This is a genomic window from Paraglaciecola marina, from assembly GCF_004360155.1.
GTDB classification, from domain to species: domain Bacteria; phylum Pseudomonadota; class Gammaproteobacteria; order Enterobacterales; family Alteromonadaceae; genus Paraglaciecola; species Paraglaciecola marina.
On sequence record NZ_SAIS01000007.1, the window covers coordinates 1 to 115,343 of the forward strand.

A 115,343-nucleotide genomic window follows, 5' to 3' on the forward strand; every position below is an offset into this window, starting at 1 on the left:
GTGTTTTGCTAATTTTTAGAGTGGGTGTCATGATTAGCTTGTTCTGCTTAGCTTAAGCGTTAGCTAACTAATCCAACACGGAGTCGTTATGAAGAAAATTATATTAGTAGTATCTATTTTATTGTTCACGCAAGTGTCTTTTGCGAACACAGCTTCAGGTAATGAAGCGTTGTATAAAATAGTGAAAGATTTCGAGAGTGCAATTACAACTAAAGATAGATCTAAATATTTTCATTTGTTTTATGAAGGAACAGTCTCTTGGGTCGGTGTGTTTTCGAGTGATGATTATAATAAAGAAAAGAGTAAAGCAGACACAGCAAGAGCAAATGGTGAGCCCGCTACGAAGCCTATGAAAACCTTTCCAGGTGATCATGTCCACTTTTTTGACGTTATGATTGCACCAGACAAAAATTTTAATAAAATAGCGTTTGAAAATGTTAAAATTCAACATGATGGCGAGATTGCAAATGTATATTTTGATTACGCGGTTTATCATGGAGATGGAGTTGTAAAAACATTCTGGGGAAAGAAAAGTATGCTTTTGGTTAACACTGAAAGTGGCTGGAAAATTAATTCGGCTATTCACTCTGTTTATACCCCAGAAGATAAACGTTAGCTAACAAAACAATAAACAACATTCGCTTTGCTCATTGGGAAAAAGCCTCGCTAATCGCTCAGCTTTTCCCGTTATTGTAGGCGTTATATGTACTTAAGGTTTCTATGCGTAAATTACTGATTTCAATTTTATTAATTACATTTATTTTAACGGGTTGTTCAACAATAATTGAGAAAGATAGCGAAGAAGTTATTGAAATTTCGGCTGAAGAATTCGATGCAGCTAGAGTAAGGTTCAAAAACAACTCTGTATCCAATGAAGACTTGTTAATGTCAGTTATGCAAAGTGTTCCAGTTTTACCTTTAGGTGTAAGTTTTGAAACAGTAAGATCAGAGTTAATCAAAAAAAATCTATATGTGATTGAAGAAAGCGATGATGCTATTTTAATAAAAGGCAATGCTGATATTTTCTCTGATATTGACGTCGAAGTGAATTCACCGATTAACGTATTTAAATATACTTTTAACAATTCATTATTAACCTCGGGCCCTAATGTAGTTGATAATTAGTTTATGTAGCTGCTTGTACATATAACCAAAGCTTAGCTAGACACCCAACGTAAAAATTAGCAAAGGAAGAAAATATTACTAAGCATGACTTTCCTAACAGTCTACGAGAAAGAATGTTTCGCCAGAATGAAAAAATAACAAAGACAGTCACTTTTAAAAAAGTAAAGACAGCGATTCTGATTAAGTCATTCTTCTGATTTTTTCGGTTTTTGGGTGGGTGTTTTGATGTTTTAAAGGTTGGTTTTTCGTTATTGAAGAGTTTACTTTGTTATTGGGTATGAAAACTTAAATTTCAGGCGAGTTTTAACTCTCCAGCTTATGCTGAGTGTTGTGTTTAGAGCTTAGAGACTTTAGGCGCTTTTGAGTAAGGCTCTGGCCTTTGCCATCCCTCGTATTCTTTGGTGGTGGGTGTGGTGTTTAAACTGTTGCATCATCTGCTCGCTGCCAACTGCGGTAGCAAAGTGTTGTTCAAACTCTGTGGTGAGGGTGAGCCATTGTTCGTTGTCTAACCCCAACCTTTTTAGAATGGGGCTTTGATGGTTATCTATGTGGCCTGCTTTATCTTCTCTTATACATCTGCCTGTTGTGTCTACTAGTTCACAGTAATCTATTAAGTTGTAAGCAATGCCTTTAGGCATGTCTTGTCTGTGGTTACCGACAAAGGGCATAAGTGCTTGAGGTTGTTCACCTTTTATAAGTGATTGAATACGCGTTTTTATGCTGGTGTGTTTGGATGTCTCAGGCGTTTTATCCATCTTGGCTCGAATGGGGTTTAAGTCTACATAAGCCATACAAGTGACTATGGTGTCAATCAATGAATTTTCGCCATATTCTCGTCCCACATAACTCCGTCTTTCACCATAGAATTTAAGATAACAATCATCTTTCTAATACAGGCAATAATAGCTACTTTTTTAGGTTTTCCTTCCTCCTTTGATTTTTCGTTGTCCTTGGTAGGCATGCTTCTTACAGAGACACTCATTTTTACAATTAGCTAAACCACAGTCCCAGCTTCAAGGTGTAAGTGCACCACCTTTGCTAAGTCATTATTTTTTGTGTCTGTGTAATTTTTCTATACTCGCTGAAAAACGCTCATAAATTCCTTAGCTTGAAGAATTGCTTTGCTAAAGGTTGTTTGAAGTTTATTGTTGATACTTAAATAAGTTTAATAGGAATAAGGTTATGGAAAGTTTAGGATTTATATTCGGAATCATGGGTATGTCTATGGGTATAACTAGCTTTGTTTTTAGTATTATCTCAATGTCCAAAATTGATAAACTTGAAAAAAGACTGAAGGAAATTGATGTTCTAAATCAGAATGTTAAGTCAAATTGATACCTATCCTTTACCTTACCGCTCAATTACAATATGACCACTTTACTATAGCGACGTCAACTTGTTGCATTCTTATTGGCAGGCTATGCCTGTACACATTACATCAGAGATAAACATGAAGTATTTGGGATTACTTGTTATATGGGTTTTATCAGCCAATATTTATGCGGCACAGAATAAGATAGAAAGTCTTTACAGGGCCAACAATATTAATGGGGCAATTCTCATTGAGTCTGAAGATGGCAAGATAAAGTATCAATATAACGTTGACGATAAAGAGAGCTTTGTTCCAGCATCAACATTTAAAATCCCTAATACTTTAATCATACTAGAGGAAGGATTGATTAAAAGTGATTCTGAAGTCATTAATTGGGATGGCGTAGAGCGTGAATACGCTGTATGGAACAAAGATCAAACACTGAAAACAGCCTTTCAGCATTCGTGCGTATGGTGTTATCAACGCTATGCAAAAAAGCTAGGTCATACTAAATATCACAAATACCTTAGGGATTTTAACTACGGAAACCAATTAACAGGTAGTGAAATTACACGATTTTGGCTCGATGGAGATCTTAGAGTCTCTGTACAAGATCAAGTTAACTTTTTGCGTAAATTGTATGCTGAGAACCTTCCAATTCAGAAGCCGCATATTAAAACACTGAAAAGTATTATGCTGTCAGAGAGCAACAGCCAAATAAAGGTTTGGTCTAAAACAGGTTGGTCTGGTAAGGACGGGTGGTATGTGGGTTATCTTGTTGTTAACGAACAAACATGGTTTTTTGCAAACCACATAGAGATCAATCAAAGTTCAGATTTGGCGCTGAGAAAGAAGCTTACAATGGAGGCATTCAAAGCTCTCAAGATTGTTCAATAATAATTAGGTCTGCACTGGTATGGCAGGTCTGGTCTTTGGAATATATTTTGGTTACTTATTTACTTTTAACTAGTCCGCGTAAAAAATTAAATTGCTTGCTATCGCTAACTCAAGAGCCGACTCTCTTGGTGTTTAAGCCTTGATGTTTGCGCTTCTTATTTAAATGTTAAACCTATTAACGGAGTGTTTATGGAAAATTATATAATATATGTAGGTGTTGCAATTGCGACCATTCTTTTGCCTGGCCCTGCCGTTATGTTAACTCTAAATAACTCTATTCAAAGAGGGGTATTAAAGTCATTCGCAGGAATACTTGGTATTGCTTTGGCGATATTGTTAGTAGCAACTATTTCGGCCACAAGTTTAGGGGTGGTATTAGCTAGCTCAGCTGTTGCGTTCACTATCATCAAAGTTGCTGGGGCCGCCTATTTAATTTATTTAGGTATAAAAATGCTACGTAGTGAGATGACTAATAATATTGTTATAAAAGGGCAAGAAGATTCCTTTCTAAAATGCTTTATGGAGGGCTTTTTAGTTTCAGTTTCGAACCCCAAAGCTGTTATTTTCTTCATGTCTATCTTTCCTCAATTCATAGATTTGACTCAAGAGTACACACCACAGTTTATTTTATTGGCCGCTACATTTGCTCTTTTAGTGATGGTTATTCATACAATTTATGCTGTTTTCGCATCTTTTGCTAAATCAAGACTCTCGTCTCATAGAGGTAGTTCTATTCTAAATAAAATCAGTGGCGGTGTTTTTGTTAGTTTTGGTATTGGTTTAGCTGCATCTAGTAAGTAGGTGTAAAGTGGTGTTGAGTTTATCCAACCGGAAGTATCAGACTGAATGAAAAAGTTACAAATTCTGGCTATATCGGGAAGCCTTCGCAAGGCGTCATATAATTCCGCAGCAATAAATGCGCTAAAATATTTAGCGCCCAGTGATGTCGAAATAGTTATTGGGGAAATTGGAGACTTACCTTTATTTAACCCTGATCGTGAAAATGAGCATATTCCATCTTTATTAAAACTTAAAAACGCTCTAGATAAATCTTCTGGGTTAATTTTAGCCACGCCTGAATACGCCCATGGCATTAGCGGCCCGCTAAAAAATGCACTGGATTGGCTTGTCAGTGGGAAAGAGTTTCCTTATAAGCCGATAATGCTAATAAATACGTCACCTCGTGCATCTCATGCGCAGGCATCCCTAAAGGAAGTCCTAATAACCATGTCGGGTAACTTAATTGACAATGCCCATGTTTCTGTTCCGTTGCTGAGCAGTGAACTAGATTCTGTCGGTATTATTAAAAACGAAAAAATCGCAAATATATTAAGCTTAGGCCTTAGTGAGTTTTGTAGCGCAATTAAAACTCAGAAACTTAACTTAACAAGCAATTCAAATCTGCCGGTGTCGGCACTTTAGATGTTAAGAAAAATCATATCCAATAATGAAAGTCAGAATATTTATAATGTAAGTTCAAACCAAGTTTCTAGAGGTTGTGCCTTAAATGAAAAAGCATGAAAAACCGGCACGCATTAACCCACTCAATAGGCACACACATTTTGTTTATCACTTGAATGCGTTCTGGTGAGCGCCTTGTGCAATTATAGCCCTATCTTTTAGCTCAAAACTGAGTGTTAGAGATGGTATTCATTATTAGGAATTGATTATGATGATTAGAGATGCAACGTTAGAAGACTCTCCACACCTTGCCAATATTTACAATTTCTATGTTGCAAATACCTCTGCCACTTTTGAAGAAACCCCTGTCTCTACTGAAGAAATGTCTATTCGATTAGCTAAGGTATGGGATGCAAACTTACCTTGGATAGTTGCCGTTAAAAATGACACTGTAATTGGGTATGCTTATGCAACAAAGTGGAAAGAAAGAAGTGCTTATCGGTTTTCGGTAGAGTCAACAATTTACCTCGCCCATGATGCCCAAGGAAATGGCTTGGGTACCGAGTTGTATGAGGTGCTTTTGAGTAGGCTTAAATCCCTTGATATTAATAATGTAATCGGTGGTATAACGTTACCGAATCCAGCTAGCGTTGCCTTGCACGAAAAGTTAGGTATGGAAAAAGTCGCCCACTTCGCAAACGTGGGTTTTAAATTCGATAAATGGTTAGATGTGGGATATTGGCAATTAAGCCTACGCACCTAAGCACTAACAGGGTAGTGATTTTTGGTTACCACTCGCCGTTTTAAACTACAGGAGCAGTTGATTGGCATATCATGATACATATCGCTTAAGCAGCCATGGTGTCATCTTGAATGAAATGGGGCAGGTGTTATTGCTTAAAGCGAGTTATGGCAATCACTCTTGGGGTTTACCCGGTGGTGCTTTAGATGCTGGTGAAACCATTCACGATGCACTTATACGTGAGTGCGCAGAAGAGCTAGGCTGCGAAATCGAAATTCAATATTTGAGCGGTGTGTACTACCACTCGCAGCATGAATCACAGGCCTTTATTTTTAAGTGCAAGATTAAGAAGGGTGCAACTATTACCTTAAGTGACGAGCATTTGGAGTTTAAGTTCTTTGACATTGATGAGTTGTCAGATGTCCAAAAACGCAGAGTTCAGGAGTGTTTAGGGTTTGATGGGTACGTCCAAAGCGCACGCTTTTAAATCTTTTAAATCATTAAAATTTTATAAGTTATTGTTTTTAATGAATTATAAAATGGCTCCTGCCCCGATAAATATATTCGGACAGGAGCCATTATTACTTAACTGAGATTATCGGGGTAGATTAAAATTTACCTGATAAGGTTAAGGTTGCATTTAACGGCGCACCCACAGTGACTTGGTGAGTCGCATGGGCGTTAGGGAAGTACTGTGTATCCCCTAAGTTTTCGATATTAAGCAAGACACGCATATCTTCAGATACTTGATAATACACGGCTGCATCTACACGGGTGTAGCTTGGTAATACCGCTGTATTGCCATTGTTTATATAGCTTTCATCTTGGTAAGTGGCCCCAATCGCAACACCTAACACTTCGTTAATTTGGATGTTATTCCATACAGAAACTGTGTGTGCTGGTAATTCTCGTGGCGTAAGATCAGTACTGCCGTTGGTTCCATCTAAGTAACTATAATTAGCGTTTATTGTCCAGCTTTCTGTTAACTGCCCAGAAAACTGTAGTTCAACACCTGATATTTCTGATTCTGTTACGTCAAAGCGTTCAGCGTCAGTATCTGAGACTGACAGCGATGTTTGTTCGTTTTCGAATATTGCTGCAGTCAGACTCATACCAGACTCTAAGTCCCACTTCACACCAATTTCGCTATTTTTGTAAGTATCAGGATCTAACTGGTTGTTGTCACCGTTGATATTTGCGAATTGCTCACCACTTCGAGGTAAGAAGGATTCGCTGTAGCTTGCATAAAATGAGATGTTTTCTTGTGGTTTATAGATAGCACCAAATCGAGGTGATACTTCGCTGTCTTTCTTAGTACGGCGCTCTAGTACATCTGGGTCTGCGTTAAATACGTCTATATCAAAACTATCAAAACGTGCGCCAATTACCAAGTCAAAGTTCTCCGACAGGGCAATTTCATCTTGAATATATGCTGACTGAACATCTAAGGTTACACGAGTATCGTCGTTTAAGTCTGTAAAGGCTGCTGTGGTTACTTCACCATTGGCATTAACACCTGTTAAACCTGAAAAGTCGATGGGACGTTGTACGTTAAATTGTTCAGTATCATCAATAGATGTAGAGAACACAGGGTTGAGACGGTTTTGGTCAGACGAAGTGTGGATCCACTCTGCACCAAACATTAGAGTGTGACCAATATTGCCAGTGACAAACTCGTTAACTAAGTTACCGGTTAAAATCACATTGTCTCGTACTGTGGTATCTATGTAGCCGTCTAAGGTGACTAGGGCATTGTCTTGATCATATGCTGAGGCATAAAAGTTAGAGTAAACCTTGTCATAGTTACCATAGAAAGCACTAAAGTTACCTTTTAGGGTATCACTGAATTGATGTTGTAAAGCCGTACGAAATATATGAGCTTGGGTTTCTTGATAGTTGTTATCTTTGTCACCAAACACTATGTTTTCTAGGGATTCATCAGGCTTACCATTGGTGCCTGTTGGAATACCACGGTCTATAAATCTTTGGTGATCAACGTATTCATAAGATAGGTCAATTGAGGTGTTTTCGCTCAGTACCGCATGTACTGTTGGGTTGATCCCAAAACGTTCACCTTCGTAGAAGTCTCTGTGATTATCTAGTTGTTCGTACATAGCATTAACACGAAAGGCGACATCTTCTGATAGTGAACTGTTGCTATCAATTGCGCCACGATAGCCCCCAAAAGAGTTCAATGATGCAGTATAAGCAGCAAAGTCACTGCTTGTTGTTGCTTTTTTAGTTACACGATTAAGCACACCGCCTGTACCACCACGGCCAAATAAAAGGGCATTGGGGCCACGCAAAATTTCAACTTGTTCAATATTGTAAAGTGCCCTGTAGTATTGCACGTCATCTCTTGCGCCATCTAAGTAGAAATCTGCAGTAGAACGTACACCTCGAAAGACCACAGCATCGCGGTGTCCTTCACCCTGAGAAGTGTTAACACCTGGGGTATAGTCGATAAGTTGGCCAACGCTAACAATGTTACGTTGCAGAATATCTTCTGCTGTGAAAATAGATAAACTCTGTGGTACGTCAAGAATAGGAGTAGGGGTTTTTATTGAGTTTGATTGATTGCTAGATAGGTAATTACCTGTCACTTCAATGATTTCGGTTTCGTCATTGGCACTAGCATGCTGGGTAAATGATAGGGTAACCATTGCTGCTATTGTGGTCATTCTCAGGTTCATGTGTGTGTTTCTCCAGAAATTAATTCTAATGGCATAAATGCCCTTAACTTCACTGTGCCTAATTCCCTGTATGAATATTTTTATATTGTATTGAAAAGTAAAGTCGGCAGGATGTTAATGTTAACGAAAATGATTATCAATAAAGAAAAGTGGATTACATAGATTTTACTTTTATATAAAAAATGTCAATTAACGTGATCCATGTGTTATTCGGCGCAAGAATCAGTCTGTTTTAAATTTAAGGTTTTCAGAATGTTAAATTAAAGGTTTGGCAGGCATTACTTTGAACAAGCTACAAAGCGAATGTTTGTCATGTAAAACTCAGGTTGCTCAAGCCGGTTTTACAAAAGCTTTTGTAGACAGGGGTAACCCTTGGGGTCAGTGGGGGGAACACGCCACTTTAAAAGTGGCGTATAAGGTGTTTATTTAGACTTTACTTGGTGGTAAGCCCATTCAATCCAAGGCAATAAGGCTGCTAAGTTGCTGTTTTCGATAGTTGCGCCGCACCAAATGCGCAAGCCTGCGGGGGCGTCTCGGTATGCACCAATATCATAGGCAACGGCGTTTTCATCAAGTAGTTTGATGACAGATTTTACTTGCTCGGCTGTTAAATCAAGGGTTAAGCAAACACTAGTGTTTGAACGAATAACTTTGTCTTTGACCAAAAATTCAATCCAATCATGCTTGGCAACAAAGTCCTCTAGCGTAGCTAGGTTTTTATCTGCACGAGCTATGGTTTCGGTTACCCCGCCGATAGATTCAACCCAGTTTAATGCGTCCAAGTAATCTACTACACATAGCATGGATGGCGTGTTGATGGTGGCACCTGTGAATAAATCTTCGGTTAGTTTCCCATTTTTGGTCATGCGGAATATTTTAGGCAGTGGCCAACTTGGGGTGTAGCTTTCTAGCCTAGCGACAGCTTTAGGGCTAAGAATTAACATGCCATGGCCGCCTTCGCCGCCTAAGACTTTTTGCCAGCTGTAGGTGATAACATCTAGCTTTTGCCATTCAATTTCTTGAGCAAATACGGCTGAGGTGGCATCGCAAAAGGTGAGCCCTTTGCGGTTTGCGTCTATCCAATTGGCATTGGGTACGCGGGCGCCAGATGTGGTGCCGTTCCATGTGAATACCACATCATTGTCAAAGTTTACTTGAGTAAAATCAGGAAGCTGTCCATAGTCTGCACTATGAATGTTCACATCTTTGAGTTGCAACTGTTTAGTGATGTCTGTGGCCCAGCCTTGGCCAAATGATTCCCAATAGAGCACGTCAACTGGGCGTTCGCCGAGCATTGACCACATAGCCATCTCCATGGCTCCCGTATCTGAAGCTGGTACTACAGCTACTCTATAACCTTCTGGTAATCCTAATATTCTGGCTGTATCTAAGCATGCGCTTTTCAGGGCTTTTTTACCAATAGGTGCACGATGGGAGCGGCCCAGTACAGACAAGTCTAAAGAATTAACATCATAACCGGGGCGTTTTGCACAAGGGCCTGAAGAAAAATTAGGATTTGCAGGTTTTTGGCTAGGGAGCATGAATTTTCCAAGGTTTATTGGGGGCTAAATTAAAGTGCTAGCATACAAGTGATTGTTAAGATCGGCTAGTGTTCAAACGCTATCAAATATAGCAATTAGATAGGATATTGCAGCCTTATCAAGGTGCTTGCTAAGGCTGCAAAATGGAGTTGCGCAACTCTTAAAAGGCCAACTGGTATCCTATGGTGAACATATTGTCCATTTCCATTTGTACGCCGTTGACGTCTTGGATGACAGGTATTTCGTATTCAAATGCCACCCTATGTTTGTTGGCTATCACAGTGTTTATGCCTATCGCTGCCATTAACAATGTACCACCGTAGTTGGCAGGGTTGGCGGTTGTAACGGGAGCGGTAAGGTTTTCGTCTTCACCTACAATTTCTTGGGTTTTGTTATAGGTTAGCCGTGCAGTTGCACTTACTGCGTCTGAAAACCCATAGTTTGCCCAAGTGCTTAGTTTTAGGGTTTTACCGGTTTCGTAATCTTCATCATTTTCTGAAAGTGCAAGATTATACAAGCCTTGTGCGCCCCAGCTTAGGTTGTCGTTATTGCCATTGTAAGTTAAACCAAATTCAGCTCTGTGGCTGCCTCCGCCTAATTGCATACTGTAGGGTAAGCGCAGGTTAGTGAGCATATTCATGGGCGTTAGCACTTGGTCAGTCTCTTCAATTGAACCTGTAGGTAATACCCAGCCAAGGTTTACATGAAACTTATGCTCTGGCGTATCTATTAAGCTGTAAAGCATAGTTAGCTTGGTGTCACCTAAGCCGGAACTTGCGGTATTGAAATTATCTAAAACTGTAGTTCCGGATGCACCTGAGTAGGTGGTTAGCGTCATGTCATTATCAATATAATTAACCATGGCCATAAGGGTGACATGGTCAGTTGGTGCATACATAAAGCCAAGCATGTGCATGTTTTGCGTCATGGTTTGCGGCACCACTCTGACATAATTCATCGAGCTATTGGGCGCAGTTACTGAGGTGACTATGTCATCGTCAGAAATACTGTCGCTGCCTTGTAAGTTGCCTGACATGGACATTTGCATAAACCGATAGGAAAACATGAACTCCCCTTTTTTGTGTAAATGGTCTCCCATTACACCAATAGGTGCGTGGTCCGTCGCTTTTAAATTTGATTGTTGTGCTTCATCACTAAAGGCTTGAAGGGGTAATGTCATGAGCCCAGAGGTAACTAGGCTAGTAAATATAGAGCTAGATTTAAGCATGATAACTTCTCTTAATTTAGTCAAAATGGTTAACGCTAATTAAAACGTCATGATTATTTTTTGGTAACAACAGGTTTAGCTAAGAGAAGGTGGCCCACGGGTTAAGGGAAGTTGATGTTTTGCATTTGGATATAAGGCTTGGAAATAGCGAATACTCAGATTGCTATCTGCTGGCCTTACTAAATCTCCAAGGTTGTTGAAGATAAAGCCATGATATTTTGAGTCGCTTAAGTAGCCATAAGTACAGTGTAAATCGCTAAGGTTTTCGGGGCTATTTTCAGGAGGAGCAATATATTCTACTTTGCCTGTTTGTTCATAGACTGAAAGCGACATCCACTTGTAGCTGGTACCAGTACAAATTAAAACGCTATCTTGATCCGCAAAATCATTGGCATGACTAACCATAGAGGCAGATACATAAAGGCTTGCAACGCCATTAAACAACAAACTCAATATCAGGGTAAATACGATATTTTTGCGAAGTTTTTTAACGAGCTTTCTCAAAAAAACACGGCCTTATTTCTGTCAGTGTAATATTCTAACCAGCTGAATGAGTTGGAGGCAAACCTTTTTATCATAGATGTCATTTTTTTGCTTAATTCGTTTTTTGTTAAAGAGTATTAAGCTCGGTCGTCTTTTGCTGATTCCATCACCACATGGGTACTGATTGTGCTAACTTGTGGCAAAGTGCCTAGTACATCGGTATGAAAGGTTTTGTAGCTTTTCAAACTTTGTGTTTCTACTCGTAATATGTACTCAAACGACCCAGTAACATTGTGGCATTCTTTGACTTCATTGGCTTTGATAATGGCTTGTTCGAAAGCGGACTGAGAGCTTTTTGTATGCTCTCCTAACCCAACTGTTACATAAGCGACAAATCCTTGCCCTAGTAACTCTTTGTCTAGAATGACGCGGTAGCCTTTAATGACTCCACTATTTTCTAACTCTTGAACACGTCTTAAGCAGGCTGACGGAGACAGACCAATTTTATCGGCAAGCTCGGAATTAGAGATTCGGCCGTTATTTGTTAGCTCTTGCAATATTCTATCGTTTATTCTGTCATTTTTAATCATGTGTTGTTTGTGTGTTGTATTTTTAGGCTTATTTTGCACGAAATTTAATAATAACATTGTTTATAATTGCGTTAATTAAAAAATAGCTAATATGAAATACATTTTAAATGAACTTTGAAATTTTGACCGCGTTGTTACTTTTTACTTTGGCTTCCTCAGTTACCCCAGGTCCAAACAACCTTATGTTAATGACCTCTGGTGCTAATTTTGGTTTTAAACAAACCCTGCCTCATATGTTTGGAGTGAATTTAGGATTTACCTTTATGGTGATATTGGTAGGCTTGGGTTTGACGAAAATATTTGATGCTTACCCAATCAGTTATAATATTTTAAAGGTAGTGAGTGTGGCTTACCTTTTGTATTTGGCATTTAAAATAGCCACATCAGATACCTCTATGGCGAGTAAGCAAAATAAATCTAAACCCATGACATTTATGCAAGCGGTTATTTTTCAGTGGGTAAATCCCAAAGCTTGGACAATGGCATTAACTTCTATCAGTGTTTATGCACCTTCTAAAGACTTACACGCTGTGTTGTTTGTGGCATTAGTTTTTGGGATGGTGAACTTGCCAAGTATCACAGTATGGACAGTATTGGGGAAAAACATCCGCCACTTTTTAACTAACGCCAAACGTTTAAAAACGTTTAATTACCTAATGGCGAGTTTGTTAGTGATGTCTTTGTATCCCATCTTTTGGGGGTAAGTATTTGATTATTCAGGTGAAGAATTTTTAAGAGGCAGGTACTTAGCAATGGCCTTTTCTAAAGAGACATGGCTTATTGGTTTGGTTAAATAGTCATTCATACCTGCGGAATTTGCTTTGTCGTAGTCTTGTTGCATTGCATTGGCTGACAAGCCACATATTATTAAGTCTTTATATCCTAAGTCTCTGATTTTTCTGGTAGCTTCGTAACCATCCATAATTGGCATTTGTATGTCCATAAATATCATGTCGTAGTGTGGCGACTTTAGTACTTCTGATACGGCTTGATTACCATCATGGGCAATATCGTAGCGCACGCCCATAAATTTTAGCATTTCGCAGGTTACGGCTAGGTTAATATCATTATCTTCTACTAACAGCACATGCCCTGAATATTGAGTGTTTGTTTCGTTTTGCCTATCCGGCATATCTGGAAAAGAAATTACTTTTCGATGGGTAAATAGTGTCAACAAAAAATTACTACACTGTTCAGGGATAAAAGGATGATATAGAAACTCTACATTCCAAAAGTGTTTTATTTGATCCGGTAAACTTTTGGAATGTGAGTGGGAAACGAATCCTATGTTGATAGAGTTTTTGTGAAGGTGGTCAATTGCATCGAAAAAAGTCCTTAAAGCACTTTTTTCATCTATGTCTAAAACAACCACGTCTCCTTTTTTAATGTCATCAACCGCAGATGAAAGTTGAGTCAGTGGCATATGGTGATAATCTAATGCCAGCTTATCTAAATAACTATGGTGTAAAAAACTTTGCCTACTGGAACTGAAATAGTACAGTTTAGACGTTAGACTAGGCGCCTTTGATAATACTTGCTCTGGTTTTGTTGTTGTTTTAAGTGGGAGGTCCACTGTGAATGTACTTCCTAGTCCTTTTTCGGAACTAACATCTATATGGCCTGACATTAAATCAACGAGTTGCTTTACGATTGATAGTCCTAAGCCTGTTCCTCCAAACTCCCTACTTGTTGTTCCATCCGCTTGGGTAAAAGAATTAAAAACCTCGTTTACCTGATTTTGGAGCATACCTATGCCTGTGTCTTTAACTTCTATTACCAAGTTTATGTTTGAGTCGTCTATTTTAGAAAAGTCAATATTGATAAGAACAGAACCATTTCGAGTAAATTTAATGGCGTTGCTACATAGGTTCAGTAAAATTTGATTGATACGCAAGGGGTCGCCAATCAGTGCGCTAGGTAAGTCTGGATTAACATAAATGCGAACGTCTAATTTCTTGTGTCGTGCACCACTTTCTATATTGGCGAGTAAATTACTGAACATATTGTTGACGCTAAACTCAATGCTCTCAATATCTAATCTACCAGCTTCAATCTTAGAAAAATCTAGAATGCTATCAATCAGATTAAGTAGTATTTGTCCAGAGTAGGAAGCTTTAGCTAGTTTATCCATTTGTTCTGCGGTAAGCGAAGAGCGTTTAAGTACTTCAATCATCCCTATAATGCCATTCATTGGGGTGCGAATTTCATGGCTCATATTTGCTAAAAACATACTTTTAGATGCAGTTGCTTGTTCGGCTTTTGTATTGATTTCGATGAGCTCTTTATTCAGTAATTCTTGCTGCTCATTTAACAGTTGGGATTGTTCTAATAATGATATGGTTTGTTTGTTTTTTTTATGAAAAATATCTGCGGCTTGAGCCAGCTCACCAATTTCATCTGTGCGCTTTAGGTCTGGAATACTTTCTATATTCTCATCCTTTGCAAGTTTCCTAAATATGTTGGTAATGTGAGTAATTGGAAACATAATTTTATAAATTAAGAATAATGCGGTTACTAGAGCCAAAACACTCCCCAAAAAAGAAAATGTAATTGAGCTTAAGCGAGAATTTTCAAATGACTCTTTAACCCCTAGATTGGTTTCTTTGAGGCTGTCTGTGACTAGATTATTTAAAGCTCGAGCTAGTAGTAGAAACTCATTTGCTGAACCTGTCATAACTATGTTTGCTATAAATAAATAGCCTCGGGTGATTTGTGTGAGGCGACTAAATTCAGTTTCAACTTTATTTAAAGTTTGTAACGCAGTTTGAATTTTCAAGTCATCTGTATTGATGAGTTTAATGTCATTTTTCACAGCAGATATGAGTTGATTAAAGGGTTCTATAATAGATTGATCCGGTGCTAATAGGTATTGTAATAACAGGGTTTCAGCTTGAGCCAAATGAAATTTAGCAGATTGGTAATTTCGTTCGTTTGTAATGGTTGATTGGGGTATGAAATCAAACCCTTCAAATGCAGCCTCTAAATTGTTTAATACCCCTTCTTCATAAAATTGATTTCGTTTGGTTCTGCCCACAATAACGCTATTAAAGTTCTCTTGGTAATCATTAAGGTGTGCTCGCATACGCTTAATGTAGTCTAGGTAAACTTCTTGCTTTTCTTCTTTGGCTGTAAGGTCTGCTAAGGTGTTGAGGTTTTCTAAACTTTTAGTTATTAAAATACCGAAACGATTCAGCGAGCTATCATTAGCTAAATTTTTATATATCAAAACGTTGCGTTGTAAATCTATGACGTCTCTTTCTAGCTCCCTAACTAAACTCACTTTGACAGCCATTTCTTGAGTTACGTCTAAACCCTTTTCAAAAGTGGACTGAATATTTTGAGATAAAAATACTTGAGATAGCATTAATGTAACTAATATGGCTGATACTAGTAACATTTGCGATTTAATGGTTCTAAACACTGTTCAAGCTAACCTTGTTTAGTAAGAAGAGGGGGGCTAATTTTGATGTAACATTCATGATTCATCCTTAAAGCAATTTAGAAACACTAATACAAAGTTAGATACCCTTCCATTATTCTTTAGTCTATAAGAGAAGTAGGTGTTTTATCTTGGCTTACTCGGCATAAAATTTGTGTTGAAATTTTAACGTTTGTAGTTGGGTACCGTTATTTATGTTGATTGTGATGCGGTATTGCTCTAAATCGCTAAAAGCTAGTGGAGCTAAATAATAAACTGCATCACCTTCGGTAACTTTTTTAAACGATAACTTTTTTACAACTCCAAGTAAATTTTTTGCTTCGCCAGTTAAAATGACAGATTGTGCGGTTTTATCTTGTTTATCAAGCACAGAGATATTAATCAGCCCGTTATATTTACTGCGCACAATACCGTACTGCTTAGCCGTTTCAGGAGTTAAAAACGTACTGTTTATTGCAATGTAATGGACCTCCCAGTTGCCTAAATCGGCTTTTTGTTCAGCCTTAATCAAAGAGGTAAACATACCCAGGGCGCATAACAAAAGTACACGCCATATAAAGACTTTATGCTTGTTTTTAGTAGATACCAAACCATTCACCTAACAAGTTTTGAATAAAGAATAAAAATAAAATTACCACCATTACAGATAGATCTAAGCCGCCTAAGTCAGGCATACGCTTACGTATTGGTGCAAGTAAGGGCTCAGTGAGTTGCCCCATTACTAATTCAATTGGATTACGACCTTGGCTAACCCAGCTTAATATGGCTCTGAGTATCAACACGTAAATTAATAAACTTAAAGCTTCTTTGAGTACTGTGATAACAGACAAAATGGTTATTTGCAGTGGATTAATTTCAATTCCACCAACCACTAAACGAATGACTACTAGCTTAACTGCCGCTACTAGTAGTGCCAGAACCAATGTTGCTGTATCCAGTCTTCCTATCGAAGGTAGGACTCTACGTAATGGCCCTACCAATGGGTGAGTAGCTTTCACAACAAATTGACTAAATGGATTGTAAAAGTCGGCTCTTGCAAATTGTAGCCATAATCGCAGTAAGACTACCATCAGGTATAAGTTAAACAGTGTATCAATAAGTATTAAAACTGAGTTCATTGGGAGTTGCTTTCCTAAAATTTATTAAAACTGAAGAGACATTTCTTCGGCTCGTTTAACTGCTGCTTGCATTGCTTTGGCAATAATTTGCTCTAAGCCTTGGTCTTGCAATGCTTCTACTGCTTTTGCAGTCGTGCCTCCTTTAGAGGTGACTTGGGTCCGTAGCTCGCTTAATTCAAGGTCTGGATTGTGACAAACCATTTCGGCTGCCCCTAACATGGCTTGTTGTACTAACAAGCGGGCCGTGGGTTTTTCGAAACCCATCGCAATGGCTTCTTTTTCCATCGCCTCTAAAAATAAGAAAAAGTAAGCTGGGCTGCTACCTGCAGCAGCAATCACGCCGTCCATCATGGGCTCTTCGTTGACCCAAGCTATTTTTCCAACTTGCGTTAACAAATTACCTGCAAATTCTTTATCGGTATCTTGTACTTTTGCATCAGCAAATAAGCCTGTCATCCCCAGAGCCAAAGCGCTTGGAGTATTAGGCATGGTACGAATAACGGCATAGTCACCGCCCAGCATTTCTTTTAGCCTAGTGGTAGTAATACCTGCAGCGATAGATACAAAAAGTTTATCCGATAAATCTATTGCCTTATCGAATGCGCCACTGACGTGTTCCATTAATTGTGGTTTTACAGCAAGTACAATCACTTGAGCAAATTCGATTGCTTGGTTGTTATCTTGGGTGATATTGATGCCACACTCAGCTTTCAGTGCATCTAGTTTGGCCACAGACGGGTTACTGGCAATGATTAACTCTGCCGGATAAGCGTTTTTGATGAGTCCACCTATGATGCTTTTGGTCATGTTACCTGCACCGATAAAAGCTATTTTTCTATGTTGCATTAGATTCCTTAGTTTGGTTACGTTTTCCAAATATAGCTGTGCCTACTCTGATCATGGTGCTGTCATTATTGACAGCTTGCTCCATATCACCGGACATCCCCATGGATAGGGTATCTATATTGGGGGAGGTCGTTTTCAAGGCATTAAATAAATCGGCCATTTTTCTAAAACTGTTTTGTTGTTGCTCAGGCGTCTGCTGTCCTTTAGGGATGGTCATTAAGCCACGCAACAGTAAATTTGGCATCTTAGCGATTGCATCAACAAAATCGTTTAACTCTGCTGATTTGATGCCAGCTTTGTTTGGGTCGTCATCAATATTAACTTGTATACAAATGTAGAGTTCTTTATCTGCAGGGCACTGATCATTTAAGCGCTGCGCTATTTTAAGGCGGTCAACACTTTGTACCCAGTCAAAATGGGTAGCGACAACCCGAGTTTTATTTGACTGCAGTGGGCCAATAAAGTGCCATTCAATATCGTCTAGCTTTTGTAATTCTTGTATTTTTTCAATACCTTCCTGTACATAATTTTCACCAAACAAACGTTGTCCAACTTCATACGCTTGGACAATATCAGATACGGGTTTAGTCTTACTAACCGCTAGTAATTTTACACTATTTGGAGCACGATGGGCTTCTAACGTTGATTGCTTAATCGTGGTTTGTACGCTTTTAAGTCGTTCTGCTATTGTTTCCATACTGCAACATAATATACGGAGAATATTGCTTTGGATATTACCGAACTTTTAGCCTTTAGTGTTAAAAATAAAGCTTCAGATTTACATCTTTCTGCCGGATTACCCCCAATTATTCGTGTTGATGGTGAAATGCGCCGTCTTAATATTCCCGCCTTGGAGCATAAAGACGTCCATGGCCTCATTTATGAAATCATGAATGATAAGCAGCGTAAGGAATATGAAGAAAATTTAGAGACAGATTTCTCGTTTGAGGTAAAAGACCTTTCTCGCTTCAGGGTTAATGCATTTATGCAAAACCGCGGGGCAGCCGCAGTACTCAGAACTATCCCCAGCGATATCTTAAGTTTAGATGATTTAGGCGCCCCAGAAATATTTAAAGATATTATCAATCAACCCACAGGTATTGTTCTAGTAACAGGCGCTACCGGATCAGGTAAAAGTACAACTTTGGCGGCTATGATTGATCATATAAACAAGACCAAGCGTGAGCATATTCTTACAATTGAAGATCCTATTGAATTTGTGCATGAGAACAAAATGTGTGTTCTCAACCAGCGTGAAGTTCATCGTGATACTCACAGCTTTAATAATGCACTACGCTCAGCTTTGCGTGAAGATCCAGACATCATTTTGGTTGGTGAACTTAGGGATTTAGAAACCATTCGATTAGCTATTTCGGCTGCTGAAACAGGGCATTTAGTATTTGGTACTTTGCACACCAACTCAGCGCCTAAAACTATCGATAGATTAATTGACGTATTCCCTGCTGCTGAAAAATCCATGATACGTTCAATGTTGTCTGAATCTCTCCGTGCCGTTATTTCGCAAACCTTATTGAAGAAAAATGGTGGAGGACGAGTCGCCGCCCATGAAATTATGTTGGGGATTCCGGCTATTCGTAACCTGATCCGTGAAGATAAAGTGCCACAGATGTATTCGGTGATTCAAACCGGTCAGTCTCACGGTATGCAAACTATGGATCAGTGTTTACAAAAGCTGGTGGCTCAAGGACTTATTTCCCCACAAGACGCGGCAGCAAAGTCTGTCGATAAAAAAACCTCTCCTGGTTTTTAAGGATTTATTATGGAACTCACCCCTTACCTTGAAGCAATGCAAGACTTAGGTGCCTCAGATTTATTTGTAACTGTTGGTTTTCCTGTTAGTGCTAAAGTCAACGGACAAATGACACCCGTTGGTAGCAGTAATTTATCAGAAGATGAAGCATTGGCTTTAGTTCATGACGCCATGAACGACAAACAACGAGAAGAGTTTGAGCGAACCAAAGAGTGTAACTTTGCCATTGCCCGAGATGACATAGGTCGTTTCCGTTGTAGTGCATTTTGGCAAAGAGACATGGCCGGTATGGTGGTAAGGCGTATTGTGACGCAAATCCCTCGGGTTGAAGCTTTGGGGCTGCCTGATACATTAAAAGACGTCATCATGTCTAAAAGAGGCTTGTTGCTGTTCGTTGGTGCCACTGGTACTGGTAAATCAACCTCATTGGCCGCTTTGATGGGACATAGAAATCAGCATTCTCGTGGGCATATTTTAACCATTGAAGACCCTATTGAATTTGTACATGAACACGGTAATTGCGTGGTCACTCAGCGTGAGGTGGGTATCGATACCCAGTCTTTTGACGATGCGTTAAAAAGCTCTTTACGTCAGGCACCGGATGTTATTTTGATTGGTGAGATTCGTTCTATGGAAACCATGGAATATGCCATGTCATTTGCTGATACGGGGCATTTATGTGTGGCAACACTGCATGCTAATAATGCGAATCAGGCCATTGAACGTATCATGCACTTAGCGCCCCCTGAACAACATGAAAAACTACGATTTGATTTGAGTTTAAATATGCGGGCGATAGTGGCTCAGCAATTGGTGCCTACACCAGATGGTAAAGGCCGTGTCGCTGCCATAGAAATCCTTTTAAACTCACCATTAGTGACTGACCTTATTCAACGTAATGAAATTGGTGGCCTAAAAGAAGCCATGAAAAAAGGTAAAGAGATGGGGATGCAGAGTTTTGACATGGCTCTGTACGAATTATACAAAGCCGGTAAAGTGACACTCGAGCACGCAATTCACCATGCTGATTCACCGAATGATCTGCGATTAATGATTAAGTTGGATTCTGATGAAGGAAATCAGCTAGGATCACTGTCTAATGTATCTATTGATATGGATTAATAGATAACTTCAGACTTTAATTGGTGGCAGAGTGAAAAAAGTATATTCCCATAACGACCGTTTTATGGTGTTTCAAGTAAAACAACTGTTAGATGATAAAGGCATTGATTGCTTTATTAAGAACGAGTTTGCCATTGGTGCGGTTGGTGAATTATCTGCGGTTGATGCTGCCCCCGAGGTATGGATTGTTGATGAGGAATGGTTACCTAAAGTTGAACAGTTTATTCGTCGCTTCGAGGAGCAGCCAGAAAGTTCAGAGTCTTGGCTTTGCAAAACATGTAATGAGCTAAACGAGCCTAACTTCGAAGTCTGTTGGAAATGCGGTACCGATATCTATGACAATTAGTCAAACAGACAAAGAGCAAATTGAAACTTTTATTGAGGCTATGTGGTTAGAAAAAGGTTTAAGTGAAAATACCCTAAGTGCTTACCGTGCAGATTTAACTAAATTTGCGGTATATTTGCAGCAATCATCAGCAAACGTTACTTTAATCAATTTTGAACAGGAGTTCCTGAATCAATATATAGCAACGCGCTACGATGGCGGTTTATCAGAACGCAGCACCTCCAGGTTTTTAAGTAGCATCCGCAGTTTGTGCCAATACATGTTGCGGCAAAAGATTCGAGCTGACGACCCAATAAGCTTAATGCAGAACCCCAAGCTTCCGCAGACTTTGCCAAAAACCTTAAGTGAATCTCAAGTTGAAGATTTACTCAATGCACCGCAAACAGATGATCCCATACAGCTTAGAGATAAGGCTATGTTAGAGGTTTTGTATGCTACTGGATTAAGGGTAACAGAGTTAATTAGCCTAAGACTTGATCAAGTTAGTTTAGTACAAGGCGTAGTAAGAGTGACAGGCAAAGGAAATAAAGAGCGACTTGTGCCATTAGGTGAGGAAGCAATTGAATGGATAGCTCAGTTCTTAAAAGAAGGTAGAACTTTATTGTTGAAGTCTGAAAGCGATATAGTATTTCCTAGCAAACGTGGGGTTGCTATGACCCGGCAAACTTTCTGGCATAGAATAAAAATTTATAGTCAATTGGCAGGTATTAAAACCGAATTATCTCCCCATACATTGCGTCATGCGTTTGCCACTCACTTGTTGAATCATGGAGCGGATTTACGAGTGGTTCAAATGTTATTGGGCCATAGTGATTTATCCACCACGCAAATTTATACCCATGTGGCAACAGAACGATTACAAAAGTTAGTAGCCGAGCATCATCCAAGAGGCTAATGTGTTAAAAAATGCATATTAAGCTATTGGGTTACATCTTGGCTTCGGATAAACTTAACTCTTTACAATTGATAGTCTTTTATTTGAAATTATTCTCCCTTTTTAGGGTCATATAGATATTGAAATTACTTGGAAAACCCAATGAAAAAGTGGACAAAAATTAGCAACATCATAGCCGGCTTATTGTTAAGCGTTAGTTACACTGCATCTGCGGCAGACGAGACTGCTGAATATGAACAAGTGAAATCTAAAATTGAGAACAATTTAAGGATGCAAATTAGCTCTATTGGTGATGCGCCAGTATCTGGTTTGTTACAAATTTTGACTGAGCGTGGTTTATTTTATACCAGCACAGATGGTAAGTATCTATTGCAAGCTCGTATCTTTGATGTAGAAGATGGCATGCGCAACGTGACTGAAGACACCTTAGGTAAGGTTCGTATTGATGGTTTAAAGACCTTCGAGAATGACTTAATTGAATACAAAGCCAAAGATGAAAAATACGTTGTGAATGTGTTCACTGATATCACCTGTGGATATTGTCGTAAGTTGCACAATCAAATGGATGAATATAATAATTTGGGTATTACAGTACGTTATTTGGCCTTTCCTCGAGCAGGTTTAAATAGTGAATCATACAACGACATGGTATCTGTGTGGTGTGCTGATAACCCTCAAGAAGCTATGAATAATGCGAAAGCAGGAGCAAATGTTGCTCGTAAAAACTGTAGTACCAAAGTTGCGGAGCAATATGTCTTTGGTCAGCAAATTGGAGTAGGCGGTACGCCAAATATTATTCTTCCTGATGGGTCAGTTATCCCAGGATACCAACCACCAAGCAAATTAGAAGAAGCCCTTAAAGCTACACTGTAAGTCTTCTTTCAAGTTTTGTATCAAGCCCGTAATATACGGGCTTTTGTTTTTGTCCTTTAAAATATAGATAGTCCTTATGCCTAATGTGCAAATACGCCGCAGAGAACATCAAGATAGTAGTCACTTACCGGATTCAATCCATCCTAGAATCAAACAAATTTACGCCGACAGAGGCATAGAAAGTGAATCTCAGCTGCAGAAAAACGTACAGTCTTTGTTGCATTACCAAGATTTAACTGGGGTATCTAAAGCAATTAAGTTACTCGCTGACGCTATTTTGGCAGAGCGAAAAATTATGATTATTGGTGATTTCGATGCTGATGGTGCGACTAGTACCGCGCTTAGTATGTTGTCTTTAGCATGGATGGGCTCTAAGCATCATGATTACCTGGTGCCTAATCGTTTTGATTTTGGTTATGGCTTAAGTCCAGAAATTGTAGATGTGGCTCACCAACAAAAAGCACAGTTGATTATGACTGTTGATAATGGAATTGCCTGCTTTGCTGGCGTAGCAAAAGCTAAGTCCTTAGGGATGGATGTAGTGATAACTGATCATCACCTAGCGGCAGAATCTCTGCCCAATGCTGATGCTATTGTTAATCCAAATCAACCTGGGTGTGAGTTTTTATCTAAAAACTTAGCTGGGGTGGGGGTTGCCTTTTATCTGATGTTGGCGTTAAGGGCTGAGTTGAAACAAATAGGGTGGTTTGAACAAAAGGGAATACCTATACCAAACTTGGCAGATTTACTCGATGTCGTCGCCTTAGGAACTGTGGCAGACGTGGTGCCTCTTGATGCCAACAACCGAATATTGGTACATCAAGGCTTACAACGTATTCGCGGTAATAAATGTCGTCCTGGTATAAAAGCCATTATGGAAGTCGCGTCCAGAGATAAGCGCCGCATGCAAGCATCTGACTTAGGTTTTGTGATTGGTCCGCGCCTAAATGCAGCAGGGCGTTTAGATGACATGTCATTGGGTATTGAGTGCCTGCTGACAGACTCTGACACTAAAGCACGACAAATTGCAGTACAACTTGATGGCCTAAATCGAGAGCGCCGTGAAATTGAAGGTTCAATGCAACAAGAGGCAGTTAAAGCATTGGATAACTTAAACCTGGAAGCTAATAGCTTACCTTTTGGTTTAGTGCTTTACGAAGAAACCTACCATCAAGGGGTGATTGGAATTTTAGCTGGGCGCATAAAAGAGAAGTACTATCGCCCGACTATCGCTTTTGCGCACCATGATGACCATAACCTCAAAGGCTCTGCTCGGTCTATTCCGGGGTTACATATTCGAGACTTACTTGAAGAGTTAAATAGTCGTTATCCAGATATTATTAGTAAGTTTGGTGGCCATGCGATGGCGGCAGGTTTAAGTTTACCTTTAAATAATTTACAAGCTTTCAAGCAGGCATTTAACCAATTGGCTGAAGAAGCCCTAGAGGACAAACCCTTAGCTGGCGAATTGGTGACAGATGGTGATCTAGATGCTGCAGATTTCACCTTGGATTTTGCACAGCAAGTAAAAGATGCTGGGCCTTGGGGGCAGCAGTTTCCAGAACCGTTATTTGATGGTGAATTTCAACTTATGGACCAGCGCCTTGTGGGCAGTAAGCATTTAAAAATGATGCTCAAACATGCAAGTGGAATATTAATTGACGCCATTGCTTTTAACATTGACTTAGCTTTGTGGCCAAACCCAGATTGTCGCCATGTGAGTGTGGCTTATAAATTAGATATTAATGAATTTCGAGGAAAAACCAGCTTACAATTAATGGTTGATGGTTTGCTAGCTTTATAATGCTGTGGTTTGAAGCTTAAGCATTTATGAAATTCCCGAAAAGTGCTAGACTAGTTTTTTTATCGAATTAAAAAATGTTATGGCAAAAAAATCCGACGTAGAAAAGTTATTAGATAAACACGATAACCTCACACATTCAGAAGATATGTCTGTGGTCTCTCATGTTCAAAGAAAAGACGATGATTGGTTTGCTAATACGCTGATGATCGAAGGGACTGATGTGCCTTTTAAGTTTCGTCGTAGAAAAATGTATAAAAACCTGACTGGCTCCAGAGTTAATTTAACGTATTATCCTATCACCGAAGATATCGCCGGAATGGAATTTGAAGCCATGAAAGTGGTACGCATTAAAGTCAGTTAAGCAAACGCTTAATTAATCCCCTTACATAAGGTTATTTCTGTTGGTTTCTGAGCCACTACATGGTTTTGTATTGCACCGCCGAGCATACAGAGAAACCAGTTACCTAACTGATCTATTTACCCTAGAAATGGGTAAGATAAGTACAGTGGTCAGGGGCGTGAGAGGAAATAAAGGCGATAAAAAAAGCTTATTACAGTCTTTTCAACCCTTGTTATTTAGTGTTTCTGGTAAACATGAACTTCGAAACCTCAATCAGCTAGAATCAAACGGTAAAATGCTTAATTTAGGTGGCCATCAGTTGTTTTGTGCCATGTATTTAAATGAGTTATTGAATCGGCTACTACCTAAAGAAGTCCCACACCCAGAGCTTTACGAGTATTATTTTCAAAGCTTGATTTTGCTGCAAAGTGATTGTGAAGTTGAACCATGTTTGCGTCAGTTTGAGCTTATTTTATTGGATGAACTGGGATATGGAATAGACTTACTCCATGATTTTGAAACCAATCAGCCAGTTAAACCGGATGTCGATTATTGCCTAGTGTTAGAGCAAGGTGTTACAGCCATAGGTAGCGGCTCGATAGGTTCTAATCGTTTTTCTGGTCAATCTCTTATTGCGATGACTAATGATAATTGGACGACAGATAGTTTAAAATGTGCAAAGTATATAACGCGAACTGCATTAGCCCACTTACTAGGACATAAACCGTTGAAAAGCAGAGAGCTTTTTCAACAAACATGGACTAAAAGTGGTTTTAGAAAAAGTGAGGAGCTTAAATGAAAGAAATTTTGCTAGGTGTGAATATTGATCATATAGCGACACTACGCAATGCTCGGGGAACACAGTATCCAGATCCTGTTCATGCAGCTGAAATTGCCGAACGAGCAGGGGCAGATGGTATAACTGTCCATTTAAGAGAAGATAGGCGACATATCGTTGACCGCGATGTACAAATTTTAAAGCAAACCATTCAAACTCGTATGAATTTAGAAATGGCAGTAACCGATGAAATGTTACTGATTGCTGAGCAAACTTTGCCAGAATTTTGTTGTCTTGTACCCGAGAAGCGTGAAGAGCTAACAACAGAAGGCGGTTTAGACGTTGCCGGTAACCTAACTAAAATGACAGCAGCGTGCGAACGCTTGGCGGCAGCTGGTATTTTAGTATCTTTGTTTATTGATGCTGATAAAACTCAAATTGATGCTGCGATAGTCGCGGGTGCACCTTATATCGAAATTCATACTGGACAATATGCTGAAGCTAGCAATGAACAAGAGCAGCAAAAAGAACTCGCTGTTTTGATTGAAGGTATAAAATACGCTCACTCAAAAGGTCTTAAAGTTAATGCGGGTCATGGTTTGCATTATCATAATGTTAAACCTATTGCGGCTATAGAAGAGTTGTACGAGTTAAATATTGGTCATGCAATCATAGCGCGCGCAGCTTTTGATGGCCTGGCAAAGGCAGTGAGTGACATGCGTAGACTTATGCAAGAAGCTAGGGTGTAGAATCTATGGCGATAGCAGGATTAGGCACTGACATAGTTGAAATTGTGCGTATGGAGCACCTTATTAGTCACTCTACCCGTATAGCCGAGCGCATTTTAACTTCGGCCGAATTGCAAATATTTGAAACTCATAAGTTTCCAGCTCAATTTTTAGCTAAGCGATTTGCTGCTAAAGAGGCAGCGGTGAAAGCCCTAGGCACAGGTATTGCAAACGGAGTAGGGTTTAAAGATGTCGAAGTGATTAATCTTCCATCAGGCCAGCCCAGTCTTGTTTTTACAGGTAAATTCGCTGAAATTTGTGAACAAAAACAGATTACTAATAGTTTTATATCGATTTCTGATGAAAAACACTACGCCGTTGTGACTGTAGTGTTAGAGTCACTTTAATTAAATGCACTCGATTGGTGCTGAAATTATCCTTGTTGTGGCAAGACTAAGCGGGTGATTTTTAGGTTTAATATCCAGACCTGTGAGACACACTCACGAAAGAGCAGGGGATTGTGAAAGTCCCAATTTACATATCTAAATAGATATATCTGAAGTAAGGCTTGTTTTATGGTTTCAATTCGTAAAGTACATGAAGAAAAGCGCCCTCCATTCTCAGAGTGGTTAGCGGGGCTCAACTTGCCTGAATCAAGCAAGCAGAAGATTCGTGACGTTTCGGATACCCCTGAAATATTATTGACCGGCCAAGAAATGGTGGAAATTCTCCATGAGTTACATATGGATGATGAAACCCTTCAAGCGGCTCTTATCTATCCTTACTGTGAAGTTCACCAATTAAATGAAGGTGAGATAGCCGAGCAATTTGGTGAAGGCATTCAAAAGTTAATTGTCGGTGTAAGGCGCATGGATGCCATCAAGTCTTTACATACTCGGGCTAACAGTGCCCGCAAAAATGATGAAGCACAAATCGATAACGTTAGGCGTATGTTGCTCGCTATGGTTGAAGATGTAAGAGCTGTAGTGCTTAAGCTTGCAGAACGTATATGTGCCTTACAAAAAGTAAAAAATGAAGATGAAGAAACCCGAGTTCTAGTGGCTCGTGAATGTGCCAACATTTATGCGCCATTAGCTAATAGGCTAGGAATAGGCCAGCTTAAGTGGGAATTAGAAGATCACTCGTTTCGTTACTTACACCCTAAGTCATATAAACAAATTGCTAAATTATTAGACGAGCGCAGAACCGATAGAGAAGTTTACATCGTTGATTTTGTAGAAGAGTTACAATCCGTTCTCGATGCGCAAAAAATTAAAGCTAAGGTCTATGGAAGGCCTAAACATATTTATAGCATCTGGAAAAAGATGCAGAAAAAAGACCTGACTTTTGAACAGTTGTACGATATTCGTGCTGTCAGAATCATAGCTGAACGCCTGCAGGACTGTTACGCTGCTTTAGGTGTAGTGCATGCCAATTGGCATCATTTACCACAAGAGTTTGATGATTATATTGCAACACCCAAAGCTAACGGATATCAGTCTATTCATACTGTGACTTTGGGCAAACAAGGCAAAACCATAGAGATACAAATCCGTACCGATAAAATGCACCAAGACGCAGAGTTAGGTGTGGCTGCCCATTGGCGTTACAAAGAAGGCACTGCATCTGGGCGCTCAGGGTATGAAGAGCGCATAAACTGGCTGCGTAAAATTTTGCAGTGGCAAGATGAAGTCTCGGACTCTGGTGATTTGGTAGAAGAGCTCCGAAGCCAAGTGTTTGACGATAGAGTGTACGTGTTTACACCAAATGGTGATGTGGTTGATTTACCGTTGGGCTCTACTCCATTGGATTTTGCTTATTACATTCATAGTAATGTTGGTCATAGATGCAACGGTGCCAAAGTAGGGGGCCGAATTGTGCCTTTTACCTATCAATTACAAACGGGCGACCAAGTCGAAGTGTTAACGGGTAAACATTCCAATCCTAGCCGAGATTGGATGCATCCTGGGTTAGGATATGTTTACTCTTCTCGGGCGCGGGCCAAAATTCAAACTTACTTTAAAAGACAAGATAAAAGTAAAAATGCCATAGCCGGAAAAGAGTTACTTGATAGAGAGCTAGGTAAATTAGGCATAGATGGTAAAGTGGCCAGTGATGCTACTGAGCGCTTTAATATGCAGAGTCTAGAAGATTTATATTCAGCCTTAGGCGCTGGCGATATTCGCATTATGCAAGTTGTTCATTATTTGCAGCAAAAGCATGCACCAGAGCCAGAGCCTGAATTAGATCTAAAAATTGTGTCACGAAAACCTTCAAACCTTAAAAAAGACACTATAGTAGTAGAGGGTGTGGGTAATTTGCTCCATCAAATTGCCGGTTGTTGTCAGCCTCTGCCTGGTGAACCAATTCAAGGTTATATTACTCAAGGTCGTGGGGTGAGTGTTCACAGGCAAGATTGCGACCAATTGGCGCATCTACTTGAAACTCACCCAGAACGTCAAATTGATGTAAATTGGGCTAGTGATATACAAGGTGCCTTTCAAACCAAAGTCGTGGTGCAGAGTACCGACAGGGCTGGTGTGTTAAGAGATGTTACCACCGTTTTAACTAACGAAAGAGTGAGTTTACTTGGGGTGAATAGCTCTAGTGATACTAAACTCAATACGGCCAAAATTGAGCTGAACATTGAAGTTAAAGACTTAACTACATTGTTAAAAACTATTGCAAGATTGCAGTCAGTGAAAGGTGTAACTAATGTATACAAAACGGATAACGGTTAATCCTTGGTGAATCAAGGTGTCCCGCCTATTGAAAAACTTCTACAGATTATGCAACGTTTGCGTGATCCTGATTTGGGTTGCCCATGGGATCAACAACAAACCTTTGAAACGATTGTGCCCTATACTATTGAAGAAACCTATGAAGTAGCGGATGCCATAGCCCGTAAAGATATGATAGATATAAAAGATGAGCTTGGAGATCTATTGTTTCAAGTAGTGTTTTATGGTCAGTTAGGGGCAGAACAACAAGCATTTACCTTTGACGATATTGCCCAGGGGATAAGTGATAAGTTAGTGCGGCGTCATCCCCATGTGTTTGCAGACAGTAAAGCTAAAAATGAGCTTGAGTTATCAAAACAGTGGGATGCCATCAAAGCACAAGAACGGGCTAACACCAAAAAAGATACCGATGAGAGTGTTTTGGCGAACTTACCTAGTGGCCTAACCCCTTTATTAAAAGCTTACAAAATACAAAAACAATGTGCCAAAGTCGGGTTCGATTGGCCTATACTAGAGCCCGTTGTTGAAAAGGTTCATGAAGAAATTCAAGAAGTATTGCAAGAAGTTCAAGCAGATAATCCCAATCAAGAAGCAATAGAAGAAGAAGTTGGTGATTTATTATTTTCTGTGGTTAACCTTGCCAGACACCTTAATGTAAATGCCGAAAGTGCTTTAATTAAGGCTAATAACAAATTTGAGCAGCGTTTTAGACAAGTAGAAATAATTTTAAAAAATCATGAGTCTTCAATTCATTCAGCAGGATTAGATGAAATGGAAGCCGCATGGCAACAAGTGAAAAACTAAAGAGTAGTTTTTCTATAACTCGATGTTTGGTTTGTTTAAGATCTAAACTAATATGTCGATACTAACTTATGATATTAGTAAATAAAGGATCTGTATGTTTGTTTTTTCTTCACAGCATAAAAAAGTAGAATCACAGAAAAAAGAATTACAACAAACTGTGGTTGAATTATCGCAGCAAGTAGACGCTTTACGAGCAGAGAATATAGAACTCAAAGCCGACGCGGAGGCTAAATCTTTAGCTGCATCATCACCTGACAATTACGAAAAAATATTAGTTAAATGTACTATTGATTCTATGGGCCAAGTTGAAGGTATCAGGCAGACAGTGCTTGATTCATTTCAACGTATTGAAAAGCAGAGTGAATCCATAACAGATATTAACCAGTTATTTGACACTTCAACAGAATCTTTAGACACAATAGCTAAGTCAATGGCTGGCTTAAGTTCAAAAATGGTTGCAATGACCACCAATATCTCAGGTCTTTCTGATAAAGCCGATAATATAAATACATTCGTAACTACTATCACAAGTATATCAGATCAAACTAATCTATTAGCCTTAAATGCTGCTATAGAGGCAGCTAGAGCAGGGGATGCCGGGCGAGGGTTTAGTGTGGTTGCAGATGAAGTGCGTTCCCTTGCAAATGAAACCAATAAATCAGCGAGCGAAGTAGCAGATTTAGTAGGTGATATTATTTCATCAACCAAAAGTGCTGTGGATTCGGTGGATGAAATCAAAGATAACAACGATACTCTATCTATTGGAGTTAGTGAGTTAGACAATAATTTCAGTTCAATTATTGCTTGTTGTAATACCATGAAAGATGCAATAACCACTAGCTCTCATCGCTCTTTTATTCAAACCGTTAAACTAGATCATATTGTTTGGAAAAGTGAAGTTTATGCTGTTATTTATGGAATGAAAGATAAAGGAATTAATGATTTTGAAGACCATAAAATATGTCGTTTAGGGAAGTGGTACCAAGGTGAAGGCAAACAAAAGTACTCTGATAATACCTCTTTCAGAAGTTTAGACCGCTGCCACGCTGAAGTGCATTCAAATGGCTTAAAAGCAATGCAGCTCTTCGCTGAGAACAATAAAGATGAAGCAGTGAAATATCTAGTTAAAATGGAAGATGCAGGGCAAGAAGTCATGTCTTGTTTAGATGACTTAGCTGAGGCATTGTAATTCAAAAGGGCACAAACTCATTTAGTTAAAAGTGAGTTTGTGTTTCTGATTTCTAATGGTTCTTGAGTTACTTCCGCACTTTTCCTTGTAGTCCAAACCTACCCATCAAGCTAACTAACATCATAAGTGTTAGCCAAAACATACTCCCTCCACCTGAAGAGCTACTAGTTGTAGTGACGGGGGTTGTTGTTTCGGTGTCTACTGGCGTAAAACTAACATTCTGAATAAACCCCTTGTCTTCACCAGCACTGGTATTTAAGTCTTTACTATAAACCCAGGTAATCAGGTTTTCACCAGCTGATAACTCTATAGTGTATTCACTGAACTCAACTTCTCCGGAGATATAATCGAGTAATTCATCATTTAAATACACAAATAGTGCGTCGTAGGGTTCATAGTCCTCATCTGTGACCTCCAAAGAGGTATTTTCTTCTGATGAAACAGCCCACTCGAAGGTAAAAGTACCCTCACTGTCTACTAAGGCTACAACTGTACTTTCTTGTAAATCGCTAATGGCACCACTTTCAATACCTTGAACATTATTAGACACCCAACCTAGATCCCCTGTGCCTCCACTGAACCAAGTTACTGCCGTTTCTCCTACTAAGGCTCCAATTGAATTGGACTCACCTAGTGCAAGAGCGGTTAAATTTAAGCTGTTTGCTGGTATGTTCTCGTCATCGGTTACAATACTAACAATTGCATCTAAGTCTTCACTAATTGATGGAGTGTAAATTACAGTTATTTCACAGCTTTCAGTCGCTTCAAGAGTAGTGCAATTGTTGCTATCTATACTCACAGCTGTACTACCAGTCACCTCAAAGCTTAATGTAGCTGTTGATACACTATTGTTAGATACCGTAAAGTCTTCAGTGTAAGAATTGCCCTCTAAAACACTACCAAAGTCAAACTGGGTTTCGATGGCTACTCCACCTGTTATGTTATTTATCCAGTCAATATATTGAGATACTCGGGTATACACACCAGGGTAGCCTTCTGCGGCACAGCCAAACCCAAAGCTTACTATGCCAACTTGTTGTACCCCTGAACCAGTATTAATAACTAATGGCCCACCACTATCTCCTTGGCAAGAGCCTTTGCCACCCTCAGGAATAGCAGCGCAAATCATGTTACTGGTTATATCTTCGTCATCAACCAACACACTTTCATTTAATATGTCTATGCATTGTTCATTAGTCATTAACTGTAAGTCGACTTGGCGCAATATATCGGGAAAACCTGAAGTAGCGCCTTCTCCTGGTTCATAACCGGTTGTGCCTCCCCAACCCGCCACTGTGGCTATACTGTTTTCAATAGCATATTGAGAGGTTACCTCTGAAGTCGCAATGGTTACTGCTGATGTATTTACTGATTCTGCTAATTCAACAATGGCAATATCGTTTTCAAATGTATTGCTGTTATATGAAGGGTGTATGTATACATTAGCAATGTCTATGGCGTTATCCGCACCGTCTGATAAGTCGTACTCTCCTATATTCATTTTAAGAAAGCTAGCGCTGCCGTCTTCCACACAATGGGCAGCCGTTATTACCCATTTGTCTCCAATAAAAGAGCCTCCGCAAACTATCTCTTGTGCTAGGGAAGTTGAGTCACTAACACTTATACTTGCTATACTGCCTAACTCTTCTAATAGAATTAAACCATCTGCTCGAGTAATTGCTAATACAGGTATAGTGCCTGTGTAATCTGATCCTAAGGTGCCTTCAATGTTTCCTTCTTCTTCATTATTATAAATGATTGCGCCTACACCGCCTGCAGCTTCACAGTTATCAGCTTTTTCAGAGAAGTTTATTTCGCCTCTTTCAATGAGACAGACTTTTGCATCGGCATCCACACATAATTCATCCGCAATACCACATGACACAAGTTCGGCACTTGCGGAACCAGCTACACCGTAAGTAAAGTAATCACTTGTATAGCTAATATTGTCAACTTCTAAGCTAGTAGTTATGACATTGATGGTGTTTACATACGCTGCTATCCATGGCCAATCACTAACATCGGCTACCTCACCGCCAACTATTCGAGACTCAATTAAAGAGTTATTGCTTTTAGTATTTAATAAGCTGCTGTCACTAGCGGAAAATACGTAAGGAGAGATAGTAAGTATCGCCCAAGGGAAGATAGCGGTTAGCAGTCTATTCATTAAAAAAATTCCTAAATAATACAAGTAGTAGTCATAAGTTAAAGAGATAGCTTGTTGTAACTATAAAATATAGCGACTAAAAGTCTGACCAGACATTCTGGTGATTTAATTTCAAATGTCAAAGGTTAGGCAACTAATATACAGATTTACCTAAAGTCTTTGGTATCAAAAGCGATAAATACAGTAACAGGTACTTTATTGGTGTAAATCTAAATTGCTAAGTTCTGAAAATACATTAGACATAGGCTCTGCGGAATTCGCTTTGCCCAATGATTTTGAGCTTAATGGCGACATCAATCGAGCGTCACAACAAGGAGCTAAATTTTCCTTACTAATGGCAATGCTAGAGCCAAATAGCTTGCATCGGCCACGCTTTGAAGACTCAGAATCCACTTTGCGTGCTGTGGGTGAAAATTCAGAGCTTTATCACTATCGAAGTTCACCATTAGAAGCCAACCAAGAATATTGGCAAGGCTGTAACAATACCGGGAAATTAATAGAGACTGGTTACTTGGCTTCTGCTCAGCTGTGGATGGCCATGCATCCTGAGCCTTTGTCACAACACAATAACTGCCTCAGCATAGATGAAGATGTTCTCGCCAATGCAAGTGTGTATGCTCAAAGCAGAATGAAAAACCAAACAGTAGCAGATATTAAAGTCGACGAAACAGGGCTATTTGATATTTTGGATGAACTCAATCCCATATCAGTTTAATTACCTAATGGGATGCTATTGCTCTTTTTCACTGAGTTAGTTGCTAGGTGTCTCCGGTGTTTTATCTTCTGCTTTTTTAACGCGTATTTTACTATTTCCAAGTTCTTTATAATTTAGGTTTTTAATTGCTGCTTTTGCTTCTCCTGCCTTTGGCATTTCAACAAACGCAAAACCTTTTGAATTGCCACTGACCTTATCTACAACTAAATTACAAGATTGCACAGTTCCATATTCGTCAAACAATAGCTTAAGATCATCTTCTGTGGTTGCCCGATCTAAGTTACGAATTAATATTTTCATAGAGTGTTCCCATGTGAAAAAATGCCTGAGCCAAGCTTCAAGTCAACTCGGTATTTTTTAATAATTGAATGGCGCTACTATGCCACATGCGCCTCTCCAAAGGTTAATATTACGCAAATATGTGTATGATCTACCTCTAAATATTTGAAACATAACCAAATAATCACGTTTTAATAGCTAGTTGGAGAGAAAGGATCTGATGGGCGACTTGGTTGATAACTTTTTTGATATAGGTAAATGATTTTTAGTGCCTTAAATACTAAAAAACTTTTTAGGACGAACTTAAAGTTAACAATAGCTAACCTTAAGTTGTGTTTTTTGTCCTTTTAACTTGGTAGCATGACGAATGCTACAATATCATTATTGTAGTCACCTGTGGTTTTATATTCTCTATAGCCATTTGATGCTGATATTCCAACCGCATAATTAGTACCTTTGTAATTAAGTAATAACGAGTCTTGTTGGCCATTGCCTAGCATTAATAAGGATTTGTCTAAATCGAGAATTTCACCCACTTTTTGCGGTGAATTCTGGGTATGAGAAATAATCATGCCGTCTCTTTGGCAATAGAAAGCAAAGCATCCTTGCAACGCAACACCTTGCTCATCTGTCGGTAAGGTGTCGTTTAGCATTTCTTTGAACTCAGGCGTACTATCGAACACTATACCAATACCGCCAATGACTGTAGGCTGCTGCATACTAGTAATGGAAGCATTATAAATATAAGTGTAATCGTCCTGATATTGGTTACTCGGAGTAAAACTCGATACCGTGTATGTCTGAGAGTTGGTGTTTTGTAAAGCTTCTTGTGCCCCACTATGCTGTTCAGTGGGTTTGCCGATCATGTTCGCCTGCTCTTTGTTTGAGACGGCTATGATAACGCCATTTTTATCGTAAACATATAGGTTGGTATAGACAGTGTATAAGTCATTAATGTAATACAGGATGTCTGTAATTTCTTGTTTCGCTTGATCGGTTAGTTCATGTTCTTGCAAATGCTCTCTAAAAACAGTGGTTAATGCCCACCATCTGCAATCATTGGCTCTTTCGTAGAGGTTACGATCCATTATATCTATGGCTAGACTTGCGAAAAACCTAACGTCACTTAACCTAGCGCTTAATACTGTGTCTTGAAGGTTATCTATAGAATCTGAAAAAATAGAGGTTATACCTTGGCCCGTTTTTTTGATTTCGGAAAGCACAGGCATAAATTCAACAGCATTATTTCTAGCAGCCGCAATAATACCATTTAGCACCACTAAGCTAAGATCATCATTGATTAAACTAGAGCTTCTATATATTTCCTTCAGATCATCAGAAAATAATTCAGAATCTAACAAAGTAAAGGCGTCTTTTTGTGAATTTTGGGTGTCTTTAGAGTGCTTAAAAGCTTCTTTTAAAGGAGTCATAACCTGGCCACACCAAGATAGCCCCATAAAACCTTGATACCCTTTGGTATGAGATTGGGTCGACAAATATTCGTGCTTGTTAAATTTTACTATGATGGGAGCTTCATGTTTAGGGAGTCTATCATTTAAAGGTATTTTATCTGGGTGATTAGTCGCAATAACAGTCCCTTTATTGTCCACAATCGTAATGGTACTGGCAGCGCTTTCTGACTGTAAATTATTAAAAATTCCTTGCATTTCATCATCAAACCGAAAGCATAAACATAATACACCTAGCGTATCAGCGTTTTGGTGGTTTGTGCTTTTAATTGCACAAGAGTAAATTAATGAGTGGTCAAGTTGTGGTTGTAGATCACTTTTACGAAAGGTTTCTACGTAGTCTTCGCTAGTGTTTAGTGTGTTGGCAATTAAAGGGTCATCACTGTGGGTGATCTTGCTGTTAGGGTCTAAGTTAACTTGCACATTTCCTTGGGGATCCAGAATTATGATTTCATCATAAACACTATATTTCTTAACATACTCTTGTAAACGTGCTTGAAGTGTTATTACATCATTCGCGTCTTTGTTTGGCTTTAATAAAAACGCTCTAATATCATCATCCGTAGCCAAAAATCCTACATCCGCTGTACGTTCAAATAAATTCCTAATGAGAATATCTATAGCCACTTGAGATTTGTTGTGGTCGTCTGCAATACGTTTTTGTAAGTGGGCTCTTAATAAATTTTCAATTAATCGTCCTTGTAGCTTTGAAAATTTTTCTCTGGTGTAATGCATTTCTTCAAGAATACTATCAGATACATTTTGACTATTAATCTTACCAATTAGTGATATTTTGCCCCACCAATGGTTCAGCGCTTGCAAGCGCTCATCGTAGGTTTTAATGAGTGGAATCGCAGATTTTAACTGTTGTTGATTATTAGAAAGTAAAGTATTCAAAATGCCTTGGCCTATTTATTATTATTATTTAACAGACATCCTTATCTATTTAGAGTAATCGGTCGCAACTTGTACAAACTTTAGTATTAAATGCAAAAATTGATTGCTATGCAATCACTATTTTATGAATAGGATAGTATCTAACTATTTGAATGTCATAAATAAAGTTTAGCCTTATTATTTCTTCGACTTTAGTATTGGTTTTGTTCTGTATTGCTATGGCTGCTGTGAGCGTTTATTATTTTTTATTAACAAATCTTTCATGTCCAAAAGAAATAATAATGAAAATGATCACAGCATGTGCGTTAGCGGTTTTTTATTGTGTTAATGCCTTTAGTAATACTACGACTATTCCAAACCAGCCAAGTGAAACTCAAGTCATGAACCGTTTCGCAGAGTTAGCTCTTGAATGCGTTCATAAAGAATACCCTAATATTGTTAAACATATGATGACAGGCGATGAGCATGTGAAAACGCCTAAACAATTATACCCAGCATTTTACGGCTGTTTTGATTGGCACTCATCGGTGCATGGACATTGGTTGTTAACCCGCATTGCTAGCCAATATCCAGAGTCTGTGCATTATCAGGATATTCTAGATAGCCTTGAGCAAAGCTTTACGACTGTAAACATTACTGCAGAACTTGACTATTTTAATCGACCCAATACAGGCACAAGTTTTGAGCGCCCCTATGGTTTGGCTTGGTTTTTACAACTGACTAGTGAATTACGTCATTGGGATAACCCTAAAGCAAAAGAGTGGTTAGCTATCCTTAGGCCTTTGGAAGATAAGATTGTTGCAAATGTTAGTGTTTGGCTACCTAAGCTGGCTTTTCCTATCCGTGTAGGTGAGCATAGCCAAACCGCTTTTGCGTTTGGGCTTATGTTTGATTGGAGCGTGACTACTGGCAATCAAGTTTTTCATGATTTACTAACGACAACCGTTAATCGTTTATATAAAAACGATGTAAATTGCCCACTAAATTACGAGCCTTCTGGGCAAGACTTTTTATCCCCTTGTATTGCCGAGGCAGACTTGATGCGAAGAGTATTAGCGCCCGCACAATACGCTAAGTGGTTAGCTGATTTTTTACCTTCAATACCTACTGATGGCAGTGCTAATTGGTTAACCGTTGCCACCGTTTCAGATAAAAGTGATGGCAAACTTGCCCATCTAGATGGATTAAATTTAAGCCGCGCTTGGATGTTAGAGGGCGTTGCGTCGGTACTGAGTGATCAAGATGCCAGAAAAAGCGCAATCATCAATGCAGCTAAAAGCCATAAAAAGGCCGGCATAAACGCGGTTATTCACGATATGCATTACATGGGAAGCCATTGGTTAGGTAGTTTTGCTACCTATTTAGAAACACGGGCAGGTTTACAATAAGCCAGCACTTCGATTACCCATAACCTTTAGGTGGCAGGCTTTGTACTTGTCATTTAAATGTTATGGTTACAATAAAAACTATCACAGTGACCTCCAGAACATTGAATATTAGCCCACAATTAAAAGCGTTTGAAAACTCATGTTTTACTGACTTCACTGTGCCTATTGAGGACTATGGATTACCGGAGCGTTTTACATTCCCATTTTATTATGAGCCGCATCCTTTATGTATGCTTGCTGCAGAGCAATTGCAGGGGTATCTTCAAAGGCAAAAAAGTTGGTATCACAATTTTGGTTTGTCTGATGATCCCAATGTCATTATTGGCAAGATGTTTGGAGTGTTACTTGTGCGCAATATTGCAGGATGTATCGGCTTTATTGCTGCTTTTTCAGGTAAGTTAGCTAAAAAAAATCATATTGATGGCTTTGTTCCTCCCGTATTTGATTTGTTAGCTAAAGATAGCTTTTTTCTGGCTGAACAGGTCGTGATTAACCAGTTAAATGAACAAATAGAAATTAAAGAAAATGCCCCTGAGTTAGTTGTTTTAACACAGCAGTTAGAACAGGTTAAAGCTGATTGTGAGCAGCAATTAGCAGCACTTAGAGAAGAGTTAATAGCTAACCGCAAAGTACGAAAGGCCAAGCGAAGAACGCTAACAAACCAAGAAGGTAATGATAGCAGTGAAGACGCTCTTAAAGAGTTAGCGGTGCAAAGTGTCTATGATAAGTGGCGCTTGAAAGACCTAACCAACGAGACGCAAAGCGCGATAGAAAAAGCGCAGCAGCAGCTTGCAGAATTGACTGAAGATATCGCTACATTAAAGCGTCAACGAAAAACCTTATCCGCTAACTTACAAAACAAAATATTTTCTCAATATCAGTTCTTAAATCAAGAATTAGTGCCTAAAAGTCTACTAGACATATTTGCAGAAACCGCACTTAAAACACCCCCTGCAGGAGCGGGAGAGTGTGCCGCTCCTAAACTGTTGCATTACGCCTTTGAACATCAGCTTACGCCATTGGCTATGGCCGAGTTTTGGTGGGGGGCGTCACCTAAGTCTGAAATCAGGCAGCACAAACAATATTACCCAGCTTGCATGGGAAAATGTCACCCTATTTTAAAGCACATGCTAATTGGGTTAGAGGTTGAGGATAACCCTCTTATTCAAAACTGTGGTGAGGATAAAACCTTAGAAATCATCCATCAAGATGAAGATATCGTTATTGTTAATAAGCCCATAGAGTTTTTATCTGTGCCCGGTAAAGAAATATCCGACTCAGTGTATCTGCGCATTAAGCAGCAGTTTCCTGATGCTACTGGCTCTTTAATTGTGCACAGGTTAGATATGTCTACATCTGGATTAATGGTGTTAGCCCTTAACCCTAAAGCGAATAAGTTTTTGCAAAAGCAATTTATACAGCGGGATGTCCATAAAGAATATGTCGCCTTAATATCAGGGCTACCAGAGCAAGAACAAGGTGAAATAAACCTGCCAATGCGGGGCGACTATTTCGACAGGCCTAGACAGATTATTTGTAACAAAGACGGCAAGCCTGCAAAAACGTATTGGCAAGTGATCAAGCGTTACCCGGATACCAATCAAGCTAAGGTATTGCTTACTCCGCATACGGGTCGTACTCACCAATTAAGGTTGCACTGTGCCCATGCAGAAGGGTTAAATATGCCCATAGTTGGTGATGATTTATACGGCGTTCGCACTAATCGTTTACACCTGCATGCACAAAGCCTGACGATTAGGCACCCCAAAAGCAAAGAGCTAATGACCTTTAAAGTTGAAGCAGAGTTTTAACATTTGAATTGGCTTTTAAAAAACTAACCTTTAAAGAGAGTAATAACTATGACAATCCGAATCGCCATGTGGTCTGGCCCTCGTAACATCTCCACCGCTATGATGCGCAGTTGGGAAAACCGTAGTGACTGCGAAGTGATCGATGAACCTTTTTATGGATATTATTTACAACAAACCCAAAGCCCACACCCATGTTTTGAGGATATTCTCGCTGAGCAAAGTACTGATTACAAAAAGGTTGTTAAACAATTAACCGAAGGTGACTGTAAAACTCAGTTTCAATACCAAAAACATATGACCCACCATATGCTAGATGATGTTGATTTAGGGTGGACCAAAACCCTCAAACACTGCTTTTTAATTCGCGACCCCGCTCAAGTAGTAAATTCATACACAAACAGCATGGGGCAATGCAGTACCCAAGATATAGGAATTGTCAGACAAGCAAAGCTGTACGATGAGATAACACAAATTACTGGGCAGAGTATTCCTGTTATTGACTCAAATGATGTGCTTAAAAACCCTAAATATATTTTGGCTGAAGTGTGTAAGGCGTTAGCGATACCCTTTGATAAAGGGATGCTAGCGTGGCCAAAAGGCCCTAGAAACAGCGACGGGGTATGGGCAACACATTGGTATCACAGTGTCGAGAAATCTACAGGGTTTGCCCCTTATGTGCAGCCAAACTTGACGCTGAATAAACAGCAACTAGATGTGGTAGCAGCGGTACAACCTTATTACGAAAAATTGGAAAAACTACGTATAAGATTGCCAAATTCGGAAATTTGAAGTTATTCCACAGTAATTATTACTTCAATGATTTCTTCTGGTTTGCAAGCTCACTGTCATTGAAACGTGAGTATTTAATAATCTGTTTTTGACACGAATCGATTGATTGTGAACCTGTAATCGTCAGTTAAAGAAAATCGCCTGACTAAGTGTTTTTTATTCGGTTTATAAGCTCTCCAGTTCCACTCACTATCTTTGAGATTTATACCCGTTATTCCAAGGTTTTCTAAGTCTGATATTGAATAGTCAAAGCCTATTGGGCCTAAACCAATCCAGGATAGTACTTTATCCCATAGGTTGAATTTACTTTGTCCGTAAACTGGAAGAATGTTATCCACTAATATTTTGGCAAAAAACTCTGTCTCTTTTACCCTCATTGATTGAATAGACTGCTGAAAACGTGCTTTGTCTCCATCATCAATATCCCAATGAGTTTGCCATGCACTTCCGTGCCAAATTAATACAGAGTCTTTACTTAAGTATTTGAGGCGTCCTGCTGGAAAAACATAATTTGCACAAGATGAGGCGCAAAAATCTTTAACTTCTACGTTAAGCCCATTCTCTTTTACCCAATTTCCAAGTGCAATTCCAAGGTTTATGTCTCCTCCAGAGCTCGATATTAATAATGTATGTGGTTTTATTTGGGCTTTGCTATACGTTTTGAAAGCCCTTTCATTTGCATCTCTTGTAATGACTCCTTTATAAATTAAGAATCCATTTTCTATAGCAGTAAATGCTATTCCTAACTCGGTGTTTGAAGGTTTAGGAACTGTTGAACAACCGAATACCAAAAGGGATATAACTAGACTAAACCTTGTCACCGCGACTCCTTGAAACTTAATCACCAGACTGCTTGTTCGATCGTGCTAATTTGGGATCATAGGTAATACAATTTTAGAAGGGTATTGTTTGCTCATGTGTATGGTTTGATTGGCGACCTTCATCTTAGAGGTTTTTGCAAAGTCAGCCCCAGTATTAAGGTTTCGGGCCAACCTTGGGTAATTACTGCTAGTGACATCAATACGAATACGGTCACCGGGTGATAACATATAACTGCTGGCCCACATGTCGATTTCATACTTATAGACCTTTCCAGGTTCGATTAATTTAGGAGTATCAAAGCCTTCTCTGTAACGAGCTCTAATCACCCCATCAACTAAATTAAAGGCAGTGCCGTCAGGCTTAACGATTATGAGTTTTGCCATAAAGTCTGTGTCGGGGGCACTGCTTGATGCATAAATTTCAGCACTAATTGGGCCGGTAAACTCTGTAGCTTTAGTAAAAGGCTCTGTCACAAATCTAAGAATATCTTTACGGCCATCAAGGAGTTTTTGATCGTACGGGCCCCGTAATTTAGGCATCATAATATTGCCGCCAAGGGTGGGAACTGGATCGGCCGGATCATAATCATAGTTAAGGGCGCCTGATGTTGCGGTAGGGGCTTTATCAGAAAGTGACTTATCGGCATGTAAGTAATAGGGGCGGTACTCGGTTCTGGCTAATGGCCACTCTTGTTCGTCGCGCCATACGTTTTCACCCATAATAAATATCCGTACTGGGGCCTTGCCCGATACCAAATTTGAATTGGCATCACTGCCTTTCATCCAGTAGTCAAACCATTCGACTAACATGTCGGGTGTATCAATCAGAGAGGTTTCACCAAACTCTACATCACCTAGTTTTGAAGACTTGTTCCAGCCGTGTGACCATGGTCCAATAATTAAACGCTGACCATTTCTAGAAGTGGCAGAGGCCGATTGCTCTGTCATCGTTTGGTAACTGCCTATGGTGCTGCGTAAAAATACATCAAACCAACCGCCAATATTGAGCGCGGGTACAGCCATTTCTGTGGCACGGGCTTCTAAATTTAAAGGTTTCCAATAATCATCGTAAGAAGGATGGTTAAGCCAATCTTGAAAGTGAGGGACCTTAAAACCAACATTTTCGGCCAAGTTCTCTAAAGGTAAGTGGCTAATACCATTGACCCAATCAATAGGAAACGACATATTGGTTCTGCTGCCCGCTAACCCTATACCCCAACTAGCTCGAGATAATAGAGAGAACGCACCGCCTGGATAAGCCACATCTCGGTAATAATTACCCGGGCTAACCGCCGGCGCAATGGCCACCAACGCTGGGTTTTTATTGATAGCTGCCAACCACTGCACTGATGCAAGGTACGACGAGCCAAACATACCTACTTTACCATCAGACCAAGACTGCTTTGCAATCCAAGTAAGGGTGTCATCACCATCGTTTATTTCTTGAAAATAAGGGTACCATTTACCTTCTGAGTCATACCTGCCACGAACAGATTGAAACACCAAGGCATAGCCGTTATTAGTCGCAAATTTGGCATATTTTTGTCTACCCGCGCTTGAGCCATTGGTATACATGTCGCGTATGAGTAGGGTGGGGTACTTGCCATCTGCGGTAGGTAAATAAATATCAGTGGTAAGGTTTACCCCATCGCGCATGGTGACAGGTACATGATATAGGGTTTTAAGGGTATCAGGGAAGCCTTGTTCATAACCTGGAAAACTCTGTCCGTGGCTCATTGACGATAATGATAACGTGATTATTAGCCCAATAACTAGTTGTCGCATACTCATAAAATCCTCACATGTTTTATTTTTATTAGAATGAATGTCGTGGATACATCAACACTACTGCTTTATTAATTTTAAGTAAACTAGGGCGAGTGCTAATAGCTGCAAAGCTAAGCTTTTAAACATGGGCTTTGCTTATTAATATTATTCACTTCGTTCACCGTTATCTCGAGAACAGCGCCATACGTTACCCTACCTTCGGCCATCATTGGCGGTCGCTTGTCATTTATTCTTTATGTGTCTGCGTTGCTTGGAGAACTTGGAGTCGCGGGTAAGTCAAAAGCATCGCTATGCGATTAGGCTTTCACTTCGTGAACAAATGTAGTTTGGGCTAAAGCCCATCAGTTTATCTAGCAGTGATTATTATGCTGTTTAAACAAACAGTTATAATACATGTTTTAACACTTGTTACTTTTTGCTGTTTTTAATTGGAAATAAGTATTATCAAAAATAAACAGGGTTTAGTTTATGTCATTGTTTTTAAGATAGTTTCAGTGGTGAGTGAAAATATAATATTTTGTATTTATCCAGAGTCATGGTTTCTACATGAGGAGCCAATAAAAACTCCCCTCTGAAAATTATACTTACGGCACTATTACCAAATCAAACGGGGAGCGTTTTGTGATTACAGGACTTATAGACGAAGAGTTATTTTGGATCCGACAGTTGAAGCCAAGTATTACCAATTTGCACTGGCGTTTTTTATGTTTGGATTAGTAGAGTCGCTTCCATACAAGTTGTATAGGTGCATAGAATGACTGTCTTTGTAAGTTGTTGTAAGTTCGATAAAACCCTTCAAATTTCAGTTAACAGTGCACTTTTTGATGTATTTTTGCATACTGTACAATTAATTTTAAGGCTGAGACTTTTTCAACAGTCTCGTTAAAGGGGGAGTTCACAATGAGAAATGTGTATCTTTTATTAGCCATACTAGGGGGCGTTATTCCCTACTTGTATTTTTTCCAATTTATACAATCAGAAGGTCTAAATATTCCTTTATTCGTAGAGTCACTATTTGTAAATGGTGCGGCTGGAGGCTTTAGTGCTGACCTGCTTATTAGTTCTTTTGTGTTTTGGTTATTTATGTTTAAAGAATCAAAACATTCTTCTAATCCTAAGCCTTTTTTGTTTATTGCGATAAATCTTACTGTAGGGTTAAGTTGTGCACTACCTGCCTATTTGTATGCCAAGTCGACCGCGAAAAATTATAATTAAGCGTAATCACCAATACATTTGAAAAGTGTTGTTTAAGGGTTTATGAGCTATCTAATTTTTATTACTTGTTTTCTTTTGTCGTTTTCAGCAGTGGCATTTGATAAGGCTTGTTTGCTTACAAAGTATGAAAACTATGTCGCCGCGCAAGATAACTGGCAAAAAGGTTTAACAGATATGATCGTTACAAATCATGCAGACCTTAGAGACGTTGCTGAACTTTATTTGAACGATCAATTGGTATTAACCCAAAAGCGGTTAATGGCGGTTACTTCATTATTAAATGAGACTCCAGAAAAATTACAAACTCATTTAAAAGTGGCTAGTTGGCTACAGTTAGATGCTGCGGATGAAACCGAGTTAGCTAGCAATAACCCTCTATATGATGAGCTTTTGCAACAACATTTAGTTAATCGGCATCGCGAGCCCCACGTTGACGGAAATAGACTGCGAGACGTGATGCGGACACAGGTTACACTTTCAAACGAGTTTAAACATCTTTATGTGGGCTTTTTAGAACAAGTTAACGATATTAATAATATAGTGTGTGCGGTAAAGTAAGTGAATGTTATTTTATTAAGGCTTCTCTTTGTTAGTCAGCATAGTGATGAATTTTGTAAAGCGCCTTTGCCTAGTTTCTGGCTTTTTGGCACTTGTTAGGCCGTAGGCAATGGTATTTCGATGTGATTTATTAAGGGTGTCGTAAAAGCTCTTTGCATTAGGCTGCGTATCTAGTGCGGCTATAAAATCTTCGGGTATTTCCATTTTACTGACCACATAGGCCTCATCCCAACGGCCATCTGCTTTCGCTGTTCGAACATGAATCAGCCCAGGCTCCATCATGCGCCCTGTCGCTATTAAATGTTCAACATGCTCAGTGTTTCTTTTAGACCAATTGCTTCGCGGCAATCTTGGGGTGATACGTTGCAGATAGGTTTGATCATCAAGTGATTTTTTGATGCCGTCAATCCAACCCCAGCATAAGGCTTCTACTACTACATCATTCCAGGTGACACTTTGCACTTTAGTGTGTTTTTTGAATATTTTAACCCATAGCTCAGTTTCGGTGGCGTAGTTTTGCCAAAGCCATGTGTTAAGTGCTTCTGGTGTAGCAAATGTCATTATCTTTGATGGTGTAGGTGTTGGCACTACAGTCGCTCCTTTTGAAATTAGACTATTGTTTATATATTGGATTTTGCAAAATAGTAGCGAAACAATTCATAAAACCGTGTGAGATGTATGGGTTTTTCACCTTGGTACTTGTGTAAAAAGTAGAAATGCCAAGCTCTGCCTCTGGTATCTGGTATTACTCGCTCTATAGAGCCCTCTGCCAGATGTTGCTGCACTAAAAATTCGGGTAACAATGCGACGCCCATATCATTTAACACTAACTCTAGCGCTGTCATTAGGGTATTCACTTTTGCACTATGAGTAACCTTTACTAAGTGTTTATTGTTTAGTGCGTTATCAAATAGCTGCAGTTCATCATGTTGCCAAGCTGTCGCGATAAACTTGTGTTCTGGCAGATTTTCAATTTTAGTAAGTTCACCTTGTTCTTTTATATACCGACGAGACGCACAAAATATTTCAGATACTTTTCCGATAGACAAGGCTCTATAATTTGAGTCTTGAAGGTGTCCACCAAAAATAGTGGCATCTAAATTATGCTCAATTAAGTCTAACCAGGTTCCAGATACAACTATTTCGGGGGTTAGCAGCGGAAACTCCAAACATAACTGCCTTAAAGCAGGCACCACAAAACCCTTCTCAAAAAATGGCGGCACAGCTACTTTAAAGCTTCCAGATGGCTGTGCTTTTGCACTACTTAACTCTGTTAAGGTAAGGCTAAGCTGTTGGCTTAGCAGCTCGCTTCTTGCCAATAAAGCCTTACCCACAGAGGTTAGCACTAAACCTCTAGTGTTACGTATGAGTAACTGCTGTCCTGTTGCTTCTTCTAAGCGTTTTATTTGTTGGCTAACAGCTGATTTACTCAAGCCCAGCTTTTTTGCCGCAGCGGTAAACGACTCTTTTTTGGCTACTTCAACAAAGATCAAAATTAATGGTGCGAGTTTTATGTTGTCCATATTTTTAAACTATGTGTTTATTTTGTGGATATTGTTCATTTTTATGCGTGAAGTTAAGGTGTGTCAACCGAATACCTAAAGAGATAACAAAATGAAAACATTAGTCATAGTTGATTTAACCCTAATTGATAAAGCGATTATTGCCCAATACAGCCAATTAGCGGCCAAAACATTAGAAACTTACGGAGGGCAATTTATTGCTAAAGGTCCCATTGAAAGCTTGCATGGAGATGCGCCTTACGGCATGAAAGCTGTCATTGAATTTCCAGATAAACAAAGCGCTCGAGACTGGTACTCAAGTGATGCTTATCAAGCAATCATTCCACTCAGAAATACAGGAATGGACAGCCAATTTCATTTGGTGTAATCGGAGGGGGAGTTATAAGCTGGCGCTTGTGCTATCTATGGCTGCGCCACTTTATAAGCTTTGCTTATAGGGCATCGCTTCGCGACTAATGGCATTCACTGCGTGAACTGTGCATGCGCTGTGCTTACTTTATGCTTCGCACTAAGATTATTCACTACGTTCATCAAGCATTCGCTTTGCTCACCTGCATCCATGCAGTTTTTAACTCACATCCGTGAGAGCTAGTGACTCTTTCTTCAACAGCCAAGAAAGAGTAACCAGAAAGAGGCCGCGCTCCGATCAAATTTCAGCTCAATTAAATATTTGGCTTGTTGAGTGTTCGAGCAAGGGTGAAAGCTGAGCATTTAGGAGCGTAGCTCCGCCAGCTTGAGCAGCTCATCTTGCGACCTACATGGATGTAGGAAGGTAGAATAAAGCAGGAGCACTTATCGAGATGTTGAGATTGGGTGACGATCATCAGGGACGTGAATTTGGCTAACCCTAATAAGTGAAACGCATACTTAGTGCACGCAGCGATGCTTAATAAGCAAAGCGCATACAACCAGCGGCGCAGCCACATAACCCCTTAGTTATTGACTTAGGTCATTGACCAAAAAACAAAGATTAGCTACCATCCGCACCCTAATTTTTTGCTCTGGGATTACGCCCCAAACCGCAGGTAATATTATGTCTGAACAAGCTAATTCAGCACATGCAAAATACGTTGTATGTGCGCTATATAAATTCGTTTCTCTTGAAAACTACAAAGAGTTGCGCCAGCCCTTACTTCAGTTCATGGAGTCTCAAAACATCAAAGGTACTTTGCTACTCGCCGAAGAGGGCATAAATGGTACCGTTTCGGGTACCCGTGACACTATTGATGCTTTACTTGCTTGGCTAAATGCCGATGAACGCTTAAACCCCATCTCTGTGAAAGAGTCTTTAGATGAAACCCAGCCGTTTCACCGAACTAAAGTAAAGTTAAAGAAAGAAATCGTGACTATGGGCGTTGAAGGTATAGATCCCCGCAAGACAGTAGGTACTTACGTTAAACCTGCTGATTGGAATGATTTGATTTCAGATCCAGACGTATTGTTAATTGATACCCGTAACGATTATGAGATTGAAATTGGCACTTTTAAACACGCAGTGAATCCTAATACTGAGTCGTTTCGCGAATTTCCCAAGTATGTAAAAGATAATTTAGATCCTGCTAAAAATAAAAAGGTAGCTATGTTCTGTACTGGCGGTATTCGCTGTGAAAAGTCCACTGCTTATATGAAAGAGCAAGGGTTTGAAGAGGTGTATCACCTTGAAGGTGGCATTCTTAAGTATCTAGAAGATATCCCTAAAGCAGACACCATGTGGGAAGGTGACTGCTTTGTATTTGATAACCGTGTGGCAGTTAATCATGATTTAGAAAAAAGTGATTACGACCAATGTTATGCCTGTCGTTTACCTATTACCGAAGAAGATAAGCAAAGTGAGCAATTTGAATCTGGGGTAAGTTGCCCTAAATGTTTTGGTACTCATAGTGAAGAACAATTAGCGCGATTTAAAGAGCGTGAAAAGCAAGTTAACCTTGCTCGTGAGCGTAAAGAAGAGCATTTAGGTACCGAAGCTCGCAAAGCTATTAAGTTAAGACGACAACAAAAAGGTGCCGCGCGCCGTGCCCAGCGCACTGCTATGGGGAAAAGTAACGGTTAAAAGGGTGATTTAATTACCTTTTTTGCACCTTGTTTACATTAGTGCATAGACACTAGCTCGTGATAAGCGTTAGACTTAAGCCATTGAATTAAAAGTTGAAGAAATTATGTCTTTAAATACAGAATCTGAACAACCACTTGCACCAGAAAAAATTGCAGAAGCCCGTAAAGAGTTTGATTTTTTTGATGCTGACGGTAATGGTGAAATAGGCTTAAAAGAGTTTATTGAGTTATTAACGGTTTTATCACCTAAAACTAAAGCAAGCCATGTAGAAGAAGGCTTTAACTTAATTGATAAGAACCACGACGGGTCTATCGATTTTGAAGAGTTCTTAGAATGGTGGCAACAGTCGTGGTGGGAATACTAAATTAAATTTTAGTGAAACAATTTTAAGAATTGCTAAAAGCTCAAACTTTGTTGTTTGGGCTTTTTTTATGAATGGCGTAAAGTAAGTTCGAGCTGTTTTTAAACAACCAGTTTCATAGACAAACTGAACAATTTATAAGGATATAAAATTATGTTTCATCGCCCATTAAAATGGTTGTTATTAATCACAGTTATTAACGTCTTATTTCTCTCATGTGAGCCCACTAAAGTGACCGAACAAAGAAATCAGCAAAAGTCATATACTCGACTGACTCAATTAGCAGTACCTGCACCAATCGCAAAACAACAAGCTTTCAAAGCTGAATACCATGGAATAGAACTATCTGATGACTACCATTGGTTAAAAGACCAAGGCTATCCCACCGTAGATGATGTGCCTGTACTTGATTATTTGACAGCTGAAAATCAATATTATGCAAAATTCATAGAGCCGAATCAGGCCTTAGTCAGCAGTTTAGTTGAAGAGTTTAAGGGCCGTATTAGCGATGCTGAAACCTCTGTACCTTGGCAAAAAAACGGTTTTGAATACCGTTGGTATTTTAGAGCGGGCGAAGATTACAAAGTATGGGTAAGACGACCACTTAATAGCTCAGAAGAACAGATCATTTTAGATGAAAACTTGCTTGCTACCGACTTTGATTATTTTTCTCTTGGTGATATTGCAATCAGTCCAAATAATCAATTACTCGCTTATTCATATGATACTGATGGAAGCGAAAGACACGCTGTTAAAGTCTTAGATATATCCAGCGGCCAAGAGGTCGCGAATAGGTTAACTAATGTTGAAGGCTCTGTTTTATTTACTAAAGATAATACAGGGCTAATTTATTCATTGTTAGACGATGAAGTCTGGCGTGTAAAAAGCGTTAACTTACATACTTTAGGCCACAATCAATCACAAGATCGGGTGTTATTTGCAGAAGAAGATGATGCTTATTTTTTATATTTTTACTCATCAAGTAGTGAAGAGTATCTCATTATTCAATCTAGCAACTCGACAGCAACCGAATCTGTAGTGTTTAACCTTGATGATTTTACCCAAGCCCCACAATATTTGAGTAAACGTAAACAAAATTTTCGATTAAGTGTTGATCACGGCAATGGTTTCTTTTATCTATTAAGTAACGATACTCATACTAATTTCAAAATCTCTAAAGTTAGCGATACAAATCCTAGTTATGAAAACTGGCAAGATTTTATTGCAGGATCAGATGATAAATACCTTAAAGACCTTCAAGTATTTAAAGACTTTGTAGCAGTATCAAACAGCGTAAAAGGTATTCAGTCTTTAAGTATTGTGCCTAACGATAAACCTGCATTTGATATCCCGCTTCCTGAAAAAGTCGCTAGTGTTGGGTTAAACCTTAATCCTGAATTTAATCAGCAACATGTGCGTATTGCCTATGAGTCTATGATTACACCAGAAAGTGTTTATGACTTTGATATTGCAAGTAAAATTTTATCTATTCGAAAAACCATGAACATACCATCGGGTTATGATAAGACCCAGTATTATACCGAGAGATTAATGGCCCCAAGTAGAGATGGAGTTGAAGTACCCGTTTCTATTGTTTACAAAAAGGGGTTTAAAAAAGATGCTAGCCAACCTATATATTTATATGGTTATGGCGCTTATGCAAGAGGCATGGAGCCTACCTTTGCACCTAACATATTAAGTTTACTCGACCGTGGCTTTGCTTTTGCTATTGCACACGTCAGAGGCGGTGATGAAATGGGGTATCAGTGGTATTTAGATGGCAAGCTAACTAAACGACAAAACACTTTTAATGACTTTGTGGATGTAGCGCAGTTTTTGATTGACAAAAATTATGTGGCCAAAGGAAATATCTCTATTAGCGGCCGCAGTGCGGGTGGTGAATTAATGGGTGCTGTGGTGAATCAAGCACCTGAGCTTTGGCGTTCGGTTAAGTTGGGAGTGCCTTTTGTTGATGTATTAAATACCATGCTAGATGCAAGTTTACCTTTAACGCCGCCAGAGTGGAGCGAATGGGGTAACCCAATTAAGAGTAAAACATCTTTTGAATATATTAAAAGTTATTCGCCCTACGACAATATAGAGGCTAAAGCCTATCCTCCTATGTTGGTGACTGGTGGCTTAAACGACCCTAGAGTGACCTATTGGGAGCCTGCTAAATGGACGGCTAAGTTGAGAGCAACTAAAACCGATCAGAATTTACTGGTAATGCGAATAAATATGGGCGCGGGACATTTTTCTAATACAGGGCGATATGCACAATTAAAAGACTCCGCAGAAGAATACGCATTCACGCTTTTGGCACATGGCATAAAAGAATAATGCTTTTATGGAATTATTCGAAGGTGTCATCGTTCTATTATAAAAATAACCACAGTCTGTGGCAAACCAAGGTTTGCTTCACAGCACTATTAGGAATAAGAATTTTATGACTGATAAAAGTTACACCCCCCCTAAAGTTTGGACATGGGATACTAGTAGCGGCGGTAAATTTGCCAATATCAATCGCCCTATAGCAGGTGCTACCCATGATAAAACTTTACCTGTAGGCAAACATCCATTGCAGTTACATTCGTTGGCCACGCCAAATGGCGTTAAGGTTACTGTGATGTTAGAAGAGTTACTAGCAGCCGGAATCAAAGAAGCTGAATATGATGCTTATATAGTCAACATTATGGAAGGCGAGCAATTTGGGAGTGATTTTGTTGAAATCAACCCTAACTCCAAAATTCCTGCCTTAATGGATCATAGCACTACACCACCTACTCGTGTTTTTGAGTCTGGCGCTATCTTGTTGTATCTAGCTGAAAAATTTAATGCCTTTTTACCAAGTGACCCAGCTAAAAAGCCTGTGTGCTTATCTTGGTTGTTTTGGCAAATGGGCAGCGCGCCTATGTTAGGTGGTGGTTTTGGGCATTTTTATGCTTATGCACCAGAAAAGTACGAATACCCAATTAATCGATATGCTATGGAAATTAAGCGTCAATTAGACGTATTAGACCGCCAATTAGCTGATAACGAATTTTTCTGTGGTGATGAATACACCATAGCCGATATGGCTATTTGGGCTTGGTATGGCGCGTTAGTGTTAGGGAAACTCTATGAGGCAGCTGAGTTTTTACAAGTTGAAAGTTACACTAACGTATTACGCTGGGCTAAACAAATTGATGCTAGGCCAGCTGTAAAAAGAGGGAAAATGGTAAACCGCACTTGGGGTGAGCCTTCAGGCCAGCTGCACCAACGTAATGACGCTAGTGACTTTGAAAATAAAACTCAAGATAAAATGGGCGGAGAAGGAGTGAAAACTCTTTAAGCTTGCTGTTTCTAAAATTGCCTCACCCTTTGAGGCAATATTTCTGTTTTCCCTTTCTATTGAGTTTAGCTCTTTTGCTATTTTGATTGAATTACGCACTGTCGAGGTGCGACTGTGAACAGTTTTGATCTTTATCTTTTTATTCTACTAGGTGTTCAACATTTCATCTCTGTACCTTAAAAACTTTGAAGTGCTTATTTTTATTGGTTATTTTCTTATGATTTCTGGTTTGAAATTCCCTTTGGCCCAGAGTTTGCTTTGTGGAAATTAGAATCAAAGTCAACGATGACTTAAAATAAAAGATTCAACGGATAACGACGTCCATAAATTTATTAGCTAGCGCTAGTGAATTTATGGACGTTTTTTTTTGCTTAAAAATCACACATAAAATCAAAATACGAGGGTTAAACATGTCTTACTTAGAACCAAAAGAGTTTGCCACCAAAATGGTAGACGCCGGTGAACAGAAAATTTTTATGTCCACCAAAGATACATTAGTTAGAGCATTTATGGCTGGTGCCATTCTAGCTTTAGCTGCGTTTTTTGCGATAACTGTCATTACTAAAACAGGTAATCCTTTGCTTGGGGCAATTCTGTTTCCAGTAGGCTTTATCATGCTTTATTTAATGAAATATGACTTGTTAACAGGTGTATTTACTTTGGTACCTCTTGCGGTAATCGATAAAAGACCTGGCTGTACTGTGAAAGGTATGTTGCGTAATTGGGGATTAGTTTTTTGTGGAAACTTTGCAGGTGCCTTAACTACTGCATTTTTCGCTTCGTTTATTTTAACTTACGGCTACCAGATAGATGGCGGTGCCGTTGCTGAAAAAGTGGCGACTATAGGTGAATCCCGAACTCTAGGCTATAAAGAGCAGGGGATTTTAGGTTGGTTCACTATCTTTATCCGCGGCATGTTGTGTAACTGGATGGTATCTATGGGTGTGGTTGGTGCCATGATCTCTACTTCTGCTGGTGCTAAAATGGCGGCAATGTGGATGCCTATTATGTTGTTCTTCTATATGGTGTTTGAGCACTCAATTGTAAACATGTTCCTTTTCCCATTCTCTATGATCATGGGCGGTGAGTTTGCTATTTCTGATTACCTAATATGGAATGAGATCCCAACTGCACTAGGTAACTTAGTGGGTGGTTTCTTATTAGTTGGCTTACCTATTTACTATACGCACGTGCGTGAAAGTAAAAAGCGTAGCGCTTAAGTTTCCCTTTGGTACTTGCTGACCTAGCTATAGTTCAACAGCCTATTGGTTTTAGTCAGCAGGTATCATTTTTTATTTTTGAATATAAGAGAGTGATGCAATGAATCGTAATGAAGTTACTGAACTTATTGTTTTACAAAAACAACTTAAAAACATGACTTGGCCACAACTGGCTGAAGCGGTGGGTCAAAGTAAAGAGTGGACTACCGCTGCCTTATTAGGGCAAATGACTTTAACAGTTGAGCAAGCGACTAAAGTAGGTGAGTTATTAGACCTGCCCGCAACAGCCGTCGCGCAATTACAAGTGGTTCCATATAAAGGTTCGTTGCCAACAGCAGTGCCTACGGATCCCCTGATTTATCGTTTTTACGAATTAATCAATGTTTATGGAACTACATTTAAAGCGCTCATTCATGAAGAGTTTGGTGATGGTATTATGAGCGCTATAGACTTTGACATGGACTTAAGCCGTCAAGAAGATGCAAAAGGTGATAGAGTCAAAATTACCATGACAGGTAAATTTTTACCTTATAAAAGTTACTAACATTTTGTATAAACAGTAAGGAACCTCACGCCATGCCCAGTCAATTAGTTGTTTCGGTGGGGCAGTATTCTGATAAAGGCCGCAAAGCGGTGAATCAGGATTTTTATGGTGTGATGGTGCCGACTGAGCCTCAATTATCTACCAAAGGTATTGTTGCTGCCATTGCAGATGGTATTAGCAGTAGCGAGGTTAGTCACATTGCCAGTGAGTCTTCAGTCAGGAGCTTATTGGATGATTATTATTGCACTTCAGAAACCTGGTCCGTTAAAAAGTCTGCTGAGCGAGTACTTACTGCAAATAATACTTGGTTACATTCTCAAACCGAAAAGAGTGAGCATAGGTTTGATAAAAATAAGGGCTTTGTTTGTACCTTAAGTGCTTTGATTATTAAGTCAAATACCGCTTACACCTTTCATATTGGCGACAGTCGCATCTATCATTTTCGAAGTGGTAATGGAGTGTCATTAACGGCAGATCACCGTACATGGGTGTCTAATGAACAGAGTTACCTCAGTCGTGCTATGGGCATGTTTAGTCAGCTAGAGTTAGATCATGATTCCCTGAAAGTTGAAAAAGGGGACGTGTTTATTCTTGCTACAGATGGTGTATATGAGTGCGTAGATAAAAATCTAATGTACCAATTTATAGATAATAATTCAGCTAACTTAGACGAAGCCGCTGCTAAAATAGCGGAGTATGCTTTGAATCAAGGCAGTGATGATAACCTAAGTGTACAAGTGGTTAGACTTGATAACTTGCCTAGTCAAGATGTAAATGAGCGTGTTAAAGAACTGACAGTATTACCTTTTCCTCCTGTAATGGAGGTACGAGAAGAGTTTGATGGCTTTAAAATTTTGCGAGTCTTGTACTCAACTAGCCGCAGCCATGTATATTTAGCTGAAGATTTAATTAGTGGTTCTGATTTACCTGTGGTGATAAAAGCTCCATCCATTGATTTGAAAGATGAACCTGCTCATCTTGAACGTTTTTCAATGGAAGAGTGGATCGCTAAACGTATCAATAGTGCCCATGTACTTAAACCCTGCGACGTGACTCGTAAACGAAACTTTTTGTTTACAGCATTTGAATTTATAGAAGGCCAAACACTAACCCAATGGATGAGAGACAATCCTAAGCCTAGTCTGCAGAGTGTCCGAGAAATAGTGGCGCAAATTGCTACAGGATTACAAGCGTTTCACCGCTTAGAAATGCTGCATCAAGATATTCGTCCAGAGAACATCATGATTGATAAGTCGGGTGTGGTGAAAATAATTGATTTTGGCTCTACTAAAGTGGCTGGTTTGATGGAAATGACTCAGTCTATAGAACATGAGAATATTTTAGGCACAATGCAATATACCGCTCCCGAATACTTTTTAGGGGAAGCTGGGACACCACGATCAGATTTGTTTTCCCTTGGGGTCATTACTTATCAGATGTTAACAGGGAAATTACCTTACGGCACGAGCGTCTCCCAAGCCCGCACTAAATCAGCTCAAAATAAGTTGCGATATCAAACCGCATTACATGATGATCGAGAAATACCTGCTTGGGTAGATGACACCTTGAAAAAAGCAGTGCATCCCAATCCTTATAAACGTTACCAAGAATTATCAGAGTTTATTTTCGATTTAAACCAGCCTAGTAAAAGTTTTTTAAGTAAAGCCAAACCACCTCTTATTGAACGAGATCCTGTGGTGTTTTGGCAAAGTATATGCGTCATTCTTATCTTGATTATCATGTGGCTGTTGGCTAAGTAACTTAAGTGCTTCAGACAGTATAATATGTGTAGGTGTTTTGTGATAATTAGTTAACTTTGTTAGGTGTTTGCCGTTAAAAGCATTTAGTTTAGTTGTGATTCTTAGGATTTTAGCATGTTTGATGATGGCGAATTTATAGATAAAAAAATGTTGGTTCTTATAGTTGAAGATGATCCCCTTAGTGCGGTCATCTCAATGCAAGCATTGGATGGTATCTATCAGACACACCATGTTTCTAGCGGCTTAGAAGCAATAGATTTTTGTCAAAATATTGCTCCAGATTTGGTATTGATGGATTTCAATATGCCAATAATGAGTGGTTTAGAAACCTGTAATACTTTAAAACGCAAATTTGCAACCAAGGATATTCCAGTATTTTTTATAACTGGAAGAACTGACCCTGAATCAGAAGATGAGTGCTGGGATGCGGGGTGTGTTGATTTTATTGCCAAGCCGTTTTCGACACAAACTTTAAGGCATAGGGTGATGTCTTTTCTATCAATGAAAGCTTCAACAGATAAACTTAAACATCTTTCTATATCTGATGAGTTAACTAGTATCCCTAACAAACGATTTTTCGATGGTTTCTTTTTTCAACAGGCTAAGCTAGCCGCTAGAAACAATACGACACTTGGTTTATTAAAAGTGGATATTGATTATTTTAGACAATACAACGAAGAGTACGGCCAATTTGAAGCTGATAACTGTTTAAAAAAAATAGCTAAAACCTTAGCCAACTTTGCCCGTAGGCCCACAGATTTTGTGGCTCGTTTGGAACAAGACAAGTTTGTTTTAGTTTTGCCAGATACAGACTCTACAGGTGTCGAATATATTGCGAATTGCTTGCTAGAGACCATTCGAAATTTGAGTATTCCACATCAACCTTCGCCCTTAGAAATAGTTACTATATGCATAGGTGGTACGGTTGTTGGTGATGGTTCATTAGATATAAACCCTATCATTGGTAGGGCTGAAGATAGTTTGTATCAGGCTAAAGAAAATGGCCGAAATACGTATGTTATCGCCTAATGTTTACCCCAAAAGCAAACCTTGGTCATAGGTTTACTTTTGGGATTAGTATTTTGCTTAGATCAGTTTATTTACTAGTGTTTAGCTGCGTATTCTTCGTTAATTTTCCAAACTCGCATAAAATTACCACTGAGTATTTTTATGATGTCACTGTCGCTATAACCACGATCAAGTAAGCCTTGAATTAGGTTTGGGTAAGTTGATACATCTTTAAGGTCCGTTGGTAATGAATCACCAACACCATCGTAGTCAGAACCAATCCCCACATGGTCTACACCTATTAACGCTACTACGTGATCAATATGGTCTAAAACACTATCAAGTGTGGCGTAAGGTAGAGGGTTCTCTTTACTATATTTGTCAGCAAAAGCTTTAAATTCTGCAGTGTCTTTACCTAACTTTTCTTCTGCAGCTTTGCGGTCTGCCCCGCGTTTTTTACTCCAAGCATTGGCGTTTTTAGTAACAAAAGTAGAGCCAAAGTTAATTTGAATTACGCCGCCATTTTTGCCCAAAGCTTTAATCATCGCATCATCCATATTACGCTCAAAACCAGGAGTAAACTCACGTAGTGATGAGTGGGATGCAATAACAGGCGTTTTACTGATTTCAATGGCTTGATAAAAAGCATCATCGGATACGTGAGATATATCCACTAAAATGCCTAGGTTATTCATTTCTACAACTAACTCTTTACCGAAAGGGCTAAGGCCATTCCATTTTCTACGTAAATCGTAAGATGAATCAGAGATATGATTTGCCAGAGAGTGAGCGAGTGTGATGTAACGAATGCCTCGGTCATAGAAGTGTTTCAGGTTAGCTAAATCACCTTGAATAGGTGAGCCGTTTTCCATCCCTAAAGGTAAAGAGATTAAGCCTTTTGCAAATTGTTCTTCTACATCAGATGTGCTGGTAGCGATTGCAAACTTATCAGGAGCACGGCCAACGATAGCTTCCATATAGTCTATAAGTTTGTCGGCTAATTTAGTTGAGCCTGCTGAGTTGTCTAAACTGGCTGGAACATAAATAGACATAAAAGGAGCATTTAGACCCCCTTGCTTGGCTCGGGGATAATCAAAGTCACCTCCTTCAGTGGCTTTAGTGACATCTACCCATTGTTTTTCAACGCGATAAGGTACGTCGATATGTGAGTCAATAATGATATTCTGTTGGGCTAATTGATGGGCCTTGTCACTGACTTCTATCGCTGTCGTTTGCCCTACATATAAGGCCGAAGCAATTAATAAGCCGCCCAGTTTTATTTTGGTTTTAATTGTTTTCAAAGAATAGTCTCCCGCTATTTTTAATGGTTGTAGCAACCACTAACAGAGTTAGAGGTGCTTTGGACGTTATATTTGTGTTTGGTGTTAATGCAGTTTATAGATTGGCCTCATAAAGTAAAGTCAGCTTTAATGTAGTCATTTGATTGTGTTCTTATTTTGATTTTGCTTTTATAGATGCACAAGATTTGACATTTGATGATTAACAAGCATGGGTTTTAAGTGACCAATTTAAGAAAAAGTAACCTTAAGAAACTTCCTGTTAAAACATTTGATGTTTTAGTGATTGGGGGCGGTATAAATGGCGCGGTTTCTGCCGCTGCTTTATCTGCAAAAGGTGTGAAGGTGGCACTAGTGGATAAAGAAGATTTCGCGGGTTTCACCAGTTCTAACTCGTCGAATTTAGCTTGGGGCGGTATCAAATACTTAGAAAGCCATGAGTATGCATTGGTCAATAAGCTGTGTAAAAGCCGTAATCATCTGATGGAGAGCTATCCGTCAACGGTGAAAGAAATCCGTTTTTTCACTAGCATTCATAGAGGTTTTCGTTTTCCAGTATTTTTTATCTACATGGGGACTCTTTTATATTGGGCGATGGGTCGTTTTTTTACGAAAGTTCCAGTTTACTTAAAGCCCAAGAACCTTAAAACATTAGAGCCCGTGTTGAATACTCAGAATGTGGTGGGTGGGGTTGAGTATTCTGACGCTTATTTACATGACAATGACGCTAGGTTTGTTTTTAATTTTATTCGCTCAAGCATGAGTTATGGTTGTATCGCAGCCAATTACGTTGCCGCAACAAGCTATAAAAAAGTTAATGATGAGTGGCATACTCAGGCTAAAGATAACTTGACCGGTGAGGAGTTCATTATTCGGTCTAAGGTTATCATCAATGCCGCAGGACCTTTTGTTGACTTGCTTAACCACGTTAATCATCAGCAAACTGAACACCAACATTTGTTCTCAAAAGGCATTCACCTGATTGTTGATAAGATCACTGATAGTAATAAAGTACTGACGTTTTTTGCTGATGATGGGCGTTTATTTTTTGTGATACCAATGGGACCTAAAACCTGTATTGGTACCACTGACACCCAAGTGGAAGACCCAAACGCAAAAGTAACGGCTGACGACAGGCAATTTGTTTTAGATAACGTAAATAAGCTTTTAGATTTACCCAAGCCATTGACTCAGGCCGATATTATTGCTGAACGCTGTGGGGTGCGTCCCTTGGCTATTAAGGGGGCTGAAGGTACTGCTGACTGGGTACAATTATCTCGTAAGCATGCCATTGATGTTAATCAGGCTGATAGCTACCTGTCTATCTTTGGAGGCAAACTCACTGATTGTATTAATGTGGGCGATGAAGTAGCAAGCATAGTAAAAGATTTAGGTATCGAGTTCCCCTACCAGAATTACAAATGGTACGGTGAGCCTGACAGTACCGTTCGAGATGAGTTCTTTCATAGGGCTCAGTTAATGGATTTTGACTCTCTTACCCCTGCCTCCTCAACTGAGCCCTTAACCACTCGGTTTTGGCGTCGCTACGGCCGCAATGCTATTAATATGTTAGAGAAAATTCGAGAAAACCCTGCTGAAGCCGAATTATTGATTGAAAATTCTGAGTACCTTAGAGTTGAAATTGAGCATGCTGCAGAGAGAGAAATGGTTACTAAGTTAGAAGACTTTTTACGCCGCCGCTCTAAAATTGCGTTAGTTGTGCGTCAGGCTGATATTCTGGCTGATCCAGGGTTACGAGAAGCATGTGAAATATTATTTGGTGATGAAGCTGAGGCTAAGTTACAAGAATATATGCAGTCCGTTACTTAGTATTAGGGAGCTGTCATTCATATATTGAGAAGGGTGAAGCGGTAAAAGTAAATCACCTATTTAGGTTTTTGAGTTCTAAACAGGTGATCTATTCAGCAGTTTAAATTAGGCCGCAGCGGCTACTTTACGTTTGGTCGCGCCAAAAAATGCAATATAGCAGTAGCATAAGACTAAACATAAAAATGCAATACTTAGCCCACTACCCGTAGATAAACCGTTCGCATCGGTTCCAAAAGTATCTGCAATTGTGCCAGTTATCTTAGGAATGAATGCCCCACCTACAATTGCCATAACCAATAATCCTGAGGCTTGTGCTTTTAAGTTATCTAACCCATCTAATGCTAAGCTGAAGATAGTAGGGAACATGATAGAGTTAAATAAACCCACAGCTAAAATTGCAAACATAGCGGTAACGCCGCTAGCAGTAACAGAAATAACAATCATGGTACTTGCCAATAAGCCAAATATCATTAGCAGTTTACCACTACTGATAAAGCGCATTAAAAACGCTCCAACAAAGCGCCCAATCATAGCCCCACCCCAGTATAAGGTGACAAATGAGCCTAATACGGCATTAGCATCAACCTCTGTGATGTCTTTTCCAATCAACAAAAATGAAGATAAATTACTTAAAAATGAACTGTTTTTAATCGTGTCGATTACTTGTAACTCTTGGAAGTAGTTAACCAAGAAACTCCCGATAGACACCTCTGCGCCCACGTACATAAATATTGCGAGTACGCCTAATAGAAACTTTTTATGTTTAAATAATTGAGCGTAGCCGTCTTTAGGCGCTTGTTGAATCAGTGAAGGTAAGCTTTTAAAGCCAAAAATAGCTGCTAGAGCAAATAGAACAAGCGCGATAATGACAAAGGGTTGCTGCACTGACAAAGCTTCACTTGCATAATACTCAACCTTAGCGGCTTCACTTAATTGGTTAATACTATTTGCATCTAAAACTGTATCACTTAGCAAGAACAAAGCGCCTGCGATAGGCGCAAGTAGCGTCCCAAAGCTGTTAAAAGCTTGAGATAAATTTAACCTGCTAGAGGCCGACTCTTCATCACCTAGTAAGGTAACATAAGGGTTAGCAGCCACTTGTAATAGGGTAATGCCTGCGGCTAAGGTGAAAAAGGCGGTGATGAATATCCAAAATTCTCTGATGCTTGCGGCAGGATAAAACAGTAAACACGCCAGACCCATAACTGATAAACCCACCACTATACCTTTTTGATATCCAATTTTTTCTAACAAAAAACTAGAAGGGATAGCAAAACAAAAGAAGGCACCAAAAAACGCAAATTGCACCATGATTGATTGACCATAAGTCAGTTCAAATACGTCTTTTAGTCTAGGTACCAGCGCATCGACTAATACTGTTATGAAACCCCACATAAAGAAGAGTATGGTTAAAAATGCAAAGGCAGATTTATAATTATTTTTTGAACCCATCTAATCGTTTCCTGATTTTCGTTTGGTTATAAAGCCAGCACTTTATTATGTTGATTGGCTTTGATTTTTATTAATGTGGAAGATACGTTACTCGCACCTATTAACACAAGTAATTGATGCAGATTAACAAAATGCTAACATCTAGACGTTTAGTGACCAAGTAGAAGACGTTGAGCGGTACTCGAAAACAGGATGAAAGGTTCATTTAGTGTTAGTTTGCATAAGAAAACACTTAAAGGTAACGTATTAAGTACTATTCCAGTTATCACAGACTTTTTTATGAGGGGCAGTTATGAATTCTAAAGCCTGGTTAATGCTATGTGTCATATTCATGGTTTCATGTAGTGATGACCTTGCAAACGATTCTGCAGTTAAATTGGTTACTGTATATATTAACACCGCTGAAACCCAATGTAATGATGATGGCTTAAGTTTAGAAGAGACCTCTTCTTATTTAACAGATGCTAATATCGAATTCACTGAGCCCCAGTGCGGTTATATTACAGGTGCGAACTACCCAGCAGTGTGTGGTGGAGGCACTAGTAATATTTATATTTTTACTATTCAGGAACCAGATTTGCTGGAATCTGAAAACTTAGGGTTTGCTGGTTTGTCTAGTTTAGACTCATCCCTTGGTTATGAAACTGTAAATTGCTCCTGATCATAAACAGGTTATTTATGGGTACCAACTGGGCCTAACCCTTAAGTTGAAGGCTGGCGGGGTGCTTTTTTTTACATTAGCTGATTACAGGGCCTTTCTATTTTCAAATAAAAATTGTTGGTATCTGTTTTTTACTTGTAAACGAGATAATCATCCCCAGATCGATTTGAGCAAAACTAGCTAAAGCGGTAAATTATATCGTTTTATCAAAAAAATAATTAGAGAATTTTCCAATGACAATGAGTTACATCCCGCTAGATAAAAATAAACATAAAGATCTTCACGTTAAATTAAGTAGTGACTTTTCCCATGCAAAAGATTCACATTTAGCAGCCGCATCTATTCGTGAATATGCTCAGTTAGCCAGTTGTATGCCTATCATCTTCATCAAAGATCCTAAAAGCAGTACTACCCACAGTGTTGTGATGTTAGGTATTGAGCAAGGCGTTAACTTGTTTGCAAAAGAAAGTAGATGGGAAGGGCATGTTGTGCCTATGAACATTCAACGTTATCCATTTGATGTTCGTCCTGATGGTGAAAAACTGGGTGTGTATATTGATGAAAATTCGGACTTAGTTGGTACAGAAGGCGAGCCTTTATTTGTTGATGACGCAGCTAGCCCATATCTTGAAAACAGACAAAAATTATTGTCTGAGCTAACCAATAGTGAAATGGCAACTCGTAAGTTTATTGCTAAATTAGAAGAGTTAGGCTTATTTGATCCAATCGTAATTCGTGCTCAGTATGTGAATGGTGAAAAACGTAACATCAATGGTATGCAGACTATCAGTGAAAAGCGCCTTCAAGAATTAGATTCAGAGCAAATACTTGAGTTACACAAAAGTGGTTTCCTAGGGGCAATCTACGCAGTATTAATGTCATTAGGTCAGCTTAACCGCTTAGTACAATTGACGGCTGATAGTGACAATCCCGTACACTCCTTGCAGCTTTCTTTAGACAAACCTGAAGAAGCTACTGCTTAATAGCCTTAGTTCATAAGCATAATTTTAAAACCCGTTACAGCTAGTTTGTAACGGGTTTTTTATTGTCCAAAATAAATAGTGATTACCTAATAAGCTATCTCGATGTGCTTATTTTCAGGTATTATGGCTAGTAAGTAACGTCAGCAATGGTTAAGTCATGTTTGCGTTTCTAACGTACTGAAAAGTTGAAAATAATAATTAGCCCTCTGAATTGGATAATAAAGTTTAATTTCTTTGAAATTTTTTATCCTGAACTAAGGTTATACAGAAACTCAAATCATTGAGTCGAGCGTTAAGGTATAAGATGTTAAGAAGTCCAGTGGTTTTAAGCTGCATTGTGTTGTTATGTCTGTGCAATCACACCTTCGCGAATGAAAAAGATCAGGTTAAATTACAGCTTAAATGGAATACTCAATTTCAATTTGCTGGCTATTATGCTGCTTTAGAAAAAGGCTTTTACGCGGAGCAAGGTATTGAGCTTACTATTCTTCAACCTAATTTTATTAAATCCACGGCAGATTTAGTTCTTGATGGTGAAGCAGAATTTGGGGTGGCGGATTCTAGTTTAGTGTTAAGTCGTTTAAATAATAAAAAGGTAGTGGTTTTAGCCGCTATATTTCAACATTCGCCTGCAATGTTACTAACTAAAAAAGCCGATAATATTTTGGGTCCATTCGAACTAGCAGGTAAAAATGTAGCACGTAGGCCTATTGAAAGTGATGCTGCGGTAACTGCAATGTTAGAAGTTGAACATGTCAATCTTTCTAATATAAATGAAGTCTATTATACCAGAGATGATTTAGGGTTATTGTCTGACGACGTAGATGCTATGACAGTATATTCAACAGACCAACCGTTTTTGTACCATGAGTTAGGTATAGCTACCCATCTAATTAACCCCTTAAATTATGGAATCGACTTTTACGGCGATATGCTTTTCACCAGTGAAGCCTTACTAAGAGAAAACCCAGATGTAGCCATGCGTTTTAAAGCTGCCTCTATTAAAGGGTGGCGTTATGCTTTTGATCACACCGAAGAGGTTATTGATTGGTTGAAAAACAAATACGGTGCTGATAAGTCGATTGAGCATCTTAGGTTTGAAGCCAGGGCCACAAAGGAAATGGTATTGCCTGATTTAGTTGAAATTGGGTCATTTAATCCAGATAGATTTGAACGCATTGCTAACATATATATCGGTCAAAATTCAGAACTTGAAGGGCGTGAGCTTACTGGAATTGATTATCGGTACCACACTAACAGTGTCATTTCTGCCCTATGGGTTAAATGGATTATTATTATCGCGGCTGTTTTAGGGGCGTTGTTAGTTCTTTTTATATTTTTAAGCAAAAGGTTGCGGACGTTAGTGAATGAGCGCACCAAAGCGTTACAACGTACTAAGCTAGATTTGCAACACTATGTAGACATAGTAAATAAAAATATCATTATATCGACGGTCAATATTGATAATTACATTACCGATGTTTCTCAGGCTTTTTTAGATATTTCGAAATACTCACGTGAAGAACTAATTGGACAACACCATAGTATTATTCGCCATCCAGATATGGCCGCTACTATATATGAAAAAATGTGGGAGACGATTCACCGCGGAGCGAGTTGGAAAGGTGAGCTTAAATGTTTAGCCAAAGATGGCAGTGTGTTTTGGGTCGAAGTGGTAATGGAGCCAGATCATGATGAGCATGGAAATGTGATTGGGTGTACTTCTATCCGCCATGATATTTCTGATAAAAAGCGTATTGAAAAACTATCGGAAACAGATCATCTAACCGGGTTATTTAATCGAGCCAAAATAGACACCTTCTTTAATTTAGAAATGCAAAAATTTTATCGATATAGACAAGATGTCTCTGTGGTGATGTGTGATATCGATAATTTTAAAACTGTAAATGATATGTACGGGCATCAACTGGGTGATAATGTCTTAATCGAAGTGGCAAGGGTTCTCTCTAGTAACATTAGAGAAGTCGATATAGTCGGCCGCTGGGGCGGTGAGGAGTTTATGATTATTTGCCCGTCTCAAGATATTCAAGGTGCCATGGCTTTAGCTGAGAAGCTACGAATGTGTATCGCAGCGTCAGAATTTCCAGAATTAGGCAAAGTCACTGCTAGCTTTGGTGTAACAACCTCTAAAATTGACGAGGATGAGACCCGAGAATCGATTGTAAAGCGCGCCGACGAGGCTTTGTATATAGCTAAACAATTAGGGCGAAACCGAGTCATTCATAGCTAGTTGAGTATTTAATTAGAACTTCATTATTGGTAGCAAACTATTGAAGTCATCGGTCCATATTAACTGATTCGAAGTATAAGTTTTTAGTGTTTTTTCGACCAAGTTTGTCTTAGCTGATGCTTTAAAAGATTTATCATTGGTTATCACTACCCACTCGCTTCCATAGTCGTACTTGCTTACTTTAGAGGTAGTAAAGTAACTGGCTGTCTTATTGTCATATTCAGCTAAAGCAAATAATAGTGGCACTAAATCGACATGGTTATTGGATGTGTGTATGACTAGCAAACCTTTATCTTTTAGGTGCTTCCAATATATTTCATAGGCTTCTAACGTTAATAAATGACTCGGTATTGCACCACTTGTAAAAGCGTCAATGATTAACACGTCTAGTAGGTTTTTAGATTGTTTGGCCTTTGGTCTTATTAGTGCTTTTGTCAAAGACACACGACCATCACCCATAACTATTTGGATGTCAGCTTGTGTATTTTTGAGATAATCAAATTGAGATTCGGCTAAAAATTTAACCGCAGGGTTTAACTCATAAAAGGTGAGATGGTCAGACGGACGGCCAAATCCTGCAAGTACACCTGCACCTAAACCAATCACCGCCATATTTATTGATGTTCGCTGTTGAACATGCTTGAGCGCTAGGTTGATACCTGTATTTGGCCCATAATAAATTTTTGTAGAGTCTATAGCTGTGTTAAACAATTGCTCACCATGAACAGTTGTGCCATCCACTAGCCTGCGGGATATACCGTGTTCAGTTTTGACTTCTTTGACACTTAAGTAGCCGTAAAAATTTCGGATGTTAGCAATGTCATAACGAGAATAAACATGACTAAGGGCATAGTAAGATGCAGGTAAAATCAATAAACCTAGACACCAAGCCATGCCTTTCGCATTTAGCGTCTTAATCGATTGAGGGGAATAAATCACACCTAAAATCAAAAAAGTGCCAAATATAGCAATAGGAAACTCTGTTAATTGCTTAAATAGCTGTGGAGCAATGACGCTAACAAATACCCCACCTAACATGCCCCCTAGTGCCACGTATAAATAAAACCTGGGTAAATCATGTGAAGACGGCGCTACTTTTCGTAGTTCGCCATGACAAATGACAGCTACAACCAGCAGAATAAAATTGTACATGGCTATTTGAGAAAGACTGTTAAATTGACTACCAAAAAAGAACATTAACAAGCTAGCTAAGACACAAAATGGAAAAAGTGTCAGCCAAGGACCTTTTTGATATATGTTAAGGTTTGAAAAGCCAATGATATAACTTAATAAATACAGACTTAGCGGCACTATCCATAATAAGGGGCTAGGGCTGATATTCAGCGTGAGAAGTTGAGTTATGCTCAATAACAAAACCACGGCAAGCAAGGGTAATACCATCCACAATGCTTTTGATTTTAGAGATGGTGTGTTGAAGTGTTCAGGAGTTAGATTGCTATGTTTATCTGAGCTCGTCTGAGAATTATTGTAAGTTAAGTGCTTAAATACAGCAAAATTATGATGGCGATATAAATTTAATATCAATATTAAATTGAAAACAACGAAGCTCAAATAAGTGTATGACCAAATTAACTTTTGCTGAGCTAAGCCAATATAAGGCTCGATTAAAAATGGATAACTTAATAGTGCAATTAATGAGGCTAAATTAGACCAAGCGTAGAAAGGGTAGGCGCCAGTTTCTTGGTTACAGTGTTTTGAATACCAATGTTGCAAAAGTACACTAGTCGAAGACAGTAAATAGAAAGGAACACCAATTTCGAGAAACAATGAGACTAAAATTGAAGCTTCAGGAGTTGAAATCTTGGCTAAATATGGGGGTGTTTTTAATAGGTTAGGAATTAAAGATAATGAAAAAAGTAAAAATAAAGCCTGTAATTTAAGTTGGGATTTTACATTTTTAATGAAACTCATACAAAATGCGTGAGCATAACCAAGTAGTAACATGCTTTGAAAAAACAGCATAGATGTGGTCCAGACTGAGCTGCCCCCCCCCCAAGTTGGCAGTAAATTTTTTGCTAGAATAGGTTGAATTTGGAATAGTAAAAAAGCACTGGTGATTATGGTAATTAAGAATAAAAAATACCGCATTTATACATCTTTTTGTTAAAATTTAGACTGGATTTAAAATGCAATTTATCTATATTGATTAGCAATGTAGCTTAGCTTGAATTTTTCTTAAGAATTTCTTAGGCATTGATTAATATAGTTTTTTGGAGAACTTGTGACAAAGTTGAAAATTGGTAATAGTGTGGTCGACTTTGAACGGTGCCAAATTATTAATGCCGCAAATGTGACTTCAGTAGAGCCTAAAGTGATGGAGGTTTTGGAGTGTTTACAGCAGCATAGAAATCAAGTTGTCAGCCAGCAACGCATATTCGAGACCGTTTGGGGTAATGCCATTTTTAACCCTAGCTCGGTGCAGCGCAGCATTGCGATTCTGCGAAAATTTTTAGAGCAAAATACCAAGTCCCCGCAGTTTATTATTACCCATCCTAAGCGTGGTTATAGTTTAGTATTACATGACCAAGAGTGTCCTAATCTCAGTTTTAGTAAAGCCTATATTTTACCGATTTTATCTAGTGCTCTAATAATGTTATTTAGTCTTGGCCTTTGGTGGACGACTAGCTCTGAATCACTGCCCAAAGTCGATTTTAGTTTACTCAAACCTATAACCTCTAGCGAAGCAAGTGAAACAAATTTGGTATTATCGCCCGTCACTGACGTGGTGGCGTTTGTCAGAATTGGTAACAACAAACAAAATCATATTTGGCTTAAAAAACTCTCAACGGGTGAAGAGCGTCAGATCACCCAAACAGCGACCAAGTATTCTAAGCTGGGGTGGTCGAAAGATGGCAGTGCTCTAGCATTTCTAGAATTGCAGCAGAACCAAGAACATTTGCGTTACTCAACTATCGACTCTTATCAGCTAAGTGCCAGTACTCCTATCACGTTGGCGAGCTTTAAAGAGTGGCAGATTAATAGTTCACAGTTTCAATGGAGTGCCACAGGCGATATCTATTTTTCGACTGAGGGTGAAGAGGCCGTGACACAGCTAAAACGTATTTCGGTGAGCACTCAACAAATACAAACTCTAAAGACTTTTAAAGGTAATGAACAATTACAGTCTGTTGCACTATCTCCGGATGATAGTCAGCTTGCCTTAGTTTTTGATGTTCACCAGAATAAATACCGCATTGATATTCTCACCCTTGAAAGTCTTAACATGATTGAGTTACATACATTAGAAAATAATGTTCACGACATAAGTTGGCATCCTGATGGGCAAGCACTTTTAGTTAGTAATAGGGATAAGTTGAAGTTAATTGATATGCAAGGAGAAGTAACCAATATAGATTTTGATAATTTTCACTATATTCGTAATGCCCAGTACACCAATGATGGTAGTGAAATCATGATGGAGTTGGTTAGCATGGATATAGACATAATGTACTCTGACTTAGCGGCTCCCAATGAGTATAAACTCTTGGTGAATACCCAGTCTTTAGATTTTCTACCTATTTATTCTCCTGATGATTCTAAGTTTGCGTTTGAGTCCCACCGCAATGGTTTTAAACAATTGTTTGTCTACGAAAACGGTAAAGAGCGCTTAATTTTTAGCAATCCAGATAACGAAGACTTGTTTGGTGTGGTGTGGTCACCCGATGGCCGCCAAATCATTACAGCTAGCAAAGATGCCTTGTATGTCATCAATGAAGAGCTAGCAAAGTACCAGGAGATCAAACATGAATTTGGCCCCTTCTATCTATGGGAGTCATATCAGAACGAAAATGCTTTATTGGTCTCGCGTAAAACAGATGGTGGCATAAAGCCCGCAAAATTTAACCTAGATACCCAAGAGCTAACTCTGCTACTTAATTCTCCAAGCAATTTTGAATGTGTATATATGGGACTAGACCAACAAGACAAGTTGTATGTATCCGACCACAACAAAATATATGGCACCCAAGACGGCGAAGAATTAGATGTGTTTTGGCAAAGCGATTCAGGAAATGTGGAGGGGTTTACTTTATCTGATGGGTATTTTTCAGTGAAAATTAGCCATTCAGAAGGTTTTGCTCTCATTAAAGTGGACCCTTTCAGTCAGCTAGAAACGCCTCTCTTAAGTCAGGCATATGGTGATAACATGTTTCTCACTAATGCCAATAAAAATGCAGACAGATTTTTGTTTAGTCGAGTTGAAGATATTAAACAATTAGTACGTTTGAGGTAGTGCGAAAGTTAAATTTATCTTGTTTGATTATTCTTCATTTTCAATAATTTGAACTTCTACATTTCCTTTGATTGCTTTGTTTTCTAAGCAGTGTTTAATTATGTGCAACAGGGTTTCAGTGACCTTTTGACCTTTTCGAGCCACTAATTGATTGCGTGTGGTTAGTAGATTTGTGTTAATAATCATATTTTCTTTTAACTTTGATAATTCGATTATAACTGTGGGCACTTCTACGGCTATATTTAAAGATTCTTTAAATGCAGCTAGGATTTTAGGATCGTAATATTGGCGTTGTTGCTCTAGTAAAGAGTAGGCTTTTTCAGTTGATTGCTCCTGTTTTTCAAAGCGAATAAAGTCTATTACTACTTTTAGCATTCTGGCCCCAAGGGGAATTTGAGTACCTTTTATGTCATCCATAGGTATGCCTTCACCATTGAAGCACTTTTCTTGATATAAAATGTTTTCTGCAACTTTCTCCATTCTAGGGATACGTCGTAATAAGTCGGATGCCAAACAGGGATGTTGTGCAAATAATTGTTTTTCTTCTTCAGATATGGCCACACCAGAGTCCATATTTTTAATGGTTTCTTGAGGGAAGATTACACATCCTAATTGCGACAATTGCACCATGGGTTCGAATATCCAAGAATTCGGAACTTTGAGTATTTTTGCCAAACTTTTCATGTGCTCCATCATTTTAGTGCCATTCTCCATTGCATCTGGGTTAACCAAAGCCAATACTTCACTGAGTACATTGATCACGCCTTTTAAGGTTCTATTTAACAGTACTCGCTCTGCAACTAGTAAATTATGTTGTGTCACACCTGCTTGGATCGTGGCAATCAATGTTTCTTTGTCACAAGGTTTAGTTATAAACCTAAAAACATCACCTTGATTCACGGCATTCACCGCTGTTTCTTGGTCTGAGTTACCTGTTAGCATGATTCGAATCGTATCGGGAGCTACTTCCATGGTTTTTTGTAGTAGTTCAAGGCCATTCATTTCGGGCATTTGCATATCAGTTACTATGACAGCGTATTTCTTATTACTAGATAAATGCTCTAGTGCTTCCTGAGCACTTAACGCTAAGTCAAAAGTAAATTCGTTCCTGAGAGTTCTACGATATGAATTTAGAATATTTAATTCATCATCAACCATTAATACATTGGCAAGCTTCATCTTTACTGCTCCATCATAGATTTTAGTTTTATCGAAATATCTTTGCGATTACTCAGTCTTTCATCCAGCTCTTGATTGCTTTGCAGTGATTTCGCTAGGTGTAAAATCACTTCACAATTCAATTCTTCGATTATTAATTTTTCAAGGTTGTTCTGTAAGGTTATGGATCTTATTAAGGAGTAGGGAAAGTGCCAAAGATGCAATAGATAACTGGTTATTTGGATGTTGTCTACTTGAAATAGGGTCGTTTCTAATGCTGAATTATCAGCACCAATAATTCTTTTGGCTAGATACCCTTCCATGTGTTCAGGACTGATTTCAGGCAGTAGTAACTCACCTAGGTTATGCAGTAGTCCTGCTAACATAGCTTCATCTTTTATTGGTTTGTCTGCAATATGAGTTGCGATATTAGCCGTGTCTAACGCTCGGTTTAGTATTTCTGCAATATAGGTATTGGATGTGTCTCCCATATTTGAATACATTTCAGAAATTGCCACTATATTACAAATAACATCAGTACCTAATCTAATAATCGCGTCTTCAACTTTATTAACATTGGCTCCGGTGACAAAAAATGATGTATTTGCCACTTGCAAAACTTTGGCTGTAAGGGAAGGGTTTTTAGATATTTCAACAGAGATATCTTCCATAGAGATAGACTGCTTATGCAACATAGCTTTTAATTTTATAAACAATTTTGGGATACTAGGTAGTGAATTAATTCCTCCCAGTAATGCCTGTATTTTAGAATAGGGTAAGTCTGCTCTAACTTCGTTGATTAGCTCTATTTCGCTTTTGAGTAACTCAAGATTACATGGTTTGTCATACCATTGGTGGGCCACATAGCTGGCTCTAACACTTAGGTCTTCATCGGCGTGGCCTGATAATACAATTCTAACTGCTGAAGGGTAAAGTTTACTTACTTGTTCTAATAACTCTGCGCCATTCATACCGGGCATTTTCATGTCTGTAATAATAAAGTCAGCTTGGAAACTCTCTAATAGTTCTAAGGCTTCTGTTCCATCTTTCACATACTTTATATCCCAACCTGACCGATAAAATGCTCGCTTAAAAGCACTTAGAATAGAGGTGTCATCATCAACAAACATAATTTTCATTATGAAATCCCTATGCATTAGTTGCTTATGAAATGGGTAAGGAAATTTTGAATTGCGTTCCGACGTTGATTTCACTTTCAACTTCAATTTTTCCATTGTGTTTTTCTACTATCACCGAATATGCCATGCTTAACCCTTGACCTGTGCCTTTCCCTACATCTTTTGTAGTAAAAAAAGGGTCAAAAATTCTGCTTTTCACTTTGCTTGTCATTCCTATTCCGTTATCACAGATTAATATTTCCATATTTTGATCTGCTTGGGTTACGTTAATCTCAATAGTGCCTAACTCACCACTTTTTTGACCGTTCTTAGCTTCAATTGCATGAGCTGCATTGACTATACAATTGAGGATGACCTGATTAAATTCGTCTCTTAAACATTTTATTTTTGGGAGGTTTTCTGTGTAACTAGTGGTCAGTTCTGCGATATACCGCCATTCGCTTCTAGATACGGTGATAGTTGAATTAATTGCTTCAGCTATATCTACTAAGCTCATTTCACCTGGGCTTGAATGGGAAAATGACTTCATTGCCCCTACTATCTTTTTGACTCTTTCAAGGCCATCTATTGATTGTGTTATTGCTAGAGGTATTTCTTCAATAACAAATTCCATATCGTTTTCTTTAAATAATGTATTTATCTCTGTTAGTTCACTTGATGAGATTTCAGAAGGTTCTTTGTCTAGAAAAGCTTGTGTTTTACGTAAGATTTTTAAACAGCTTTCAAAGGCTGTATTTAAGAACATAGTATTATCTGAAACATATTGTGCGGGTGTATTAATTTCATGTGCAATTCCAGCCGATAATTGCCCTATGGACTCTAACTTTTGTGACTGCCTTAATTGTTGCTCTAATTGAACTCTTTCCGTTATATCTCTTACTACACAGTTAAAAATAGTATGATTTTTGGTTGTTAACAATATTTTGGAAAAATGAATCTCCACTGGGAAATAACTTCCATCTAGTTTAATACCATGTGTGACTAAGGTTTTTCCTAGTTGCTCTTTTAATTTCTCATGTAAAGAAGCTTCTTTTAAATCTTTAACTTTGTCTGTATCTATTAGGGTTTCAATATTGTTGCCAATTATCGATTCTTTGGGGTAACCAAACATTAATGCCCCAGCAGAATTGATACTCTCAACTATGCCAGAGGATCTCATTGTCAATAATCCATCTGCCATATGTTCTAGTATGTCTTTTTCTCGAATGGCATTTTCTTCAAGTTTTTGCTCTGCTTGTTGTAACTTATCTTCAATTAATGCACAGAGGATCGTAGTGGCAACAATAACAAATACGATACCAGCTATGGCCAATGAAAATGCTATAGCACTATCGCTCATCGATTGATGTTTTAAAGCAGTATGAGCATCAATATGATAATTTGCAGCGGACATTGCAATATAATGCATGCCTGCAACGGCTGCCCCCATAGCAATTGAGCTTGGAATTTTAGCGATTAAGGTGTGTTTAACATTGCTGTTAAACGCTTTAATTGAATAAATCGCTATCATGGCCAAAATGAAAGCAGTAGCAATGGAGGTTATAAAAAGTGATAGGTTGTAGCTCATAATCGCATTCATTTTCATTGCCTCCATACCAGTGTAATGCATAGAGCCAATCGCTAGGGCTAGGTAGGCTGAACACAACAATATTGATAAAAAGGAAAACTTTTCTTCACTTAACCTACCAAGAGCAAGAAAAGTCCCAACCATAGGGGTGATTACAGATAGGATAGTGAGACCCATGTCGTATGACATGGGGATAGGAAGAATGAAAGCCATCATGCCAGTAAAGTGCATGGCCCAAACACCTAAGCCAAACACTATACTTCCAAATATTTTCCACAGCAGTAGTGTTTTACTCGTTTGGGACTGCCAAGCTCGCTCTAGAACCACTAAAAGAGCAAAGGCTGCAAAACTAGAAATTAAAAATGAAAGAATAACAACGAAGAAGTTATATTCTCCTTCTATGACCTGAAGGTTTTCTAAAGAGGTGGTATTAAAGCGCCAAAATTCTAACATTGTAGCTTCCTTTTTTACTTGGTAATAGTATGACTATAATTTAGGTTTATCTTTTTGATTTCCTAAAGAAATTGAAATGCAATCTATCACTTAATTTACCTTGTTTAAAACAGCACCTCGTATTCAGTTACGGAATAAAACTCTTCACCTGCCTTCAAAGTGGTGCTTGGGAATGCCGGTTTGTTGGGCGAATCGGCATAAAATTGGGTTTCAAAACATACACCATGTCTAGCTTGATATAAGGCCCCGTCTTTACCTTTTTTGTTATTTAGATGGTTGGCCGTGAATATTTGCATGCCAGGCATATTGGTATATACCTTCAAGGTAACGCATCCATTTTCAGTTTGAGCCTGTGCTGCATAAGTCGCAACCTTTGATTCAGGTGAGTAATAATCTAAACATAGGTTATGGTCTAAACCATTGCCAAACTGTATTTGCTCATTTGTTGTAGATAAAGGCTGCGCAATATTAGTTAATGGCCTGAAATCAAAAGGTGTGTTGTCTACTACAGCTATTTCTCCAGTCGGCACACCTTCGTTATCAATGGGGGTGTATTGGCTAGCTAATATTTGTATCTTGTGTTCTTTAATTGTCCCCTTGTTATGGCCATTTAAATTAAAATAACTATGGTTTGTGGGGTTAAATATTGTGCTTTGAGAACTGCTGGCAAAGTACTCTATTTTTAATCTATTGTGCTCTGTTAAGGTGTAGATCACTTTGACTTGAATATCTCCCGGAAATCCTTGGTCGCCATCTTCACTTCTCAGTTCTAACAGGATGGAAGGATTTTCAGAGTCAGATAAAACAGAACTAGCCCATATTTGTTTGCTAAAACCTTGGCTACCACCATGTAAACAGTGGCCACCTAAATTGATATCAGTTTGATAATCAACACCTTCTAAAGTGAATTGTCCTTTAGCAATGCGGTTGGCATAGCGGCCAACTAATGCGCCGAAAGAGCTGTCATCGTGTAAATAGTCCTCAAGGGTATCGTAACCCAACACAATATCTGTTGTCGTTTCTTTTGAGGTAGGGACTAGCCAGCGCCTAATAACACCACCCAAATTTAGAATGTCAAGGCTCACCCCTCGGCTATTGCTTAAGGTGTACTGAGTAATGGCTTTGCCGTTTTCCATGGTTCCGAAAAGAGTTTGTTTAATCATGCAATAAATCCTAAGGTACTTTGAATGGCGCTAGACCACCCTTTGAGTAATGTTTGTCTTAATTTTTGAGTCATATCTGATTCAAAATGAGCTTCAATTTGGTTCATTGATATTAGCTCATCTTTTGATTGATAAATTCCAGCTTGTAATCCAGCCAAATAAGCAGCACCTAAGGCTGTGGTTTCCATTATTTTTGGCCGTTCTACTTCAATATTTAATATTCCAGCTAGAAATTGGCAGACCCAATTATTAGCGACCATACCGCCGTCTACCCTTAAAAGTGTTGGTTTTACTCCATCTTCACTCATTGCTTTAAATAAGTCGAAGGTTTGTAAACAAACTGACTCTAAGGCAGCCCTAACTAAATGTGCGCTAGTGGTTCCGCGGCTGAGTCCGTAAATAGCCCCTCTGGCATCGGGCTCCCAGTAAGGTGCGCCTAAACCTGCGAAAGCTGGAACTAAAAAAACACCATGATCGTCAGCAATGCTATGTGCTAGTTGTTCTGTTTCAGAAGCACATTGAATTAGATGTAAACCATCACGCAACCATTGAATGGCAGCGCCTGCTACAAAAATTGACCCTTCTAAAGCATAATGAGTTTGACCTTTTATGGTGTAGGCCACAGTAGTCAGTAATTTATTTTTAGATTTTAAAACTTTTTCGCCAGTATTTAGCATCACAAAACAGCCCGTACCATAGGTACTTTTTATTGCCCCTTTTTGAAAACAACACTGGCCTATGCTTGCAGCATGTTGGTCACCAGCGACACCCAAAATAGGAAGGCTGTTTCCTAGTGTTTTGGCGCAGGTTTCTCCGAAGTGATCGGTGCATTCTTTTACAATTGGCAACAGTGACTGTGGTACACGAAATAACTCGAGTAAGTCTTGGTCCCATGCAAGGTCGTGGATGTTGAACAGGTTGGTACGGCTCGCGTTGGTTACGTCAGTGGCATGGACTTTACCTGCAGTTAAGCGCCAAATCAGAAAACTATCTATTGTGCCAAAGGCTAACTCACCGGCTTCAGCTTTATTTCTTGCGCCATCTACCTTGTCTAAAATCCAAGATACTTTTGTGGCTGAAAAATAAGGATCTAGTAATAAGCCAGTGCGGCTTTGAACCAAATCCAAATGTCCTGCATCTCTTAACGTTTTGCATTGGCGGGCGGTGCGTCTGTCTTGCCATACTATGGCGTTATAGATTGGAATCCCCGTTTTTTTATCCCAAACAATTGTGGTTTCCCTTTGGTTGGTGATACCAATAGCGATAACTTCAGCGCCCTTATTTTGGGCTTCGCTCAAGGCTTGTTTACATACTTTAAGGGTAGATGACCATATATCTTCTGGGTCATGCTCAACCCAGCCATCATTTGGGTAATGTTGCTCAAACTCTAGCTGGGCAAGGGCTACTATTTGTGAGTCTGGGCTAAATACTATCGCCCTTGAAGAGGTTGTCCCTTGGTCTATAGATAAAATACAATTTTTAATGGACATAAATAACAGGCTCAAATGTAAATTTTAGTTATTGTAGTTGGTATTATTTCTAACGCTAAACTCCGACCCTGCTTAAATCTAGTCATTACTAATTTTAGAAGTATTACCTGAAGATAAGCCTTTATGCTTATTTTAAGTGTCGCTAATTCCTACCACCCATTATATTTCTCCCGCTATATCAAACACTTCGGCAAGTCCAATAAATTCAAGGGCTGGCAACCTCTGAAATTGATGGTTTTAGTCCTTGACATGATGGACGGGTGGTACATAAACTGTGTAATGTGGGTAATAGTGGCACAAAGTGGATCAAAATGGTCTAGAAACAACAGAATTCTTATGAATGTGTTGATAGTCACTTGCACCGATTAATTTTCGATAGATAAAAACAAAGGTTAGACAATGTTTCGCGGCGCCAGTGCAATCAATCTAGATATAAAAGGACGTGTAACGATACCCACAAAGTATCGCCAGTCTTTGCTGGATGATTGTCAGGGGCAACTAGTATGCACTATCGATACCCAACAGCCATGTTTATTACTTTACCCCCTTCCAGAGTGGGAAGAAATCGAACTTAAGTTAAGTCGCTTGTCTAGTATGAATCCCCATGAACGCCGCATGCAACGTATGCTACTTGGTAATGCAAGTGAAGGTGACATGGACAAAAACGGTCGATTTTTGCTGAATGCGCCATTAAGGCAGCATGCAAAATTAGATAAACAAATTATGTTAGTTGGACAATTTAATAAATTCGAAATTTGGGACGCTGAGGTGTGGCAACAACAAATCACATTAGATGTTGCTACCGAACAAGAAGGTAATTTTGAACTAACTGAACGACTACAGGATTTTTCTCTTTAATGGATAATGACTTCTCCCATCTATCAGTTCTCCTGAACGAATCTATCGATGGTTTGGCTATCCAACCTGACGGCATCTATTTGGATGCCACATTTGGTCGTGGTGGACATTCACGACAAATTCTTGCTGCACTATCCGATAAAGGTCGCTTGATCGCTATTGACCGTGACCTAACTGCTATTGAAGCGGCTAAGCAATTTGCAGACGACCCTAGATTTTCTATTCATCACAGTGCGTTTTCTGAATTACAAGAGGTAGCAGAAGAGTTAGGCCTAGTAGGTAAAATAAACGGTATTTTGATGGACTTAGGGGTGTCTTCTCCCCAGTTAGATGATGCTGAACGCGGCTTTAGTTTTATGCGTAAAGGCCCTCTTGATATGCGCATGGATACCAGTAAAGGTATGAGTGCTGCACAGTGGCTAGCTATAGCAGATGAGCAAGATATTACCCAAGTCATAAAAGAGTTTGGTGAAGAAAAGTTTGGTAAACGCATAGCCCATGCCATTGTGAATACCCGTGCCGTCACGCCTATCACTGATACAGCTCAATTGGCAGAAATTATCGATGAAGCTGTACCTGTCAAAGACAAATTTAAACATCCTGCGACCCGTGCGTTTCAAGGTATCCGTATTTATGTAAACAGTGAGTTGGATGAAATTAAAACCGGCCTTAAAGCTGCTCTGACTACTTTAGCGCCCAAGGGCAGGTTAGCCGTTATTAGCTTTCATTCATTAGAAGATAGATTAGTTAAGCGTTTTATGCGGGAGCAAAGCCGAGGCTTAAATGTACCCCATGGTATGCCGATAATGCAGTCTGAAATAGACGCATCTAAAGCCATGAAAACCATTGGTAAAGCAACTAAACCTTCCCCTCAAGAATTGGGGGGTAATGTTAGAGCTAGGAGCTCAGTGTTAAGGGTGGCTGAAAAATTATGACCAGTGCCAAAACAAACTTTAATCTCCTTAGTTTTGTTGTTGCTGATTTAGCCCGCCATCCAGTGCGGGTTTTGTTGTTTCTAGCGGTGATGGTTAGCGCTGCCTTAGTTATCCTGAGCGCCCACCATAATAGGCAGATGTCTATTGCCATTGAGCGTCTGATGCAAGAGAAAGATCAATTAGATGTTGAGTGGCGTCACTTGGTATTAGAACAGAGTGCTTTAACTGAACATAACCGCATTGAAGCCTTGGTTAAAAAGCAATTGAATATGCATCGTCCAAAGCCTAGTCAAGAAGTGGTGGTGAGGATCAAATGAGTCGAGCTAAAGCCAACACCCGTAACAATAAAAAAGCTAATCAGGCTAAGATAAACGCTATGCCAGCTCTGCTGCATTGGCGTTATATGGTAGTGCTCGGGGCTATTTTATTGGTGTTTGTTGGTTTGAGTGCGAGAGCCGTTTATATTCAAGTAGTATCTCCCGATTTATTGATTAAACGGGGCGATAACCGCACCCTACGTACCAAAGATAACCCATTACATAGAGGTTTGATCACCGATAGAAATGGTCAGCAATTAGCTGTGAGTGTGCCTGTTAGAGCCATTTGGGCCGATCCTAAAGCAATTCATGACGCTCAACTTGAGGCTCAAAAAGAAGCTGAAGATGATCCAGAGTTTGACTTAAATGGCTTCAACAAAAAACAAGCTAAACGCTGGCAAGCACTTGCTGACGTATTAGGGCAAGATGTTGATTCATTAAAAAGTAAGATTGACGACCCCAGTAAACGTTTTGTTTATATGCAGCGTCAAGTGTCACCAGCAATGGCTGATTATGTTGACCAACTACAGATAACCGGTGTGTATTTACGTGACGAGTCTAGACGTTATTACCCAAGCGGTGAAGTATCAGCTCATGTGGTGGGCTTTACTAACGTAGACGACACTGGCATTGAAGGTGTAGAAAAACTATATGACAAATGGCTAGCGGGTTCTCGCGGAAGTCGTAAAATTCGCCGAGATGGCAAAGGTCGTATGGTTGAGTTGATTGAATTTAAAGAGGGCGAAGCCGCTCAAGATATCCAATTAACAATAGACCAACGGATTCAAGCTATTACCTACAAAGAGCTGAAACAAGCGGTTCAATATTACAAAGCGACTTCAGGCTCGGCTGTGGTGATTGATGTCAACACAGGAGAAATTTTAGCTTTAGTTAATAGTCCTTCATTTAATCCTAATAATCGTTTTGGAGTATCAGCACATCGTATTCGAAATCGAGCTGTAACAGATGCTTACGAGCCTGGTTCATCAATCAAACCTTTGGCTGTACTTAGCGCCTTAGAGTTCGGTGCGGTTGAAGCTGATTCTATGATAGATACTTCGCCTGGTTGGATGCATTTAGGGGGCAATATTGTTAGGGATGCACGTAATTATGGTGAAATTAATCTAACAGATATCATTCGAAAATCTAGCAATATGGGAACCTCCAAATTAGCACTATCTGTGCCCAAGGAGTTCTTATTAGATACCTATTACAATGTTGGGTTAATGAGTGATAGCGGTGCTAACTTACTGGGTGAGAGTAACGGTATATTTAATGAAAGGAACCGTTGGTCTGACTTTGAATTATCTACACTATCTTTCGGTTATGGTATTTCAGTTACCGCATTACAGTTAGCTAGAATGTATAGCATTTTGGGTGATGGCGGCATCAAGCGCCCATTGAGCATAGTGAAAACAGATACGCCTGTTGACTCTGAGCGAGTCTTAAGCGAGCACGCCACTAAGCAAGTTTTACACATGATGGAAAGCGTGATTCAAAAAGGCGGTTCAGCTGAAAAAGCACGAGTACCAGGTTACCGTGTTGCAGGTAAAACAGGTACCAGCCGTAAAGCTGTGAGCAATGGTTATGGAGAAGAGTACGTTAATATTTTTGCTGGTGTCGCACCTGTATCTAACCCGCAATTGGCTGTAGTGATTTTAATTAACGAACCTAAGGGTGAATTATATTATGCCGGACACACAGCTGCCCCTGTTTTTTCTAAGGTGATGGCTGCTAGTTTACAAATGTTGAATGTTCCCCCAGATAACAAAAGTGTGCCTTCTTTGACTGTTGCATCTCAAGGCCAAAGTGCCATGGAGGCCGTTAATGAAGGCTGATATGGTAAGTATTGATACGCAATTTCATACAGCTTTTGATCAAAGTATTAAGCCTCTATTGGCTAACTTTGGTATTGACGCACCAGATCTATGGGTAGGTGAATTAGTATTAGATAGCCGTAAAGTCGAGGTACATAAGGCTTTTGTTGCAGTTAAAGGTTATACCCAAGACGGACGTGACTTTATTCCTCAAGCAATTAGTTTAGGCACTAAAGTGATTTTGGCTCACTGTGAAAATCAAGCCATGCATGGCCATATCGAAATGCGTGAGCAAACTGTCATAGTGTCGTTCTATCAATTGTCAGAAAAGTTATCTGAAGTGGCAGCATGTTTCTATCAATACCCTGCAAATTCCATGTCTGTCATTGCTGTAACAGGTACCAATGGTAAAACGTCGACAGTACAACTTATTAATCAATTGGCTGACCTAATGGGCGAACGCAGCGCATCCATTGGTACTTTAGGGGCGGGTGTTTATAAAAGTTCATTACAAAATGAACTTAAGACAACAGCTAATACAACCCCAGATGCGATTAGTATGCAGAGTCTGTTGGCAGGATTCGTAGGTGATGGCGTATCACAAGTTGCCTTAGAAGCATCATCACATGCCCTAGTACAGCATCGTATCTGTGCCATTAAAACTGACATAGCTATCTTTACTAATTTAAGCCGAGATCACCTTGATTATCATGGTTCTATGTCTGAGTACGCTGCGGCGAAAAGAGTTTTGTTATCACAACCACAGCTGCGATATGCCGTGGTTAATATGAACGACCCTGAACATAAAAATTGGTTGTCAGAAGTTGCTACTGATGTTTCAGTCGTCCTGTTTGGACAAAACGTTAATGCTGCATCTATCCCTGAAGGGTATCAATACTGCGTCGCAAATAATTTAAGTTTTACCTCTGGTGGTATTCGCATGACAGTGTATTCCTCATGGGGTAACTGTGAACTACGTTTATCCCTATTAGGGGAATTCAATGTATCAAATGTATTAGCAGCAATTTGTAGTCAGTTATGTTTGGGTAAAAGCATGAAACAGATCGCTTACCTAGCTCAAAAGATAAAACCCGTTGCAGGCAGAATGGAAGTCTATAGCCGAGTAGGTAAAGCCAGCATAGTCGTTGATTACGCCCATAGCCCAGACGCACTTGAAAAAGCCTTGATTGCATCTAGACAACATTGTAAAGGCAGGCTTTGGTGTGTATTTGGTGCGGGTGGAGACAGAGATACGGGTAAGCGGCCTTTAATGGGAAAAATAGCTGAGACCTTAGCAGATCAGGTGATTTTAACTGATGACAACGTACGCAGCGAAAATCCAGAGCAGATCATCAACGATATTTTAGCTGGGTGCGTTAATCCTCAAAATATCTTAGTGGAGCATGATCGCAAAACCGCTATTCAAAAAGCATATTCCCATACCTCCAGTGATGACATGGTTTTAGTGGCAGGTAAGGGCCATGAGAATTATCAAGTGATTGGCAATAACACAGTACCTTACGATGAGCGGTATTTCGTTTCACAATTTCAGAAAGGCAAAATAATATGATCCCAGTTTCACTGTCATGGGTTGCAGACAAAGTTAATGGGCAACTAGTTGATTTAAGCAATCAAGATTTAGTCATTGATGGTGTAAGCACTGATACCAGAAGTATTCAAACTGGTGATTTGTTTGTGGCCCTTGAAGGCCCTAATTTTGATGGCCATAAATTTATCGAACAAGCTGAACAAAAAGGGGCGACAGCCCTAATCATATCGAAACATGTTGAAACCTCTCTACCTTACATTTTAGTTGAAGATACTAGCCTGTCCCTTGGCGATTTGGGTGCTGCTGTGAAAGCAGAAGTATCACCTAAAACTGTAGGTATTACAGGTAGCAGTGGTAAAACGACAGTGAAAGAAATGGTGGCATCCATACTTTCTCGTAAAGGCAAGGTTTTAGCTACAAAAGGTAACTTTAACAATGATTTAGGCGTGCCTATGACACTGCTTAGATTAGAGGCAGATCACGAATTTGCTGTCATTGAAATGGGTGCTAATCATTTAGGTGAGATTGCCTATACCACCAAATTAGTGAAGCCCGATGTCGCTACAATAGTTAACGCAGCTGCAGCTCACTTAGAAGGTTTTGGCAGCTTACTTGGCGTAGCCAGAGCGAAAAGTGAAATATTTAAAGGCCTATCAGACGATGGCCTCGCAGTTGTAAACGCCGATAGCCAATTTGCCGATTTTTGGTTAGGGAAGTTGAAATACAACAAGGTACAAACCTTCGGTATTGAAAAGCCAGCCGATATTTTTGCAGAAGATATTATCTTAGATCTTGATGGCTGCGCCCAGTTTGAGTTAGTGACACCTCAAGGGCGTAGAGATATTACTTTGTCTATTCCTGGGATTCACAATGTCAGTAATGCATTAGTCGCTGCGGCAATGGCTTTAAACGTAGGTGCTAGTTTAGAAGATATTCGTGAAGGTTTAAGGACTATGGCCCATGTCGCAGGGCGCTTACATGTTAAACAACTCACTAATCAGGTGAAAATTTTAGATGATACCTACAACGCAAATGTTGCCTCGGTGAATGCTGGTATTGATTTGTTATCGAGTTTTGCAGGTAGAAAAATACTTATCTTAGGTGATATGGGGGAGTTAGGTGAAAAAGCTCGGTATTATCATGAGAAGGTTGGTGAATACGCTAAAGAAAAAGGCATAGATCAGTTATTTAGCCTAGGGGTGTTAAGTCAATCTGCTAGTGATGTGTTTGCCAGTCAAGGAAAGCATTTTAGGACTTTAGAGTCATTAGTTGCATACATAAGTGAAAATGTTTCCATAGAAAAATGTGATATCAGTATTTTAGTGAAAGGATCAAGAAGCGCAAAAATGGAATTAGTTGTAGCGGCGTTGGAGGTATCCCCCTTGGGAAAGCTTGAAAGAATTAGGGAGCGAATTGCATGTTGATGTGGTTAGCCGATTGGCTACAGCAATTTGACAGTGCTTTTAGAGTGTTTTCTTATGTGACCTTAAGAGCGATTCTAAGCACCTTAACGGCTTTACTTATCGCGGTAATTATTGGCCCTAAGATGATCAAGTGGTTGCAAAATATGCAGATTGGTCAAACCATTAGAGATGATGGACCTGAATCCCATTTAGCTAAGTCTGGTACGCCCACTATGGGTGGTCTGTTGATTTTGGCTGCCATTGTATCCAGTGTCTTATTGTGGGCAGACCTGACTAATAGATATGTTTGGGTAACGCTGTTTGTGGTGGTGAGCTACGGCATAATAGGGTTTGTAGATGACTATCGTAAAGTAATACGTAAAGACTCTCGGGGGTTAATTGCTCGTTGGAAATACTTTTGGCAGTCAGCCATCGCTATTGTGGTAGCATTTTACTTGTATTCTAGCCAACAAAACCCTGCTGAAACCGCACTCTTGGTGCCATTTTTCAAAGAAGTTATGCCGCAAATGGGCCTCTTTTTCTTAGTCACTACCTATTTTGTGTTAGTGGGTTTCAGTAATGCTGTGAACCTAACGGATGGGTTAGATGGCTTAGCGATTATGCCTGTTATTTTAGTGGCAGGGGCCTTTGCCATTTTTGCCTATGCTACCGGGCATATTAACTTTTCAGCTTATTTAAATATTCCTCATTTACCGCTGACGAGTGAACTTGTAATTGTATGTACAGCCATTGTTGGTGCGGGATTAGGTTTTTTATGGTTTAACACTTACCCAGCACAAGTATTTATGGGGGATGTTGGTTCATTATCATTGGGCGCAACCTTAGGAGTGCTGGCTGTATTAGTTAGACAGGAAATCGTATTTATTATCATGGGGGGGATTTTTGTTATTGAAACCCTATCGGTAATCTTACAAGTGGGGTCATTTAAATTGCGAGGTAAACGTATATTTAGAATGGCACCCATTCATCATCACTTTGAATTGAAAGGTTGGCCAGAGCCAAGAGTAATAGTGCGCTTTTGGATTGTGTCTTTAATCCTAGTCCTAATAGGGCTTGCAACCTTGAAATTACGTTAAAGGATTGTCCAAAAAGTGACTAAACTAAACTTAGCTAATAAAAAAATTGTTGTCGTAGGGATGGGCCTGACGGGCTTATCTTGCGTGCGCTTTTTAAAAGCTAAGGGTGCGAAAGTAACTGCCATGGATAGTCGCAGCGAGTTGGCTTTAAAGCTAGACGTGCCTCTGTTTTTAGGGCCATTTGACGGTAATCGTTTAAATAAGGCTGATTTAATTGTATTGAGCCCAGGTATAGATTTGCACTTACCTGTTATTCAAAATGCAATTCAATCTGGTGTTCAAGTAATTGGTGATATTGAACTGTTTGCACAGTTTAACGAAACGCCAGTTATTGCCATAACAGGCTCAAATGGTAAGTCTACGGTTACACACCTCGTTGTTGAGATGTGTAAAGCTGCCGGTAAAAAAGTCTTAATGGGTGGTAATATAGGCATTCCTGTTTTAGATTTGCTGGAAAAGCCTGCAGATATCATTGTTTTAGAAATATCTAGTTTTCAGCTAGAGACTACCTACTCGTTAGCGCCATTAGCGGCAACGGTTTTAAATATTAGTGAAGACCATTTAGACAGGCATGGTGATTTAGAAGCTTATCAAATCATTAAGCTAAGTATTTATCAGCACGCTAAAAATATTGTATGTAACCGTGATGATATTTTGTCATATCCGATAAACTCGAAGCCAGCTCTTACGTTTGGAACGTCGAACAGTTCTAATGGCTTTTCTTGGGACAAACAACACAACCGTATTTTGTTGAATCAATTAGCTTATTTAGATGCTCAAAGCTGTTTGTTGGTGGGTGACCACAATATGTTGAACATTCAGGCTGCTGCTGCATTAGCTAAAGTAACGGGTATTGAAGATGAGTATATTAAGCGGGGAGCCAGAGAATTTGGTGGCCTGCCTCATCGTTGCCAAACGGTTTCTTTAGTCAAAGATATTAGATGGATTAATGATTCTAAAGCCACAAATGTTGGAGCAACCTTAGCGGCCATCAAAGGCTTAATGTCTGACGTGAAAGGTAAGTTAATTCTGATTGCTGGTGGCGAAGGTAAGGGGGCTGACTTTACGCCTTTAAACGAGTGTATAGGTGAGTCAGTTGATGTACTAATTACCTTAGGTAAAGACGGCAAACAGATTAGCTCTGCTAAATCAGCTAGTTATTCTGTGACCAGCATTCAACAGGCTGTGCAACAAGCTGCAAAGTTGGCAGACTCTGGTGATACTGTTCTCTTATCCCCTGCATGCGCTAGTTTAGATATGTTTGTGAGCTATCAGCAGCGAGGCGATTGTTTTGCTAATGCCGTGAAGGAATTAGTAAAGTGAGTACCGTAATTGACAATAACCTTACTAGCCTTAGGCAGTTGTTTACTCAAAAACACGATGCTACCCAGCCCCAAGATAAGTTTAGGCCTTACGACTTAACTTTATTGCTATTAGCTATTGCTCTTATGTCTATTGGTTTAGTGGTGGTTACGTCTGCGTCTATGCCTGCTGCTGAACGTATTTTTCATAATCCATTTCACATCGCAATACGTCACTCTATTTACATCGTACTAGCCATGATTGCTGCCATGATAGTAATGCAAATTCCTATGCGTTGGTGGAGTATGAGTAATGTTTGGTTATTATTATCTGCGATAATTTTATTAATTGCGGTTTTAGCTGTTGGTAGAACCATTAATGGTTCTACTCGATGGTTGGTGGTAGGTCCCATTACTATTCAAGCAGCTGAGCCTGCTAAATTATATTTCTTTTGTTATTTGGCTGGTTATTTAGTCCGCAGGCATGAAGACGTGACAGAGAGTGTCAAAGGTTTTTTGAAACCTTTAGCGGTGTTTTTTGTATTAGCTGTGCTGTTATTGGCTCAACCTGATTTAGGTACAGTGGTTGTCATGTTATTCACAACTATTGGTTTATTATTTTTAGCAGGAGCCAAGCTTTGGCAATTCTTTAGTTTAGCGATTGCAGGCGTTTTAGCTGTTGTTTCTCTTGTATATGCTGAAGAGTATCGAATTAAACGTATTACTTCATTTTTAGATCCTTGGGCTGACCCATTTGGTAGTGGTTATCAGCTTACCCAGTCACTTATGGCTTATGGACGGGGTGATATATTCGGTCAAGGGTTAGGCAATAGTTTACAAAAATTAGAGTATCTTCCAGAAGCTTATAACGATTTTATTATGGCAATTTTAGCTGAGGAGCTTGGCTTTGCTGGGGTGCTATCAGTATTGGTTATTATGTTATGCATTGTAATGAAAGCTATGCGAATTGGTCATTTGGCTCTGGGTAAAGAAAGACCTTTTGAAGGTTACTTGGCTTATTCAATCGGTATTTGGTTCAGTTTGCAAACTGCTGTTAACGTTGGTGCTAGCGCCGGAATTTTACCTACCAAAGGTTTGACCTTTCCATTATTTAGCTATGGCGGTTCGAGTATTATTATTATGTCTATCGCTACGGCTCTGTTGTTACGAATTGATTTTGAAATGCGAGTAGATGGTATTCAAGCTCTCAATAAAGGTAAAAAAGCCAAAGTTCAAAAACGAACACGTATCAAGCAAGCTAAGCAAGAAGTAGCCGATGTAATTGAAGATGTAGAAGTATCGGCGCCTTATTTCGATGGGGATGCCAAACATGACTAAGAAATTGTTAGTGATGGCTGGTGGCACCGGGGGGCACGTATTTCCAGGTTTAGCTGTGGCTTCAGAATTAGCAGCAAAAGGTTGGGATATTCACTGGTTAGGTACCAATACTCGGATAGAAGCCAACTTAGTACCTAAGGCAGGTTTTTCAATTAGCTTTATTGACGTAGTTGGTGTACGTAAAAATGGTCTAGTCACCTTACTTATGGCGCCATTTAAAATTATTAAGTCAATTTGGCAGTCTCATAAAGTAATCAGAACCTTTAAACCTGATGTGGTGATTGGTCTAGGTGGCTTTGCTAGTGGCCCGGGTGGTGTTGCAGCTTGGCTTAACCGCTTACCCCTTGTGCTCCATGAGCAAAATGCGGTGCCGGGTTTAACTAACAAGCTGTTGTCAAAAATAGCCACTCTGGTATTAACAGGATTTGATAGCACTTTTCCTAAGCAGCTGCCGACTAACTCTAAGTTTAGCTGGGTAGGAAATCCTGTTAGAGCTGAGTTTTCAGCGATACCTGTTAAAGACGATATTCAGATGCCATTAAATTTATTGGTTGTAGGTGGCAGTTTAGGCGCACAAGTTTTAAATGAAACTGTGCCTCTAGCCATAAAAGATTTAACTAATGTCAATGTACGCCACCAAACTGGAAAAGGTCACTTGCATACAGTACAGCAAAGCTACAAACAGTATGTTAGTGATGAAGCGTGTTACCAATTGAGTGAATTTATCGATGATATGGCACAAGCATATCAGTGGGCTGATCTGGTTATTTGCCGCGCGGGGGCGTTAACTGTAGCAGAGGTTGCGGCCGCAGGTGTACCTTCAGTATTTGTTCCTTTACCTCATGCTGTTGACGACCATCAAACAAAGAACGCACAGGTATTAGTAGACGCTAATGCAGCCTACTTATTACCTCAGAAACAGTTAACACCAGAAGGGTTAAAAGAAATTATAAAGTCTTCACAGAATTTACCAGAAACCTTATTAGTAATGGGCAAAAATGCAAAAGCAACGGCCCGCTTAGATGCTGCAGAAAAAGTTGCACATTTTTGTATTGAATTAAGTGAGCAAGCAGCATGAATATAAATAGCCCCATCCATTATCAAGTGCCAGAGATGCGCCGGATCAAAAATATTCACTTCATTGGAATAGGTGGAGCTGGTATGGGTGGGATTGCTGAAGTTTTGCTAAACGAAGGCTACAACATTTCGGGCTCAGACAGGCAAGCTAACGGTATGACCGAAAGGTTACAAGAGTTAGGTGCAACGATTTATTTTGGACATGCAGAAGCCAATGTGGCAACTGCCAATGTAGTCGTGGTATCGAGTGCTATTGACCCCACTAACCCAGAAATCATTGGAGCGACTGCTAAACGGATCCCGGTCATTCGACGGGCTGAAATGTTGGCTGAACTGATGCGTTTTCGTTACGGTATTGCTGTTGCAGGGACCCATGGAAAAACTACTACTACTAGTTTAATTTCAACCATATTTGCAGAAGCTAAGCTAGACCCAACCTTTGTGATTGGTGGCCTGCTAAATAGTGCGGGAACTAATGCTAGATTAGGGGCAAGTAAATACCTGATTGCTGAGGCCGATGAAAGTGATGCGTCTTTTGTACATTTACAGCCCATGGTTTCAGTGGTTACCAATATCGAAGCCGATCACATGGAAACTTATCATGGTGATTTCCAAAAGATGCAGGATACCTATATTGATTTCTTGCACAACTTACCTTTTTACGGCTTGGCAGTATTGTGTGGTGACGACCCAGTTATCCATGCTTTGCTACCTAGGGTTGGTAGAAAGTACATAACTTATGGTGTTTCTGAGCAGGCTGATGTTCGCGCCATTAATATCGAACTGGGTTTTAACCAAAGTCGTTTTGATGTGGTACGTAAAGGTAAGGCTAATTTGTCAGTTACAGTGAACATTCCAGGGCATCACAATGTCTTAAACTCTTTGGCCGCCATTGCAGTCGCAAGTGATGAAAACATTGACGACGAATCCATAGTCTCGGCTTTAGGCGGTTTCTCGGGTATTGGTCGTCGCTTCGAGTTATTAGGGGATTACCAGACGAGTAAAGGCCAAGCTATATTGGTTGACGATTATGGACATCACCCCACAGAAGTTGCAGCCACCATAGAGGTTGTTAGAAATAATTGGCCTGACAGGCGTTTGGTGATGGCATACCAACCCCATAGATATACCCGTACCAGAGATTTGTACGAAGACTTTGTAAAAGTGTTATCAAAGGTTGATGTATTGTTATTGCTCGAGGTGTATTCCGCTGGAGAAGAGCCGATTAATGGTGCTGATAGCCGTGCCTTATGTCGCTCAATTCGCAAGCGCGGTGAAGTTGAGCCTATTTATATATCTGATATTCAAGAGTTACCGATATTGTTAGCTGAAACCCTAGATGACCAAGACATAGTGCTGACTCAAGGGGCTGGCAACATTGGGCAAATTGCTAAATTTTTACAGAAGGTTGAATTACAACCAAAATTATTGAGTAAGGGTCTTAAAAGTGATTAATGTGGATCAAAAAGCACCTGAATCATTTGGTAAAGTGGCTGTGATGTTCGGTGGCAACTCGGCTGAGCGAGAAGTCTCATTAAAATCCGGTACAGCGGTATTAAATAGCTTGCTTGAGGTTGGGGTTAATGCCCATAAGTTCGACCCTGCAGAAAAGCCATTAACTGATTTATTAGTCGAAAAGTTTGACCGTGTTGTCATCATGTTACATGGCCGAGGTGGTGAAGATGGATCTCTACAAGGAGCACTTCAGCAGCTTAATATTCCTTATACTGGTACTGAAGTTTTAGGCTCGGCTTTGTGTATGGATAAAATCCGTAGTAAGCAAGTTTGGCAAAGCTTAGGCTTGCCCACTGCGAAATATAAAATTGCTGACAAAAGAAGCTATGATGCGGGATCATGCAAGGTTATAATGGACAGCTTGGGTAATGAGGTTATGGTCAAGCCAGCGCAGGAAGGTTCTAGTATAGGCATGGCCAAAGTAGATAATGCGCAACAATTAGAAACTGCCATTCAAGACGCTTTTAAATACGATAATAAAGTTCTGATTGAACAGTTTATCCATGGTTCTGAATATACCGTCAGCATATTGAATGGTGAGGCGTTGCCATCTATCAGTATGACAACTCCCAGAGTATTTTATGATTACGCGGCTAAGTATCAAGCCGATAGTACTGTGTATTCTTGCCCAAGTGGTCTATCACTCCATAAAGAAGCGGCTTTAGCTGAGCTAGCATTAGAGGCATTTGATGCCGTAGCAGGCTCTGGTTGGGGGCGAGTGGATTTTATGCAAGATAAATTAGGAAAATTTTATTTGTTAGAGGCGAATACTGTACCTGGCATGACAGAAAAAAGCTTAGTGCCTATGGCGGCTAAACAGGCAGGATTAAGTTTTACAGATTTATCATTAGCTATATTGACGACATCAGAGTTGTTTGAAGGTAAAGAAGCCTAATGAGTGAAGTGCCTTTACTTGAAAAGCCCAGTAAAGGCTCGCAGTTTTATGTGGGTTTGGCGTTTTTTATGGCCTTAATAATTTTTTTAATTATAGGTGTCATAAGACTTAATGCATGGTTAGAAGACGAGCAACAGGCACCAGTACAAAATATTGTAGTGTCTGGTAACAGAACATTTATTGATGATGTTGAGATTGAAGCTTTAGTTAAACGAACTCAATCAGGCAGTTTTTTTGAGCTTAATGTGGATGAAACCCACAAAACGGTAGAAGCACTACCTTGGGTATATAGAGCATCGGTTCGTAAACGCTGGCCCAGTGGTTTAGAGATTTTTGTGGTAGAGCAAACCCCAGCCGCCATTTGGAATAGCGATATGTTGTTGAATAAAAATGGCGATGTTTTTAATGCTCAAATAAGTGACCCTGCAGTGGTGAAGCAATTGAAGCTGCCGAGTTTATTTGGTCCAGGTGGTAGTGAACAAACAGCATTGCAAGGTTATAGAAATATGCAATCGCTTTTAGACTCTACCAATTTACATATTGTTGAAATGTTTTTAAGTGAGCGGTTTGCTTGGAATATTCAATTGAATAACGGTATTAGGTTAAACCTAGGCAGAATTGAATTTATTGACAGATTGCAGAGGTTTGTGGATTTGTATCCGCTAATTTCAGAACAAGATAAGCAAGTAGATTATGTGGACTTGCGTTACGACACAGGTTTGGCAGTAGGTTGGAAAACAGCCGCAGACCAAGTTTGAATTAGATAATTGAGAATTAAATATCGTGAGTGTGAATATTGAGAGAGCTTGGCAAAATGTCTAAGGGCACCGAAAGAAAGTTAATTGTTGGCTTAGATATAGGCACTAGTAATGTTAAAGCGATTGTGGGCGAACTGCTCGACGATAACTCTATTAGTATTGTTGGTGTAGGTAGTCATGCCTCAAAAGGTATGGATAAGGGCGGAGTAAATGACCTTAATCTAGTTGTTCAGTCCGTTAAACGTGCTGTGCATGAAATGGAACTGATGGCTGATTGTAGTGTGTCGTCTGTATTTATGGCAATTTCTGGACGTCATGTGAAATGTCAAAATGAAAGTGGCATGGTTCCTATCAACAATAAAGAAGTGACTCAAGAAGATGTAGATAATGTAGTACATGCTGCGCGATCTGTACCTATTGCTGCAGAACGCCGCTTGTTACATGTGTTACCTCAAGAATTTACAATTGATGTTCAAGAAGGCATCAAAAACCCTATTGGAATGTCTGGGGTTAGAATGGAAGCCCAAGCCCATATTATTACCTGTGCTGATGATATGGCTAAAAACTTGGTGAAGTGTGTTGAGCGTTGTGATTTGACTGCTGATCAGCTGATATTTTCAGCGCTAGCTTCTAGTTACGCAGTGGTAACGGATGATGAAAAAGAGCTAGGTGTCTGTGTGGTTGATATAGGCGGCGGCACCATAGATTTAGTGATTTATACCGATGGTGCTATTCGACATACCGCGGTAATACCGGCAGCGGGTAATCAAATTACTAGTGATATAGCGAAAATTTTTAGAACGCCGATAAGTCATGCAGAAGAAATAAAAATCAACTATGCCTGTGCTTTAAAAGACATGGTGAGTATGGAAGAAAGTATAGAAGTGCATAGTGTTGGCGGCCGTCCATCAAGAGCTATGTCTAGGCATACTCTTGCAGAGGTAATTGAGCCTAGATATCAAGAATTGTTTGAGCTGGTGCATGATGAGATACGTGCTAGTGGCTTCGAAGAACAAATAGCCGCAGGCATAGTGTTAACTGGCGGAACTGCGAAAATGGAAGGGGCTGTGGAGTTTGCCGAAGAAATTTTCCAAATGCCGGTTCGAGTTGGAGAGCCTTTAGAAATGAAAGGGCTATCTGAATATGTCGACGATGCAAAATTTGCCACTGCAGTCGGATTACTGCAATACGGTAAAGAACATTTAGTGAGTCAACTTGCTAGTAAAGCGAAAGCTAGTGATGGGGCTTGGCAACGAATTCAAAGTTGGTTTAAAGGTGAATTTTAATCATTTAAACCAAAATAATATGGCAACAGGCAAGGACGAATCCCTGATTGCTTTTATGTACAAACCGGAGAGTAAATATGTTTGAGTTAATGGATAGTCATAGCGAAGAAGCAATAATAAAAGTTATTGGTGTTGGTGGTGGTGGAGGCAATGCTGTTGAGCATATGGTTTCTCAAAGCATTGAAGGTGTAGAGTTTATTGCCATTAATACCGATGCTCAGGTGTTACGCAGCTCAGCTGCTAACGTGACTTTACAAATAGGGTCTGGCGTAACTAAAGGGTTAGGTGCTGGTGCAAATCCAAATATTGGACGCCAAGCTGCAGAAGAAGACCGTGAAACCATTCGCCAAAGCCTTGAAGGAGCCGATATGGTATTTATCACTGCGGGCATGGGTGGTGGTACAGGTACTGGTGCGGCTCCAGAAGTGGCTAAAGTGGCTAAAGAGTTAGGTATTTTGACTGTAGCTGTTGTCACGAAACCCTTTCCATTTGAAGGTAGAAAGCGTACTGATTTTGCTGATCAAGGCATAGAAGAGTTATCTAAGTATGTTGATTCATTAATAACTATACCTAACGAAAAACTTTTGAAAGTGATGGGTAAAGGTACACCTTTATTACAAGCGTTTAGTGCTGCAAACGATATTTTAAGTGGTGCGGTTCAAGGTATTGCAGAATTAATTACACGTCCGGGTTTAATAAATGTGGATTTTGCCGATGTAAGAACTGTCATGTCAGAAATGGGTACCGCCATGATGGGTAGTGGTAGTGCATCTGGTGAAGACAGAGCTGAAGAAGCTTCTGAAAGCGCTATTGCATGTCCGTTATTAGAAGATATTGATTTATCTGGTGCTAGAGGCATATTGGTAAATATTACTGCGGGTCCTGACTTCTCAATTGATGAATTTGAAACTGTTGGTAATGCAGTTAAAGCCTTCGCTTCTGAAAATGCAACAGTAGTTGTGGGTACTGTTATCGATATGGAAATGAGTGATGAGCTAAGAGTAACGGTTGTTGCTACAGGTATCGGAGCTGAAAAAAAGCCGGACATCTCACTTGTTTCTAACAGGGCTAGCAAAGTTATTGCCGATGGTAGTGAATTTAAACTGCAAGCTAATGGCTCAAATGCAATGCCAAGTGCGAATGCAATGCCAGAGCAAGCAAAATCCGTTGCAAGCGAAGAGAAAGTTGATCCAGGAAATGATTTGGAGTACTTAGATATTCCAGCATTTTTACGTAAACAGGCAGATTAAGTAAATTAAAGGGAATTATTTTGTAATACCAAGGTCTTAGTTTATTATCTATTTTAATGTTTGTATTAAAATAGATATAAATGTGACACTATTTTGACAAAATAATAATTTTTTTATACTATACGCGCCGCTTTTTATTCCATTAGGTTATTGATCGAAAGGTTATGATTAAACAACGCACTATCAAACAATCTGTAAAAGAGACAGGGATTGGTCTGCATAAAGGAGATAAGGTCACTATGACTCTCCGGCCAGCGCCTGCGAATACGGGGATCGTATTTCGCCGCGTGGACCTTGAACCTTATGCCGATATACCTGCTCGTGCTGATTCAGTGGGCGACACTATGTTGTGTACCTGCATTAGTAACTCTGATGGTGTAACTATATCTACGGTAGAACACTTAGCTTCTGCCTTAGCAGGCTTGGGTATTGATAATATAATTGTTGAAGTGGACAGTGACGAGTTACCTATCATGGATGGTAGTGCGAGTCCGTTTATTTTCTTACTGCAGTCTGCTGGTATTGAAGAAATAAACACAGCCAAACAATTTATTAAAATTACCAAAACCATTAGAGTCGAAGAAGACGATAAATGGGCTGAGCTAAGACCTTATGATGGTTTTAGAGTAGATTTTAGAATTGACTTTGATCACCCTGTAATTAGTGAAACCCGTCAGCATATGGTGTTAGATTTTGACTCTTCATCTTATGTTGATGAAGTGAGTCGCGCTCGAACCTTTGGTTTTATGAAAGATCTCGAATATATGCATTCCCATAACCTAGCGTTAGGTGGAAGCATGGAGAATGCTGTTGCTCTTGATGAATATAGAGTGCTTAATCCAGAAGGGTTGAGATATAGCGATGAGTTTCTTAAGCACAAAATACTTGATGCTATTGGTGACTTGTATCTAGGTGGACATAGTATAGTTGGTGAGTTGGTAGCATACAAAACAGGCCATGGCTTGAACAACAAATTGTTGAACGCTCTACTTCAAAACAAAGAGTGTTGGGAATTTGTTAGTTATGAAACCCCAGAAGAAATGCCCATACGTTTCGCCTCTCCCTTTTTGGCCACAAACTAAGCCAATATTAAATGCATTGTCAAACTTGGCAATGCATACCTTCTTACTTCAAAAAATTCAAAAACTCATATATTTAGCCCGTTGCTAAGGTTATCTTATGTGTATATAAAACATGCATTAGGTTACTGTTGTAATACCTTCAATTACTTTAACTTGTTGATATCGTGATTTATGCTATCGTACCTAGCTGAATACACTTATGCATTAGCATAACAGGGAGGTGTGTATGGCCCATATTATAAAGGTAGTCATTAGTAATGAAATTAACGTTACTGTTTAGAAGTAAAGAAAAAAAACTAGTTCTAAATATAAATAAACAAAAGTTAACGCTTTTGCTTGTGGCTGTCTGTGGAATTTTCTTAGTATCCAGTCGTTCAACTTCTTCTTTAGAAGAAGATATTGTGCGTATTCACTATGCCAAGTCAGGTTTTGACGAGCAGGCAAACCAACTCGATTCCTTAAAAACCTCTACCGAACAGCGCATGACAGGGATGATGTTAAAACTGGCTGAAATTGAAAGCCAAATGCAACATTTAGACTTGTTAGGGGAAAGGCTGGTAGCAGAAGCAAACCTTAATCCTGAAGAGTTTAGTTTTAACCAAGGTAAGGAATTTAGCGGAGACCTTAGCCAAGAAGCAGTCGCTCCTCTAGCTAAGGATGACTTATTAATCCAAATGCAAAATATGTTGGAACAAATTCAAAATAAGTCTGTTCAGTTAAATGCCCTTGAATCTTTGATGTTAAGTCGCCATATACAAGATGAAAGTAGATTAGAAGGGAAACCTATAGAATCTGGTTGGTTGTCATCTTACTATGGTGTCCGTAAAGATCCCTTCACTGGTAAGCCAACTTTACATAAAGGCTTAGATTTTGCCGGTAAGGAAGGTGAGCCTGTGGTATCAACTGGGTCTGGTATAGTCACTTGGGCTGGTTCTCGTTATGGGTACGGTAATTTAGTAGAAATCAACCACGGTAATGGATTAACAACGCGGTACGGGCACAATAAATCACTTAATGTTAAGATTGGTGATGTTGTTACAAAAGGTCAAAATATTGCTGTTATGGGTAATACAGGCCGTTCTACTGGTGCCCATGTTCATTATGAAGTGATTCGTAAAGGCAAACAACTTGACCCCTTGCCATTTGTTTATCGCAAGAAAGGGTCTTAAGCCCAGATTTTAGTTAGAATAGTTTTTATTTATTATTAACAATCGGCTCCTTATGAGCCGATTGTTTTATGTTAGATTCGGGCCATATTGGCCACATGCATTTGTGCAAATGCGCAATTAAATTTGTAAATTACTTAGATTGGAACCTGTAAATCGATGTTTTCGAGTATTCTCACCAAAATTTTCGGCAGCCGTAACGACCGAACCTTAAAAAAACTACGTAAATCTGTCGACCAAATTAATCAGCTAGAAGCTGAGCTTGAAGCGTTAAGCGATGAGCAAATAAAAGCCAAAACAGAGGAATTCAAACAACGTTTAGAAAAAGGTGAAAGTACAGACGATATCCTAATCGAAGCGTTTGCTGTGGTACGTGAAGCCAGTAAACGAGTATTTGGTATGCGCCACTTTGATATGCAAATGTTGGGAGGTCAGGTTTTACATCAAGGTAAAATTGCCGAAATGCGTACTGGTGAAGGTAAAACTTTAACTTCAACCTTGCCTACCTATTTAAATGCAATTTCTGGTAAAGGTGTACACGTTATTACCGTGAACGATTACTTGGCCACCCGTGACGCCGATTGGAGTCGCCCATTATTTGAATTCTTGGGATTAACTGTTGGTTGTAATATTCCTGGCATGAGCCACGAACAGAAAAAGGCTGCATATGCCTCTGATATTACATACGGAACTAACAACGAATTTGGTTTCGATTATCTAAGAGACAACATGGCATTCAGGCCTGAAGATAGAGTGCAGAAGTCATTACATTTTGCCGTAATTGATGAAGTGGATTCAATTCTAATAGATGAAGCCCGTACTCCATTAATTATATCTGGCCAAGCTGAAGACAGTTCTGAGCTATATCGTAGTATTAACGTGATTATTCCTGAGCTTGTTAAGCAAGAGAAAGAAGATGAAGAAGGTGAATCCGGGGAAGGTCATTTTACAATTGACGAAAAAGGTAAACAAATACATTTGACTGAAAATGGTCAAATATTTGTAGAAGAAGTTTTACAACGTGAAGGTATTTTAGCCGAAGATGAATCATTATTTGCTGCTGCAAATATTTCATTGTTACACCACGTTAATGCCGCTCTTAAAGCACATAAATTGTTTACCAAAGACGTTGATTACATTGTTAAAGACAATGAAATTGTCATAGTTGATGAGCATACCGGTAGAACCATGGAAGGCCGTCGTTGGTCAGAAGGGTTACACCAAGCTGTAGAAGCTAAAGAGGGAGTGAAAATTCAGAATGAAAACCAAACCCTAGCCTCTATCACATTCCAGAATTACTTCCGCTTGTACGAAAAATTATCCGGTATGACAGGTACGGCTGATACCGAAGCCTTTGAATTTCAAAGTATTTATGGCTTAGATACAGTTGTTATACCCACAAACAAGCCTATGGTACGCAAAGATAAAGCGGATTTGATCTTCTTAACAGCTCAAGAGAAGTACGAAGCCATAGTTGAAGATATTAAAGATTGTGTAAAACGTGGCCAGCCAGCTTTGGTGGGTACGGTTTCAATTGAAAACTCTGAACTAATCTCGCGGATTTTAAAGAAAGAAAAAATACCTCACAAAGTACTGAATGCTAAGTTCCATGAGCAAGAAGCTGACATCATTGCCCAAGCGGGTAAATCTGGTGCAATCACTATCGCTACTAATATGGCTGGTCGTGGTACTGATATTGTTTTAGGTGGTAACTGGCAAGCTGAGCTAGACAAAATACACGATCCAAAATCTTCTAAGGTTGAGAAAATTAAAGCGGATTGGCAAGCCGATCACGATGCGGTTTTAGCTGCAGGTGGTTTGCATATAATTGGTACAGAACGTCACGAATCCCGTCGTATCGATAACCAATTACGTGGTCGTTCTGGTCGTCAAGGTGACGCGGGTTCATCTCGTTTTTATCTATCACTTGATGATGCCCTTATGCGTATCTTTGCTTCAGAAAAAATGGGTAATATGATGAAGCGCTTAGGTATGGAACATGGTGAAGCCATTGAACACCCTTGGGTAACCCGAGCAATTGAAAATGCGCAGCGCAAGGTTGAAGGTCGTAACTTTGATATGCGTAAGCAGCTGCTTGAATACGATGATGTAGCTAATGATCAACGTAAAGTTATTTACGAGCAACGTAATGAGTTGTTAGATGAAGGCGAGATCAGCGAAACAATCACAGCGATTCGTGAAGATGTTGTGGGCGGCATTATTGATCAATATATTCCTCCACAATCATTAGAAGAAATGTGGGATGTGGAGGGCTTAGAAGAACGCTTTAAAGGTGACTTCTTACTCGACTTACCAGTTAAAACTTGGTTAGAAGAAGACGATAAGTTATACGAAGAAAAGTTACGTGAACGTATCATTGATGAAGTCGCCTCAGCTTACAAAGCTAAAGAAGATATTGTTGGTCCTGAAGTTCTTAGGCAGTTTGAAAAGAATGTGATGCTGCAGAACTTAGACAGTAGCTGGAAAGAACATTTGGCTGCAATGGATCACTTACGTCAAGGTATTCATTTACGTGGCTATGCTCAGAAAAATCCTAAGCAAGAATATAAGAAAGAGTCTTTTGAACTTTTCACTGAAATGTTAGAAAGCCTTAAAGTAGAAGTAGTAACAATCTTAAGTAAGGTGCAGGTTAAAGCTCAAGAAGATGTTGAAGCAGTAGAAGAGCAAAGACGTCAAGCTGACAGTGTGCCTAAAAAGTTTGAACACCAAGAAACAACATCAGCGAGAAGCGAAGAACCTCGTACAGATGTTAGAGAAGGCCCTAAAGTGGGTCGTAATGATCCATGTCCTTGTGGCTCAGGTAAAAAGTACAAGCAATGCTGTGGAAAATTAACTTAACTAGAATTAATACATTGTGATGTTTAAAAGTCGGGCTAGTGTCCGACTTTTTTATTGGGGAGTTAAAAATGAAAGTTGTTGAAGTCGCAGTGGGTGTCATAAAGCAAGGTAACGAAATTTATATAAGTAAACGGGCTGATGATTTACACCAAGGTGGCAAGTGGGAGTTCCCAGGTGGAAAGCGTGAAGCCAATGAAACTATTGAGCAGGCATTAGCCAGAGAGCTTTCTGAAGAAATAGGTATTAGGGTAAAGCAGCAGAGTACTTTTATGTTGATAGAGCATGACTACGGCGATAAAAAAGTCTGTTTAGATGTTAGGTTAGTAGAGGTATTTGAGGGCGAGGCAAGTCACCAAGAGGGGCAAATAAGCCAATGGGTTAAGGTCAAAGATTTGAGTAACTTTACTTTTCCTGATGCCAACAAAGTCATCATTGAAAAGTTAAAGCAGACATACCTGTAGCCTAACAGATATGTCTCTTATTTAAATTTACAGCTTAACTATTAGTTTACCGTTATTGCCCCCTGTTAATAGCATATTTAAGCCATCAATAGCCGACTCTAAACCCTCTAATACGTGAGCGCGATACTTAACCTTACCTTGCATTACGTAAGGCGTCAGTTTCCCCACTAACTCAGCTAATTGCGGGAAGTGATCAGGCATAGCATACCCCTGAATAGTAATACGTTTCTTGATGATGGGGATCCAATTAGGTCCGGCACTTGGGGTCTCTGCCGCGTAATCTGAAATCATACCGCATACTACAACTCGGCCATGGGCATTCATGTTATCTATAGCATGATGTTGTATTGGGCCTCCAGTATTTTCAAAGTAGATATCTACGCCTTTAGGAGCAAGTTCTTTAATTTTAGCATCTATATCGTCGCTTTTATAATTAATTGCACCATCAAAGCCTAGGTCATTAACTAACCATTTACATTTTTCATCACTGCCGGCGACGCCAATTACATCTAATCCTTCAGCCTTCGCAAGTTGACCTACAATAGAGCCAACAGAGCCAGCGGCACCACTGATTAATATGGTTTCGCCGGGTTTAGGGTTACCAAATCCAAATAAACCTTGGGTGGCAGTTAACCCAGGTAATGCAAATACAGACAATACCATTTCAGCGTCTAAGCCTGGTTGTACTTTACGTAAACCTTCACCGTTACTCAGAATATACTCAGACCAACCTGTCATACCCATAACACGGTCACCTACAGCAAACCCTGGGTTTTGGCTTTCAACTACTTCACCTAAACCGGATGAGCGCATCACATCACCTAAAGCTACCGGGGGAATATAACTCTCAGGATCTGGGTTCATCCAACCTATCATTGCCGGATCTAAAGACATATGGGTTTGCTTAACTAATATCTGGCCATCTTCAACGCTAGGTACGTCTTTTTTTACTACTTCAAACACGTTAGCAGGAATAGGTCCTGGGGCAGGGCGTGCTATTAGGTTAATTGCGGTGTAAGTACTCATATAATGACTCTCAAATTAGCTGAACTGTTAGTGTCTGGACTTTATCTTTTTTTGTTAGTTCCCATTATTTTTTTAATCTATAAGTAAATATATAAAACACTATGTTTATCGTTTTTTAAGTAAGAGCGACTTTAGCTAAAACCAATGACCATTATTAATACTTCTGGCTGAGGAGAGGTGATGCGTCAACTGATATTGGATTGGATTTAAGTTTTTCTAGGATTTCAGACGGTACAGTTGACAATAGATGTACATATTTATCATAAGGAGCATTAAATTTTTTAATCTCAGAGGATTGAGCGTTCGTTATTGGGCTTAAAAGTACGCCAATTAATACGACACTTTTTACTAATAGAAACCATCTAAATTTTAGCGTGTGATTTTTCATACGAGCATTCCATTACATTCTTAGTTGTAATGTTGAGTTATTTAAAGGGAACAAAGTAGCATTTTAGTTCCTGACATACATCCTAACTAACCATACTCTTGTATAACAATTAACCGGTTAAAAACAAAATATTAATGTCTAGCCAACCAGTTTCTATCGGTTTTAAGGAGGGGCTTAGCATTGAGTAGAGTGGGTAACTGTTTCCACAACCTATAATTTGTATTCAGCTGTTAAATTCTGAAGAACATATTTTTTTGATATCAATAACACTTAATTTAATCTTAATGAAAGTACAACATTGCTCGTGTAGAAAGCTCTCTTAGGTTTTTGAATATAAACCAGTTGCTGCGTTTTTCTTTTCTCTTTGTTTCACCTGATACATAGACTCGTCAGCTAGGATTAACATGTCTCTTATGGACTTAGGTGCTTCATTAAACATTTTACACCCAAGGCTACACGTTACATCGAGTGTCAGTTTCTCGTCTATTTTTAGTGCAAAATGCTTTAAATTATTTACTATTTTGTCTCTAAAGTATTGAGCTGCTTCTTCGCTTCTAAAATAGGCTGCGATAACAAACTCATCTCCGCCAATACGACCTAAGTGCTCGTCTGTCCCTAGTTGCTCGCTAATTTCAGATGCAATTAGCATTAACACCTTATCACCTACATCATGGCCTAAATTGTCATTGATTTGTTTAAAGCTATTTAAATCTAAATAAACTAAAGCACTTACACCACCTTTAGCCCGCTGTTCAATCAATATTTGATTGGCTTTATGTTCCCAACCTCGGCGATTCAAGACATTGCATAGTTCATCGGTATTTGCTTGAAGCTCAGCTAGCAATTTATCTTGTTTGATATTCTTAACTTTTGTTAGCACTACCACAGCCAAAATAAAAGCCTCAATTGAGAATGCAAAAATAAGGGCATACCTGTGTAAGAAGGGGCTATAGTCTTGTAAAAACGTCCTAAATAACATGGCCAATACCATCAGGCTTAAACTGAATAACACCCAATTAGCCATGCGTTTTTTAGCATAAGCTTGAACCGCCACAAGTATAAAAATACACAGCATTAAGGCTAGGGTTAGTTTTGACATTCCTTGACCTAAATAGGCTGATAGCGCGTTGTGATCTAACTGCAACATCATTACTGACATTAATAAAACCAGTACACCGCCAGGCTCTAAAAAATATCGAGTGACTTTAGGCCACTCTTTTTTTAAATCAGTTAAACGAACAATAAACAAGACCGCAGTGACAACGGTTAATCCCGCAAATAATAGATAAAATTGGTGACTTAATAAAAAACTATGCTTAGGCAGTACAATATTTAGCTGTCCTTCTTGGAGCAAAAAAAATGTGGCTGCGCAAAAAGTATACAAGCTATAGAATTGAAAACGGTTGTCACCCAATACTCGGCCCATAAAGAATACGTAAAATATTAAGGTTAGGGATAGGCCATAAAAAGCCCCCATAGTAATATTATTAATTAGGTTGCTATTAAAAAATGTTGCGGTTGATAACCAAGAAAACTGCTGTAAAAATTTATGATGTGTTAGAAAAATAAATTCAATCTCAAAAGTGCCAGCGGGTAAAATATAAGACGGACTATTCGCCAGTACTTGTTCAACATTAGCTCCACCGGTATTCAAGGTAACATTTAGTATTTCGTCTTTACCAAAGGTGAATATGGCTTGTTCATTTAGGGTACAACTTAAACGTAAACGGTTTTCACCCGTGGCAAGCTGTATAAAAAGAGCTATGTTTTTTGGCAAATCTTTAGTTTCACTGGTATCACTCAGTAATTGAATATGGCATTGCTCTTTTGGCGATATTTGTTGTGCGTTTAAATTAAATCCACAACTGAAAGTTAGCAAAAGGGCTAAAAAAGGTCGCAGTAATTTGATATTAAAAACTTGTAACAACCAGTGGTTAAAATATGGCAAAGTAACCTCAGCTCCCACGCTATGAGTAAATCTACTTAGTTCGAGCTATCTTTAACAAATATTACTTTAGAAACAAAATATTAAATTAAACTCTAGTGTTATAAATAGATATAAATATCAAGTTTTGTAAATAGAGTGAAATCCAATAATCACTTTTGATTAGAACCTTGTGTCGTTAAATGTGACGGTGTCGATAGATTTTTGTGAGTAATGGCTTAAAGCCTTTAGTCTTTATAGGCGCTTTTTAGAGTTTGATAAGCCTTATAAAGCTCTATTGTTTTACTTTGAGTACCCCCTTTATCTGGGTGATGCTTATGTAGCATTTTACGATATTGCAGTTTTAGACCTTGCCCAGAAAAAGGAGAGCTTAAGTTAAGTAAATCTAGGGCTTGCTGTAACGTCATTTGGCTATTGTTCGCTGTGAAAGGCTTACCAGAAAAAGCATCCCAAAAACTATTCAACAAATCCTCAACCTGGGCTTGGTTAGTATCTTTGAGATTTTCCCAATCAAGATAATAAGCGCGGAGGTTATCTTCTGCGACTAATCCGTGTTGTCCTGCCTGCCATGGCAACTTTCGAATGCAGGTACAATGTATCTCGAGTTCCCCCATTTCAGTTTCAACCCAAGAATCAGCCAGCTGATATAAAGCGTTAAATAAAATGAAATGACTTTGAAACATAGATAGCGGGTTTTGCAATGCGTCTTGGCTAAACAGCTCATAGGGTGGTGCTTTGAGTATTTGAAATATCTGAAACTCAGATAAACCATCACTATGGCTCAAAAGTAAGTGTTGTAAAATAGGCTGTAGTGGTGCCCAATCGCTAGGTGTGTGCTGCATGAAGGGTCATATAGATTGAGTTGAACGTTTTTTAAAAATTATTAATTAATCCTAGTCTGAATTAGGTGTGTGGTAAATACTCAATGATAAAATTAAAAAAGCCTAATCAAAGTTTGATTAGGCTTAATTTTAGTAGTTTAGCTTTGGTTAGTTACCCCAAATTTCTGCTACAAAACTTGGATAATCAACAAATGGGTTACGGTTGCCTTGGTGAGAGTAAGCTGCCTCATTTCGATCAAGCTCTTTTTGACTCACAGGATCTTGATTGTGCCAATCCTTAAGCATATCTAAAAACCAGCCTTCATAGACTTGATCACTACTTCCGTCTAGCACCGCATCTGCATAGGTACTATTACTGTCCCAGCCATCAATGTCATTTTGATAGCGGGTGGCCATATAAAAATAAGCTCTAGCTAAGTCACCTTTAAATTCATCTATGGGTTCAAATACTGTTCCCGTATAACCTAAGCTACTGCTACCTGAACCTAATTTAGAGCCATTGCTTGAAGTATATGTAGTTGAACTAACTTCTCCATAAGGGTAACTGCTGCGTTTTGAATTGACATAACCGTCTGTTGCAAAAATATGATGGATATCGGTATTCATTGGGCTTATTGCCCCACCAAACCAACTTCTAGGAAAAGAGTGTTCGCGGTTGTAACAGTCACCTTCACCTGAATAATTACCGCATTGGTCACTACCTGATGAATAACTATAGCTGTCTGTACCATTCGGAGATTCCGAGTAAATATCTAGAATACTACCGTCATTTTCATAATAGCTATCTAAAGCTGAAGCATTATAAAAGGTCCAAATATCGGCATAACTTTGGGTAGTATGGCCATTTATAATGTTATACAAGGCTGTTTTCAAGCTATAACCCGTTAAACCTTCTGCTGCGTCGTAGTATGCATTCAGATCTGTGGAACCTCCGCCAGGTGAACCTCCTGATGAGCTTCCCACAGTAAAGCTTGTTGACTCTGCTGAGTTAAAACTACCGCCATTTGCGACTGATGAACCATCAACAATCAGGTTGTAAGAACCAGAACCATAGGAACAGCATATGCCGTCACCATAAGTATCGTTTATGGTAAATACATAGTCGCCATCTTCCAAACAAACATCTTCTGAGTAAGTGGTTGAGCTTGAGTAATTTGAGCCAGAATATAATTCGCTTGAGCTTGAATCTGTGATACTCCAGCTAGTTTCGTATCCATAATTATCAGTAGTTAAACTTAAATTACCAGTACTGCAGCTGCCTGAGTCCGAGCCGCCTCCTGAATCAGAGCCGCCACCAGAATCCGAATTATCGTCAGTATTAGGTTCAAAGTCGTCCACATACACAAGTTCACTGCCATCAAACCCTGAGACATCATAAAATCTTAACCCTAGCTCAATGCTTGTGGTGCTATTGGCAGTATAGCTGTAGCTTATTTCTTGCCATTGCCCAGTCGTGGCAGCCGTTGAGTAACCCTGATAACCATCAACATAGAGGCGGGCGCGCATTCCCCCCTCTGTATGATAAACCCACACACTAAAATCATAGGTTTCACCAGACGTAACACTTATAGATTGACGAAAATCCGTAGAGCTTTGTGACCCTGTATTGACTGTGATTGCCGCTGCACTTGAACCGTTTCTCACAATTGAAGTGGACTCGCTAACACTTATGCCTGTATCTATGGTGCTCCAATCATCTGGCGTGGAACCCGACCAGCTTTCAAAGGTTCCGTTCTCGACATTTGCCAATGCCACTTGGCTGGCTAATAAGCTTCCTATTAAAACACTGAGTTTTGCTGATTTTTTCATTTCGATACTCTAATTTTAAGGTTTATTGAAGGTCTATGGACCATTTCTCGTTTTCAGGTTGCGTATAAAATATTACACCGATATGACATTTTAATATTTAATGGGGTATTTACTTAACCACGATCTAGTCTAATTGGTCAAGTTTTAGTTGGTTGTTTTTTGCGCTTGAAATGGAATTAAGACCATTCGAAGAAAATGTTTAATTTAGTTGTAGAAGTGCTGCATGAAATCTATTAGTTTTTCTAATTTGGAGTGTTTAAAAAATGTACGTTGAATATCCTTGCAAGTACCTCTACACTCCGCGCCCTGTTTATTCGCCCTTGTATTTGTTATGGCAAAGCTTGACTCCCATAACATCACCTTAATTTTTGAAGTAGCACTAGAAAAATGGACACATTAGAGTTTATCCAAATTCGTCGTTTTATCCTTAAATTGGGTAAAATGTTACACAAGTACGGTTCGCCTTCATTTCGACTAGAAGCCTACTTAACTGAAATAGCTACACATTTAGGTGTGCATGCTTCTTTTATTTCTACGCCTACTTCTTTAACTATGGTGCTGTGGAGTGATGGCCACGAAGATGAATATAACCATTCGGCTCGCATGGAGCCAGGCGAGTTAGATATGAACTCGTTATCCCGAACCGATGAACTAGCCAGCACTTTGTTGTCTGGCGATATCACCTTAGCTGAAGCCGACGTACATTTAGACGAAATAGATGTTATGCCCAGCCCTTATGGTAAAGCAGTTACAGGTAGTGCCTTTGGGTTATCTACCAGTGCCTTTGCTATGTTGATGGGAGCAGGGTGGTCAGAAATATTCTATTCAGGTCTATTAGGATCTATGGTGTATTTCTGGACCCTTTGGGCCTTGAACTCGAAGCGAGTCAAATTGATGTTAGAGCCCGTTGCTTCTTTTTGTGTGGGTTTTGGGGCCTGTGCGATTAACCACTATTCGTCATCAGGTTTTAATATTTGGTTAATTATTTTGTCCTCGCTGATCATTTTAGTACCAGGTTTATCACTCACAATGGGTTTGGCAGAAATTTCATCTCGTAACATGGTGTCTGGTACCGCGCGTGTGATGGATGCCACTATGCAGTTGTTTAAACTGTACTTTGGAGCTTTTTTAGGTGTGAGTTTAGGATACCAATTGTTTGGTCAACAAGAGTTGGCCTTGGCAGAAACCTTACCTTTTTGGGTTAACTGGTTAGGTGTGCTGTTACTTAGTATAGGATTGGTAGCAATATTTCGAACCCGCTTAAAACATGTGCTTTGGGCTATCACTTCTACCTTTATTGCTTATGGTGTCTCTACTTGGAGTTCGGCTTATCTTGAAAATGGTTTAGGTGCCTTTGTTGGAGCTTTTGCTTTAGGGGTGTTTGCAAACATTTTTTCTCGAATTGCCAATGCACCTTCTTCCATAGTGGCGATGCACGGTTTAATTGTATTGGTACCGGGATCAAAAACGTATATTGGTCTTAACTCGTATATATCTGGTCAAGACATCATAAAAACTGAGCATATTGGGCAAGAGACATTTTTGATTTTGATGTCATTAGTAGCTGGGCTTATTTTTGCTAACGTTGTCATGCCCACTAGAAAAAGTTTGTAATTTAGCTTTTCGTGGGAAAGTGTAGTGTTGACTTGGTTTGTAAGTAGTTCTCCCTCAAAGCCTCATCGTTTCACTTTAGGGTAAGTGAGCGATGAGGAGTGAGTAAAGCAACTTAAAAGTATCATCAAGTTAGATTAATTAGATGCAACAGTGGTTACTTCAATATTGCTACTATATTTACCAGCAGTTAGAAAGTTATTGATATCTTCAACGTTAGTACCGTGTTGCTCAACAAAATTAATTAACTTTTGATTATTACAGGTTACGTTTTCGGCAACATAATTTTTACTTAAACCTGATTTTTTAATAGCTTGCGACAATCTCAATTTGCTGCCTTCGGTAGCTACCACGCATAATTTGCTAGTAACATAGTCATCTGCGGCTACGTACTCAGTTGCAGCACTAGCCATACCGATTGAGCTAAGAGTTAAAACTGAAGTTGCGATTATTTTAGTAAATGTGTTCATCATATTTTCCTATTTAGTTAAGTTAGTAAGTCGTCTTAGTGACTTGTCTTAGCTTTTGCAACCGTGATGCCAATTTATATTTTATATATAAAACAATAGGTTATGTTTTTTTGTGATTTTAAATAATGAGGGTGAAATATATTTGACCAAAAAATTGGTTATTTTGACTATTATTTAGTTGTTTTTTTGTTTGAGTGTTAGTCGGATATTTTTGTGGAGATAAAATGGCTTTATTAGTGATTGTCATAGGCGGTCCCAAAGTTAAAATTAAGGAAATAAGTTGTCTAAGTTACGGTCATTTTTTGAAATAAGCAGTTATGGGATTTATGAAAGTTGGGATGAAAAAAGTAAAGCCCTACCACAAATAAAAAGCTTCACTACTAAAGTGCCTGCTCAGCTGGATATTGAATTCGGTTTTATCCTAAATGCTAAAAAAGCTAAAGGTAAACGTTTAGAGTGGGCCATTTATCATCCAAATATTCATGATAAAAATGGTGAGCCAATGGAGCCCTTTGAAGGGGAAGTGTATGTTAGAAATAACGATTGGGATTTCTATCTAGGTGACACCATTTGGGAGCCTCTTCACGATAAAGCCGGAGATTGGCTTATGCAGATTAAATGTGATGGCAAAGTAGTCGCCAAGAAAACCTTCGACCTTTCAGTTGAATATGGCGATGGCGAAATACAGTTTTGGAAAAAACGTGGCTTTTAAATAGTCGCTTACTTAAATGACAGCCTATTTAGACAGGTAGTAGTTTTAATAGATGCTCATACAGAAGAACAATTTTTAGTTTACAGCTAGTTTGTTTGCAAGCTAGAGTGCATTGTCATAATTTTAGTCGCCTCATCAAGGAATGTATTATATGAAGTATATGAGTCTGGTCGCCATCGCTGCGATCTTGATTGTAACGAGCGTAAATTCCCATGCAAAAGTGTTAGTCCAATTAGAGCAATTCCCAAAGTGGTTTAAAGACGCCACAGCCCGTGAAACAACAGTCAAAAAGACCTCTAAACTTAAAGTCGAAGAGTTTAATGTTGATGGCACAGTTAAAGGTAAATTCAAGCTAGTAGAAGAAGGTGAGGGCACTTGGTATTACACTGTTGATATCGGCACCGATTCGCCAGTAGAGTGTTACATATTCACTGAATATGATGGCCCCGCCAATTCACTTTATGCCCTTATCGAACATAGCCTGACTGGTGTCGAAGCCCTAAATAATAAGAAATTAACGGGTAAATTCAATTACGCTATTGATAGCGGCGTAATAAATTCTACTCCCTATTTGCAATTAGATACGCTTTACAACCTTGGTGAAGGCAACAAAAAAGTGGCGGGTGTATTAAAAGGTTTTTCTGCTGAAACTGCGCAGAGTTTACAAGTGTGCCTACATAATGAGATGGGCTACAACCAAGCTTTCTTTGATGTGTTTGAATCTTTTGTCACTGCAATGGTCGAAAATGAGCCAAATTCCGCTTTTTTCGAGCCTATCTATCAATTGACCCTTAGCGGCGTCCCTATTGGGTTTGGCCGTGAGGTTTACACCACTGATGCAGACGGTGACGTTAGCATTGAAAAGTACAGCGCATTTATAGTGCCTGTTGATGCTAATACCGTATCTAGAACTGACTCTGTCACAACAGAATGGAGTAGACCCGATGGCTCAGTGATTAACGGCAATGCCTATACAGTTGAAAACCAAGTGATGACCTCACAATATTCACTGCAAAGCCTAGATGGCAAATGGCAGGTAGAGGGTGAATTACAAGGTAAACCCATTAAAACAGAATTAGCTTATTCAGGTTGGTTGTTATCTGGGTTTGGGAGTCACCTAGAAACTTTGAATTTACAAGCTGCTGAAGTAAATTCGGCTGAATTTAATATGTGGATGCCTGACGCTGACCCAACATCAGCGATTCAAATCAAATTAAGCAAAGTTAATGATAATCCAAATGCAAATTTAAAAATTAATATGGGCCCTATTGTGATGGACTTTATGGCCAACAAAAAAGGTGTTTTCGAAAAAGGTACTATTAATCAAGGCCCACTAACAATGGGCATTAAATTAATCTATGTGCAGGGCGAACCCACTCTGCCATGAAGTATATTGCCCTAGTTTTAATTTGCTTGGTCACTACAGTGGCAAAGGCACAAAGCACGCCTTTGCTAGCAGAACAAAAGGTAGAGCTTAATGCAGCTCAAGGTTTACCCCTTGGAGAGCAAATCAGCTTTGATGTGCAAACATCAAAGCCAAAGATGCTAGCTGCTAAGCTTGAAGGCTGGAGTCATATTAAGGTTACCCAAATAAAAGATCGGGGTTTATCTCTTACTATGAGGAATAAGTCAGAGTTTTTAGGTAAGCCTATAAGCCAGTATTCAGCCCCAAGTTTTGTGATAGATACAGACGAGTTAAGCACCCAAAACTTTATCTCTGGTTTTGCTGAAAGTATTGATAATACTAAAGGTTGGGAGCCGAATGACCTCGCGGCGTACGTTAGTGGTTATATTAAAGACACCACTTATATTCACGGGTTTAATATAGCCTCTGTGGTTGCTGAACAAGCTAGCGGAGACTGTACTGAATATGCAGTATTGGTAACGGCCTTGGCGCGAGGACTTGGGTTACCAGCTAGGCTGATTATGGGTACAGTAATTGTAGAGCAAGCAGATAACGTAGCATCATACGGCCATGCTTGGGTAGAGGTTTATAATGATGGCCAGTGGCATTTACTTGATGCTGCGCTATATGGCGATGAATCTAGTCAGCATTTTTATTTGCCCGCATCTGAATTAGAAAATGAAGGCCCTGGATATGTGATGTCTCTTGCGCGAGGAGCTGCATTAATGTCAGAGGCAATTACAAATCTTAAAAGTAATTAACTAGGCCTGTTTTTTAATAGTGTGTGCAGCAGGTTCAACCTAAAATCAGTAAGTTGTTATATTTAAAAAAATGAAAAATAAAGTATCTCCAGAACTAGAAGCTCAAGCTATGAAAATTGCTAAAAGCAGGCAAAAGCAAGGACAAACAAAAGAGCAAACGAAATTGATTGCCCAAGGTATAGAAAAGGGCATAGCTGAATATAAAAAACAGCAAAGTAAAAGAATGAGAGAGATAGATAAGCGAAAAAAGCAGCAAACTAAAAAAGAATATTCGCAGACTCCAGCTTCTGAAGAAGGGATTACTGAAAAACATGGCGCTACTAAAATTCCCTGGATACTACTTGGATTAAGCTGGTTGGGTTTTATTAGTTTTATTATGTTTAGTTAAAGTAAAACAGGGATATTCATATTAGAAGTTAATAGCGCAATTGAAATATAGAAGCTCAGACTCGTCTGATATTTATGACCAAATGCTTTAGAGCTAATCAGACAGTCATAAATTTGCCTAAAGCTATTTTCCCATACTTTAAATATTAACTTCGGCTTTACGCCCCAAGCGGACTATATAAATTTTCCGGTTGAACGATAATGATCCTGGGAAAGTTGATGTTCTAATGGCAATAAAAATTGGTATGCAATGCCAACTATTCAAGTTGCAATAGGGGTTTAATAAAGTCTAGAAATGCAGATATTCGCTTAGCAGCAGGAGAGGATTGATAGTAAACGGCATTTACTTTTTCTCTATCTGTATTGAGTAATCGATATGGATTTAATAATGTTATCAAAGCACCTGATGCAATATCTGCATCTACCATAAACCCTGATAAACAGGCGATTCCATTGCCTGATAACGCTAGTTGTCGTATTGTCTCTCCGTTACTTGCCGTTAAAGTAGGAACAACAAGCTCCCCCCCTTTAATAGGCCATTTATTTAGTGATTTAATGTCCGAAAATCCAATAATATCATGATGTTTTAAGTCTTGAGGGAGTCTAGCCATGCCTCGTCTAGCAATATACTCAGGTGACGCAACAATATAAAGAGGACTTCTACCGAGTACCTTTGCGTGCAAAGTTGAATCTTCGAGTTTGCCGATGCGAATGGCAACATCGGTCCTATTTTCTATTAAATCAATAAACCCTTCATTAGATCTAAGTTCAAGCTCTATGTCTGGATAGGTTAATTTAAAAGGTTGGATCAAAGGAATAAGCTGATGAAATATAAAGGGACTAGCTGCATTAATCCGTAACCTACCAGCAGGTAATGCTCCTCGAGTAATAATGTCATCTTCTGCCACTTGAATAGACTGCAAAGCACTTCGTACCGAGTTGACAAATTTTCTGCCTTCGTCTGTGAGCTCTGTGCGTCTTGTTGTTCTGGTTAAAATATTAACGCCTAGTTGCCGCTCTATTTTGCTTACTGCTCTAGATACACGAGCAACTTGAATATTTAGCACATCGGCGGCGGCAGAAAACCCTCCCGAGTCGACAACACAAAGCAAAAGTTCCAAATCATCTGAGCGTGTTTTCAAACTAGTATTCCTTTTATTTTCTGCAAAAGTAATTTGTTAATAATGCCATTTATCACAACAGTATAGCGATTAATAATAGCGCCTACAAAGTGATGCTCAATTTTATTGCTATCACTTTCTACCATTCTCTTTTTAAAAATACTTGGAGATGATTATGCCATTAGCATTACTTGCATTAGCACTCAGTGCCTTTGCAATAGGTACGACAGAATTTGTTATCGTAGGTTTACTCCCTACCATGGCTCAAGACCTAAATGTATCGATTCCTTCCGCAGGCTTACTAGTGAGTTTATATGCACTAGGTGTTGCAATTGGAGCCCCTGTACTTACTGCGTTAACGGGTAAGTGGAACAGAAAACACCTTCTATTATTTGTTATGGGCTTATTTGTTTTTGGTAACCTAGTAGCGTGGCAAGCACCTAGTTTTGAAGCGCTGATCGTAGCCCGAATCCTAACGGGGCTAGCACATGGTGTGTTTTTCTCAATCGGCTCTACTATTGCTACAGGTTTGGTACCTAAAGAGAAAGCTGCTAGCGCCATAGCAATCATGTTTACAGGATTGACAGTCGCTTTGGTAACTGGCGTGCCACTAGGGACTTATATAGGACAACAATTTGGCTGGGAAGCAACATTTTTAACCGTTTCAGCCTTAGGCTTAATTGCAATGCTAGGCAGTGCAATACTTGTCCCAAATAATTTAGTTCAAGCTAAACCTGCAAAAATTTCAGCCCAATTAAAAGTATTAACCCAGCCAAGATTGCTATTAGTTTACGCCATCACAGCTGTTGGTTATGGCGGTACCTTTGTCGCGTTTACTTATTTAGCGCCTATTCTCAACCAAATTACAGGGTTAGCTCCTAGTGTTATTGGCTTGGTTATGTTGGTTTACGGCGTATCGGTTGCTATTGGTAATATTTGGGGCGGGAAAATGGCTGATAAAATGGGCCCTATTAAGGCACTTACCATCATTTTTACTGGTCTTGCTGCAATATTATTTATATTTAACTTTACTGCTGCAAATCCAATCGCCGCAATCATTACCATTTTAGTTTGGGGAGCCTTTGCCTTTGGGAACGTGCCAGGCTTACAAGTCTATGTTGTAAAATTAGCAGAACAGTACACCCCAGACGCCGTCGATGTGGCTTCAGGTTTGAACATAGCCGCTTTCAATGTCGGCATAGCACTTGGAGCTTGGGGAGGTGGGCTGATTGTTGAACAAGCAGGTTTAATGAATACCCCTTGGGTTGCTGCCGTAATTGTTGTCATCGCAATTGTTCTCACAAGAATTTCAGGTTTCCTAGATTCACGTGCTCAATTACAACAAGCCTAACGGAGAGTTGGGGGCAACCCCCAACGAGGCTAATTATGACTCCCAATCTAAAAATTAGTAAAACACTCATTTTATTCTATCAATGGGAGCAGAGTGTTAGATTTCTTAAACGTCCGCTTTGGAGTAAGAAAAGACTTGAATGCAAATTAAGTTAGGTTTAATTCACCTAATATCCAAGTTCTGGTTTTACTTTAAGGCGGCATCCTTTACAGACCCAAATCGGAAAGTTTTAGATTATCCTTTTGGCGCGAGCTTATCAGTTATTTGCTGGTCATATTCTTCGGGAGTCAGCAGAATTAACTATGCAATAATCAACTGGTTTCGGCCGTTTTCTTTTGCTTGGTAAAGTCGTTTATCAGCTTGAATAATAAGTTCTTCAAGGTTATCGCTGGTTTTGGTACTAGTAGTTGCCCCCATACTAAATGTTATGTCCCAGTTAATAGCGGGGTTATTCGCTTTAATATCAACACAATAGTTTGCAAAGTTTTTACTCAAACCAGTGAAGATATCTTGCACATCAGATTTGTTGGTAGTGTCTAATACAAACAACCATTCTTCACCGCCATAGCGCCCAAACTTGTCATTTTCTGACAGTGTTTTTCTGGCTGCATTGGCAAATGCAACTAAGACTAAGTCACCGATATCGTGGCCAAACTGGTCGTTAATTTTTTTGAAATAATCTAAGTCTGCAATGGCTATTGTTATCTCTTGTTTTTGAATTTTATCTGCAGCTTCTTGCATTATGCCCCGTCTATTTGGGCAATTTGTTAAATAATCTGTTAATGCGATTGAGTGATATTTTTGGCGCTGGCGCACTTGTTTGTAAAATAAAAAACAGGAAATTCCGATTAGAATCACTGCAATTGCAGTGCTTAATCGCCAAATCAGTTTTTGTTGATGCTGCTGTTTGGCTTCAAGCTCATTAATATCGTTTTGGTGGGAGAGTCTTAATATTTCTTCTTCTTTTTCTTTTACTTCAAACTTCACTTGAAGTGTTTTTATATTATTTTCGCTGGTGGCTTCTAAGTGCTTTTGGGTAAATACGAGCTCTTGCTCTATGGCTTCAAATGCTTCGTCAGTTCTTTTTAGGCGTCGTTTTAATTCATATCGTTTCTTTAGAAAGTTTGCTTTGTAATAACTGCGACTAAATTTATCGAGTATAGAAAATACCTGGTCGTTGACGCTGTTGGCCTTTTCAAGCAAGCCTTGCTTTATGTATATGTCACTTAATAAAATCATGGATGCTAACTGCATATCATAAACGCCAGCAGCCTTTGCAAGACTTATGTTTTCTTTAACTGTACCTAAAGCCTCTTGATACTTTTCCTGGGTGTATAAAACGTTTGCTAGGGAATATTGAGCAAATGCGAGGCCTTTCAACATATTGACTGACTTAAAATATGAAAGAGCTTTTCTCAAATATACAATGGCCTCTTCTTTTTGGTTGGACTCTAACAGTACGTTGCTTAAGCTCCAGTAGGCTTTTGACATAAAAAGCTCTTCTTTGGTTTTTTCATAGGTAGCAGCTGCTTTTCGGGCATATTCTACTGCTTTATCTTTTTGCCCTAGATAATTGTAGGTATCTCCTATTTTTCTTAAAAAGAAACCTTGAGAAGGGACATCTTGTATATTTGTTGATAGTTCCAGTCCTTCTAGGGACACATCCAAGGTGTTTTTTAATGCATCTGTATCTGTGTAGTAGTAAGCCAGCGCCCGAAATATAGTCACTTTTTCCTTGGGCGAGGATTCAGGTAATAATAGTTTTAATTGCTTCATTAAAGCTTGGGCGGGCTCAGGGTCGTCTGCTCTGAGTAGTAGCTTCAATTTTGTTTCCAGTAGCATTAAATACAAATCTTTCTGGGTCTGTAGTCCCTGATCCATATTATAGGCTTTAAGGTGGCGATCTAATTCTGAGTATTTCTCTTGTCTAAAAAGTAGCTCTGCATAAAGTACCGCAGTAGCAAAGTGGATATCTTTCCAGCCTTCTTTTTTACTGATATTAAAAGCACGCTCCAAGGCTTCAGCACTTTTTAAATAGTCCATTCGACTTGTTTTAATCGCTTGGACTAAATTCTCTACAGATTCATAGCTAAGGGAGTGTTCATGTGGCTCGGTATTTGAATCGAGCGCAAATGAAACATTACTCAAGCAAGTAAAGATGAAGAGAGTAAATAAAGTAAACGCTATATTCCTCGTACCCCACCATGAGCTTTTATGGGTCATTTAGATCTAGAGCCCAGTGTGGCAAAAAGACAGTCGTTTTTTGAAAATTTGCAAACCATTAGTTATTTGAAACTCCTATACATAATCACTCGTAAGATATTGATTAGTTTTAATGTTCAATAAAT

General features: G+C 39.3%; 98 protein-coding genes and 2 pseudogenes. 66 read left to right on the forward strand and 34 right to left on the reverse strand.

Translation table 11 applies throughout. The features are described 5' to 3' along the window. The first annotated feature begins 88 nt into the window (after positions 1-88). Both EOK74_RS10875 and EOK74_RS10880 read left to right on the forward strand, forming a co-directional pair. Positions 89-616: a hypothetical protein gene (locus tag EOK74_RS10875; RefSeq protein WP_133470042.1), complete on the forward strand. Its 528-nt coding sequence runs from the start codon at positions 89-91 to the stop codon at positions 614-616. A gap of 104 nt (positions 617-720) precedes the next feature. Continuing rightward, positions 721-1,125 carry a hypothetical protein gene (locus EOK74_RS10880; RefSeq protein WP_133470043.1) on the forward strand — a complete coding sequence of 135 codons (405 nt, stop codon included), beginning with the start codon at positions 721-723 and terminating at the stop codon, positions 1,123-1,125. A 350-nt stretch (positions 1,126-1,475) separates the two neighbouring features. Here EOK74_RS10880 and EOK74_RS10885 read toward each other — a convergent pair. Both EOK74_RS10885 and EOK74_RS10890 read right to left on the reverse strand, forming a co-directional pair. Then, positions 1,476-1,919: pseudogene (locus EOK74_RS10885) on the reverse strand (transposase); the annotation flags it as partial. A gap of 17 nt (positions 1,920-1,936) precedes the next feature. After that, positions 1,937-2,053, reverse strand: a pseudogene (locus EOK74_RS10890) (IS110 family transposase); the annotation flags it as partial. A 522-nt stretch (positions 2,054-2,575) separates the two neighbouring features. Here EOK74_RS10890 and EOK74_RS10895 point away from each other — a divergent pair. The 5 genes from EOK74_RS10895 to EOK74_RS10915 all read left to right on the forward strand — a co-directional run bounded on the left by EOK74_RS10895 (position 2,576) and on the right by EOK74_RS10915 (position 5,964). Then, the gene (locus EOK74_RS10895) at positions 2,576-3,334 is read left to right on the forward strand and encodes a class D beta-lactamase (RefSeq protein ID WP_166638755.1); all 759 of its coding nucleotides are present in this window, start codon (positions 2,576-2,578) and stop codon (positions 3,332-3,334) included. Between the two features lie 189 nt (positions 3,335-3,523). Beyond that, positions 3,524-4,135 (forward strand): LysE family translocator, encoded by a 612-nt coding sequence (locus tag EOK74_RS10900; protein WP_133470045.1) that lies wholly within the window; start codon positions 3,524-3,526, stop codon positions 4,133-4,135. A 45-nt stretch (positions 4,136-4,180) separates the two neighbouring features. After that, complete coding sequence (locus tag EOK74_RS10905; protein ID WP_133470046.1) at positions 4,181-4,756, forward strand: NADPH-dependent FMN reductase; 576 nt, start codon at positions 4,181-4,183, stop codon at positions 4,754-4,756. A gap of 247 nt (positions 4,757-5,003) precedes the next feature. Further along, the gene (locus EOK74_RS10910) at positions 5,004-5,498 is read left to right on the forward strand and encodes an arsinothricin resistance N-acetyltransferase ArsN1 family B (RefSeq protein ID WP_338047274.1); all 495 of its coding nucleotides are present in this window, start codon (positions 5,004-5,006) and stop codon (positions 5,496-5,498) included. Positions 5,499-5,559: 61 nt separating this feature from the next. Continuing rightward, complete coding sequence (locus EOK74_RS10915) at positions 5,560-5,964, forward strand: NUDIX hydrolase (RefSeq protein WP_133470047.1); 405 nt, start codon at positions 5,560-5,562, stop codon at positions 5,962-5,964. Between the two features lie 121 nt (positions 5,965-6,085). Here EOK74_RS10915 and EOK74_RS10920 read toward each other — a convergent pair whose 3' ends face one another. From EOK74_RS10920 to EOK74_RS10940, 5 genes are all read right to left on the reverse strand, one after another. After that, positions 6,086-8,170, reverse strand: coding sequence for a TonB-dependent receptor (locus EOK74_RS10920; protein ID WP_133470048.1), 2,085 nt, complete (start codon positions 8,168-8,170; stop codon positions 6,086-6,088). Positions 8,171-8,592: 422 nt separating this feature from the next. Further along, a complete protein-coding gene (locus EOK74_RS10925) occupies positions 8,593-9,711 on the reverse strand; it encodes a phosphoserine transaminase (RefSeq protein WP_133470049.1) in 1,119 nt (372 codons plus the stop codon). Between the two features lie 160 nt (positions 9,712-9,871). Next, on the reverse strand, positions 9,872-10,939 hold the full coding sequence (locus EOK74_RS10930) for a transporter (protein WP_133470050.1): 1,068 nt from the start codon (positions 10,937-10,939) through the stop codon (positions 9,872-9,874). A gap of 75 nt (positions 10,940-11,014) precedes the next feature. Next, positions 11,015-11,443 carry a hypothetical protein gene (locus EOK74_RS10935; protein ID WP_133470051.1) on the reverse strand — a complete coding sequence of 143 codons (429 nt, stop codon included), beginning with the start codon at positions 11,441-11,443 and terminating at the stop codon, positions 11,015-11,017. 116 nt (positions 11,444-11,559) lie between these two features. Further along, on the reverse strand, positions 11,560-12,012 hold the full coding sequence (locus tag EOK74_RS10940) for an Lrp/AsnC family transcriptional regulator (protein ID WP_133470254.1): 453 nt from the start codon (positions 12,010-12,012) through the stop codon (positions 11,560-11,562). A 107-nt stretch (positions 12,013-12,119) separates the two neighbouring features. Between EOK74_RS10940 and EOK74_RS10945 the strand changes: the two genes are divergently transcribed. Then, a complete protein-coding gene (locus EOK74_RS10945; RefSeq protein WP_133470052.1) occupies positions 12,120-12,716 on the forward strand; it encodes a LysE family translocator in 597 nt (198 codons plus the stop codon). An 8-nt stretch (positions 12,717-12,724) separates the two neighbouring features. On the opposite strand, the gene EOK74_RS10950 is transcribed toward EOK74_RS10945, so the two are convergent. The 5 genes from EOK74_RS10950 to EOK74_RS10970 all read right to left on the reverse strand — a co-directional run bounded on the left by EOK74_RS10950 (position 12,725) and on the right by EOK74_RS10970 (position 18,112). Continuing rightward, the gene (locus EOK74_RS10950) at positions 12,725-15,409 is read right to left on the reverse strand and encodes an ATP-binding protein (protein WP_239024089.1); all 2,685 of its coding nucleotides are present in this window, start codon (positions 15,407-15,409) and stop codon (positions 12,725-12,727) included. 178 nt (positions 15,410-15,587) lie between these two features. Next, positions 15,588-15,974: a DUF4426 domain-containing protein gene (locus EOK74_RS10955; RefSeq protein ID WP_133470054.1), complete on the reverse strand. Its 387-nt coding sequence runs from the start codon at positions 15,972-15,974 to the stop codon at positions 15,588-15,590. 52 nt (positions 15,975-16,026) lie between these two features. Beyond that, positions 16,027-16,569 carry a YggT family protein gene (locus EOK74_RS10960; protein ID WP_133470055.1) on the reverse strand — a complete coding sequence of 181 codons (543 nt, stop codon included), beginning with the start codon at positions 16,567-16,569 and terminating at the stop codon, positions 16,027-16,029. Between the two features lie 24 nt (positions 16,570-16,593). Next, positions 16,594-17,415: a pyrroline-5-carboxylate reductase gene (proC, locus tag EOK74_RS10965; RefSeq protein ID WP_133470056.1), complete on the reverse strand. Its 822-nt coding sequence runs from the start codon at positions 17,413-17,415 to the stop codon at positions 16,594-16,596. Beyond that, positions 17,405-18,112, reverse strand: a complete 708-nt coding sequence (locus EOK74_RS10970) for a YggS family pyridoxal phosphate-dependent enzyme (protein WP_133470057.1) — start codon at positions 18,110-18,112, stop codon at positions 17,405-17,407. Before EOK74_RS10970 ends, proC begins: the two co-directional genes overlap by 11 nt. 30 nt (positions 18,113-18,142) lie before the next feature. Here EOK74_RS10970 and EOK74_RS10975 point away from each other — a divergent pair, with 30 nt between their 5' ends. The 13 genes from EOK74_RS10975 (at position 18,143) to EOK74_RS21195 (ending at position 30,806) form a co-directional block, all read left to right on the forward strand. Further along, positions 18,143-19,186 (forward strand): type IV pilus twitching motility protein PilT, encoded by a 1,044-nt coding sequence (locus EOK74_RS10975; RefSeq protein ID WP_133470058.1) that lies wholly within the window; start codon positions 18,143-18,145, stop codon positions 19,184-19,186. A gap of 9 nt (positions 19,187-19,195) precedes the next feature. Next, positions 19,196-20,308, forward strand: a complete 1,113-nt coding sequence (locus EOK74_RS10980) for a PilT/PilU family type 4a pilus ATPase (RefSeq protein WP_133470059.1) — start codon at positions 19,196-19,198, stop codon at positions 20,306-20,308. 31 nt (positions 20,309-20,339) lie between these two features. Then, positions 20,340-20,654 carry a putative signal transducing protein gene (locus EOK74_RS10985; RefSeq protein ID WP_133470060.1) on the forward strand — a complete coding sequence of 105 codons (315 nt, stop codon included), beginning with the start codon at positions 20,340-20,342 and terminating at the stop codon, positions 20,652-20,654. Beyond that, positions 20,644-21,549: a site-specific tyrosine recombinase XerD gene (gene xerD / locus EOK74_RS10990; protein ID WP_133470061.1), complete on the forward strand. Its 906-nt coding sequence runs from the start codon at positions 20,644-20,646 to the stop codon at positions 21,547-21,549. Before EOK74_RS10985 ends, xerD begins: the two co-directional genes overlap by 11 nt. A 141-nt stretch (positions 21,550-21,690) precedes the next feature. After that, positions 21,691-22,422, forward strand: a complete 732-nt coding sequence (dsbC, locus tag EOK74_RS10995) for a bifunctional protein-disulfide isomerase/oxidoreductase DsbC (RefSeq protein WP_133470062.1) — start codon at positions 21,691-21,693, stop codon at positions 22,420-22,422. Between the two features lie 85 nt (positions 22,423-22,507). Next, on the forward strand, positions 22,508-24,226 hold the full coding sequence (gene recJ / locus EOK74_RS11000; protein WP_205964655.1) for a single-stranded-DNA-specific exonuclease RecJ: 1,719 nt from the start codon (positions 22,508-22,510) through the stop codon (positions 24,224-24,226). Between the two features lie 79 nt (positions 24,227-24,305). After that, complete coding sequence (locus EOK74_RS11005; RefSeq protein WP_133470064.1) at positions 24,306-24,587, forward strand: hypothetical protein; 282 nt, start codon at positions 24,306-24,308, stop codon at positions 24,585-24,587. A gap of 40 nt (positions 24,588-24,627) precedes the next feature. Beyond that, positions 24,628-25,365, forward strand: a complete 738-nt coding sequence (gene recO, locus EOK74_RS11010; protein ID WP_133470065.1) for a DNA repair protein RecO — start codon at positions 24,628-24,630, stop codon at positions 25,363-25,365. After that, positions 25,362-26,093, forward strand: a complete 732-nt coding sequence (gene pdxJ / locus EOK74_RS11015) for a pyridoxine 5'-phosphate synthase (protein ID WP_133470066.1) — start codon at positions 25,362-25,364, stop codon at positions 26,091-26,093. Before recO ends, pdxJ begins: the two co-directional genes overlap by 4 nt. A gap of 5 nt (positions 26,094-26,098) precedes the next feature. Further along, positions 26,099-26,479, forward strand: a complete 381-nt coding sequence (gene acpS, locus EOK74_RS11020; RefSeq protein WP_133470067.1) for a holo-ACP synthase — start codon at positions 26,099-26,101, stop codon at positions 26,477-26,479. Positions 26,480-26,647: 168 nt separating this feature from the next. Next, a complete protein-coding gene (gene relA / locus EOK74_RS11025; protein WP_133470068.1) occupies positions 26,648-28,813 on the forward strand; it encodes a GTP diphosphokinase in 2,166 nt (721 codons plus the stop codon). Positions 28,814-28,816: 3 nt separating this feature from the next. Further along, positions 28,817-29,617 carry a nucleoside triphosphate pyrophosphohydrolase gene (gene mazG / locus EOK74_RS11030; RefSeq protein ID WP_420818929.1) on the forward strand — a complete coding sequence of 267 codons (801 nt, stop codon included), beginning with the start codon at positions 28,817-28,819 and terminating at the stop codon, positions 29,615-29,617. A gap of 94 nt (positions 29,618-29,711) precedes the next feature. Beyond that, positions 29,712-30,806 carry a methyl-accepting chemotaxis protein gene (locus EOK74_RS21195; protein WP_133470069.1) on the forward strand — a complete coding sequence of 365 codons (1,095 nt, stop codon included), beginning with the start codon at positions 29,712-29,714 and terminating at the stop codon, positions 30,804-30,806. A gap of 67 nt (positions 30,807-30,873) precedes the next feature. Here the strand turns inward: EOK74_RS21195 and EOK74_RS11040 are convergent, their stop codons facing one another. After that, complete coding sequence (locus tag EOK74_RS11040; RefSeq protein WP_133470070.1) at positions 30,874-32,973, reverse strand: trypsin-like serine protease; 2,100 nt, start codon at positions 32,971-32,973, stop codon at positions 30,874-30,876. 214 nt (positions 32,974-33,187) lie between these two features. Here EOK74_RS11040 and EOK74_RS11045 point away from each other — a divergent pair, with 214 nt between their 5' ends. Beyond that, positions 33,188-33,688, forward strand: coding sequence for a VC2046/SO_2500 family protein (locus EOK74_RS11045; protein ID WP_133470071.1), 501 nt, complete (start codon positions 33,188-33,190; stop codon positions 33,686-33,688). Positions 33,689-33,724: 36 nt separating this feature from the next. On the opposite strand, the gene EOK74_RS11050 is transcribed toward EOK74_RS11045, so the two are convergent. Together EOK74_RS11050 and EOK74_RS11055 are read right to left on the reverse strand one after the other, a co-directional pair. Next, on the reverse strand, positions 33,725-33,988 hold the full coding sequence (locus tag EOK74_RS11050; RefSeq protein ID WP_133470072.1) for an RNA recognition motif domain-containing protein: 264 nt from the start codon (positions 33,986-33,988) through the stop codon (positions 33,725-33,727). Between the two features lie 326 nt (positions 33,989-34,314). Next, positions 34,315-36,333 carry a cache domain-containing protein gene (locus tag EOK74_RS11055; RefSeq protein WP_133470073.1) on the reverse strand — a complete coding sequence of 673 codons (2,019 nt, stop codon included), beginning with the start codon at positions 36,331-36,333 and terminating at the stop codon, positions 34,315-34,317. Positions 36,334-36,614: 281 nt separating this feature from the next. Here EOK74_RS11055 and EOK74_RS11060 point away from each other — a divergent pair, with 281 nt between their 5' ends. The 3 genes from EOK74_RS11060 (at position 36,615) to EOK74_RS11070 (ending at position 40,321) form a co-directional block, all read left to right on the forward strand. After that, complete coding sequence (locus tag EOK74_RS11060; protein WP_133470074.1) at positions 36,615-37,721, forward strand: DUF2891 domain-containing protein; 1,107 nt, start codon at positions 36,615-36,617, stop codon at positions 37,719-37,721. 86 nt (positions 37,722-37,807) lie between these two features. Next, positions 37,808-39,532 carry a pseudouridine synthase gene (locus tag EOK74_RS11065; RefSeq protein ID WP_239024090.1) on the forward strand — a complete coding sequence of 575 codons (1,725 nt, stop codon included), beginning with the start codon at positions 37,808-37,810 and terminating at the stop codon, positions 39,530-39,532. A 48-nt stretch (positions 39,533-39,580) separates the two neighbouring features. Beyond that, on the forward strand, positions 39,581-40,321 hold the full coding sequence (locus EOK74_RS11070) for a sulfotransferase-like domain-containing protein (protein ID WP_205964629.1): 741 nt from the start codon (positions 39,581-39,583) through the stop codon (positions 40,319-40,321). A 74-nt stretch (positions 40,322-40,395) separates the two neighbouring features. Here EOK74_RS11070 and EOK74_RS11075 read toward each other — a convergent pair whose 3' ends face one another. Further along, positions 40,396-41,142 carry a hypothetical protein gene (locus tag EOK74_RS11075; protein WP_205964631.1) on the reverse strand — a complete coding sequence of 249 codons (747 nt, stop codon included), beginning with the start codon at positions 41,140-41,142 and terminating at the stop codon, positions 40,396-40,398. 45 nt (positions 41,143-41,187) lie between these two features. Continuing rightward, a complete protein-coding gene (locus EOK74_RS11080; protein ID WP_166638756.1) occupies positions 41,188-42,927 on the reverse strand; it encodes a CocE/NonD family hydrolase in 1,740 nt (579 codons plus the stop codon). 903 nt (positions 42,928-43,830) lie between these two features. On the opposite strand from EOK74_RS11080, the gene EOK74_RS11085 reads away from it, so the two are divergent. Next, on the forward strand, positions 43,831-44,145 hold the full coding sequence (locus tag EOK74_RS11085; RefSeq protein ID WP_133470077.1) for a DUF2834 domain-containing protein: 315 nt from the start codon (positions 43,831-43,833) through the stop codon (positions 44,143-44,145). Positions 44,146-44,187: 42 nt separating this feature from the next. Continuing rightward, positions 44,188-44,703, forward strand: coding sequence for a hypothetical protein (locus EOK74_RS11090; protein ID WP_133470078.1), 516 nt, complete (start codon positions 44,188-44,190; stop codon positions 44,701-44,703). A 15-nt stretch (positions 44,704-44,718) separates the two neighbouring features. Here EOK74_RS11090 and EOK74_RS11095 read toward each other — a convergent pair whose 3' ends face one another. Continuing rightward, positions 44,719-45,291, reverse strand: a complete 573-nt coding sequence (locus EOK74_RS11095; protein WP_239024091.1) for a YdeI/OmpD-associated family protein — start codon at positions 45,289-45,291, stop codon at positions 44,719-44,721. Positions 45,292-45,323: 32 nt separating this feature from the next. Continuing rightward, complete coding sequence (locus EOK74_RS11100; protein ID WP_133470079.1) at positions 45,324-46,226, reverse strand: LysR family transcriptional regulator; 903 nt, start codon at positions 46,224-46,226, stop codon at positions 45,324-45,326. A 91-nt stretch (positions 46,227-46,317) separates the two neighbouring features. Between EOK74_RS11100 and EOK74_RS11105 the strand changes: the two genes are divergently transcribed. From EOK74_RS11105 to EOK74_RS11145, 9 genes are all read left to right on the forward strand, one after another. Continuing rightward, entirely contained in the window at positions 46,318-46,593 is a 276-nt protein-coding gene (locus EOK74_RS11105; RefSeq protein ID WP_133470080.1) for a DUF1330 domain-containing protein, read from the forward strand. 666 nt (positions 46,594-47,259) lie between these two features. Further along, positions 47,260-48,279, forward strand: coding sequence for an oxygen-dependent tRNA uridine(34) hydroxylase TrhO (gene trhO, locus EOK74_RS11110; protein ID WP_133470081.1), 1,020 nt, complete (start codon positions 47,260-47,262; stop codon positions 48,277-48,279). 106 nt (positions 48,280-48,385) lie between these two features. Continuing rightward, positions 48,386-48,646 carry an EF-hand domain-containing protein gene (locus EOK74_RS11115; RefSeq protein ID WP_133470082.1) on the forward strand — a complete coding sequence of 87 codons (261 nt, stop codon included), beginning with the start codon at positions 48,386-48,388 and terminating at the stop codon, positions 48,644-48,646. A gap of 150 nt (positions 48,647-48,796) precedes the next feature. Then, positions 48,797-50,983 (forward strand): S9 family peptidase, encoded by a 2,187-nt coding sequence (locus EOK74_RS11120; protein ID WP_133470083.1) that lies wholly within the window; start codon positions 48,797-48,799, stop codon positions 50,981-50,983. Between the two features lie 106 nt (positions 50,984-51,089). Then, entirely contained in the window at positions 51,090-51,974 is an 885-nt protein-coding gene (gene yghU, locus EOK74_RS11125) for a glutathione-dependent disulfide-bond oxidoreductase (protein ID WP_133470084.1), read from the forward strand. A 410-nt stretch (positions 51,975-52,384) separates the two neighbouring features. Then, on the forward strand, positions 52,385-53,194 hold the full coding sequence (locus tag EOK74_RS11130) for a formate/nitrite transporter family protein (RefSeq protein ID WP_133470085.1): 810 nt from the start codon (positions 52,385-52,387) through the stop codon (positions 53,192-53,194). 100 nt (positions 53,195-53,294) lie between these two features. Next, positions 53,295-53,738 carry a cyanase gene (gene cynS / locus EOK74_RS11135; RefSeq protein ID WP_133470086.1) on the forward strand — a complete coding sequence of 148 codons (444 nt, stop codon included), beginning with the start codon at positions 53,295-53,297 and terminating at the stop codon, positions 53,736-53,738. Positions 53,739-53,770: 32 nt separating this feature from the next. Then, complete coding sequence (locus tag EOK74_RS11140) at positions 53,771-55,498, forward strand: bifunctional protein-serine/threonine kinase/phosphatase (protein WP_133470087.1); 1,728 nt, start codon at positions 53,771-53,773, stop codon at positions 55,496-55,498. A gap of 114 nt (positions 55,499-55,612) precedes the next feature. After that, entirely contained in the window at positions 55,613-56,527 is a 915-nt protein-coding gene (locus tag EOK74_RS11145; protein WP_133470088.1) for a GGDEF domain-containing response regulator, read from the forward strand. A 74-nt stretch (positions 56,528-56,601) separates the two neighbouring features. On the opposite strand, the gene EOK74_RS11150 is transcribed toward EOK74_RS11145, so the two are convergent. Next, positions 56,602-57,798, reverse strand: coding sequence for a dipeptidase (locus tag EOK74_RS11150; RefSeq protein WP_133470259.1), 1,197 nt, complete (start codon positions 57,796-57,798; stop codon positions 56,602-56,604). A 228-nt stretch (positions 57,799-58,026) separates the two neighbouring features. Here EOK74_RS11150 and EOK74_RS11155 point away from each other — a divergent pair, with 228 nt between their 5' ends. Further along, positions 58,027-59,634, forward strand: coding sequence for a glycerol-3-phosphate dehydrogenase/oxidase (locus EOK74_RS11155; protein ID WP_133470089.1), 1,608 nt, complete (start codon positions 58,027-58,029; stop codon positions 59,632-59,634). A 105-nt stretch (positions 59,635-59,739) separates the two neighbouring features. On the opposite strand, the gene EOK74_RS11160 is transcribed toward EOK74_RS11155, so the two are convergent. Next, complete coding sequence (locus tag EOK74_RS11160) at positions 59,740-61,086, reverse strand: sugar MFS transporter (RefSeq protein ID WP_133470090.1); 1,347 nt, start codon at positions 61,084-61,086, stop codon at positions 59,740-59,742. A gap of 292 nt (positions 61,087-61,378) precedes the next feature. Here EOK74_RS11160 and EOK74_RS11165 point away from each other — a divergent pair, with 292 nt between their 5' ends. From EOK74_RS11165 to EOK74_RS11175, 3 genes are all read left to right on the forward strand, one after another. Next, entirely contained in the window at positions 61,379-61,747 is a 369-nt protein-coding gene (locus tag EOK74_RS11165) for a hypothetical protein (RefSeq protein WP_133470091.1), read from the forward strand. Positions 61,748-61,980: 233 nt separating this feature from the next. Beyond that, the gene (locus EOK74_RS11170; protein ID WP_133470092.1) at positions 61,981-62,730 is read left to right on the forward strand and encodes a SapC family protein; all 750 of its coding nucleotides are present in this window, start codon (positions 61,981-61,983) and stop codon (positions 62,728-62,730) included. Positions 62,731-63,034: 304 nt separating this feature from the next. Next, a complete protein-coding gene (locus tag EOK74_RS11175) occupies positions 63,035-64,981 on the forward strand; it encodes a diguanylate cyclase (protein ID WP_133470093.1) in 1,947 nt (648 codons plus the stop codon). Between the two features lie 12 nt (positions 64,982-64,993). Here EOK74_RS11175 and EOK74_RS11180 read toward each other — a convergent pair whose 3' ends face one another. Next, complete coding sequence (locus EOK74_RS11180; RefSeq protein WP_133470094.1) at positions 64,994-67,090, reverse strand: spermidine synthase; 2,097 nt, start codon at positions 67,088-67,090, stop codon at positions 64,994-64,996. Positions 67,091-67,223: 133 nt separating this feature from the next. On the opposite strand from EOK74_RS11180, the gene EOK74_RS11185 reads away from it, so the two are divergent. After that, a complete protein-coding gene (locus tag EOK74_RS11185) occupies positions 67,224-69,233 on the forward strand; it encodes a winged helix-turn-helix domain-containing protein (RefSeq protein WP_133470095.1) in 2,010 nt (669 codons plus the stop codon). 27 nt (positions 69,234-69,260) lie between these two features. On the opposite strand, the gene EOK74_RS11190 is transcribed toward EOK74_RS11185, so the two are convergent. The 5 genes from EOK74_RS11190 to glpK form a co-directional block, all read right to left on the reverse strand. Continuing rightward, entirely contained in the window at positions 69,261-70,412 is a 1,152-nt protein-coding gene (locus EOK74_RS11190; protein WP_133470096.1) for an HD domain-containing phosphohydrolase, read from the reverse strand. Positions 70,413-70,414: 2 nt separating this feature from the next. Next, positions 70,415-71,530 carry an HDOD domain-containing protein gene (locus EOK74_RS11195; protein ID WP_166638757.1) on the reverse strand — a complete coding sequence of 372 codons (1,116 nt, stop codon included), beginning with the start codon at positions 71,528-71,530 and terminating at the stop codon, positions 70,415-70,417. Between the two features lie 25 nt (positions 71,531-71,555). Next, positions 71,556-73,550, reverse strand: a complete 1,995-nt coding sequence (locus EOK74_RS11200; protein WP_133470098.1) for an MHYT domain-containing protein — start codon at positions 73,548-73,550, stop codon at positions 71,556-71,558. A gap of 104 nt (positions 73,551-73,654) precedes the next feature. Continuing rightward, positions 73,655-74,713 (reverse strand): aldose epimerase family protein, encoded by a 1,059-nt coding sequence (locus EOK74_RS11205; RefSeq protein WP_133470099.1) that lies wholly within the window; start codon positions 74,711-74,713, stop codon positions 73,655-73,657. Continuing rightward, positions 74,710-76,203, reverse strand: a complete 1,494-nt coding sequence (gene glpK / locus EOK74_RS11210) for a glycerol kinase GlpK (protein WP_133470100.1) — start codon at positions 76,201-76,203, stop codon at positions 74,710-74,712. Before glpK ends, EOK74_RS11205 begins: the two co-directional genes overlap by 4 nt. A gap of 399 nt (positions 76,204-76,602) precedes the next feature. Here glpK and mraZ point away from each other — a divergent pair, with 399 nt between their 5' ends. From mraZ to mutT, 19 genes are all read left to right on the forward strand, one after another. Then, positions 76,603-77,061, forward strand: a complete 459-nt coding sequence (gene mraZ / locus EOK74_RS11215) for a division/cell wall cluster transcriptional repressor MraZ (RefSeq protein ID WP_133470101.1) — start codon at positions 76,603-76,605, stop codon at positions 77,059-77,061. Beyond that, positions 77,061-77,996: a 16S rRNA (cytosine(1402)-N(4))-methyltransferase RsmH gene (gene rsmH / locus EOK74_RS11220; protein ID WP_133470102.1), complete on the forward strand. Its 936-nt coding sequence runs from the start codon at positions 77,061-77,063 to the stop codon at positions 77,994-77,996. The genes mraZ and rsmH overlap by 1 nt, the downstream gene beginning before the upstream one ends. Continuing rightward, positions 77,993-78,313 (forward strand): cell division protein FtsL, encoded by a 321-nt coding sequence (gene ftsL / locus EOK74_RS11225; RefSeq protein WP_133470103.1) that lies wholly within the window; start codon positions 77,993-77,995, stop codon positions 78,311-78,313. Before rsmH ends, ftsL begins: the two co-directional genes overlap by 4 nt. After that, positions 78,310-80,151 (forward strand): penicillin-binding transpeptidase domain-containing protein, encoded by a 1,842-nt coding sequence (locus EOK74_RS11230; protein WP_133470104.1) that lies wholly within the window; start codon positions 78,310-78,312, stop codon positions 80,149-80,151. The genes ftsL and EOK74_RS11230 overlap by 4 nt, the downstream gene beginning before the upstream one ends. After that, positions 80,141-81,700 (forward strand): UDP-N-acetylmuramoyl-L-alanyl-D-glutamate--2,6-diaminopimelate ligase, encoded by a 1,560-nt coding sequence (murE, locus tag EOK74_RS11235; RefSeq protein WP_133470105.1) that lies wholly within the window; start codon positions 80,141-80,143, stop codon positions 81,698-81,700. The genes EOK74_RS11230 and murE overlap by 11 nt, the downstream gene beginning before the upstream one ends. After that, the gene (locus EOK74_RS11240) at positions 81,697-83,103 is read left to right on the forward strand and encodes a UDP-N-acetylmuramoyl-tripeptide--D-alanyl-D-alanine ligase (protein ID WP_133470106.1); all 1,407 of its coding nucleotides are present in this window, start codon (positions 81,697-81,699) and stop codon (positions 83,101-83,103) included. The genes murE and EOK74_RS11240 overlap by 4 nt, the downstream gene beginning before the upstream one ends. Continuing rightward, positions 83,097-84,179: a phospho-N-acetylmuramoyl-pentapeptide-transferase gene (gene mraY / locus EOK74_RS11245; protein ID WP_133470107.1), complete on the forward strand. Its 1,083-nt coding sequence runs from the start codon at positions 83,097-83,099 to the stop codon at positions 84,177-84,179. Before EOK74_RS11240 ends, mraY begins: the two co-directional genes overlap by 7 nt. A gap of 15 nt (positions 84,180-84,194) precedes the next feature. Continuing rightward, positions 84,195-85,502 carry a UDP-N-acetylmuramoyl-L-alanine--D-glutamate ligase gene (murD, locus tag EOK74_RS11250; protein WP_133470108.1) on the forward strand — a complete coding sequence of 436 codons (1,308 nt, stop codon included), beginning with the start codon at positions 84,195-84,197 and terminating at the stop codon, positions 85,500-85,502. Further along, positions 85,499-86,818 (forward strand): cell division protein FtsW, encoded by a 1,320-nt coding sequence (gene ftsW, locus EOK74_RS11255; protein WP_133470109.1) that lies wholly within the window; start codon positions 85,499-85,501, stop codon positions 86,816-86,818. The genes murD and ftsW overlap by 4 nt, the downstream gene beginning before the upstream one ends. Continuing rightward, on the forward strand, positions 86,811-87,896 hold the full coding sequence (murG, locus tag EOK74_RS11260) for an undecaprenyldiphospho-muramoylpentapeptide beta-N-acetylglucosaminyltransferase (RefSeq protein WP_133470110.1): 1,086 nt from the start codon (positions 86,811-86,813) through the stop codon (positions 87,894-87,896). Before ftsW ends, murG begins: the two co-directional genes overlap by 8 nt. Next, positions 87,893-89,350, forward strand: a complete 1,458-nt coding sequence (gene murC, locus EOK74_RS11265) for a UDP-N-acetylmuramate--L-alanine ligase (protein WP_133470111.1) — start codon at positions 87,893-87,895, stop codon at positions 89,348-89,350. The genes murG and murC overlap by 4 nt, the downstream gene beginning before the upstream one ends. A 1-nt stretch (position 89,351) precedes the next feature. Further along, positions 89,352-90,305, forward strand: coding sequence for a D-alanine--D-alanine ligase (locus EOK74_RS11270; RefSeq protein WP_275404707.1), 954 nt, complete (start codon positions 89,352-89,354; stop codon positions 90,303-90,305). After that, a complete protein-coding gene (locus tag EOK74_RS11275; protein ID WP_133470112.1) occupies positions 90,305-91,063 on the forward strand; it encodes a cell division protein FtsQ/DivIB in 759 nt (252 codons plus the stop codon). Before EOK74_RS11270 ends, EOK74_RS11275 begins: the two co-directional genes overlap by 1 nt. Before the next feature lie 56 nt (positions 91,064-91,119). Further along, positions 91,120-92,349, forward strand: coding sequence for a cell division protein FtsA (gene ftsA / locus EOK74_RS11280; RefSeq protein ID WP_133470113.1), 1,230 nt, complete (start codon positions 91,120-91,122; stop codon positions 92,347-92,349). Between the two features lie 77 nt (positions 92,350-92,426). Beyond that, the gene (gene ftsZ / locus EOK74_RS11285; protein WP_133470114.1) at positions 92,427-93,599 is read left to right on the forward strand and encodes a cell division protein FtsZ; all 1,173 of its coding nucleotides are present in this window, start codon (positions 92,427-92,429) and stop codon (positions 93,597-93,599) included. Between the two features lie 164 nt (positions 93,600-93,763). After that, positions 93,764-94,681, forward strand: coding sequence for a UDP-3-O-acyl-N-acetylglucosamine deacetylase (lpxC, locus tag EOK74_RS11290; protein WP_133470115.1), 918 nt, complete (start codon positions 93,764-93,766; stop codon positions 94,679-94,681). 257 nt (positions 94,682-94,938) lie between these two features. Next, on the forward strand, positions 94,939-95,850 hold the full coding sequence (locus EOK74_RS11295; RefSeq protein WP_133470116.1) for a M23 family metallopeptidase: 912 nt from the start codon (positions 94,939-94,941) through the stop codon (positions 95,848-95,850). Positions 95,851-96,006: 156 nt separating this feature from the next. Next, a complete protein-coding gene (gene secA, locus EOK74_RS11300; protein WP_133470117.1) occupies positions 96,007-98,706 on the forward strand; it encodes a preprotein translocase subunit SecA in 2,700 nt (899 codons plus the stop codon). 68 nt (positions 98,707-98,774) lie between these two features. After that, positions 98,775-99,167: an 8-oxo-dGTP diphosphatase MutT gene (gene mutT / locus EOK74_RS11305; protein ID WP_133470118.1), complete on the forward strand. Its 393-nt coding sequence runs from the start codon at positions 98,775-98,777 to the stop codon at positions 99,165-99,167. 27 nt (positions 99,168-99,194) lie between these two features. Here the strand turns inward: mutT and EOK74_RS11310 are convergent, their stop codons facing one another. The 4 genes from EOK74_RS11310 to EOK74_RS11325 all read right to left on the reverse strand — a co-directional run bounded on the left by EOK74_RS11310 (position 99,195) and on the right by EOK74_RS11325 (position 105,177). Then, positions 99,195-100,193: an NADP-dependent oxidoreductase gene (locus EOK74_RS11310; protein ID WP_133470119.1), complete on the reverse strand. Its 999-nt coding sequence runs from the start codon at positions 100,191-100,193 to the stop codon at positions 99,195-99,197. Between the two features lie 707 nt (positions 100,194-100,900). Then, on the reverse strand, positions 100,901-102,529 hold the full coding sequence (locus tag EOK74_RS11315) for a GGDEF domain-containing protein (RefSeq protein WP_239024092.1): 1,629 nt from the start codon (positions 102,527-102,529) through the stop codon (positions 100,901-100,903). Between the two features lie 224 nt (positions 102,530-102,753). Further along, the gene (locus tag EOK74_RS11320) at positions 102,754-103,368 is read right to left on the reverse strand and encodes a DNA-J related domain-containing protein (protein WP_133470120.1); all 615 of its coding nucleotides are present in this window, start codon (positions 103,366-103,368) and stop codon (positions 102,754-102,756) included. Between the two features lie 147 nt (positions 103,369-103,515). Further along, positions 103,516-105,177, reverse strand: coding sequence for an endonuclease (locus EOK74_RS11325; protein WP_133470121.1), 1,662 nt, complete (start codon positions 105,175-105,177; stop codon positions 103,516-103,518). 387 nt (positions 105,178-105,564) lie between these two features. Between EOK74_RS11325 and EOK74_RS11330 the strand changes: the two genes are divergently transcribed. After that, positions 105,565-106,791, forward strand: a complete 1,227-nt coding sequence (locus EOK74_RS11330) for a threonine/serine exporter family protein (RefSeq protein WP_133470122.1) — start codon at positions 105,565-105,567, stop codon at positions 106,789-106,791. A gap of 134 nt (positions 106,792-106,925) precedes the next feature. Here EOK74_RS11330 and EOK74_RS11335 read toward each other — a convergent pair whose 3' ends face one another. Next, entirely contained in the window at positions 106,926-107,261 is a 336-nt protein-coding gene (locus EOK74_RS11335) for a DUF3718 domain-containing protein (RefSeq protein ID WP_239024093.1), read from the reverse strand. A 277-nt stretch (positions 107,262-107,538) separates the two neighbouring features. Between EOK74_RS11335 and EOK74_RS11340 the strand changes: the two genes are divergently transcribed. The 4 genes from EOK74_RS11340 (at position 107,539) to EOK74_RS11355 (ending at position 110,524) form a co-directional block, all read left to right on the forward strand. After that, positions 107,539-107,970 carry a DUF3859 domain-containing protein gene (locus tag EOK74_RS11340; RefSeq protein WP_133470123.1) on the forward strand — a complete coding sequence of 144 codons (432 nt, stop codon included), beginning with the start codon at positions 107,539-107,541 and terminating at the stop codon, positions 107,968-107,970. A 151-nt stretch (positions 107,971-108,121) separates the two neighbouring features. Next, positions 108,122-109,357: a hypothetical protein gene (locus EOK74_RS11345; protein ID WP_133470124.1), complete on the forward strand. Its 1,236-nt coding sequence runs from the start codon at positions 108,122-108,124 to the stop codon at positions 109,355-109,357. Next, positions 109,354-110,136, forward strand: coding sequence for a transglutaminase-like domain-containing protein (locus EOK74_RS11350; protein ID WP_133470125.1), 783 nt, complete (start codon positions 109,354-109,356; stop codon positions 110,134-110,136). Before EOK74_RS11345 ends, EOK74_RS11350 begins: the two co-directional genes overlap by 4 nt. Positions 110,137-110,206: 70 nt before the next feature. Further along, the gene (locus tag EOK74_RS11355) at positions 110,207-110,524 is read left to right on the forward strand and encodes a DUF2956 domain-containing protein (protein WP_133470126.1); all 318 of its coding nucleotides are present in this window, start codon (positions 110,207-110,209) and stop codon (positions 110,522-110,524) included. A gap of 256 nt (positions 110,525-110,780) precedes the next feature. On the opposite strand, the gene EOK74_RS11360 is transcribed toward EOK74_RS11355, so the two are convergent. Beyond that, positions 110,781-111,665, reverse strand: coding sequence for a LysR family transcriptional regulator (locus EOK74_RS11360; protein ID WP_133470127.1), 885 nt, complete (start codon positions 111,663-111,665; stop codon positions 110,781-110,783). Between the two features lie 154 nt (positions 111,666-111,819). Between EOK74_RS11360 and EOK74_RS11365 the strand changes: the two genes are divergently transcribed. Continuing rightward, positions 111,820-112,995: an MFS transporter gene (locus EOK74_RS11365; RefSeq protein WP_133470128.1), complete on the forward strand. Its 1,176-nt coding sequence runs from the start codon at positions 111,820-111,822 to the stop codon at positions 112,993-112,995. 300 nt (positions 112,996-113,295) lie between these two features. On the opposite strand, the gene EOK74_RS11370 is transcribed toward EOK74_RS11365, so the two are convergent. Then, the gene (locus tag EOK74_RS11370; RefSeq protein WP_239024094.1) at positions 113,296-115,038 is read right to left on the reverse strand and encodes a diguanylate cyclase; all 1,743 of its coding nucleotides are present in this window, start codon (positions 115,036-115,038) and stop codon (positions 113,296-113,298) included. Between the last annotated feature and the right edge of the window lie 305 nt (positions 115,039-115,343).

Bases quoted from the DNA above. Each gene is read 5' to 3' on its own strand.
- EOK74_RS11165 (WP_133470091.1), top strand. From the start codon at position 61,379: ATGAATTCTAAAGCCTGGTTAATGCTATGTGTCATATTCATGGTTTCA.
- EOK74_RS11310 (WP_133470119.1), bottom strand. From the start codon at position 100,193: ATGAGTACTTACACCGCAATTAACCTAATAGCACGCCCTGCCCCAGGA.
- murE (WP_133470105.1), top strand. From the start codon at position 80,141: ATGAAGGCTGATATGGTAAGTATTGATACGCAATTTCATACAGCTTTT.
- EOK74_RS10960 (WP_133470055.1), bottom strand. From the start codon at position 16,569: ATGAACTCAGTTTTAATACTTATTGATACACTGTTTAACTTATACCTG.
- EOK74_RS11320 (WP_133470120.1), bottom strand. From the start codon at position 103,368: ATGCAGCACACACCTAGCGATTGGGCACCACTACAGCCTATTTTACAA.
- EOK74_RS10880 (WP_133470043.1), top strand. From the start codon at position 721: ATGCGTAAATTACTGATTTCAATTTTATTAATTACATTTATTTTAACG.
- acpS (WP_133470067.1), top strand. From the start codon at position 26,099: ATGGCGATAGCAGGATTAGGCACTGACATAGTTGAAATTGTGCGTATG.
- murC (WP_133470111.1), top strand. From the start codon at position 87,893: ATGAATATAAATAGCCCCATCCATTATCAAGTGCCAGAGATGCGCCGG.
- EOK74_RS10895 (WP_166638755.1), top strand. From the start codon at position 2,576: ATGAAGTATTTGGGATTACTTGTTATATGGGTTTTATCAGCCAATATT.
- mraY (WP_133470107.1), top strand. From the start codon at position 83,097: ATGTTGATGTGGTTAGCCGATTGGCTACAGCAATTTGACAGTGCTTTT.
- EOK74_RS11050 (WP_133470072.1), bottom strand. From the start codon at position 33,988: ATGAAAATATTAATTCGTAACTTAGATCGGGCAACCACAGAAGATGAT.
- proC (WP_133470056.1), bottom strand. From the start codon at position 17,415: ATGCAACATAGAAAAATAGCTTTTATCGGTGCAGGTAACATGACCAAA.
- ftsA (WP_133470113.1), top strand. From the start codon at position 91,120: ATGTCTAAGGGCACCGAAAGAAAGTTAATTGTTGGCTTAGATATAGGC.
- cynS (WP_133470086.1), top strand. From the start codon at position 53,295: ATGAATCGTAATGAAGTTACTGAACTTATTGTTTTACAAAAACAACTT.
- EOK74_RS11080 (WP_166638756.1), bottom strand. From the start codon at position 42,927: ATGCGACAACTAGTTATTGGGCTAATAATCACGTTATCATTATCGTCA.
- EOK74_RS11105 (WP_133470080.1), top strand. From the start codon at position 46,318: ATGAAAACATTAGTCATAGTTGATTTAACCCTAATTGATAAAGCGATT.
- EOK74_RS10920 (WP_133470048.1), bottom strand. From the start codon at position 8,170: ATGAACCTGAGAATGACCACAATAGCAGCAATGGTTACCCTATCATTT.
- mutT (WP_133470118.1), top strand. From the start codon at position 98,775: ATGAAAGTTGTTGAAGTCGCAGTGGGTGTCATAAAGCAAGGTAACGAA.
- EOK74_RS10970 (WP_133470057.1), bottom strand. From the start codon at position 18,112: ATGGAAACAATAGCAGAACGACTTAAAAGCGTACAAACCACGATTAAG.
- EOK74_RS11190 (WP_133470096.1), bottom strand. From the start codon at position 70,412: ATGAAGCTTGCCAATGTATTAATGGTTGATGATGAATTAAATATTCTA.
- EOK74_RS11120 (WP_133470083.1), top strand. From the start codon at position 48,797: ATGTTTCATCGCCCATTAAAATGGTTGTTATTAATCACAGTTATTAAC.
- EOK74_RS11060 (WP_133470074.1), top strand. From the start codon at position 36,615: ATGAAAATGATCACAGCATGTGCGTTAGCGGTTTTTTATTGTGTTAAT.
- EOK74_RS11090 (WP_133470078.1), top strand. From the start codon at position 44,188: ATGAGCTATCTAATTTTTATTACTTGTTTTCTTTTGTCGTTTTCAGCA.
- EOK74_RS10905 (WP_133470046.1), top strand. From the start codon at position 4,181: ATGAAAAAGTTACAAATTCTGGCTATATCGGGAAGCCTTCGCAAGGCG.
- lpxC (WP_133470115.1), top strand. From the start codon at position 93,764: ATGATTAAACAACGCACTATCAAACAATCTGTAAAAGAGACAGGGATT.
- yghU (WP_133470084.1), top strand. From the start codon at position 51,090: ATGACTGATAAAAGTTACACCCCCCCTAAAGTTTGGACATGGGATACT.
- trhO (WP_133470081.1), top strand. From the start codon at position 47,260: ATGTCTGAACAAGCTAATTCAGCACATGCAAAATACGTTGTATGTGCG.
- EOK74_RS10950 (WP_239024089.1), bottom strand. From the start codon at position 15,409: ATGTTACTAGTATCAGCCATATTAGTTACATTAATGCTATCTCAAGTA.
- dsbC (WP_133470062.1), top strand. From the start codon at position 21,691: ATGAAAAAGTGGACAAAAATTAGCAACATCATAGCCGGCTTATTGTTA.
- EOK74_RS11100 (WP_133470079.1), bottom strand. From the start codon at position 46,226: ATGGACAACATAAAACTCGCACCATTAATTTTGATCTTTGTTGAAGTA.
- EOK74_RS11230 (WP_133470104.1), top strand. From the start codon at position 78,310: ATGAGTCGAGCTAAAGCCAACACCCGTAACAATAAAAAAGCTAATCAG.
- EOK74_RS10910 (WP_338047274.1), top strand. From the start codon at position 5,004: ATGATGATTAGAGATGCAACGTTAGAAGACTCTCCACACCTTGCCAAT.
- EOK74_RS10980 (WP_133470059.1), top strand. From the start codon at position 19,196: ATGGAACTCACCCCTTACCTTGAAGCAATGCAAGACTTAGGTGCCTCA.
- EOK74_RS11195 (WP_166638757.1), bottom strand. From the start codon at position 71,530: ATGAAAATTATGTTTGTTGATGATGACACCTCTATTCTAAGTGCTTTT.
- EOK74_RS11070 (WP_205964629.1), top strand. From the start codon at position 39,581: ATGACAATCCGAATCGCCATGTGGTCTGGCCCTCGTAACATCTCCACC.
- EOK74_RS11175 (WP_133470093.1), top strand. From the start codon at position 63,035: ATGTTAAGAAGTCCAGTGGTTTTAAGCTGCATTGTGTTGTTATGTCTG.
- ftsZ (WP_133470114.1), top strand. From the start codon at position 92,427: ATGTTTGAGTTAATGGATAGTCATAGCGAAGAAGCAATAATAAAAGTT.
- EOK74_RS11335 (WP_239024093.1), bottom strand. From the start codon at position 107,261: ATGATGAACACATTTACTAAAATAATCGCAACTTCAGTTTTAACTCTT.
- rsmH (WP_133470102.1), top strand. From the start codon at position 77,061: ATGGATAATGACTTCTCCCATCTATCAGTTCTCCTGAACGAATCTATC.
- ftsL (WP_133470103.1), top strand. From the start codon at position 77,993: ATGACCAGTGCCAAAACAAACTTTAATCTCCTTAGTTTTGTTGTTGCT.
- EOK74_RS10925 (WP_133470049.1), bottom strand. From the start codon at position 9,711: ATGCTCCCTAGCCAAAAACCTGCAAATCCTAATTTTTCTTCAGGCCCT.
- EOK74_RS11145 (WP_133470088.1), top strand. From the start codon at position 55,613: ATGTTTGATGATGGCGAATTTATAGATAAAAAAATGTTGGTTCTTATA.
- EOK74_RS11350 (WP_133470125.1), top strand. From the start codon at position 109,354: ATGAAGTATATTGCCCTAGTTTTAATTTGCTTGGTCACTACAGTGGCA.
- EOK74_RS11005 (WP_133470064.1), top strand. From the start codon at position 24,306: ATGGCAAAAAAATCCGACGTAGAAAAGTTATTAGATAAACACGATAAC.
- EOK74_RS11200 (WP_133470098.1), bottom strand. From the start codon at position 73,550: ATGTTAGAATTTTGGCGCTTTAATACCACCTCTTTAGAAAACCTTCAG.
- EOK74_RS10930 (WP_133470050.1), bottom strand. From the start codon at position 10,939: ATGCTTAAATCTAGCTCTATATTTACTAGCCTAGTTACCTCTGGGCTC.
- glpK (WP_133470100.1), bottom strand. From the start codon at position 76,203: ATGTCCATTAAAAATTGTATTTTATCTATAGACCAAGGGACAACCTCT.
- EOK74_RS11325 (WP_133470121.1), bottom strand. From the start codon at position 105,177: ATGAAAAAATCAGCAAAACTCAGTGTTTTAATAGGAAGCTTATTAGCC.
- EOK74_RS11355 (WP_133470126.1), top strand. From the start codon at position 110,207: ATGAAAAATAAAGTATCTCCAGAACTAGAAGCTCAAGCTATGAAAATT.
- xerD (WP_133470061.1), top strand. From the start codon at position 20,644: ATGACAATTAGTCAAACAGACAAAGAGCAAATTGAAACTTTTATTGAG.
- murG (WP_133470110.1), top strand. From the start codon at position 86,811: ATGACTAAGAAATTGTTAGTGATGGCTGGTGGCACCGGGGGGCACGTA.
- EOK74_RS11295 (WP_133470116.1), top strand. From the start codon at position 94,939: ATGAAATTAACGTTACTGTTTAGAAGTAAAGAAAAAAAACTAGTTCTA.
- EOK74_RS11180 (WP_133470094.1), bottom strand. From the start codon at position 67,090: ATGCGGTATTTTTTATTCTTAATTACCATAATCACCAGTGCTTTTTTA.
- EOK74_RS10945 (WP_133470052.1), top strand. From the start codon at position 12,120: ATGAACTTTGAAATTTTGACCGCGTTGTTACTTTTTACTTTGGCTTCC.
- EOK74_RS11365 (WP_133470128.1), top strand. From the start codon at position 111,820: ATGCCATTAGCATTACTTGCATTAGCACTCAGTGCCTTTGCAATAGGT.
- EOK74_RS11240 (WP_133470106.1), top strand. From the start codon at position 81,697: ATGATCCCAGTTTCACTGTCATGGGTTGCAGACAAAGTTAATGGGCAA.
- EOK74_RS11345 (WP_133470124.1), top strand. From the start codon at position 108,122: ATGAAGTATATGAGTCTGGTCGCCATCGCTGCGATCTTGATTGTAACG.
- EOK74_RS21195 (WP_133470069.1), top strand. From the start codon at position 29,712: ATGTTTGTTTTTTCTTCACAGCATAAAAAAGTAGAATCACAGAAAAAA.
- EOK74_RS11130 (WP_133470085.1), top strand. From the start codon at position 52,385: ATGTCTTACTTAGAACCAAAAGAGTTTGCCACCAAAATGGTAGACGCC.
- EOK74_RS11330 (WP_133470122.1), top strand. From the start codon at position 105,565: ATGGACACATTAGAGTTTATCCAAATTCGTCGTTTTATCCTTAAATTG.
- EOK74_RS10875 (WP_133470042.1), top strand. From the start codon at position 89: ATGAAGAAAATTATATTAGTAGTATCTATTTTATTGTTCACGCAAGTG.
- EOK74_RS11140 (WP_133470087.1), top strand. From the start codon at position 53,771: ATGCCCAGTCAATTAGTTGTTTCGGTGGGGCAGTATTCTGATAAAGGC.
- mraZ (WP_133470101.1), top strand. From the start codon at position 76,603: ATGTTTCGCGGCGCCAGTGCAATCAATCTAGATATAAAAGGACGTGTA.
- EOK74_RS11085 (WP_133470077.1), top strand. From the start codon at position 43,831: ATGAGAAATGTGTATCTTTTATTAGCCATACTAGGGGGCGTTATTCCC.
- secA (WP_133470117.1), top strand. From the start codon at position 96,007: ATGTTTTCGAGTATTCTCACCAAAATTTTCGGCAGCCGTAACGACCGA.
- EOK74_RS10940 (WP_133470254.1), bottom strand. From the start codon at position 12,012: ATGATTAAAAATGACAGAATAAACGATAGAATATTGCAAGAGCTAACA.
- pdxJ (WP_133470066.1), top strand. From the start codon at position 25,362: ATGAAAGAAATTTTGCTAGGTGTGAATATTGATCATATAGCGACACTA.
- EOK74_RS11040 (WP_133470070.1), bottom strand. From the start codon at position 32,973: ATGAATAGACTGCTAACCGCTATCTTCCCTTGGGCGATACTTACTATC.
- EOK74_RS11160 (WP_133470090.1), bottom strand. From the start codon at position 61,086: ATGGGTTCAAAAAATAATTATAAATCTGCCTTTGCATTTTTAACCATA.
- EOK74_RS11115 (WP_133470082.1), top strand. From the start codon at position 48,386: ATGTCTTTAAATACAGAATCTGAACAACCACTTGCACCAGAAAAAATT.
- relA (WP_133470068.1), top strand. From the start codon at position 26,648: ATGGTTTCAATTCGTAAAGTACATGAAGAAAAGCGCCCTCCATTCTCA.
- EOK74_RS10900 (WP_133470045.1), top strand. From the start codon at position 3,524: ATGGAAAATTATATAATATATGTAGGTGTTGCAATTGCGACCATTCTT.
- EOK74_RS10955 (WP_133470054.1), bottom strand. From the start codon at position 15,974: ATGTTTACCTCTTTGATTAAGGCTGAACAAAAAGCCGATTTAGGCAAC.
- EOK74_RS11170 (WP_133470092.1), top strand. From the start codon at position 61,981: ATGACAATGAGTTACATCCCGCTAGATAAAAATAAACATAAAGATCTT.
- EOK74_RS11370 (WP_239024094.1), bottom strand. From the start codon at position 115,038: ATGGACTATTTAAAAAGTGCTGAAGCCTTGGAGCGTGCTTTTAATATC.
- EOK74_RS11205 (WP_133470099.1), bottom strand. From the start codon at position 74,713: ATGATTAAACAAACTCTTTTCGGAACCATGGAAAACGGCAAAGCCATT.
- EOK74_RS11275 (WP_133470112.1), top strand. From the start codon at position 90,305: ATGAGTGAAGTGCCTTTACTTGAAAAGCCCAGTAAAGGCTCGCAGTTT.